General features: G+C 57.8%; 117 protein-coding genes (2 of these 117 running past the window's edge). 64 read left to right on the top strand and 53 right to left on the bottom strand.

Annotated features, from left to right (window positions below; translation table 11 throughout):
- Positions 1-380, top strand: the 3' portion of a protein-coding gene (locus tag ACR0NM_RS10615) for a DUF1203 domain-containing protein (protein ID WP_170515231.1). It extends 88 nt beyond the left edge of the window; the window shows 380 of its 468 coding nt (coding positions 89-468); the start codon falls outside the window, past its left edge; its stop codon occupies positions 378-380.
- Here ACR0NM_RS10615 and ACR0NM_RS10610 read toward each other — a convergent pair.
- Positions 377-1,369 carry an ABC transporter ATP-binding protein gene (locus ACR0NM_RS10610; protein ID WP_480614583.1) on the bottom strand — a complete coding sequence of 331 codons (993 nt, stop codon included), beginning with the start codon at positions 1,367-1,369 and terminating at the stop codon, positions 377-379. The genes ACR0NM_RS10615 and ACR0NM_RS10610 overlap by 4 nt on opposite strands.
- A gap of 87 nt (positions 1,370-1,456) precedes the next feature.
- Between ACR0NM_RS10610 and ACR0NM_RS10605 the strand changes: the two genes are divergently transcribed.
- The 3 genes from ACR0NM_RS10605 to polA all read left to right on the top strand — a co-directional run bounded on the left by ACR0NM_RS10605 (position 1,457) and on the right by polA (position 5,255).
- Positions 1,457-1,642, top strand: coding sequence for a zinc-finger domain-containing protein (locus ACR0NM_RS10605; protein WP_170598243.1), 186 nt, complete (start codon positions 1,457-1,459; stop codon positions 1,640-1,642).
- Between the two features lie 44 nt (positions 1,643-1,686).
- A complete protein-coding gene (locus ACR0NM_RS10600) occupies positions 1,687-2,349 on the top strand; it encodes a YrbL family protein (RefSeq protein ID WP_480614580.1) in 663 nt (220 codons plus the stop codon).
- A 104-nt stretch (positions 2,350-2,453) separates the two neighbouring features.
- Positions 2,454-5,255, top strand: coding sequence for a DNA polymerase I (gene polA, locus ACR0NM_RS10595; RefSeq protein ID WP_170598249.1), 2,802 nt, complete (start codon positions 2,454-2,456; stop codon positions 5,253-5,255).
- A 45-nt stretch (positions 5,256-5,300) separates the two neighbouring features.
- Here the strand turns inward: polA and ACR0NM_RS10590 are convergent, their stop codons facing one another.
- Positions 5,301-5,531: a DUF2798 domain-containing protein gene (locus ACR0NM_RS10590; RefSeq protein ID WP_170408576.1), complete on the bottom strand. Its 231-nt coding sequence runs from the start codon at positions 5,529-5,531 to the stop codon at positions 5,301-5,303.
- 73 nt (positions 5,532-5,604) lie between these two features.
- Positions 5,605-6,360, bottom strand: a complete 756-nt coding sequence (locus ACR0NM_RS10585) for a hydroxypyruvate isomerase family protein (protein WP_223117239.1) — start codon at positions 6,358-6,360, stop codon at positions 5,605-5,607.
- A 179-nt stretch (positions 6,361-6,539) separates the two neighbouring features.
- On the opposite strand from ACR0NM_RS10585, the gene ACR0NM_RS10580 reads away from it, so the two are divergent.
- Positions 6,540-7,547, top strand: a complete 1,008-nt coding sequence (locus ACR0NM_RS10580) for a DMT family transporter (RefSeq protein ID WP_480439074.1) — start codon at positions 6,540-6,542, stop codon at positions 7,545-7,547.
- Here ACR0NM_RS10580 and ACR0NM_RS10575 read toward each other — a convergent pair.
- Entirely contained in the window at positions 7,472-8,050 is a 579-nt protein-coding gene (locus ACR0NM_RS10575) for a DUF1285 domain-containing protein (protein WP_480439072.1), read from the bottom strand. The genes ACR0NM_RS10580 and ACR0NM_RS10575 overlap by 76 nt on opposite strands.
- A 64-nt stretch (positions 8,051-8,114) precedes the next feature.
- Between ACR0NM_RS10575 and ACR0NM_RS10570 the strand changes: the two genes are divergently transcribed.
- From ACR0NM_RS10570 to ACR0NM_RS10545, 6 genes are all read left to right on the top strand, one after another.
- On the top strand, positions 8,115-9,122 hold the full coding sequence (locus ACR0NM_RS10570) for an AAA family ATPase (protein ID WP_170394959.1): 1,008 nt from the start codon (positions 8,115-8,117) through the stop codon (positions 9,120-9,122).
- A complete protein-coding gene (locus tag ACR0NM_RS10565; RefSeq protein WP_170408573.1) occupies positions 9,119-9,994 on the top strand; it encodes a DUF58 domain-containing protein in 876 nt (291 codons plus the stop codon). Before ACR0NM_RS10570 ends, ACR0NM_RS10565 begins: the two co-directional genes overlap by 4 nt.
- The gene (locus ACR0NM_RS10560; protein WP_480614575.1) at positions 9,991-12,753 is read left to right on the top strand and encodes a DUF4159 domain-containing protein; all 2,763 of its coding nucleotides are present in this window, start codon (positions 9,991-9,993) and stop codon (positions 12,751-12,753) included. The genes ACR0NM_RS10565 and ACR0NM_RS10560 overlap by 4 nt, the downstream gene beginning before the upstream one ends.
- Positions 12,750-14,792 carry a hypothetical protein gene (locus tag ACR0NM_RS10555; protein WP_480561895.1) on the top strand — a complete coding sequence of 681 codons (2,043 nt, stop codon included), beginning with the start codon at positions 12,750-12,752 and terminating at the stop codon, positions 14,790-14,792. Before ACR0NM_RS10560 ends, ACR0NM_RS10555 begins: the two co-directional genes overlap by 4 nt.
- A gap of 67 nt (positions 14,793-14,859) precedes the next feature.
- Complete coding sequence (locus ACR0NM_RS10550; RefSeq protein WP_480614572.1) at positions 14,860-17,073, top strand: response regulator; 2,214 nt, start codon at positions 14,860-14,862, stop codon at positions 17,071-17,073.
- Between the two features lie 9 nt (positions 17,074-17,082).
- A complete protein-coding gene (locus ACR0NM_RS10545; RefSeq protein WP_170733948.1) occupies positions 17,083-17,544 on the top strand; it encodes a VOC family protein in 462 nt (153 codons plus the stop codon).
- Here ACR0NM_RS10545 and yaaA read toward each other — a convergent pair.
- The 3 genes from yaaA to ACR0NM_RS10530 form a co-directional block, all read right to left on the bottom strand.
- Positions 17,535-18,305, bottom strand: coding sequence for a peroxide stress protein YaaA (yaaA, locus tag ACR0NM_RS10540; protein WP_480614570.1), 771 nt, complete (start codon positions 18,303-18,305; stop codon positions 17,535-17,537). The genes ACR0NM_RS10545 and yaaA overlap by 10 nt on opposite strands.
- 33 nt (positions 18,306-18,338) lie before the next feature.
- Positions 18,339-20,378, bottom strand: a complete 2,040-nt coding sequence (gene recQ, locus ACR0NM_RS10535) for a DNA helicase RecQ (protein ID WP_480614567.1) — start codon at positions 20,376-20,378, stop codon at positions 18,339-18,341.
- A 78-nt stretch (positions 20,379-20,456) separates the two neighbouring features.
- Positions 20,457-20,744: a YggT family protein gene (locus ACR0NM_RS10530; RefSeq protein WP_170394943.1), complete on the bottom strand. Its 288-nt coding sequence runs from the start codon at positions 20,742-20,744 to the stop codon at positions 20,457-20,459.
- Positions 20,745-20,877: 133 nt separating this feature from the next.
- Here ACR0NM_RS10530 and ACR0NM_RS10525 point away from each other — a divergent pair, with 133 nt between their 5' ends.
- The 10 genes from ACR0NM_RS10525 (at position 20,878) to smpB (ending at position 29,027) form a co-directional block, all read left to right on the top strand.
- The gene (locus tag ACR0NM_RS10525) at positions 20,878-22,245 is read left to right on the top strand and encodes an MFS transporter (RefSeq protein WP_170598272.1); all 1,368 of its coding nucleotides are present in this window, start codon (positions 20,878-20,880) and stop codon (positions 22,243-22,245) included.
- Positions 22,242-23,105 carry a penicillin-insensitive murein endopeptidase gene (mepA, locus tag ACR0NM_RS10520; protein WP_170394937.1) on the top strand — a complete coding sequence of 288 codons (864 nt, stop codon included), beginning with the start codon at positions 22,242-22,244 and terminating at the stop codon, positions 23,103-23,105. Before ACR0NM_RS10525 ends, mepA begins: the two co-directional genes overlap by 4 nt.
- Positions 23,078-23,962 (top strand): esterase-like activity of phytase family protein, encoded by an 885-nt coding sequence (locus tag ACR0NM_RS10515; protein WP_170394933.1) that lies wholly within the window; start codon positions 23,078-23,080, stop codon positions 23,960-23,962. The genes mepA and ACR0NM_RS10515 overlap by 28 nt, the downstream gene beginning before the upstream one ends.
- A 91-nt stretch (positions 23,963-24,053) precedes the next feature.
- Complete coding sequence (locus ACR0NM_RS10510) at positions 24,054-24,701, top strand: queuosine precursor transporter (protein WP_170394930.1); 648 nt, start codon at positions 24,054-24,056, stop codon at positions 24,699-24,701.
- A 263-nt stretch (positions 24,702-24,964) separates the two neighbouring features.
- Positions 24,965-25,384, top strand: a complete 420-nt coding sequence (gene arfB, locus ACR0NM_RS10505) for an alternative ribosome rescue aminoacyl-tRNA hydrolase ArfB (RefSeq protein WP_170394928.1) — start codon at positions 24,965-24,967, stop codon at positions 25,382-25,384.
- Positions 25,385-25,444: 60 nt separating this feature from the next.
- Positions 25,445-26,191, top strand: coding sequence for an SDR family oxidoreductase (locus ACR0NM_RS10500; RefSeq protein WP_480561903.1), 747 nt, complete (start codon positions 25,445-25,447; stop codon positions 26,189-26,191).
- Positions 26,192-26,273: 82 nt separating this feature from the next.
- Positions 26,274-27,287, top strand: coding sequence for a P1 family peptidase (locus tag ACR0NM_RS10495; RefSeq protein ID WP_480614565.1), 1,014 nt, complete (start codon positions 26,274-26,276; stop codon positions 27,285-27,287).
- Positions 27,288-27,399: 112 nt separating this feature from the next.
- A complete protein-coding gene (locus tag ACR0NM_RS10490) occupies positions 27,400-27,813 on the top strand; it encodes a c-type cytochrome (RefSeq protein ID WP_170394920.1) in 414 nt (137 codons plus the stop codon).
- 144 nt (positions 27,814-27,957) lie between these two features.
- Positions 27,958-28,500: an isopentenyl-diphosphate Delta-isomerase gene (idi, locus tag ACR0NM_RS10485; RefSeq protein WP_170394917.1), complete on the top strand. Its 543-nt coding sequence runs from the start codon at positions 27,958-27,960 to the stop codon at positions 28,498-28,500.
- Positions 28,501-28,544: 44 nt separating this feature from the next.
- Complete coding sequence (gene smpB, locus ACR0NM_RS10480; protein ID WP_480614562.1) at positions 28,545-29,027, top strand: SsrA-binding protein SmpB; 483 nt, start codon at positions 28,545-28,547, stop codon at positions 29,025-29,027.
- On the opposite strand, the gene glpK is transcribed toward smpB, so the two are convergent.
- From glpK to panB, 3 genes are all read right to left on the bottom strand, one after another.
- The gene (gene glpK, locus ACR0NM_RS10475; RefSeq protein ID WP_480614559.1) at positions 29,024-30,502 is read right to left on the bottom strand and encodes a glycerol kinase GlpK; all 1,479 of its coding nucleotides are present in this window, start codon (positions 30,500-30,502) and stop codon (positions 29,024-29,026) included. The genes smpB and glpK overlap by 4 nt on opposite strands.
- 70 nt (positions 30,503-30,572) lie before the next feature.
- Positions 30,573-31,424 (bottom strand): pantoate--beta-alanine ligase, encoded by an 852-nt coding sequence (panC, locus tag ACR0NM_RS10470; protein ID WP_480614556.1) that lies wholly within the window; start codon positions 31,422-31,424, stop codon positions 30,573-30,575.
- Entirely contained in the window at positions 31,421-32,260 is an 840-nt protein-coding gene (gene panB / locus ACR0NM_RS10465; RefSeq protein ID WP_170426055.1) for a 3-methyl-2-oxobutanoate hydroxymethyltransferase, read from the bottom strand. Before panB ends, panC begins: the two co-directional genes overlap by 4 nt.
- 171 nt (positions 32,261-32,431) lie before the next feature.
- On the opposite strand from panB, the gene ACR0NM_RS10460 reads away from it, so the two are divergent.
- The 5 genes from ACR0NM_RS10460 to ACR0NM_RS10440 all read left to right on the top strand — a co-directional run bounded on the left by ACR0NM_RS10460 (position 32,432) and on the right by ACR0NM_RS10440 (position 38,917).
- Positions 32,432-33,919, top strand: a complete 1,488-nt coding sequence (locus ACR0NM_RS10460) for an ABC transporter substrate-binding protein (RefSeq protein WP_170408558.1) — start codon at positions 32,432-32,434, stop codon at positions 33,917-33,919.
- A 155-nt stretch (positions 33,920-34,074) separates the two neighbouring features.
- On the top strand, positions 34,075-35,022 hold the full coding sequence (locus ACR0NM_RS10455) for an ABC transporter permease (RefSeq protein ID WP_480614553.1): 948 nt from the start codon (positions 34,075-34,077) through the stop codon (positions 35,020-35,022).
- Complete coding sequence (locus ACR0NM_RS10450; RefSeq protein ID WP_170408556.1) at positions 35,019-35,834, top strand: ABC transporter permease; 816 nt, start codon at positions 35,019-35,021, stop codon at positions 35,832-35,834. Before ACR0NM_RS10455 ends, ACR0NM_RS10450 begins: the two co-directional genes overlap by 4 nt.
- Positions 35,831-37,429: an ABC transporter ATP-binding protein gene (locus tag ACR0NM_RS10445; protein WP_480614550.1), complete on the top strand. Its 1,599-nt coding sequence runs from the start codon at positions 35,831-35,833 to the stop codon at positions 37,427-37,429. The genes ACR0NM_RS10450 and ACR0NM_RS10445 overlap by 4 nt, the downstream gene beginning before the upstream one ends.
- 36 nt (positions 37,430-37,465) lie before the next feature.
- Positions 37,466-38,917, top strand: coding sequence for an aldehyde dehydrogenase family protein (locus ACR0NM_RS10440; RefSeq protein WP_480614548.1), 1,452 nt, complete (start codon positions 37,466-37,468; stop codon positions 38,915-38,917).
- Here ACR0NM_RS10440 and pncB read toward each other — a convergent pair.
- Positions 38,914-40,206: a nicotinate phosphoribosyltransferase gene (gene pncB, locus ACR0NM_RS10435; protein WP_170394888.1), complete on the bottom strand. Its 1,293-nt coding sequence runs from the start codon at positions 40,204-40,206 to the stop codon at positions 38,914-38,916. The genes ACR0NM_RS10440 and pncB overlap by 4 nt on opposite strands.
- Before the next feature lie 164 nt (positions 40,207-40,370).
- On the opposite strand from pncB, the gene ACR0NM_RS10430 reads away from it, so the two are divergent.
- Positions 40,371-40,901: a hypothetical protein gene (locus ACR0NM_RS10430; protein WP_480614545.1), complete on the top strand. Its 531-nt coding sequence runs from the start codon at positions 40,371-40,373 to the stop codon at positions 40,899-40,901.
- Positions 40,902-40,904: 3 nt separating this feature from the next.
- Here the strand turns inward: ACR0NM_RS10430 and pncA are convergent, their stop codons facing one another.
- The gene (gene pncA / locus ACR0NM_RS10425; protein WP_170408552.1) at positions 40,905-41,498 is read right to left on the bottom strand and encodes a bifunctional nicotinamidase/pyrazinamidase; all 594 of its coding nucleotides are present in this window, start codon (positions 41,496-41,498) and stop codon (positions 40,905-40,907) included.
- Positions 41,499-41,594: 96 nt separating this feature from the next.
- Between pncA and trhO the strand changes: the two genes are divergently transcribed.
- Together trhO and ACR0NM_RS10415 are read left to right on the top strand one after the other, a co-directional pair.
- Positions 41,595-42,500, top strand: coding sequence for an oxygen-dependent tRNA uridine(34) hydroxylase TrhO (gene trhO / locus ACR0NM_RS10420; protein WP_480614543.1), 906 nt, complete (start codon positions 41,595-41,597; stop codon positions 42,498-42,500).
- Positions 42,501-42,564: 64 nt separating this feature from the next.
- Positions 42,565-43,065 (top strand): potassium channel family protein, encoded by a 501-nt coding sequence (locus ACR0NM_RS10415; RefSeq protein ID WP_170394876.1) that lies wholly within the window; start codon positions 42,565-42,567, stop codon positions 43,063-43,065.
- A gap of 6 nt (positions 43,066-43,071) precedes the next feature.
- On the opposite strand, the gene ACR0NM_RS10410 is transcribed toward ACR0NM_RS10415, so the two are convergent.
- Positions 43,072-43,401 (bottom strand): hypothetical protein, encoded by a 330-nt coding sequence (locus tag ACR0NM_RS10410; RefSeq protein ID WP_170394874.1) that lies wholly within the window; start codon positions 43,399-43,401, stop codon positions 43,072-43,074.
- 191 nt (positions 43,402-43,592) lie between these two features.
- On the opposite strand from ACR0NM_RS10410, the gene betB reads away from it, so the two are divergent.
- Positions 43,593-45,047 (top strand): betaine-aldehyde dehydrogenase, encoded by a 1,455-nt coding sequence (betB, locus tag ACR0NM_RS10405; RefSeq protein WP_480614540.1) that lies wholly within the window; start codon positions 43,593-43,595, stop codon positions 45,045-45,047.
- A gap of 680 nt (positions 45,048-45,727) precedes the next feature.
- On the opposite strand, the gene ACR0NM_RS10400 is transcribed toward betB, so the two are convergent.
- Genes ACR0NM_RS10400 through ACR0NM_RS10380 form a run of 5 tightly spaced genes read right to left on the bottom strand, consistent with a single transcriptional unit; the run spans position 45,728 to position 50,397 of the window.
- Positions 45,728-47,875 carry a tetratricopeptide repeat protein gene (locus tag ACR0NM_RS10400; protein ID WP_480614537.1) on the bottom strand — a complete coding sequence of 716 codons (2,148 nt, stop codon included), beginning with the start codon at positions 47,873-47,875 and terminating at the stop codon, positions 45,728-45,730.
- Positions 47,872-48,741 (bottom strand): flagellar motor stator protein MotA, encoded by an 870-nt coding sequence (gene motA, locus ACR0NM_RS10395; RefSeq protein WP_170408548.1) that lies wholly within the window; start codon positions 48,739-48,741, stop codon positions 47,872-47,874. Before motA ends, ACR0NM_RS10400 begins: the two co-directional genes overlap by 4 nt.
- Positions 48,742-48,787: 46 nt before the next feature.
- Positions 48,788-49,381: a MotE family protein gene (locus ACR0NM_RS10390; protein ID WP_170408547.1), complete on the bottom strand. Its 594-nt coding sequence runs from the start codon at positions 49,379-49,381 to the stop codon at positions 48,788-48,790.
- Positions 49,378-49,890, bottom strand: a complete 513-nt coding sequence (locus ACR0NM_RS10385; RefSeq protein WP_480614535.1) for a hypothetical protein — start codon at positions 49,888-49,890, stop codon at positions 49,378-49,380. Before ACR0NM_RS10385 ends, ACR0NM_RS10390 begins: the two co-directional genes overlap by 4 nt.
- Before the next feature lie 9 nt (positions 49,891-49,899).
- Complete coding sequence (locus ACR0NM_RS10380) at positions 49,900-50,397, bottom strand: flagellar basal body-associated FliL family protein (RefSeq protein WP_170648852.1); 498 nt, start codon at positions 50,395-50,397, stop codon at positions 49,900-49,902.
- A gap of 119 nt (positions 50,398-50,516) precedes the next feature.
- Here ACR0NM_RS10380 and fliF point away from each other — a divergent pair, with 119 nt between their 5' ends.
- Genes fliF through fliP form a run of 4 tightly spaced genes read left to right on the top strand, consistent with a single transcriptional unit; the run spans position 50,517 to position 53,707 of the window.
- Positions 50,517-52,106: a flagellar basal-body MS-ring/collar protein FliF gene (fliF, locus tag ACR0NM_RS10375; protein ID WP_480614532.1), complete on the top strand. Its 1,590-nt coding sequence runs from the start codon at positions 50,517-50,519 to the stop codon at positions 52,104-52,106.
- Entirely contained in the window at positions 52,106-52,702 is a 597-nt protein-coding gene (locus tag ACR0NM_RS10370; protein ID WP_170514094.1) for an ABC transporter ATP-binding protein, read from the top strand. The genes fliF and ACR0NM_RS10370 overlap by 1 nt, the downstream gene beginning before the upstream one ends.
- Positions 52,695-52,982 carry a FliM/FliN family flagellar motor switch protein gene (locus tag ACR0NM_RS10365; RefSeq protein ID WP_480614529.1) on the top strand — a complete coding sequence of 96 codons (288 nt, stop codon included), beginning with the start codon at positions 52,695-52,697 and terminating at the stop codon, positions 52,980-52,982. The genes ACR0NM_RS10370 and ACR0NM_RS10365 overlap by 8 nt, the downstream gene beginning before the upstream one ends.
- Complete coding sequence (fliP, locus tag ACR0NM_RS10360; RefSeq protein WP_170566903.1) at positions 52,979-53,707, top strand: flagellar type III secretion system pore protein FliP; 729 nt, start codon at positions 52,979-52,981, stop codon at positions 53,705-53,707. The genes ACR0NM_RS10365 and fliP overlap by 4 nt, the downstream gene beginning before the upstream one ends.
- Here the strand turns inward: fliP and ACR0NM_RS10355 are convergent, their stop codons facing one another.
- Positions 53,708-55,150, bottom strand: coding sequence for a sensor histidine kinase (locus ACR0NM_RS10355; RefSeq protein WP_170598324.1), 1,443 nt, complete (start codon positions 55,148-55,150; stop codon positions 53,708-53,710).
- The gene (locus ACR0NM_RS10350) at positions 55,147-55,884 is read right to left on the bottom strand and encodes a response regulator transcription factor (RefSeq protein ID WP_170408540.1); all 738 of its coding nucleotides are present in this window, start codon (positions 55,882-55,884) and stop codon (positions 55,147-55,149) included. Before ACR0NM_RS10350 ends, ACR0NM_RS10355 begins: the two co-directional genes overlap by 4 nt.
- A 217-nt stretch (positions 55,885-56,101) precedes the next feature.
- Between ACR0NM_RS10350 and ACR0NM_RS10345 the strand changes: the two genes are divergently transcribed.
- The 5 genes from ACR0NM_RS10345 (at position 56,102) to ACR0NM_RS10325 (ending at position 61,189) form a co-directional block, all read left to right on the top strand.
- The gene (locus ACR0NM_RS10345; protein ID WP_170514081.1) at positions 56,102-57,346 is read left to right on the top strand and encodes an ABC transporter substrate-binding protein; all 1,245 of its coding nucleotides are present in this window, start codon (positions 56,102-56,104) and stop codon (positions 57,344-57,346) included.
- 57 nt (positions 57,347-57,403) lie between these two features.
- The gene (locus tag ACR0NM_RS10340; protein ID WP_039543053.1) at positions 57,404-58,276 is read left to right on the top strand and encodes a carbohydrate ABC transporter permease; all 873 of its coding nucleotides are present in this window, start codon (positions 57,404-57,406) and stop codon (positions 58,274-58,276) included.
- Positions 58,269-59,168, top strand: a complete 900-nt coding sequence (locus tag ACR0NM_RS10335) for a carbohydrate ABC transporter permease (protein ID WP_170466642.1) — start codon at positions 58,269-58,271, stop codon at positions 59,166-59,168. Before ACR0NM_RS10340 ends, ACR0NM_RS10335 begins: the two co-directional genes overlap by 8 nt.
- Before the next feature lie 5 nt (positions 59,169-59,173).
- A complete protein-coding gene (locus tag ACR0NM_RS10330; protein ID WP_170408536.1) occupies positions 59,174-60,271 on the top strand; it encodes an ABC transporter ATP-binding protein in 1,098 nt (365 codons plus the stop codon).
- Between the two features lie 108 nt (positions 60,272-60,379).
- Entirely contained in the window at positions 60,380-61,189 is an 810-nt protein-coding gene (locus ACR0NM_RS10325; RefSeq protein ID WP_480614526.1) for a methyltransferase domain-containing protein, read from the top strand.
- Positions 61,190-61,248: 59 nt separating this feature from the next.
- Here ACR0NM_RS10325 and ACR0NM_RS10320 read toward each other — a convergent pair whose 3' ends face one another.
- Together ACR0NM_RS10320 and ACR0NM_RS10315 are read right to left on the bottom strand one after the other, a co-directional pair.
- A complete protein-coding gene (locus ACR0NM_RS10320) occupies positions 61,249-61,857 on the bottom strand; it encodes an MlaC/ttg2D family ABC transporter substrate-binding protein (protein WP_170408534.1) in 609 nt (202 codons plus the stop codon).
- Positions 61,847-62,662, bottom strand: a complete 816-nt coding sequence (locus tag ACR0NM_RS10315) for an MlaA family lipoprotein (RefSeq protein ID WP_170408533.1) — start codon at positions 62,660-62,662, stop codon at positions 61,847-61,849. The genes ACR0NM_RS10320 and ACR0NM_RS10315 overlap by 11 nt, the downstream gene beginning before the upstream one ends.
- A 297-nt stretch (positions 62,663-62,959) precedes the next feature.
- Here ACR0NM_RS10315 and ACR0NM_RS10310 point away from each other — a divergent pair, with 297 nt between their 5' ends.
- The 4 genes from ACR0NM_RS10310 to ACR0NM_RS10295 are packed head-to-tail and all read left to right on the top strand — an operon-like array spanning position 62,960 to position 65,717.
- Positions 62,960-63,415, top strand: a complete 456-nt coding sequence (locus ACR0NM_RS10310; RefSeq protein ID WP_170394820.1) for a RidA family protein — start codon at positions 62,960-62,962, stop codon at positions 63,413-63,415.
- Complete coding sequence (locus ACR0NM_RS10305; RefSeq protein WP_480614523.1) at positions 63,412-64,182, top strand: glycerophosphodiester phosphodiesterase family protein; 771 nt, start codon at positions 63,412-63,414, stop codon at positions 64,180-64,182. Before ACR0NM_RS10310 ends, ACR0NM_RS10305 begins: the two co-directional genes overlap by 4 nt.
- 45 nt (positions 64,183-64,227) lie before the next feature.
- Entirely contained in the window at positions 64,228-65,415 is a 1,188-nt protein-coding gene (locus tag ACR0NM_RS10300) for a GNAT family N-acetyltransferase (protein ID WP_480614521.1), read from the top strand.
- Positions 65,412-65,717 carry a 4a-hydroxytetrahydrobiopterin dehydratase gene (locus ACR0NM_RS10295; protein WP_170394812.1) on the top strand — a complete coding sequence of 102 codons (306 nt, stop codon included), beginning with the start codon at positions 65,412-65,414 and terminating at the stop codon, positions 65,715-65,717. The genes ACR0NM_RS10300 and ACR0NM_RS10295 overlap by 4 nt, the downstream gene beginning before the upstream one ends.
- Here the strand turns inward: ACR0NM_RS10295 and ACR0NM_RS10290 are convergent.
- The 4 genes from ACR0NM_RS10290 to ACR0NM_RS10275 form a co-directional block, all read right to left on the bottom strand.
- The gene (locus ACR0NM_RS10290) at positions 65,700-66,008 is read right to left on the bottom strand and encodes a hypothetical protein (protein WP_170664287.1); all 309 of its coding nucleotides are present in this window, start codon (positions 66,006-66,008) and stop codon (positions 65,700-65,702) included. The two genes, ACR0NM_RS10295 and ACR0NM_RS10290, sit on opposite strands and share 18 nt — an antisense overlap.
- Positions 66,009-66,036: 28 nt before the next feature.
- Complete coding sequence (locus ACR0NM_RS10285; RefSeq protein ID WP_170626752.1) at positions 66,037-66,384, bottom strand: penta-EF hand family protein; 348 nt, start codon at positions 66,382-66,384, stop codon at positions 66,037-66,039.
- An 11-nt stretch (positions 66,385-66,395) separates the two neighbouring features.
- Complete coding sequence (locus tag ACR0NM_RS10280; protein ID WP_170466621.1) at positions 66,396-66,641, bottom strand: glycine zipper 2TM domain-containing protein; 246 nt, start codon at positions 66,639-66,641, stop codon at positions 66,396-66,398.
- Positions 66,642-66,744: 103 nt separating this feature from the next.
- Entirely contained in the window at positions 66,745-67,230 is a 486-nt protein-coding gene (locus ACR0NM_RS10275; protein WP_480614518.1) for a redoxin family protein, read from the bottom strand.
- 99 nt (positions 67,231-67,329) lie between these two features.
- On the opposite strand from ACR0NM_RS10275, the gene ACR0NM_RS10270 reads away from it, so the two are divergent.
- Genes ACR0NM_RS10270 through ACR0NM_RS10255 form a run of 4 tightly spaced genes read left to right on the top strand, consistent with a single transcriptional unit; the run spans position 67,330 to position 69,937 of the window.
- Positions 67,330-68,541, top strand: a complete 1,212-nt coding sequence (locus ACR0NM_RS10270; protein WP_480614515.1) for an NAD(P)/FAD-dependent oxidoreductase — start codon at positions 67,330-67,332, stop codon at positions 68,539-68,541.
- Positions 68,538-69,095: a 16S rRNA (guanine(966)-N(2))-methyltransferase RsmD gene (gene rsmD, locus ACR0NM_RS10265; protein WP_480614512.1), complete on the top strand. Its 558-nt coding sequence runs from the start codon at positions 68,538-68,540 to the stop codon at positions 69,093-69,095. The genes ACR0NM_RS10270 and rsmD overlap by 4 nt, the downstream gene beginning before the upstream one ends.
- Before the next feature lies 1 nt (position 69,096).
- Complete coding sequence (locus ACR0NM_RS10260) at positions 69,097-69,732, top strand: HAD family hydrolase (RefSeq protein ID WP_170514060.1); 636 nt, start codon at positions 69,097-69,099, stop codon at positions 69,730-69,732.
- A 25-nt stretch (positions 69,733-69,757) separates the two neighbouring features.
- Complete coding sequence (locus tag ACR0NM_RS10255) at positions 69,758-69,937, top strand: hypothetical protein (protein ID WP_170394788.1); 180 nt, start codon at positions 69,758-69,760, stop codon at positions 69,935-69,937.
- Here the strand turns inward: ACR0NM_RS10255 and map are convergent.
- A complete protein-coding gene (gene map, locus ACR0NM_RS10250; protein WP_170394785.1) occupies positions 69,925-70,737 on the bottom strand; it encodes a type I methionyl aminopeptidase in 813 nt (270 codons plus the stop codon). The two genes, ACR0NM_RS10255 and map, sit on opposite strands and share 13 nt — an antisense overlap.
- 109 nt (positions 70,738-70,846) lie before the next feature.
- Positions 70,847-71,548, bottom strand: a complete 702-nt coding sequence (sfsA, locus tag ACR0NM_RS10245; protein ID WP_480614509.1) for a DNA/RNA nuclease SfsA — start codon at positions 71,546-71,548, stop codon at positions 70,847-70,849.
- Positions 71,549-71,599: 51 nt separating this feature from the next.
- On the opposite strand from sfsA, the gene ACR0NM_RS10240 reads away from it, so the two are divergent.
- From ACR0NM_RS10240 to ACR0NM_RS10220, 5 genes are all read left to right on the top strand, one after another.
- Positions 71,600-72,322 (top strand): competence/damage-inducible protein A, encoded by a 723-nt coding sequence (locus ACR0NM_RS10240; protein WP_480614506.1) that lies wholly within the window; start codon positions 71,600-71,602, stop codon positions 72,320-72,322.
- Positions 72,319-73,029, top strand: a complete 711-nt coding sequence (locus ACR0NM_RS10235) for a GNAT family N-acetyltransferase (RefSeq protein ID WP_170426109.1) — start codon at positions 72,319-72,321, stop codon at positions 73,027-73,029. Before ACR0NM_RS10240 ends, ACR0NM_RS10235 begins: the two co-directional genes overlap by 4 nt.
- A 10-nt stretch (positions 73,030-73,039) precedes the next feature.
- Positions 73,040-73,612 (top strand): peroxidase-related enzyme, encoded by a 573-nt coding sequence (locus tag ACR0NM_RS10230; protein WP_170408522.1) that lies wholly within the window; start codon positions 73,040-73,042, stop codon positions 73,610-73,612.
- Positions 73,609-74,508, top strand: a complete 900-nt coding sequence (locus tag ACR0NM_RS10225) for an OmpA family protein (RefSeq protein ID WP_170394770.1) — start codon at positions 73,609-73,611, stop codon at positions 74,506-74,508. Before ACR0NM_RS10230 ends, ACR0NM_RS10225 begins: the two co-directional genes overlap by 4 nt.
- 148 nt (positions 74,509-74,656) lie before the next feature.
- Positions 74,657-75,472, top strand: a complete 816-nt coding sequence (locus ACR0NM_RS10220; protein ID WP_480614503.1) for a DUF2189 domain-containing protein — start codon at positions 74,657-74,659, stop codon at positions 75,470-75,472.
- Between the two features lie 67 nt (positions 75,473-75,539).
- Here the strand turns inward: ACR0NM_RS10220 and ACR0NM_RS10215 are convergent, their stop codons facing one another.
- Positions 75,540-76,445: a LysR family transcriptional regulator gene (locus ACR0NM_RS10215; RefSeq protein WP_170394766.1), complete on the bottom strand. Its 906-nt coding sequence runs from the start codon at positions 76,443-76,445 to the stop codon at positions 75,540-75,542.
- A 228-nt stretch (positions 76,446-76,673) separates the two neighbouring features.
- On the opposite strand from ACR0NM_RS10215, the gene ACR0NM_RS10210 reads away from it, so the two are divergent.
- Positions 76,674-77,114: a DUF4399 domain-containing protein gene (locus tag ACR0NM_RS10210; RefSeq protein ID WP_170648822.1), complete on the top strand. Its 441-nt coding sequence runs from the start codon at positions 76,674-76,676 to the stop codon at positions 77,112-77,114.
- 26 nt (positions 77,115-77,140) lie between these two features.
- On the opposite strand, the gene ACR0NM_RS10205 is transcribed toward ACR0NM_RS10210, so the two are convergent.
- From ACR0NM_RS10205 to ACR0NM_RS10195, 3 genes are all read right to left on the bottom strand, one after another.
- Complete coding sequence (locus ACR0NM_RS10205) at positions 77,141-77,530, bottom strand: hypothetical protein (protein WP_480614500.1); 390 nt, start codon at positions 77,528-77,530, stop codon at positions 77,141-77,143.
- Positions 77,527-77,778: a hypothetical protein gene (locus ACR0NM_RS10200; RefSeq protein ID WP_170394756.1), complete on the bottom strand. Its 252-nt coding sequence runs from the start codon at positions 77,776-77,778 to the stop codon at positions 77,527-77,529. The genes ACR0NM_RS10205 and ACR0NM_RS10200 overlap by 4 nt, the downstream gene beginning before the upstream one ends.
- A 96-nt stretch (positions 77,779-77,874) precedes the next feature.
- Positions 77,875-79,902: an FAD-dependent oxidoreductase gene (locus ACR0NM_RS10195; protein WP_480614497.1), complete on the bottom strand. Its 2,028-nt coding sequence runs from the start codon at positions 79,900-79,902 to the stop codon at positions 77,875-77,877.
- 137 nt (positions 79,903-80,039) lie between these two features.
- Between ACR0NM_RS10195 and ACR0NM_RS10190 the strand changes: the two genes are divergently transcribed.
- A complete protein-coding gene (locus ACR0NM_RS10190) occupies positions 80,040-80,525 on the top strand; it encodes an RNA pyrophosphohydrolase (protein WP_480614495.1) in 486 nt (161 codons plus the stop codon).
- 6 nt (positions 80,526-80,531) lie between these two features.
- Here ACR0NM_RS10190 and ACR0NM_RS10185 read toward each other — a convergent pair whose 3' ends face one another.
- The 5 genes from ACR0NM_RS10185 to ACR0NM_RS10165 all read right to left on the bottom strand — a co-directional run bounded on the left by ACR0NM_RS10185 (position 80,532) and on the right by ACR0NM_RS10165 (position 84,772).
- Positions 80,532-81,869 (bottom strand): serine hydrolase domain-containing protein, encoded by a 1,338-nt coding sequence (locus ACR0NM_RS10185; protein WP_480614492.1) that lies wholly within the window; start codon positions 81,867-81,869, stop codon positions 80,532-80,534.
- 83 nt (positions 81,870-81,952) lie between these two features.
- Entirely contained in the window at positions 81,953-82,942 is a 990-nt protein-coding gene (locus ACR0NM_RS10180; RefSeq protein WP_480614490.1) for an adenosine kinase, read from the bottom strand.
- Positions 82,939-83,583 (bottom strand): endonuclease III, encoded by a 645-nt coding sequence (gene nth / locus ACR0NM_RS10175; RefSeq protein WP_170598366.1) that lies wholly within the window; start codon positions 83,581-83,583, stop codon positions 82,939-82,941. The genes ACR0NM_RS10180 and nth overlap by 4 nt, the downstream gene beginning before the upstream one ends.
- A gap of 96 nt (positions 83,584-83,679) precedes the next feature.
- On the bottom strand, positions 83,680-84,321 hold the full coding sequence (locus tag ACR0NM_RS10170; RefSeq protein WP_480614486.1) for a cysteine hydrolase family protein: 642 nt from the start codon (positions 84,319-84,321) through the stop codon (positions 83,680-83,682).
- A 1-nt stretch (position 84,322) separates the two neighbouring features.
- Positions 84,323-84,772 (bottom strand): MarR family winged helix-turn-helix transcriptional regulator, encoded by a 450-nt coding sequence (locus ACR0NM_RS10165; RefSeq protein ID WP_480614484.1) that lies wholly within the window; start codon positions 84,770-84,772, stop codon positions 84,323-84,325.
- 120 nt (positions 84,773-84,892) lie between these two features.
- On the opposite strand from ACR0NM_RS10165, the gene ACR0NM_RS10160 reads away from it, so the two are divergent.
- Together ACR0NM_RS10160 and ACR0NM_RS10155 are read left to right on the top strand one after the other, a co-directional pair.
- Complete coding sequence (locus ACR0NM_RS10160) at positions 84,893-85,744, top strand: bifunctional helix-turn-helix domain-containing protein/methylated-DNA--[protein]-cysteine S-methyltransferase (protein WP_170394731.1); 852 nt, start codon at positions 84,893-84,895, stop codon at positions 85,742-85,744.
- Positions 85,745-85,919: 175 nt separating this feature from the next.
- The gene (locus ACR0NM_RS10155; protein WP_170408510.1) at positions 85,920-86,354 is read left to right on the top strand and encodes a glyoxalase superfamily protein; all 435 of its coding nucleotides are present in this window, start codon (positions 85,920-85,922) and stop codon (positions 86,352-86,354) included.
- Positions 86,355-86,408: 54 nt separating this feature from the next.
- On the opposite strand, the gene ACR0NM_RS10150 is transcribed toward ACR0NM_RS10155, so the two are convergent.
- Positions 86,409-87,848, bottom strand: coding sequence for an aldehyde dehydrogenase family protein (locus ACR0NM_RS10150; RefSeq protein WP_170515067.1), 1,440 nt, complete (start codon positions 87,846-87,848; stop codon positions 86,409-86,411).
- 218 nt (positions 87,849-88,066) lie between these two features.
- Here ACR0NM_RS10150 and ACR0NM_RS10145 point away from each other — a divergent pair, with 218 nt between their 5' ends.
- Positions 88,067-88,717 (top strand): peroxiredoxin, encoded by a 651-nt coding sequence (locus ACR0NM_RS10145; protein ID WP_170408508.1) that lies wholly within the window; start codon positions 88,067-88,069, stop codon positions 88,715-88,717.
- Between the two features lie 39 nt (positions 88,718-88,756).
- On the opposite strand, the gene ACR0NM_RS10140 is transcribed toward ACR0NM_RS10145, so the two are convergent.
- Both ACR0NM_RS10140 and ACR0NM_RS10135 read right to left on the bottom strand, forming a co-directional pair.
- Positions 88,757-89,752, bottom strand: a complete 996-nt coding sequence (locus tag ACR0NM_RS10140) for a Hint domain-containing protein (protein ID WP_480614481.1) — start codon at positions 89,750-89,752, stop codon at positions 88,757-88,759.
- Positions 89,753-90,068: 316 nt separating this feature from the next.
- Positions 90,069-90,698 carry a TIGR02466 family protein gene (locus ACR0NM_RS10135; protein ID WP_170737211.1) on the bottom strand — a complete coding sequence of 210 codons (630 nt, stop codon included), beginning with the start codon at positions 90,696-90,698 and terminating at the stop codon, positions 90,069-90,071.
- Positions 90,699-90,948: 250 nt separating this feature from the next.
- Between ACR0NM_RS10135 and ACR0NM_RS10130 the strand changes: the two genes are divergently transcribed.
- Both ACR0NM_RS10130 and ACR0NM_RS10125 read left to right on the top strand, forming a co-directional pair.
- Positions 90,949-91,530: a hypothetical protein gene (locus tag ACR0NM_RS10130; RefSeq protein ID WP_170598389.1), complete on the top strand. Its 582-nt coding sequence runs from the start codon at positions 90,949-90,951 to the stop codon at positions 91,528-91,530.
- Between the two features lie 36 nt (positions 91,531-91,566).
- Positions 91,567-92,067 (top strand): helix-turn-helix transcriptional regulator, encoded by a 501-nt coding sequence (locus ACR0NM_RS10125; protein ID WP_170394711.1) that lies wholly within the window; start codon positions 91,567-91,569, stop codon positions 92,065-92,067.
- A 294-nt stretch (positions 92,068-92,361) separates the two neighbouring features.
- Here ACR0NM_RS10125 and pnp read toward each other — a convergent pair whose 3' ends face one another.
- From pnp to ACR0NM_RS10105, 4 genes are all read right to left on the bottom strand, one after another.
- Complete coding sequence (pnp, locus tag ACR0NM_RS10120) at positions 92,362-94,512, bottom strand: polyribonucleotide nucleotidyltransferase (protein WP_170394709.1); 2,151 nt, start codon at positions 94,510-94,512, stop codon at positions 92,362-92,364.
- Between the two features lie 224 nt (positions 94,513-94,736).
- The gene (locus tag ACR0NM_RS10115; RefSeq protein WP_170513987.1) at positions 94,737-95,105 is read right to left on the bottom strand and encodes a DUF1761 family protein; all 369 of its coding nucleotides are present in this window, start codon (positions 95,103-95,105) and stop codon (positions 94,737-94,739) included.
- Positions 95,102-95,524 carry an SRPBCC family protein gene (locus ACR0NM_RS10110; RefSeq protein WP_170394703.1) on the bottom strand — a complete coding sequence of 141 codons (423 nt, stop codon included), beginning with the start codon at positions 95,522-95,524 and terminating at the stop codon, positions 95,102-95,104. The genes ACR0NM_RS10115 and ACR0NM_RS10110 overlap by 4 nt, the downstream gene beginning before the upstream one ends.
- On the bottom strand, positions 95,505-95,858 hold the full coding sequence (locus ACR0NM_RS10105) for a metalloregulator ArsR/SmtB family transcription factor (RefSeq protein WP_170408502.1): 354 nt from the start codon (positions 95,856-95,858) through the stop codon (positions 95,505-95,507). The genes ACR0NM_RS10110 and ACR0NM_RS10105 overlap by 20 nt, the downstream gene beginning before the upstream one ends.
- A 268-nt stretch (positions 95,859-96,126) precedes the next feature.
- Here ACR0NM_RS10105 and ACR0NM_RS10100 point away from each other — a divergent pair, with 268 nt between their 5' ends.
- Positions 96,127-97,728: a BCCT family transporter gene (locus ACR0NM_RS10100; RefSeq protein WP_480614478.1), complete on the top strand. Its 1,602-nt coding sequence runs from the start codon at positions 96,127-96,129 to the stop codon at positions 97,726-97,728.
- Positions 97,729-97,841: 113 nt separating this feature from the next.
- On the opposite strand, the gene ACR0NM_RS10095 is transcribed toward ACR0NM_RS10100, so the two are convergent.
- On the bottom strand, positions 97,842-98,051 hold the full coding sequence (locus ACR0NM_RS10095) for a hypothetical protein (RefSeq protein WP_170587787.1): 210 nt from the start codon (positions 98,049-98,051) through the stop codon (positions 97,842-97,844).
- Positions 98,052-98,500: 449 nt separating this feature from the next.
- Between ACR0NM_RS10095 and ACR0NM_RS10090 the strand changes: the two genes are divergently transcribed.
- A complete protein-coding gene (locus ACR0NM_RS10090; protein WP_480614475.1) occupies positions 98,501-99,748 on the top strand; it encodes an MFS transporter in 1,248 nt (415 codons plus the stop codon).
- Positions 99,749-100,134: 386 nt separating this feature from the next.
- Here the strand turns inward: ACR0NM_RS10090 and rpsO are convergent, their stop codons facing one another.
- The 3 genes from rpsO to ACR0NM_RS10075 form a co-directional block, all read right to left on the bottom strand.
- On the bottom strand, positions 100,135-100,404 hold the full coding sequence (rpsO, locus tag ACR0NM_RS10085; protein WP_050605082.1) for a 30S ribosomal protein S15: 270 nt from the start codon (positions 100,402-100,404) through the stop codon (positions 100,135-100,137).
- A gap of 143 nt (positions 100,405-100,547) precedes the next feature.
- Complete coding sequence (locus ACR0NM_RS10080) at positions 100,548-101,582, bottom strand: calcium-binding protein (RefSeq protein WP_480614472.1); 1,035 nt, start codon at positions 101,580-101,582, stop codon at positions 100,548-100,550.
- A gap of 96 nt (positions 101,583-101,678) precedes the next feature.
- Complete coding sequence (locus ACR0NM_RS10075; protein ID WP_170394684.1) at positions 101,679-102,182, bottom strand: DUF1643 domain-containing protein; 504 nt, start codon at positions 102,180-102,182, stop codon at positions 101,679-101,681.
- Positions 102,183-102,288: 106 nt separating this feature from the next.
- Between ACR0NM_RS10075 and ACR0NM_RS10070 the strand changes: the two genes are divergently transcribed.
- Positions 102,289-103,737: a pyridoxal phosphate-dependent decarboxylase family protein gene (locus ACR0NM_RS10070; protein WP_480614469.1), complete on the top strand. Its 1,449-nt coding sequence runs from the start codon at positions 102,289-102,291 to the stop codon at positions 103,735-103,737.
- Positions 103,738-103,744: 7 nt separating this feature from the next.
- Here the strand turns inward: ACR0NM_RS10070 and truB are convergent, their stop codons facing one another.
- Genes truB through rbfA form a run of 3 tightly spaced genes read right to left on the bottom strand, consistent with a single transcriptional unit; the run spans position 103,745 to position 105,840 of the window.
- The gene (gene truB / locus ACR0NM_RS10065; RefSeq protein ID WP_480614466.1) at positions 103,745-104,653 is read right to left on the bottom strand and encodes a tRNA pseudouridine(55) synthase TruB; all 909 of its coding nucleotides are present in this window, start codon (positions 104,651-104,653) and stop codon (positions 103,745-103,747) included.
- Positions 104,654-104,707: 54 nt separating this feature from the next.
- Positions 104,708-105,448 carry a phosphodiester glycosidase family protein gene (locus tag ACR0NM_RS10060; protein WP_480614463.1) on the bottom strand — a complete coding sequence of 247 codons (741 nt, stop codon included), beginning with the start codon at positions 105,446-105,448 and terminating at the stop codon, positions 104,708-104,710.
- Positions 105,445-105,840, bottom strand: a complete 396-nt coding sequence (rbfA, locus tag ACR0NM_RS10055; RefSeq protein ID WP_170693537.1) for a 30S ribosome-binding factor RbfA — start codon at positions 105,838-105,840, stop codon at positions 105,445-105,447. Before rbfA ends, ACR0NM_RS10060 begins: the two co-directional genes overlap by 4 nt.
- An 89-nt stretch (positions 105,841-105,929) precedes the next feature.
- On the opposite strand from rbfA, the gene dapB reads away from it, so the two are divergent.
- Complete coding sequence (gene dapB / locus ACR0NM_RS10050) at positions 105,930-106,739, top strand: 4-hydroxy-tetrahydrodipicolinate reductase (protein WP_480614459.1); 810 nt, start codon at positions 105,930-105,932, stop codon at positions 106,737-106,739.
- 72 nt (positions 106,740-106,811) lie between these two features.
- Here the strand turns inward: dapB and tmpB are convergent, their stop codons facing one another.
- On the bottom strand, positions 106,812-107,402 hold the full coding sequence (gene tmpB / locus ACR0NM_RS10045) for a (R)-1-hydroxy-2-trimethylaminoethylphosphonate oxygenase (protein WP_480614457.1): 591 nt from the start codon (positions 107,400-107,402) through the stop codon (positions 106,812-106,814).
- Positions 107,399-108,535, bottom strand: a complete 1,137-nt coding sequence (gene tmpA / locus ACR0NM_RS10040) for a 2-trimethylaminoethylphosphonate dioxygenase (protein ID WP_480614454.1) — start codon at positions 108,533-108,535, stop codon at positions 107,399-107,401. Before tmpA ends, tmpB begins: the two co-directional genes overlap by 4 nt.
- A 99-nt stretch (positions 108,536-108,634) precedes the next feature.
- Between tmpA and ACR0NM_RS10035 the strand changes: the two genes are divergently transcribed.
- Positions 108,635-109,128, top strand: the 5' portion of a protein-coding gene (locus tag ACR0NM_RS10035; RefSeq protein ID WP_480614451.1) for a LysR family transcriptional regulator. The gene runs 367 nt beyond the window's last position; 494 of the gene's 861 nt are visible here — the first part of the coding sequence; it begins with the start codon at positions 108,635-108,637; the stop codon falls past the right edge of the window.

Genomic DNA, 109,128 nt, shown 5'->3' with positions numbered 1-109,128 from the left:
CGATTTCCAATGGGGCGGGCAACCCATGCCGACATTGTTTGAAATACATACCGGAAGGCAAAGAGATGCTGGTGTTGGCGCACCGACCCTTCCCGGAAACGCAGCCTTATGCAGAGACTGGACCGATCTTCCTTTGTGCCGACCCCTGCGCGCGCTATGAAAGTGAGGATGTGCTGCCCGAGGCGTTGACCGACTCGCCCAACTACCTGATCAAAGGGTATGGTCCGGACGACCGAATTGTCTATGGAACCGGGATCATCACCCCACAGGCGCAGTTGCATGAGGCGGCTGAAAAAATCTTCTCCCGCGCTGATGTCGCTTACATCCACATCCGATCTGCTCTGAACAACTGTTATCACGCACGGATCGATCGTGTCTAAAGCTTGACGCGGTGCATCCCCCGATGTGGTTGGTTCGGGTCGTTGACAGTTGCGTCGTCGACCCGACTGGAGGTCAACGCAAGGAACACATCCTCAAGATCAGCTTCTTCAGTGCGGACGTCCTGGATGCGAATATCGGCCTGACGTACAGATTCCAGCACCTGCTCGGCTGTAGTTAGGTTGCTGTGGTATTGCAGCACAAGGTCGCCGTTCTCACGTTGCGCTGCAATCACGTTATCCGCTACAGGCAGAGTCTGTATGGGGCTATCCGGCACGATCACCATGGTTCGGCTGTCCATGCGGCCCAGCAGATTGGCCGTGCTGTCTTGTGCGATCTTTTCGCCGTGATTGATAATGGCGATCTCGTCACACATCTCTTGCGCTTCTTCCAGATAGTGCGTGGTCAGGATGATGGTCATGCCCTGTTCGTTCAGCTTGCGCACATTGGCCCAAAGCATCTGTCGCAGTTCAATATCCACACCCGCCGTGGGTTCGTCGAGCACCAGAATCTTGGGATGGTGCACCAGCGCCTTGGCCAGCAGCAGACGCCGCCGCATTCCGCCCGAAAGCGTGCGCGCATAGGCCTCGGCCTTGTCGGCAAGGCCAACGAGGTCGAGGATCTCATCGCTTCGCCGATCAGACTTGGGAACACCGTACAGCCCGGCCTGAACTTCTAATGCGCCTCGAGGTGTAAAGAACGGATCAAGGTTCAATTCCTGAGGCATCACGCCGATGGCGGCGCGGGATTGGCGCGGGTTTTGATCCTGGTCGAAGCCCCAGATCGAGACGCTGCCAGACGTTTTGACCACCAGCCCCGCCAGAATGTTGATCAGGGTCGATTTGCCGGCTCCATTCGGGCCAAGCAGACCGAAAACGGACCCCTGCGGTACCGTCAGGTCGATCCCTTTCAAAGCCTGTTTCTCGGGCTGGCCCTTGCCGCCGCCATAGGTCTTGCGCAGTGATCTGATTGTGATTGCCGCATCGGACATGTGGCCCTTGCCCCCGGTTTACTCATCGCCCATAAACGCACCTAATACATGCCCGCGAGGCCGACAACCAAAGAAGGATCGCCAGCCGTGACCATCGAAGCGCCGGAAACCAAGATTGTCGATAATACCCGCGTCGCCTGCGATGGTGGCGAGGGTGCGCTGGGCCATCCGCGCGTCTGGCTGCAGATTCCCGAAGACACTGGTTGGGTCGAGTGCCCCTATTGCGATTGCAAATACATGTTGCGCGGTGAGGACACTGGTCAGGACGCGTAAGGGCGACCAGGACGGCAGGCGGTCGTAACTGGCGAGGATGGATAATGCTGTTCACAGCCAAAACGATTGACCTTTCCGACAACCAGCCAATCGCGAGCGGGACTGTGCGCAGTGTCTATGACTTTCCCGGTCATCCTGACCTTCTGATCAAAGTTTTTACCCGGTCCCAAGATCGTGTCTCGCACAGGCTTGGCAAGCGACTGGCATGGAAACTGTTCCCCGAGGCGCAGTATCGCAGCACGCTAAAAGAGCTGGAATGCGAGCTGCGGGTATCGCTGAAACTCGGGACAGAAATTGAGCGTTCACCCCTGTCCAGGATGTTGGGCGTGGTTCAGACGACGCATGGGGCGGGGGTTGTGGTTGAGCGCATTTCTGGCCTTGATGGCGGGCTTGCACCAAAGCTGTATGAAGTCTGCCGTAGTGGATTGGACGCCCCGGTTTTAGATGCGCTGAATGCATTCGTCGGGCAGATGTTTGACCTTCACATCGTCGCGCGCGACGTCAAAAGTTCGAATATTGTCTACGGGACAAGGGGCGCTGGTCCGGCCTGCTTCCTGATCGATGGATATGGTGAGCGGAACCTCATCCCACTGCGCAGCCTGTCCCAACGTCTGAATGATCGCTCGCTGAACAAACAGTTCTCGTTGATCGCGCAAAAAGCAGGCTTGGCTTGGAATGCGGATAAGCGCACCTTTTCGAATAGCTAAGGCCAGACCACGGGCAAATTAGGTCGCAACGAATTGGCCAGGTGGCCTCGTCTTTCGTGCAGCCCTTCTGTACAACTTGGCGCAACCCAGCGCAGGAGCCTCATATGACCACCACCCAATTCGGAAAAGGCTGCCATCTGCATCTGATTGATGGATCAGCCTTTATCTTCCGCGCCTATCACGCTTTGCCGCCGTTGACGCGGAAATCAGATGGGCTACCGATTGGGGCGGTATCGGGGTTCTGCAATATGCTGCAGAAATATGTCGAGGGGAACGCCGGGCCGGATGCGCCGACCCATGTTGCGGTGATCTTCGACAAGGGCTCGCATACGTTTCGTAATGATCTGTATGATCTCTACAAGGCCAACCGTGAAGCGATGCCCGAGGATTTGCGCCCGCAAATGCCGCTGACTCGCGAAGCCACCAAGGCGTTCAACATCGCCTGCAAAGAACTTGAAGGCTATGAAGCCGACGACATCATCGCGACCCTCGCCGTTCAGGCGCGTGAGGCCGGTGGGCGGGTGACCATCGTCAGTTCTGACAAAGACCTGATGCAGCTTGTGGGTGGCGGTGTCGAGATGCTGGATGCGATGAAGAACAAGCGCATCGATCGCGACGGGGTGGTTGAGAAGTTCGGCGTCGGGCCCGAGCGTGTGGTCGATGTGCAGGCTTTGGCCGGGGATTCGGTGGATAACGTACCGGGCGCTCCGGGCATTGGTGTGAAGACGGCAGCGCTGTTGATCAATGAATATGGCGATCTGGAAACCTTGCTGGATCGCGCTGAAGAGATCAAACAGCCCAAGCGCCGCCAGACCCTGATCGAAAAGCGCGACCAGATCGAGCTATCGAAGAAACTTGTGCAATTGGACGAAAACACACCGTTGGATTTCACTCTGGATGACCTTGAGGTGAAGGATCCCGATGCTGAGACTTTGATGAAGTTTCTGGCAGAGATGGAATTTCGTACGCTTACCAAACGCATTGCTGACAAGCTGGGCGTCGAGTCCCCCGTCATCCCCGAGATATCCACGCCTGAGGCGGAGTCACAGGCCGAAGACGTCCCATTTGATGCATCGAAATACGAATGCGTGCGCGATGCAGCGGCATTGCAGAAATGGATCGATCAGGCCTACGAGCGCGGCTGGGTTGCGGTGGATACCGAGACCACCGGCTTGAATGAGATGATCGCCGATTTGGTCGGGATTTCGCTATGTGTCGAGGCGGGTGAGGCTTGTTACATCCCGTTGACTCACCGTGAAAGCGCGACCGATGATCTGTTCGGATCGGATGCGCTGGCCGATGGACAGATGCCGCTGGATGCGGCTCTAAACTTGCTGAAACCGATGTTTGAGGATCCGTCGATCCTGAAGATCGGACAGAACATGAAATACGATGCCAAAATCTTTAAGCGATATGGCGTCGACGTCGCCCCCATCGACGACACGATGCTGATGTCCTACGCCATGCATGGCGGTGAGCATGGGCATGGCATGGATACGCTATCTGAACGCTATCTGAGCCATACGCCGATTCCCATCAAACCTCTGCTTGGCTCGGGCAAGTCTGCAATCACTTTCGACAAGGTGCCGATTGACGAGGCCACGGCCTACGCTGCCGAGGATGCGGACATCACCCTTCGCCTGTGGAAATTGTTCAAGCCGCAGTTGCATCAGGTGCAGGTGACGACGGTGTATGAAACACTTGAACGTCCATTGGTGCCGGTTCTCAAAGAAATGGAGATGCATGGCATCAAGGTCGATCGCGATGTTCTCAGCCGAATGTCAAATGCATTTGCGCAGAAGATGGCCGGATTAGAGGCTGAAATCCACGAATTGGCGGGTGAGAACTTTAACGTCGGTTCGCCAGCGCAACTGGGTGAAATCCTGTTCGACAAAATGGGGCTTGAGGGCGGCAAGAAGGGCAAGACCGGTAAGTACTCGACCGGGGCGGACATTCTTGAGGACCTTGCGACCGAACATGAACTGCCGCGCCGGGTGCTGGACTGGCGGCAACTCTCCAAGCTGAAATCGACCTATACGGACGCGCTGCAGACCCATATCAATCCTGATACGGGCCGGGTGCATACGTCATATTCGATTACGGGGGCGAATACGGGCCGTTTGGCCTCGACCGATCCGAACCTGCAAAACATTCCGGTGCGGACTGAGGAAGGTCGGCGCATACGTGAGGCGTTCATTGCCGAGCCGGGCAATGTGCTGGTCAGCCTTGATTACAGCCAGATTGAGCTTCGGATTCTGGCCCATATCGCCGATATTCCGACCCTGAAACAGGCGTTTGCGGATGGTTTGGACATTCACGCAATGACGGCGTCCGAGATGTTTGATGTTCCGTTGGACGAGATGACGCCGGATATCCGTCGTCAGGCCAAGGCGATCAACTTTGGTGTGATCTACGGCATTTCGGGCTTTGGGCTGGCGCGCAATCTGCGCATTCCCCGGGCGGATGCGCAGGGTTTCATCGATCGCTATTTCGAACGTTTCCCCGGTATCCGCCGTTATATGGACGACACGATCGCGTTTGCCAAAGAGAATGGCTATGTCCAGACCCTGTTCGGCCGGAAAATCCATACACCCGAGATCAATGCCAAGGGGCCGCATGCGGGGTTCTCGCGTCGTGCTGCGATCAATGCTCCGATCCAAGGGACGGCAGCAGATGTGATCCGGCGCGCGATGGTGAGGATGCCGGATGCGATCAACGGCTTGCCCGCCAAGATGCTGTTGCAGGTGCATGACGAGCTGCTGTTCGAAGTGGCTGAAGAGGCTGTGGATCAAACCATTTCGGTCGCGCGCGCGGTGATGGAAGGGGCAGCAGATCCGGCAGTGAAGCTGGATATTAAGCTGGTCGCGGATGCCGGACAAGGCGCGAACTGGGCCGAGGCCCATTAGGGGCGGCGCTGCTCATCAAGCCCTGCGGGCCCTCTTTGCAGCGGGTCAGGCTTCTGGCCTGACCAGGCGGGCGATCAGGCGTTTTACGAAAGGGCCCAGCGTCAGGATGACGGTAAAGGCGATAGGCCAGCAAAAGGCCCAAGAGGCCATCCAGTCTCCGAGTGTTGAAGGGCTGAAGCCGATAGCTTTGAGCGTGGCTATGCCGGTGACGACGCAGGACATCAGGCCGGACATGATCAAGGCGAACAGGGCATTGGCATAGCGGGCAGATATCATGCGAGGCATCCTTGGCGTGTCGATGCCCTCAATTGCGCCATTTCAGTCTGAAAATCCAGCGTTCATGCAGGGTTTAATACTGTAGCCAAGCCAGTGAGTCCTCAGTCCGCCGAGTTGAGGAGTTGTATTCGGCGCTGACCCAGCCGCTGTAATCCGACTGGTCCATCGCAGCAAACAACGCGGCAAAGTCCATTGTACCCAGCCCGGGTTCCGAGCGATCCGGCGCAGCCCCGATCTGTGCATGGACAATACGGGGCTGAAAACGGTGCCAAATCGCCAGCGCGTCGCCGTGGATCATCTGCGCATGAAAACTGTCATATTGTAGGCCGACATTGGCGCGGTCGACGCGGTCCAGCACTTCGGCGGCCAGATCATAATTGTTCAGGAAGTAACCGGGTTGCGATACGGGGTTGAGCGGTTCGATTGTAAACCGCTGTGCCGGCGCGAGGTCGGCGGCCCATTGCAGGTTCTCGACAAAACAACGCAGGGCCTCGGGGCCGGAAGCGTATCCGGCCATAACGTGAATCATCTCTGGCCGCAGCACATCCGCGTAGCGCAGAACGCGCCGGATATCGGACTTAAACCGGTCGGAGCTGCCGGGCATGGCGGCGTAACCCGGTTCACCGCCGGTATAATTCGGGGGCGGGGCGTTGATCAGCACCAGATCAAGCCCGCTGGACAGCAGCGCGCGGCGGGTCTCTTTTGCCGCGAGGTCGTAGGGGAAGAGAATTTCAACAGCCGTAAACCCGGCCTGCGCGGCGGCTTGAAACCGGTCGAGATAGGGCAGTTCTGCAAACAGCAGTGAAAGATTGGCGGCAAATCTGGGCATCGGGCATCCGGTGTCGAACTTTGCAGAGCCTAACGATCACGACGGCCACGTGAAAGAGACTGAAAACGACAGATTGTCGAAAATCGGCCAGATAAAGGCTTTCGAATCAGGGACCATCAGGCTCAAGCGGTATCCCGTTGCGAGGGCCGCGCCAACAATAAGGTCTGATCACGATGGCCATGAGCCCTGAACCCGCGCGCGGGACCGCTATAGCTGTATCCGACGGTCGACAGACCGCGTTCACCGGCAATACGCTGGCGGTGGCTTCGATGCTGACGTGGGCGGCGGGTTTCCCGGCGGCTGAGATTCTATTGCAAAGCTGGCCACCTATCGCACTGTTCGCGGCACGGATGTCTCTTGCGGTGTTGGTCATGGTACCAATCTGGCTGATTCTGGACGGACCGGCTCAGGTATTGCGCGCCCGTTGGGGCCATGCCCTCCTGGTCGGCGGTTTGGGGCTAGGGTCGGGGATGTTCCTGATCCTTGTAGCGCAGAAGCTGACCGACCCAGTTACCGTTGCCATTATCGCCTCGTGTGCGCCTTTGATCGCTACGATCATGGAGCTTGTGGCGGGAACGCGGCGATTGCGCTGGAGCTTTGCGCTGGGATTGGTGATTTCAATCATTGGCGGCCTGATTGCCACCAGCGCGGTGGCACCGGCACAATTAGGACTGGGCGCGATGTGCGCAGTGGTGTCTACCGCGCTGTTCTGTTGGGCCAGCATGGCCACTGCGCGCGACTTCCCCGAGCTTAGCCAGTTGGGCCGTAGCACCATTACATTGGTCGGAGGATTGTCGACCGCAGCCATTCTGGTGCCGTTAGCCGGATTGCTGGGGCTAGAGGTCTTGCCTACACGCCCCGTAGATGTGGCGCAGATGGGTATGTTGGTGTTCTACGCACTGTTCTCACTGGGCCTGAGCCAATTTTTCTTCATAGCATCAGTGGGAAAACTAGGGGTCGCCCTGGCGTCATTCCACATCAATATCGCACCATTTTATGTGATGGTGATCATGATGGCGCTGGGCGAGGACTGGAACTGGACCCGCGCGCTGGGCGCGTCGCTGGTGGCGCTTGCAGTCGTGCTGGCGCAGGACCGCAAGCCGCGACCGGTTCAATCCTCTAGCACATCAGATGCGATCAGTGGGAAAAACTGGCCGTCCGACCAGACACCAAACCAACCGTCGTGATGTCTGGCGATCTCGACCAACCGGTAAAAGCTCTTGCGATCAATGCGCGCCTCAAGATTCGCGCGCATCAATATGTAGGGTGAGGGCTCATCAGTTTCCGTATTTAGGACAATGCGGATCGGGTGATCGGGCCCGGCGATGGCTGTATCGCCCACTTGCGTCGTAAAAGTCAGACGTTGGGCTTCGCCTTGTCCCTCATGCTCAAAATCAACGGCAACAAACGGCGCATCCTCGACGGTGATTCCCACCTTTTCAGCGGGAGTGACGAGAAAGTACCCACCCTCTTCTTTCTTAAGAATTGAGGAAAATAGCTTAACAAGCTCGACCCTGTTGATCGGTGACCCTAGATAACTCCAAGTGCCATCTTTGGCGATCCGAATGTCCAGATCGCCACAAAACGGAGGATTCCATAGGTGAACGGGCGGCAAACCCCGCGTTTTGGCCGCTTTGACCGAAGCCGCCAGACCGTCTGGTGAAGGGGTCACGGGTTTTTGTCCGCTCATTGCTTTTGCCATTTCCTCTCAGCGCGATACACTTCAATCATAACAGTCCACGGAAGGGAACCTCATGTCCGAACCTGCCGACCTCGTGTCCGAGATCGAAGCGCTGGAAAACAAGCTGCAAGAGGCCAAATCCTCGATCACCCGCCGCTTTATCGGGCAGGAGAAGGTCGTGGACCTGACCCTGACCGCGCTTTTGTGCGGCGGTCACGCGCTGCTGATCGGTCTGCCGGGGCTGGGCAAGACGCGGTTGGTCGAGACGCTTTCGACCGTGATGGGCCTGCATGGCAACCGCATCCAGTTCACGCCGGACCTGATGCCTGCTGATATTCTGGGCTCGGAAGTGCTGGATACTGCCGAAGATGGCAGCCGCCATTTCCGGTTCATCTCCGGCCCGATTTTCTGTGAGTTGCTGATGGCGGACGAGATCAACCGTGCCAGTCCCCGGACCCAATCGGCGCTGTTGCAGGCGATGCAAGAGCGTACGGTGACAGTCGCGGGCGAAGACCGCGAATTGGGCGTACCGTTCCATGTGCTGGCAACGCAGAACCCGATTGAGCAGGAAGGGACCTATCCATTGCCCGAAGCTCAACTGGACCGGTTTCTAGTGCAGGTCGACGTGGAATATCCGGATCGCCAGACCGAGCGTGATATTCTGCTGGCTACCACGGGTGTTGAGGAAGCCGAGGCGCATCAGATTTTCACCAAAGAAGAATTGCTGGCCGCACAGGTTCTGTTGCGCCGGATGCCTGTAGGAGAGTCGGTTGTCGAACTGATCCTCGATCTGGTCCGCGCCTTCCGCCCGGATGAGGCAGGTGTGTCAGAGCGGGTGAAGGAAACTGTTGCCTGGGGTCCCGGACCGCGCGCTGCGCAGGCTCTGATGATGACCGTGCGCGCAAATGCGATGCTGGAAGGCCGTTTGGCCCCCAATGCCGAGGATGTTCTGACCATGGCGCGTCCGGTTCTCAGCCACCGTATGGCGTTGAACTTCGCGGCGCGGGCACGTGGTGACAGCCTCTCTGACCTGATTGAGTCCACCGCTACTGGGCTGGTCCGAACTGAGGCCGCGGCGTGAGCGCCGCCCAGACCCTACGCGAACGCTCCGAGGCCGAAGCGTCCCGGTTGCCGCCGTTATTGGCGCGGGCCGAGCATCTGGCCGGAACCGTTTTATTGGGCGATCACGGGCGGAGACGCTCGGGTCTGGGGGATGATTTCTGGCAGTACCGCCCTGCGCAGATTGGCGACAGTCGCCGGTTGATCGACCATCGCCGTTCGGCCCGTGGTGATCAGCAGTTTGTACGTGAGCGCGAATGGCAGATTGCACAGTCGATCATGCTTTGGGTCGATCAGGGCGCGTCGATGCGGTTTGCTTCGGACAAGAACTTGCCGACCAAGGCCGATCGTGCGCGCCTGCTGGGGCTGTCGACCGCTATCCTGCTTGTGCGTGGTGGCGAGCGCGTTGGTCTGACTGGCACGACGCTGCCCCCGCGCAGGGGGAATGCTCAGATCATTCGGCTGGCCCAAGCCTGGTCTGAAGATGCGCAAACCGATTACGCGCCACCCGAACACCGCGCCATGATCCCGCATGCGCGTGCGGTGTTTATCTCGGATTTTCTTGGGCCGCTGGACGAGGTCGAGCTGGCCCTTACCAAAGCCGCTGACCGGGGCGTGCGCGGCGTGTTGCTGCAGGTTCTGGACCCCAGCGAGGAGTCCTTTCCCTATTCGGGACGTACCATTTTTGAAAGTGTTGGTGGCACCGCTCGACATGAAACCTTGAAGGCCGCTGATTTGCGCGATCGTTATCTGGATCGCTTAGCGGCGCGCAAGGACGCGCTGACCCACCTGTGCCGCGCGACTGGCTGGCAGATGGGGCTCCATCACACCGATGACAGCGCTCAATCGGCTCTGTTGTGGCTTTATCGCGCCTTGGATGGGGGTGCGCAATGACGGTTCTTGCCGGAATCGGATTTACCGCGCCTTGGGTGCTGCTGGGTCTTCTGACCCTTCCGATTTTGTGGTTGATCCTGCGTGCCGTCCCACCTGCACCGATCCGACGTCTTTTCCCGGCGGTCACCTTGCTGCTGGGATTGAAGGATGATGAAAGTGTTTCGGACCGTACACCATGGTGGTTGCTGCTACTGCGGATGCTGGCAGCCGCAGCGATCATCATCGGGCTGGCAGGGCCGGTGTTGAACCCCTCACGCGATGAGACCGGATCTGGGCCGCTTCTGCTGGTGCTGGATGCAAGCTGGGGGGGCGCGACACGTTGGTCCTCGACACTTGATCAGATCGATGCGCAATTGACGGAAGCCGGGCGGGCGGGTCGTCCTGTGTCGATCTTGCGTCTGACTGAGCCTGAGGCACCTGTGTTTCAGGCCGCCGAGGCGTGGCGTGGGCGTCTGCCGGGCCTTACACCGATGCCGTGGCAACCAACCCAAGCGCAGATTGACCAAACTCTGATCGCGTTGGGACAGGTCGAAGGTGGCTTCGACACCCATTGGTTCAGCGACCGTCTGTCCTATGTCGGCCATGATCGTTTGACTTCTGCCCTACAGGCGCGTGGGGACGTGATTGTCTACCAATCCTCTGCACCCGTTACCGCGATCTTGCCCGCCACCTATAAGGACGGCGCAATCCGATTAAGCGTACAGCGCGCTAATCCAGGACCAGAGGAAAGAGTCACCGTTCTGGCGCAAGGGCGCGACCCGGCAGGAGCAATGCGGGTGCTGCAATCGACCAATCTTGAGTTCGAAAACGGCTCTACGCAGGCGGAAATTGATCTTGCGCTCCCATCGGAACTGCGCGCACGCATTACACGGTTCGAGATTCAAGGCCAGCGCTCTGCCGGTGCCATTACACTGACAGATGACAGCCTGCGTCGGCGCGAAGTGGCATTGATCGCAGGCACCCTGAACCGCGAAGGGTTAGAGTTACTGTCGCCGCTTCACTACCTGACACAGGTGCTGATTCCGACCGCTGATTTTGTCGAAGGCGGCCTGGCCGAGGTTCTCCCCGCGAACCCGGATGTGATCGTATTGGCGGATGTGGCCAAGCTGTCCGATTCGGAACAGGTTGAAGTCGTCGAATGGGTTGAACAGGGCGGCCTACTGCTGCGCTTTGCCGGCCCACGCATGGCCGCCAGCGATCTGGGGCGCGATACTGAGGATGCACTGTTGCCGGTTCGACTTCGTAGCGGTGGCCGCTCGGTCGGCGGCGCCATGAGCTGGGGTGAAGCGAAGGGGCTTGCTCCGTTCACTGAAAACTCGCCGTTCTATGGGTTGGAGATTCCTGCGGACGTCTCTGTGACCACTCAGGTCATGGCACAACCAGATCCTAATTTGGCGGATCGGGTCATTGCGTCACTGTCGGATGGCACACCATTGGTGACCCGAAAACCGCTGGGGCTGGGGCAGGTGGTTCTGTTCCATGTCACGGCTGATGCGGAATGGTCCAGCCTGCCGCTGTCCGGGCTGTTTGTCGAAATGCTCGACCGGCTTGCCGTTGCCTCTGCTGCCAAATCGCGTCAAGAGGCTCAGATGCAGGGCACCGTATGGGAGCCGATTCAAATAATGGATGGCTTCGGTGTTTTGACTGACGCAGGAACGCTGCCCGGTGTCGATGGAGTCGAACTGGTTTCTGGGCAAATCGGGCCGGACCTGCGCCCGGGGCTTTATGAAAACGGCAAGCAGAAACTGGCGCGGAATGTTCTTGCCGAGGATGCTGTACTATCCCCGGTGGTCTGGCCGTCTGACGTCCCAATCCGGGGTCAGGAGATCAGCAATGAGACTCCGTTGGAAGGGCTGTTGCTTGGCCTTGCACTGTTGTTGCTGACAATCGATGTGATTGCGTCTTTGGCGTTGTCGGGGCGCTTGGCCAAGGCAACCCCTGTTGCATTTGCGCTTGCTGCCGTGTTCCTTGCCCCCGAGGCGCGGGCGCAGACCCCTGAAGACACCGATTTTGCATTGAACGCGACGCATGAGCTTGTGCTGGCCCATGTACTTACCGGGAATGCTCAGGTCGACGATATCGCGCTGGCCGGGCTGCGTGGGTTGGTGCAGACGCTGCATTTTCGCACTTCGGTCGAACCCGCCGACCCGATTGGCATCGACCTTGAACGTGATGAGCTTGCATTCTTTCCGCTGCTCTATTGGCCTGTTACTCCGGACCAGCCGCAGCCCTCGGTTGAAGCTTATGCAAAGCTCAACGCCTATCTGCGGTCGGGTGGGATGATCCTGTTTGACACGCGCGATGCCGATATCGCCGGTTTCGGGGCGTCCAGCCCCAATGGGCGCAAGCTACAACAGCTGGCGGCACCGCTGAATATCCCCTCGTTAGAGCCTGTTCCGCGTGACCACGTGCTGACTCGCGCCTTCTACCTGTTGCAGGATTTTCCCGGACGATATTCTGGCACCGAGGTCTGGGTCGAAGCCGCGCCACCCGATGCCGAGCAGATCGAAGGAATGCCCTTCCGAAACCTCAACGATAACGTGACCCCGGTGGTGATCGGCGGTAATGACTGGGCCGGGGCCTGGGCGGTGGATCGCAACGGTCAGTCCCTGTTGCCCGTGGGTCGCGGTTATGCCGGAGAACGACAGCGCGAGTTGGCCAATCGGTTTGGGGTTAATCTGGTAATGCATGTGCTGACCGGGAATTACAAATCCGATCAGGTTCACGTGCCCGCGCTTTTGGACAGGTTGGGACAATGACCGGAACCGTCATCTTTGACCCGCTAATCCCGTGGCCGTTTCTGGCAGCCGTGGCTTTGATTGCCATGTCAGGTGTGGTTCTGGCGCTTTGGCGCGGTCTGTCGGGCTGGGCCCTTCGCGGCTTGGCGGCCTTGGTCATCCTCGGGGCGCTTAGCGGTCCTGTCTATCAGGTCGAAGATCGCGCGCCGCTTACCGACATCGTGTTGATGATCGAAGATGAAAGCGCCAGTCAAACCCTATCGGATCGTGCCGAACAGACTGCTCAGGCTGCCAACGACCTCGCGACCGAGATCGAAGCCCGAGACAATACCGAGCTGCGCCACATCCAGGTTGGTGACGGCGATGGTGACGAGGGCACGCAGGTCATGGCTGCGCTGAACGCGGCACTGGCCGAAGAACCCCGTGCGCGGATTGCGGGCATTATCGTTGTGTCAGACGGCATCGTTCATGATGCAGACCTGGCACCCGACCTGCCTGCTCCAATGCATCTGTTACAGACCGGGCGCGAAGGCGATTGGGATCGGCGCCTGATCGTGCGTAACGCCCCAGCCTTCGCCATTATCGGTGAACCCGTGACCCTGACCCTGCGCGTCGAAGATACTGGCGCTGCGCCTGCCGGAGTTGCAAACGCTCCGCTTGAGATTTCCGTCGATGGAGGTGAACCCGAGCAGTTCACCATTCCAATCGGTCTGGACGTCGAGCTCCCGATCACGCTGCCGCATGGTGGTCGGAACGTCATCCAGTTCACGGTCCCGCAGGCCGAGGGTGAGCTGACTGACCGCAACAACACGGCTCTGATCCAGATGAACGGCGTGCGGGATCGCCTGCGTGTTCTGCTGGTTTCGGGCGAGCCGCATCCGGGCGGGCGTACGTGGCGCAATCTGTTGAAATCCGACAGCTCGGTTGATCTGGTCCATTTCACCATCCTGCGGCCACCGGAAAAGCAGGACGGCGTTCCGGTGGACGAACTCTCATTGATTGCCTTCCCGACGCGGGAGTTGTTTCTGGAGAAGATCAATGATTTCGACCTGATCATCTTTGATCGCTACAAGCGGCGCGGCATCCTGCCTGCGATCTATCTGGACAATGTTGGCGACTATATCGTCAATGGTGGCGCGGTGCTGGTCGCTGCTGGTCCTGATTTTGCCACGGCTGACAGCCTGTACCGATCCCCGCTTGGGCCGGTCCTGCCCGCAAAACCCAGTGCGCGGGTTTACGAGGAACGGTACGTGCCCATGGTCACCGATCTGGGCCAGCGTCATCCGGTTACCGCTGATCTGGGCGATGCTGAGACTTGGGGCGCTTGGCTGCGCCAGATCGATGTCAGCCAGCTGTCCGGCAATATGCTCATGACCGGCGTGGATGATCGTCCGTTGCTGCTGTTGGATCGCGTGGGTGAAGGCCGTGTGGCGCTGATGGCATCAGACCACGCCTGGCTATGGAGCCGCGGCTTTGAGGGCGGTGGCCCGCAGTTGGAACTACTCCGCAGGCTGGCGCATTGGATGATGAAAGAACCCGAGCTTGAGGAAGAGGCGCTGTGGGCCGAAGCGAACGGCCAGTCCATGCGTATTATCCGTCAAACGCTGGAGGATGAGGTTGGCCCGGTCACCGTCACCCTCCCCAACGGCGACACCTTGGAGATTACGCTAAACGAAGTCTCGCCCGGTCGGTTCGAGGCGCAGTACTTCGGCCCTGAAATTGGCCTGTACCGTCTGGAAGAGGGTGCGCATTCTGCCGTGATCGGTCTTGGTCCTGCTGCACCAAAGGAATTCGAGCGCACGATCGCGACCGATGAGATTCTAAGCCCCGTTCTGGCCAGCCTGCGCGGGGGAACGATCCGGTTGGAAGAGGGTCTGCCCTCAATCCGGAATGTCCGTGCGGGCCGACCGGCAGCAGGTCGGGGCTGGATCGGTCTGACCCCGCGCGACGCCTATGAAACCCGCGATGTTACACAGGCCGGGTTGCTTCCACCCTGGCTGGTGCTGTTGCTTGCCGGTGGGTTCCTCTTGGCCGGTTGGTTGCGTGAGGGACGTCGCTAACGCTGCTTAAGCACTTTTTCATGCTCTACCGCGATGCTCTGAGCAGATTATCGCGGGAAAACTTTACATGAGTCTTGCTGAGAAACTGGCGCAGGAACGGCGCGCACGACTGGCGGCCGAGCGGTTGTTGCATCTGAAACAGGCCGAGTTGTCTGCTGCCAACCGCAAATTGGGACGCCATGCTATCGCATTGACACGTCAGATCGATGAGACTCAGGCCGAGGTTGCGACGGTTCGCGATGAAAACGAAAAGGTCAAATCCGATCTGACCGTAGCCAATGCCAAGATCGAAGTGGCTGAACGCCGCCTGTGGCATTCGATCCAGACTATCCCTGACGGGTTTGCCTTTTTCGACGGCAACAACACGCTGATCGGTGCCAACGCCGCTTACCTAAGCGTTTTCGATGGGCTGGAAGAGGTCGCGCCGGGGATCAGCTACACGCGTATTCTCGAAATTCTGACCCATGAAGGGATCGTGGACATCGGCGCGGAAAATATCGCGGACTGGCAGGCGCGTATGCTTGCACGCTGGGCGCAACCGCACCCCGAACCCGAGGTGATCCAGTTGTGGAACAGCCAATATATCCGGCTGATTGATCAGCGGGGCCACGGCGGTGACGTGCTGAGCCTGGCGTTGAACATCACAGCCTCGGTCCGGCATGAGGCCGAGCTAAACGCTGCACGTGAACGGGCCGAGGCCGCAAACCGCGCCAAATCCGCCTTTCTGGCCAATATGAGCCATGAGATTCGCACGCCGATGAACGGGATCGTCGGTATGACCGAACTGCTGACCGAAACCCCGATGAACGAAGAACAAAGGCTCTATGTAAGCACAATTCGCAATTCGGGCGAGGCTTTGCTGGTCATCATCAACGATGTTCTCGACTATTCCAAGATCGAGGCCGACAAGTTGACGCTGCACCCCGAACAGTTCGATTTGGAGCGCTGTATCCTTGAGGTCGCGATGCTGTTGCAACCCAGCGTACGCGACAAGGGCCTGACCTTGCTGGTGGACTATGACCTGTTCCTGCCGACGCTTTTTGTGGGTGATCCGGGGCGGATTCGGCAGATTCTGACCAACCTTGTCGGCAATGCAGTGAAGTTTACCGCGCAGGGCCATGTCCTTATCCGGGTGACCGGTGTTCCTGACGCGACAACTGAAACCTGCGACATCCACGTGGCCATCGAGGATACGGGTATCGGAATCAAAGCCGACAAGGTCCCGCACATCTTTGGTGAATTCAATCAGGTTGAGGATGCCCAGAACCGCCAATTCGAAGGCACGGGTTTGGGGCTGGCAATCACCAAGCGGCTGATCTCGATGATGGGCGGTGCCGTCTGGGTCGAAAGCGACGCGGGCAAAGGATCTTGCTTTGGTTTCCGTATCACACTGCCCACGGCCGAAGGTCCGCAGCCCGTTCCGCCCGATCTGGCGGGGCAGTTGGGCCAGGTTCTGGTGGTCGAGGATATGGCCGTCAACCGCGCCATTCTGACCAAACAACTGAGCCGCCTTGGGTCTCAGGCGCTCACCCGTTCAACAGGGGCTGAAGCGCTTTCTGCAATGGACAAAACTATTGATCTGGTGCTGTGCGATCACGATCTGCCGGACATGGACGGTCTGGAACTCGCCACAACACTGCGCGACAAAGGATGGGGTGATCTGCCAATTGTGGTGATGTCGGCCAATCCGGGTGTGATTCATGCCGACCCGGCCCATCGCCTGATTGACGGCGTGTTGCAAAAGCCCATTCCTCGCGCCGAGCTGTATTCACGGCTGATGGCGCTGGGTGCTCCTGTATTCAAGTCGGATCGCAGTGACGACCGCGTCGCTGATCCCGAGACTCATGCGCGAGTTCCGCAGAATCAGAGGCTGATGCGGGTTCTGGCAGCCGAGGACAATCGAACCAATCAACTGATCCTTCAAAAGATGACCAAAGATCTGAATATCGATTTGAAATTCGTCTCCAATGGGTTGGAGGCGGTCGAAACCTTCGCCAGTTTCGACCCGGACCTGATTTTCATGGATATCTCGATGCCCAAGATGGATGGGAAAGAGGCGACGGGTGAAATCCGGCGGCGCGAGATCGGAACGGATCGACATGTTCCCATAGTGGCCCTGACGGCCCATGCCATGACAGGGGATGATCAGGGCATACTGGCAGCCGGGCTTGATCATTACATGACCAAACCGTTGCACAAGAAACTGATCCACAAGATGATACTGGAACATCGTCCAGCCGATGCCCAATTGGTCGGTGCAGAAGGTGAATGTACGGAATAGGATCGATTTATGTCAGATGAGCGCGGTTTTCGCCCCCGGGGATTGGGTGAGATTGCAATTCGCTGCGCCGATATGGCGGCAATGGTGTATTTCTATGAGAAGGTGATCGGGTTGCAGCGATTGCAAGGCGACCATAACAGCGCCATCACCTTTTTTCGGATTGCCGAAGGGTTTGGTGGACATACACAGGTGCTGGCCCTGTTTCACCAATCTGTTGGCTCTGAGCGTGGATCGGGCCAGACTGGCGCGGCAGTGCCAGTAACAGGGGGCGCCTCGGCCCTGCACCATATCGCGCTGTCGCTGCCCTTTGTCGAACAGGATGCTGTCATGCGCTGGTACGACCAGATCGACCAGCCTTATCGGGTCGAGCATTTCGGCTGGATCGGCTGGCGCGGTATCTTCACCCAAGACCCCGAAGGGAACACCGTTGAGCTTGTAGCCTACGACCCTTCACTGCTTGATCAGGCCTGATAGGGGCGAACAAACACAGGTTTGTAGTCGTCAGACAGATCTGCCCTGTATTCATAACCACCGCTGTCGAAATCCAACAGGCCACTGGGATCGGTCAGGCGGTGCTGGATGATGTAGCGTGCCATCGCACCGCGCGCTTTCTTGGCGAAGAAGCTGACGATCTTGGGGGTGCCGCCCTTGTCCTCCATGAAGACCGGGGTCACAACGGGCAGCTTCAGTGCCTTCAGGTCGACCGCGCCGAAGTATTCCTGACTGGCGCAGTTCACCAGAACCTTGCTTTCAGTTTCGGCGGCCTGCGCGTTCAGCACCTTGCTTAGCTGATCGCGCCAATATTCGTACAGGTTTTTTCCGCGTCTGGTTTTCAGTTTACTACCCATCTCAAGCCGGTAGGCCTGTATGGCATCCAGCGGGCGCAATACGCCATAAAGCCCGGACAGAATGCGCAGGTGATCCTGTGCCCAGGCCATTTCGTCGGCATCCAGCGATGCGGCTTCAAGCCCTTGATAGGTATCGCCCGCAAAAGCCAGTGCGGCAGGGCGCGTCGTCTCCGCATCGGGCGCGTCCGAGAACATACGATACCGGTCGCGGTTCAGGCGAGCCAGATCATCGCTCAGATCCATCAATTTTTTCAGATCGCCCAATGTCAGATTGCGTGCTGTCTTCGACAAGCGGATCGCGTCATCCTGAAAATCGGGTTGTGTCACTTCGACGTTTCGTTCAGCCCAATCCAGCCGCTTGGCCGGGGAAATCACTACCAGCATATCCGTCCTCGTTTCTCGCCTGCTCAGGCGTATCTAGCCCGCCTGTTGCAGCACGTCCAGAAACGCCGCGCCAAACCTTTCGTGACGACGGTCACCCAGAACCTGCTCCATCGCTCGTGGATCATCCGGGTGCAGTTGCGCCACTTTCGCCAGTTGCGAGGCCGTACAGCTTAGCGGTTTGTCGATCCCGTCGGGGCCACGCGACAATTGCGATTGAACCTCAAGCAACTGATCGTAAATGTCGCCCTGATTGCGGCCGGCAAGCTTGCGCCGCGCCGGGTGCAATTCTTCTACCGCGCCGGTCAGCACCTCAAGGAAAGTGGAACCATAGCGCTCCAGTTTCTTTGACCCAATACCGCTGATCCGCGCCATGTCGTCCAGATTTGCAGGTCGGGTTTCTGCCATCTCAATTAGGGTGCGATCAGGAAAAATAACATAAGCCGGGACCCGAGCGGCCTCGGCCAGTGCGCGCCGCTTGGCCTTGAGCGCCGAGAGCAGCGGCGCGTCTTCCTCGGACACCATCGCTTTGACAGCGGGTCGTCGGGTGGCTTTGCGGATGGTATCCTTGCGCAGATCGATCAGCGCCTCACCTTTCAGGATGGGTTTGGCGGTTTCTGTCATACGCAGCGCGCCGTGGCGTTCAGGGTCGGGGCGCACCAAATCATGGCCCATCATCTGCCGGAAGATCGCTTGCCATTGTGGGCGCGACCAGTCCTTGCCGATGCCGTAGGTGGACAGATTGTCGTGTCGCCGTGCGCGAATTTTATCAGTCTCGTTGGCAAGCAGAATGTCGATCAGATGACCTGCGCCGAACCATTCCTCGGTGCGTAGAATGGCGGACAGAGCCATGCGGACGGGCGTTGTGCCGTCGAAGACTTCAGGCGGGTTGTCGCAGAGATCGCACTTGCCGCAGTGTTCAGCCTGTTCCCCAAAATACCCCAGCAAGCTCTGGCGGCGGCATTTCAGTGCTTCGGCCAATCCCAGCAGCGCGTTAAGACGCGCATGATCCGCCATGCGCCGTTCAGGTGGGGCCAGCCCTTCGTCGATCTGTGAGCGTCGTAGTCGGATATCGTCAGGCCCGAACAAGGTCAGGGTCTCGGCTGGTCCACCATCGCGCCCGGCGCGACCGATTTCTTGATAATAGGCCTCGATCGATTTCGGCAAATCCGCATGGGCGACCCAGCGGATGTCCGGCTTGTCGATACCCATGCCAAAGGCGACCGTAGCGACGACAATCAGCCCGTCCTCGCGCGCAAAGCGAGCTTCCACGATGCGGCGATCCTCGGCCTCCATCCCGCCGTGATAGTGGCAGGCCGTGTGACCTTCGGCGCGCAGGGCTTGCGCCAGCACCTCGGTCTTGTTGCGGGTCCCGCAATAGACGATGCCGGATTGGGTTTTGCGCGCGGCAGCGAAATCGAGGATCTGTTTGCGCGGTCCATCCTTGGCGGCAAAAGCCAGATGGATATTGGGCCTGTCGAACCCCCGCAGGAATTTGCGCGGCGCGACACCGTCGAACAGTTTTTCGACGATCTCGTCCTGCGTTTCCGCATCCGCTGTCGCGGTGAACGCGGCGAGGGGAACATTCAAAGCGCGCCGCAGCTCTCCGATCCGCAGATAGTCAGGGCGGAAATCGTGGCCCCATTGGCTGACACAATGGGCCTCATCCACCGCGATCAGATTGACGTTGATCCTGCGCAGCATCCCCAGCGCCGACCCGGCGGCCAGACGCTCGGGCGCCATATACAGAAGCTTGAGCCGCCCAGCCTCTAATGCGTCCCACACCGCATCAGTTTCTTCGGGGGTGTTGCCCGAGGTGAGCGCGCCCGCCTCGACACCGGCTTCCTGCAGCCCACGCACCTGATCGCGCATCAAGGCGATCAGCGGAGAGATCACAACAGTCACGCCGTCTCGCAGCAACGCAGGTAATTGGAAACATAAGGACTTGCCCCCACCAGTGGGCATGATCGCCAGCACGTTTTCACCTGCGGTCACGGCGTCGACGATCTCTTCCTGACCGGGGCGGAAGTCGTCGAATCCGAAAACGTCTCGCAACAAGGGTGCGGAGTCGAACATGCGACGGAGGGTCCTGTTTTATGGTTTATCTGCTCTTAAGACAGGACCATCACATACTAAGATTCGGTGAACAAGAGGTCAGTAGAAATAGACCGCGTTGTTGATCAGAATGATCCGCAACGCATAGACCCCGATCAGCACCACCAGAGGGGTCAGATCCAGACCGCCCATGGCGGGTAGAATGCGGCGAATGGGGCCGTAGATCGGCTCTAACAAACGGTTCAGTCCGTACCAGATTTGCGCCACCAGTTGCTGGTGCAGGTTCAGCACCTGGAAGTTGATCAGCCAGCTCATGATCACATGGGCAAGGATGATGAACCAGACAATGTCCAGGATCAGCAGAAGGATTTGGATCAGCGACAGCATGGGCACTCCGTTCGTCAATTGTCCTGAGACCTAAGCGTCACAGCCGCAAAGAGCAAGTGCGCCCCAACAGAACGCTTGCGAATTGACCCAAAGCCCCGTCTTATGATCGCAACAATAATAATATGGGGCAGAGATGGCGGAGATTTCCAAGCGTAAGCGCATCTGGGGCTGGTGGTTTTTCGACTGGGCCAGCCAGCCGTTCCATACATTGCTGGTGACCTTTGTCTTTGGCCCCTATTTCGCCGGGGTGGCGGCTCAATACTATGCGAATACCGGATTAGACACCGATGCTGCGGCGGCGCAGGCGCAGACCGTCTGGGCGAATTGCCTGACCATAACTGGGCTGATCATCGCGTTCGGAGCGCCCCTGTTGGGCGCGATGGCGGATGTTTCGGGTCGGCGCATCCCGTGGATTCTCGGGTTTTCGGTGATGTACGCGGTGGGGTCTGCCGCGTTGTGGTACACGATGCCCGATGGCTCGAACATGTGGTTGATGCTGTCGGCTTTTGGTCTGGGCTTTGTGGGCGCAGAATATGCACTGATCTTCATCAACTCTCAGCTGCCCGATCTGGGTGACGATAGAGAAGTGGGCGAGATTTCAGGTTCGGGCTTCGCCTTCGGCTATTTCGGAGGCCTGTTGTCGCTGGCCATCATGCTGGCGCTGTTTGTTGAACAGCCCAACGGCAAGACCTTGATTGGTATGAATCCGTTGTTCGGGCTAGATGCGGCAACGCGTGAAGGGACGCGGTTTGTCGGCCCCTTCACCGCGGGATGGTTCGTGTTGTTCATGGTGCCGTATTTCCTGTGGGTTCGGGATGATCCTGAGACCAACAAACAGGGTAGCGTGGGTGAGGCGCTGCGCTTGCTGGGCAAGTCCGTGGCGGCGCTGCGTCACCGGGTCAGTCTGGCGACCTATCTGGGGTCGTCGATGTTCTATCGCGACGCGTTGAACGGGCTATACAGTTTCGGAGGCGTCTATGCACGGCTGGTGCTTGAATGGGACCTGATAAAAATCGGCGTATTTGGAATCGTCAGCGTTCTGGCCTCGGCCATCTTTGCGTGGATCGGGGGCAAGATGGATCGCAAGTACGGCCCTAAACCGGTGATATTGGTTGCGATTTGGGTTCTGATCTTTGTCTGCGTAACGGTTGTGTCGATGGATCGAACACAGATCTACGGAATTTCATTACCCGTAGGCTCGGGCCTGCCGGACATGGCGTTCTTCGGGTGCGGAGTTCTGATCGGCGGCATGGGAGGTATTCTGCAATCCGCCAGCCGTTCAATGATGGTACGCCATACTGATCCCGCCACCCCGGTCGAGAGTTTTGGGCTGTACGGGCTTTCGGGTCGGGCGACCGCCTTTGCAGCGCCGCTATTGATCGGAATAGCAACAGCAGCAACCGGTAGTGCAAGACTGGGGGTGTCACCGATCATTCTGTTGTTTATTCTGGGCCTAGTCCTGATGCGCTGGGTGAAACCGGAAGGGGATCAGAGCAGATGATTTTACTACGTTTTTTGGCCGTTCTGGCCGCAATAGCACTGGCAGGCGTGGCTACGGCACAGCCCTTGGCCAAACAGTTATTCGGAGCCCAGAAGGTTGGGTCGCAGCAAAAATCTGCCGCATTCGGCAGTTATTCGCGCGGGTGCGCCGCCGGGTCGGTGCAACTCCCTGAAACCGGGCCAACTTGGCAAGCCATGCGCCTGTCGCGCAATCGCAATTGGGGGCATCCTCAGGCGATCGACTATGTGCAGGATCTCAGCCGGTTTGCCGCGAAACAACCGGGGTGGAATGGTCTCTATATCGGGGATATCAGCCAACCGCGGGGTGGGCCGATGACCTCGGGCCATCGTTCGCACCAGTTGGGTTTGGATATCGATATCTGGATGCTGCCGGGCGATAACATGCGCCTAAGCCGCAAAGCACGCGAGAATATCTCGTCTATATCCTTGCGCCGCGCGAACGGCGCGTATGTAAACGGCAACTGGACCAAGCAGCACCATGCGGTATTGCGCGAAGCCGCCAAGGACAAGCGCGTTGCCCGGATCTTCGTATTCCCGGGTGCAAAGGTGCAGATGTGCAATGACGAGAAGGGCAACAAAGCCTATCTGCGCAAGATCCGGCCATGGTGGGGACATCACTATCATTTCCACGTGCGGCTGAAATGCCCGAAAGGATCGAAAGGCTGTGTAAATCAGGACCCGCCACCCAAGGGTGATGGTTGCGCCGAGGCGCAGCAATGGGTGCGCAATATTCTGAACCCACCGCCACCTGATCCAAATGCGCCGCCGCCCAAGAAACGTCGTGAATATCGAATGGCGGACCTTCCCCAGCAATGCGCCGCAGTCTTGCAATCCAACTGATTGTTGCAACGCTGTTGGCCAGTGCCGTTTCGGCAGTTGGTACCAGCCCGGCAACGCTTCTAGCCCGATTTGACTGGAACAACAGTGCCGGTTGGTTTGGCGGGTTCTCGGCCCTTCATTTGTCGGAAAACGGCCGGCAAATGATCGTGCTCGGCGACCGGTCGAGGCTTGTGACCGCTCGGATCAACCGGGATGGAGACCAAATCAGGAATATCCAGATACTGAGATACGGACCCATCTTCTCGAGCAAAGGGCGCAGCCTGAGCGGTCGGGCAGGGGATTCCGAAGGGATCGCTGTCGCTCCGGATGGGAGCCTATATATCTCGTTCGAAGGTGTGCACCGAGTGGTCCATTATTCCACACCGGGGGCCAAAGCCAAGGTATTGCCCCGCCCGGAGGCTTTTCATGATTTAGAGCGCAATGGCTCTTTCGAAGCATTGGCGATCGATGATCGGGGCAGGCTTTACACCCTGACCGAGAAATCCCGCACCGCAGACGGTAAAATCCTCGTCTATCGGTGGGATGGCCACCACTGGACAAGGCCGTTTGTTTTGCCGCCGAGTGGAAGGTTCCTGCCGGTTGCGGCAGATTTTGGGCCCGATGGGCGTTTGTATGTGTTAGAGCGCGCGGTGTCATTTTTCGGCTTCCGCTCGCGACTGCGGCGCTGGGTGATCGCAGATGATGCACCCGTGTCACAAGAGATTCTGTTCGAAACCAGCACCGGGACGCATGACAATCTCGAGGGCCTTTCTGTCTGGCGCGATGTGCAGGGGCGGCTGCGCGCAACGATGATTTCCGACGACAACTTCTTCTTTCTGCAACGCACTGAATTGGTCGAATACTTGCTGCCTGATTGACAGGCGGCAGACAAAGGTCTAAACGCACGGCCTGCCTCGGGATGAGCCTGAGGCCAAGTCGCCGCTACCTTGTCAAAACGGGCATCTGAAAATGCAACGCAGCTTTATTCCCGGCATCCTTGCCATGGCCTCGATCGTCGTGGCCTCAAACATCCTGGTCCAGTTCCTGATCCTTGACGGCCTGTTGACCTGGGGTGCCTTCACCTATCCGTTGGCCTTTCTGGTCACCGACATCATGAACCGCGTCTACGGCGTGGGTCCGGCCCGCAAGGTCGTATTCGCCGGATTTGTCACCGGTATCATCTGCTCGCTGATCGGCAGCCAGATCATGCTGCAGGGTGACGGCTTCACCTATGCCGCCGTGCCGCTGCGCATCGCAGTCGCTTCGGGCACCGCCTTCCTGATCGCGCAATTGACCGACGTCACTGTGTTCAACTCACTGCGTGGTGGCCGCTGGTGGCGCGCGCCGCTGGTGTCGACACTGGTCGGTTCAGCGCTGGACACCGCGATCTTCTTTACGCTGGCGTTCTCGGCCTCGGTTACCGTCTTTGGTGCCAATGCAGACGCTGCGATCAACTGGGCGTGGGAGCCTGTGCCCTTCATGCTGTCCGGCCCGATGGCCCCGCTGTGGGTGACGCTGGCCTTCGCTGACTGGCTGGTGAAACTGTCGCTGGCACTAATCGCCCTGATTCCGTTCAAGGTGATCGTCGCCCGTCTGACCGCTGCACAGCCTGCGTAAAAAAGTTCTTTGAGATTGGCACAACTTGTGTCACGCTCCTTGTTAACCGCAACAGATAGAAAAGGAGGTGATCCAGTGTCGAGAAAGAGATTGGAGAGAGGTGTTGGAACAACCGGGGGGATCGCCTGTTAAGGCAGCCCTTGGCGGAGCGCTCGCTCCGGCTGGTCGATTGATCTAACCGACCCAACCTCCTGAACTTTCGAAGGGCCGTCCCGCCGGGGCGGCCCTTTTTGTTTTCAACTGCGCCCTGTAAGGTCCGATCCATGTTGCGCATCACCGACGATATCGCCCTGCAAGACTGGGAAATGACCGAAAGCTTCGTGCGGTCCTCTGGTCCGGGTGGGCAGAACGTCAACAAGGTCTCCACCGCCGTTGAGCTGCGGTTCGAGGCCGCGCGCTCACCCTCCTTGCCTGATCCGGTCAAGACACGTTTGAAACGGCTGGCCGGACGTCGCTGGACCAAGGACGGCGCCATCATCATTCAATGTGAAGAAACACGGTCTCAGGCCCGCAACCGCGACATCGCGCGCGCCCGGTTGGCTGAACTGATCACGCGGGCTTTGGTCAATCCCAAGCGCAGGATCGCGACCAAACCCACTTATGGTTCGGTCAAGCGAAGGCTTGCTGCTAAGAAAGCCCGCGCGGATGTCAAAGCCCTGCGAGGCAAAGTGTCCGAAGATTGATCTGGCAGTTTCGCTGCACGTTGCTACTCTGCCGGTGCAAGACGCAGGGGAGGTAAAGCCATGAGGCTTGAGGGAAAAACCGCCATCGTAACCGGCGGCGCATCCGGGTTCGGCGCAGGGATTGTGCAAAAATTCTTGGCCGAAGGTGCCCGCGTGATGATCGCAGATATCAATGGCGAAGCGGCTTCCGACATGGCGTCCGCGGAGGGCACGAATGCCATCGCACAGCACGTTGATGTCTCGGATGCGGCATCGGTTCAGGCCATGGCACATGCGGTATCGGAAGAATTCGGAAAACTTGATATTCTGGTGAATAATGCGGGCGTGACGCACCTGCCGGCCCCACTTGAGGACGTCGATGACGATGAATTCGACCGCGTCTTCGCCGTGAACATGAAATCCGTCTACCTGACCGCGCGCGCCTTTGTTCCGCAGATGAAGATACGCGGCGCGGGGACGATCCTGAACGTGGCCTCAACGGCAGGCCTGTCGCCGCGCCCTAATCTGAACTGGTACAACGCCTCCAAAGGCTGGATGATCACCGCGACCAAGACGATGGCCGTCGAACTTGCCCCCTCGGGCCTGCGCGTTAACGCGATCTGCCCGGTGGCGGGTGAAACCCCGCTGCTGAAATCCTTCATGGGTGAAGACACCCCGGAAATCCGCGCCAAATTCCTGTCGACGATCCCGCTTGGTCGCTTCTCAACTCCCGAAGACATGGCAAACGCCGCCTGTTTCCTCTGCTCGGACGAGGCCAGCATGATCACCGGCACAGCCCTGGAAGTGGACGGAGGCCGATGCATCTGATCCGCCCTTCATTTGGCCATAAATATCTCCGCCGGAGGCAGCGCGCGCCAGCGCGCTTTCCGGCCCAGTGTGCGAGACGAAAATGAACCCCGGACCCAGAAACCTGATCACTGATGTCGCTGGCCTCAAGGTTGGCAATGCGCACGATGATACGCTTAAATCAGGCACAACTGTCCTGACGGCGGACGACCCGTTCACAGCTTCGGTTCATGTGATGGGCGGCGCCCCCGGCACGCGTGAGACCGACCTTCTGGCGGTCGACAAAACTGTTGATCGGGTCGACGCGATTGCTTTGTCCGGCGGATCGGCCTTTGGACTGGATGCGTGCTCGGGCGTTTCAGACGCATTGCGCGCTCAGGGGCGCGGGTTTCAGGTCGGTTCGGCCGTCGTGCCCATCGTGCCGGGCGCGATTCTGTTCGATCTACTCAATGGTGGAGATAAGAACTGGACCGAAAATCCTTATCGCGATCTGGGGAAGTCTGCGTATCTCACCGCCTCACCAGAATTTGAACTGGGCTCGGTGGGGGCTGGTACCGGCGCATTGGCCGCGATGCACAAGGGTGGCTTAGGCTCGGCTTCGTTAAAGCTTGAGGGTGGCGTAACCGTCGGTGCGCTGGTTGCGGCCAATCCGCTTGGCAGCGTAACCACACCGGGTGATCGGCATTTTTGGGCTGCGCCGTTTGAGATCGATGACGAGTTCGGTGGATTGGGGCCAGACCCGGCCTCGGGCCTTGGTTCCTCTCTTGTCAGCCGCAAGGCGCAAATGATGCATTCTGTTCCGCCAGATCGCGCAAACACCACGATTGCTATAGTTGCAACTGATGCAGCGCTGACCAAACCGCAATGCCAGCGTCTGGCGGTAGCAGCCCATGACGGCATCGCCCGCGCCATCGTGCCTGCGCACACGCCTGGCGATGGAGATCTGGTATTCGGTCTCAGCACCGGCGCGCGCACGGTTGGCCCCGAGGCGATGGCGATGATCGGCCATGCGGCCTCGATCTGTCTTGCGCGCGCGATTGCACGGGCTATCTATCTGGCTTCCCCCCGCGCTGGCGACTTTCTGCCGTGCTGGTCGCAGTTACATGACTTCGGTTAAGTACGACACCGATCGCCTGTGACACAGTGCCGTCGCGCGGCAATCTGCGCGTTGACTCTCTGCTGTGCCAGCGATCCATTCGGTGCAGCCAATTCATATCGGAGCAAAAGCTATGAATCGTATCCTTGCCACCGCAATTGCCGGTCTGCTGGCCCTTCCTGTCTATGCAGAAGGTGATGCCGAAGCGGGTAAGAAGACCTTCAACAAATGCAAATCCTGTCACATGATTGCTGACCCTGCGGGTGAAGTTATCGTTAAGGGCGGTAAGACGGGTCCGAACCTGTACGGAATCGCAGGCCGCACCGCCGGCACTGAAGAAGGCTTCAGATACGGCGACAGCATCGTGGCCGCGGGCGAAAATGGGCTGGTCTGGGATGAAGAGACTTTCGTGGCCTACGCCCAAGACCCCAAAGCATTCTTGAAAGACTATTTGGGGGAAACCTCGGCCAAGTCGAAAATGACCTTCAAGCTGAAGAAGGGCGCCGAAGACGTTTACGCCTATATCGTGAGCGTTTCGGGAGAGTAACTCCGCCAACAGGTTTACAGACGAACTTCGAAATGCCGCAGCCCCTGCGGCCTTTCGTGCGATTGATTGACATTGTAATCAGCGCCACTTTGGTGAAAACCGGTAAGGCCATGTGCACCGGAGATCGCCAACAGGAGACGACAGATGGGAATCTTGATCCCGGCTTGGGTTGAGGGCGAACTGACACCCGTCGACAAGCTGGAGGCGCATGAAAAGGGGCTGCGACACAAGGCTGTGTCCGTGTTTGCCGTGCGCGGGACCGAGATATTGCTGCAACGCCGGGCGATGGGCAAATACCACACGCCGGGTCTATGGGCGAATACCTGTTGTACGCATCCGGATTGGGACGAAAGCGCTTCGCATTGTGCCGTCCGGCGCCTGCGCGAAGAATTGGGCATCACCGGACTTTACCCCGAATACCGGCATCGATTGGAGTATCACGCCGATGTCGGCAACGGAATGGTCGAGAACGAGGTGGTCGATGTCTTTCTGGCCCATGTGCGTGGGGCCCTAAAAATCGAGCCTAACCCGGAAGAAGTGATGGATATCCGCTGGGTCGATTACCACGATCTGCTGGCCGAGGTGAAACGGCATCCCGACCGTTTTACCCCGTGGCTCAAGATTTATCTGCACAATCACGCTGACACGATATTTGGACCTGACCTGATAATCTCGGCCAATTCGTAACCCTGCCTTGCAAGGCGGACGCAAGCGGCCTAAATCAACGCGTCATGGCCAAGCAGAAGCAGAATACTGACCCGAATTACAAAGTGATCTCCGAAAACCGGCGTGCGCGCTTCGATTATGCGATCGAAGACGATCTCGAATGCGGTATTGTCCTGGAAGGGTCCGAGGTCAAATCCCTGCGTGCCGGTGGGTCGAACATTGCTGAAAGCTATGCGTCGGTTGATGACGGAGAGCTATGGCTGATCAACAGCTATATCGCGCCCTATGAGCAGGCCAAGGTCTTCAAACATGAAGAACGCCGCCGCCGTAAACTGCTGGTGTCACGCAAGGAACTGTCGAACCTGTGGAACGCGACCCAACGCAAAGGCATGACGCTGGTGCCGCTGGTGCTTTATTTTAATCACAAGGGTCGGGCGAAGCTGAAGATCGGCATCGCCAAAGGTAAGAAGCTGCACGACAAGCGCGAAACGCAGGCCAAGCGCGACTGGTCACGGCAGAAACAGCGCTTGATGAAGGACCACAGTTAGAACGCCATGGCCGCCTGAACTGCGCGTTGCCAGCGTGCATAGGCCGCGTCTCGGTCAGCTACGGGTTTTGCAGGCTCAAACCGCCGGTCCAGATCCCAGGTTTCGGCGAATCCGGCCTGATCCGGGTAGACACCCGCTTTCATGCCTGCCAGCCATGCGGCACCAAGCGCGGTGGTTTCCTGCATCACCGGGCGGTCGACCGGGGCGCCCAGAATGTCAGAAAGCCCCTGCATGGCCCAGTCCGAGGCGCTCATTCCGCCGTCGACGCGCAGGATCACGTCAGTCTCTGCGCCCCAATCGCCCTGCATGGCGTGCCACAGGTCGCGGGTCTGGAACGCGATGCTTTCCAGCGTGGCGCGCGTGATTTCGGCGCGGCCTGAATTGCGAGTCAGGCCAAAGATTGCGCCCCGGCAATCGGGTTTCCAATAAGGCGCGCCCAGCCCAGTAAAGGCAGGGACGAGAACAACGTGCTGGTTCGGATCAGCTTTGGCGGCCAGTTCACCGCTTTGCGGTGCGGTTTCGATGATTTGCAACGCATCGCGCAGCCATTGCACCGCCGCACCGGCAATGAAAATCGAGCCTTCAAGCGCATAGGTTTTCTGCCCGTCCAACTGATAGGCAATTGTCGTTAGCAGCCGGTTTTTCGATTCAACTGGCTGCGTACCGGTGTTGAGTAGTGCGAAACAGCCCGTGCCATAGGTGGATTTCATCATGCCCGGCTGGAAACAGGCCTGTCCGATGGTGGCAGCTTGCTGATCCCCCGCCACGCCGAGAATTGGAATATTACCGCTAAACAGGGAGGTCGATCCGAAGTCTGCGGCGCAATCGCGCACGTCGGGCAACAAAGCTTGGGGGATGTCCAGCAAGTCGCAGATCTCGGTACTCCATTCCCCTTTGTGAATATCGAATAGCAATGTGCGGGCCGCATTGGTGGCGTCGGTGGCGTGCACGCGCCCTTCTGTCAGTCGCCAGATCAGGAAGGTATCGATTGTGCCGAACAGCAGCTCTCCGGCGGCAGCACGGTCGCGTGCGCCGGGGACGGTATCAAGCAACCATTTGACCTTGGTGCCTGAAAAATAAGGATCTAGCAGCAGACCGGTCTGGGCAGTTACGTCATCCTCGCATCCGGCTTTGCGAAGACGCTCGCAAATCTCAGCGGTGCGACGGTCCTGCCAGACGATTGCGTTGTGAATGGGGGCCCCAGTTGCGCGATCCCAGATGACAGTGGTTTCGCGTTGGTTGGTAATCCCGATACCAGCGATCTGTGCCGCGGATACACCTGTCGTTTGCATCACTTCACGGCAAACCGTCAGAACGCTGCCCCATATCTCCTCGGCATCATGCTCAACCCAGCCTTCCTGTGGGAAATGCTGTGTAAACTCGTGCTGCGCAGTGCCGACGCGCTGCATTTGCGCGTCGAACAGGATTGCACGAGACGATGTGGTGCCCTGATCGATTGCCAGAATATAGGTCATTCCTGCGCCCCTCCCGCTTTGGTTTTGCAGGACTTTAGCGCAAACACAACCAAACGTGCCAGAGGGGAAATCAGACCGGAGACACCGGTAGATTGTCGATCAGCCGCACGCCGTCGACCAAGGCTGCCGCAAACAGTCGTGCGGGTCGTTTGGCATGGGTCATAGGCTCCAGCGTTTCAGCGCAGCGTAGTTGCAGATACTCCACTTCGTTGAAGCCGGCGGCCAAAAGATCGGCCTGTGCCTGAGAAGCCAAAGCTTCGAATTCTTCGCCGTTTTCCAGCGCCTGAACAACTGCACGCATGATACGATGTTTTTCGGCTGCGATGGCCAGACCATCCTCGGATAGCCTTTGATTGCGCGAAGACATTGCGAGGCCCGAAGGTTCACGCACCGTGGGGCAACCAATCACCTCGATAGGGATATCGAGGTCGCGGGCCATCCGGCGGACGATCATAAGCTGCTGATAGTCTTTTTCCCCGAAATAGGCTCGATCCGCTTGCGTTTGCAGGAACAGCTTGGCGACAACTGTTGCCACACCATCGAAATGACCCGGGCGGAATTCTCCCTCCATCGCGTCGGTCAGACCCGAGACCGAGACTGTGGTGGCGAAGCCATCTGGGTAAATCTCATCCGGGTCGGGCGTGTAGATCGCATCGACGTTGTAAGGCGTGAGTTTTTTTGCGTCTTCTTGTTCGGTGCGCGGATAGTTGGCGAGGTCTTCGGGGTTGTTGAACTGCTTGGGGTTTACAAAGATCGTCACGATCACCCGGTCGCAAGCCGTCTTCGCGGCTTCGGCCAGCGACAGATGCCCCTGGTGCAGCGCACCCATGGTGGGGACAACTCCGATCACCTCACCATTAAGATGCCAATCACGGGTCAGAGCGCGCAAGTCTGCCAGTCGACGCAGAATAGGCGCGGTCATGACTTGGGTCCTTTGACGGGTACGGCATCGGCAAAGACATGTTCGTCTGCCGGGAAGCTTCGCGCACGAACCTCGGCTGCGTATTCAGCAATGGCGGCTTCGGCCAACGGGCCAAGATCAGCATAGCGTTTGACGAATTTCGGTTTGAAGGCGGTGAAAAAGCCAAGCATATCGTCCACCACCAGAATTTGCCCGTCACACCCGGCCGAGGCACCAATGCCGATTGTGGGGATCGCAATCTCAGCGGTAATCCGGTTGGCCAAACCCTGCGGAACTTTCTCTAACACGACCGAGAACGCGCCTGCTTCGGCGACGGCCTGGGCGTCGGCCAATACGGCATCGGCCTGTTCGTCGCGCCCTTGTACCTTATAGCCACCCAAAGTGTTTATCGACTGCGGTGTCAGGCCAATATGTGCCATCACCGGGATCCCGCGTTTGACCAGAAACCGGATGGTTTCAGCCATCTCGACGCCACCTTCCAGCTTAACCGCCCCAGCTCCTGTTTCCGACATCAGCCGGGCTGCGTTGCGGAATGCCTGAGCCGGATCATGCTCGTAGCTGGCGAAAGGCATGTCGATCACCATCATTGCCTTGTCCAGACCACGGGCAACGGCCTGACCGTGCATGATCATCATCTCCATCGTCACACCAAGAGTCGACGTCAACCCGTGCAACACCATGCCGACGCTGTCACCGACCAGAACGAAGTCACAATGCGCATCCATCAACTGCGCCATCGGTGTTGTGTAGGCGGTCAACGAGACCAGAGGATCAGTACCTTTCCGGGCGCGGATATCCTCGGCGTTCGGGGCTTTCTTGCGGGCGGTGGCGCTCATGCTCGCTCCTCGCAGGGTTCATGTTGCAGCGCGGCATAGCAGATGCGGCAGGCGCAAAGAAACCCCGGTTGCGCCAACAATTCCTTGATTGACCCCGGGTTTGCGAGGACATTGGTCGCAGATCGGCCCGAAAAAAGCAGGGCTAGCCAATTTCAGTGGGGAGAGATTTTCATGACAAAGCAGCGCTTTCGCTCGTTCGCGTCGGCCCTGGTCCTTGGCGCGGGCCTGTTTGCCACGCAGGCCATGGCCAAATCTGACATCACCATCGCCATGCAGCTTGAGCCACCGCATCTGGACCCGACCAGCGCTGCGGCGCAGGCTATCGATTCGGTTGTCTACACCAATATCTTCGAAGGCCTGACCCGGTTCATGGGGGATGGCTCGGTGGTGCCGGGGCTGGCCGAAAGCTGGGAAATCTCGGATGACGGTACCGTTTACACATTCAAGCTGCGCGACGGTGTGACATTTCACGATGGCACAACGATGGATGCCGAGGACGTCAAGTTCACCCTTGATCGCGCCACGGCAGAAGACAGCGCCAATGCGCAGAAGGCTTTGTTTGCGGGCATTAAAAGTGTCGAGGTGGTGGACCCTCTGACCGTTCAGGTGACGTTGAATGAGCCGAACGGGAACTTCCTTTTCAATCTCGCCTGGGGTGACGCGGTGATCGTTGCGCCCGAAAGCATCGAGAATATCAAGACCAACCCGGTTGGCACGGGGGCCTTCACCTTCTCTGACTGGCTGCAGGGTGACAGCATCATCCTGAATCGCAACCCCGACTATTGGGGCGAACAGCCCGCGTTAGAGACCGCAACGTTTAAGTTTATCTCGGATCCGACCGCCGCCTTTGCCGCCATGATGGCCGAGGATGTAGACGTGTTCGACAACTTCCCCGCACCCGAGAATCTGCCGCAATTCGAGGCTGATCCGCGCTTTCAGGTTCTTGTCGGCTCGACCGAGGGGGAAACCATTCTGTCGACCAACAACAAACAAGCCCCGTTTGATGACATATTGGTCCGACAGGCATTGGCCCACGCGATTGACAGGCAGGCCATCATTGATGGGGCTATGTTCGGCTATGGCACACCCATCGGTACGCATTTTGCTCCGCATAACCCGGCTTACGTCGATCTGACCGGCAATTCGGCCTATGACCCGGAAAAAGCCAAGGCGCTGCTGGCCGAGGCCGGGTATCCCGATGGGTTCGAGACCACGCTGCACCTGCCGCCGCCTTCCTACGCCCGACGCGGGGGTGAAATCATCGCTGCGCAACTGGCCGATATTGGCATCACCGCCGAGATCATCAATGTGGAATGGGCGCAGTGGCTGGAAAGCGTGTTCAAGGGCAAGGAGTTTGGCCTGACCATCGTCAGCCATACCGAGCCGATGGATATCGGTATTTATGCCCGGCCCGACTATTACTTCCAATATGACAGCACCGACTTTCAGGCATTGATGGACACGCTGAATTCGACCACGGACCCTGATGAGCGCACACGTTTGCTGGGTGAGGCACAGCGCTTGATTTCGACCGATTACGTCAACGGGTACCTGTTTCAACTTGCCAAGCTTGGCGTGGCCAAGGCCGGTGTTGAGGGGCTATGGGAAAACGCACCCACGGCAGCGATCGATCTAACCGGGATCAGTTGGTCCGAATAGAAGAACAGAGTTGGACCGGGGCGATGGCCAGCGCCCCGGCGCGAACTGTTGCACCATGAAACCCACAAGGATTCTGGTTTGGCGGGTTTCTTTTTGTCTATCTTCTCGTGCCTTAGGCGCTGGACCCTCACGGGATGTGACCCTAACGTTTCCAAATGCTCCGCTACGCCATCAAACGTCTGCTGTCGCTGATCCTGAGCCTGGCCGTCGCCTCGGTTGTCATCTTTGCAGTGATCGAGGTCGCGCCCGGCGATCCGGCGTCGTTCATGCTGGGCGTGAACGCGCAGGCCGATACATTGACTGCGTTGAGAGCTGAACTGGGCCTCGATGTCTCGAAGATCGAGCGGTACTTCAACTGGGTCGGCGGGATGCTGGTTGGGGATTTTGGTACGTCCTACACCTATCGCACACCCGTGTCGCAGATGATCGCAGATCGATTGTGGGTGTCATTGCCGCTGGCTTTATACGCGCTGACCCTGTCCACGCTGATTGCTTTCCCCGCCGGTATCTACGCAGCCTCACGGCGCGGCAAACCGGGTGATCTGACCGTGATGGGTGCGACTCAGCTTGGTATCGCGGTGCCAAATTTCTGGTTCGCGATGATGCTGGTGTTGGTCTTTGCCATCAATTTGCGCTGGTTCAATGCCGGCGGTTTCGCGGGTTGGGAGAACGGCATTTGGACCGGTCTACATTCGCTGACCCTTCCAGCCATTGCATTGGCCCTGCCGCAAGCGGCGATCCTTGCGCGGGTTATGCGCTCGGCTCTGTTGGATATTCTGGCTGAGGATTTTATGCGCACCGCACGCGCCAAGGGCCTTTCGCGTCGGCAGGCGCTTTGGCGACACGGAGTGCGGAATGCTCTGATCCCGGTACTGACGATCATTGGACTCCAATTCTCCTTCCTGCTGGCGGGTTCGATCATCATCGAACAGGTGTTTTATCTACCCGGCCTCGGGCGGCTGGTTTTTCAGGCCATATCGGCGCGCGATCTGATCGTCGTGGAATCGGTAGTTATGCTGCTGGTCTTTGCCGTCATCATGGTGAACTTTTTTGTCGATCTGGCCTATGCCGCAGTCGATCCAAGGCTGAGGAGCAGGACATGAGCCGCAACCTGATCCTTGGCGCGACGCTGTCCTCACTGGTGGTGCTGGCAGCGCTGGTGTCCTTTGTCTGGACCCCATACGACCACGCCGCGCTGAGCATTCCGGCCAAGCTGCAGCCACCCAGCGCACAGCACTGGTTCGGTACCGATCATTTCGGACGCGACATGTTCTCGATGATCATGGTTGGTGCGCGCACCTCGATTGCGGTGGCGCTGGTCGCGGTCGGGATTGGCATGGCGCTGGGCGTTCCCTTGGGTCTGGCTGCCGCTGCGCGCAGTGGATCGTGGCTAGATGAATTCATCATGCGCGGCAATGATCTGGTCTTTGCATTCCCCTCTCTCGTCATCGCCATTCTGATCACCGCCGTCTTTGGTGCCGGGGCCATAAACGCGATCATCGCCATCGGTATCTTCAACATCCCCGTTTTTGCCCGCATCACCCGAGGCGCAGCTTTGTCTCTTTGGGAGCGCGAGTTTATCCTTGCCGCCCGCGTGTCAGGCAAAGGCGCGGCACGGATATCGGCTGAACATATCCTGCCCAATGTCGCCAATCTGCTGATTGTTCAGGGAACAATCCAGTTCTCACTTGGCATTCTGGCCGAGGCTGGGCTGTCCTATGTCGGTCTTGGTGCGCAACCCCCTACGCCAAGCTGGGGCAGAATGCTGGCCGATGCGCAGACGATGGTTAGTTTTGCCCCGCATTTGGCTCTGATTCCAGGTCTTGCCATCATCGTGACGGTTCTGGGCCTGAACCTTCTGGGAGATGGCTTGCGCGATTGGTTGGACCCTCGGATACGGGTGGCCCGCGCATGAGTCTTTTGCAAATCAAGGACCTCTCGTTGGCTATCCATGGCACGCCGATTTTAAAGAAGATCAACCTGTCGATTGCCCCTGGGCAGATCGTGGCTGTGACCGGAGAAAGCGGTTCGGGCAAATCAATGACAGCCTTTGCCGTGATGCAGCTGCTGCCAAACGATGCCGAAGTAGATGGGGTGCTAGAGTTAGAGGGCCAGAACCTACTGAACCGGTCTGAGGCCGAGATTTGTGCGTTGCGGGGCGCTGCGATCGGAATGGTTTTCCAAGAGCCGATGACTGCCCTGAACCCGGTGAAGACCATCGGCGATCAAGTTATGGAGACTATCCTGATCCACAAGGCCATGCCCCCGGCCAAAGCGCGCGCTCGGGCCGAAGAGGTTCTGGCCCGGGTTGGATTGCCAACCGACAGGTTTCCGTTGAAGCGTTATCCTCACGAACTGTCAGGCGGTCAGCGCCAGCGAGTGGTGATCGCCATGGCGATTGCACTGCGCCCCCGACTGTTGATCGCGGATGAGCCGACAACGGCGCTTGATGTGACCACGCAGGCGCAAATCCTTGATCTGCTTAAAGGGCTCGTGTCGGAGTACGGCATGGGTCTGCTGATGATCACGCATGATTTGGCGGTGGTTGCAGACATGGCGGATCAGATTGTGGTCATGCGGCATGGGGAGGTTGTTGAAACGGGCGCAACAGATCATCTCCTGCGCCATATGCAGCACCCTTACACCCGTATGCTGTTCGAAGCTTCGGGGCATCAAGTCAACCTGCCGACCTCTCCTGCACCGCGAGCGTTGCTTGAGGTCGAGAACGTGGTGCGGGACTACCGTCTGCCCCGAACGCGCCTGTTTGCCACGCCCGGTCATCATCGGGCCGTCGATCATGTCAGCTTTACCCTGAATCGGGGGGAGCGTTTAGGGCTGGTTGGAGAGTCCGGTTGTGGAAAATCGACCCTAACACGAGCTATTTTGGGCTTGGAGGAGGTGCAGCAAGGCCGCATTTCCCTTGATGGTCAGCCTGTTTTCACCGGCCACAAACCCAATCTGGCAGTGCGACGCAAGATGCAGGTGGTGTTTCAGGACCCTTATGGCAGCTTCAATCCTCGCCACCGGGTCGCGCGCCTGATCACCGAGCCATTTCATTTGCTGGACACCCCGCCAACCGGTTCTGAACGGCAGGATCGCGTCGCTGAGATGCTTACCGCCGTTGGCCTAAGCCCCGATGATGCGGGCCGCTACATTCACGAATTCTCAGGTGGGCAGCGGCAACGTATCGCTATTGCGCGCGCTCTGATTATTCGACCCGAGTTGATCCTGTTTGATGAGGCTGTCTCGGCGCTGGATGTCTCGGTCCGCGCCCAAATTCTCGACCTGCTGGCCGAGCTTTGTGCGGCTTACGATCTGACTTACCTGTTCATCAGCCATGACCTGAGCGTGGTTCGAACCATCACCGACCGTGTGTTGGTGATGCAGGCCGGCAAGATTGTGGAACTGGGTGAAACCGAGCAAGTCTTCACAGAGCCTCAGCATCCTTACACAAGAACTCTGATCAATGCGGCACCGAAATTGCCGGAGACTGGACGAGGCGCTGCATGAAAAACCCTTGTATAGAGCCTGATATTGGAGCTTCCGATGACTAACCCCCTCTGGTTCGATCCCAACCTTTGCCTGATCGGCGGAGAATGGAAAATGCCCGTGTCAGGTCAAACCTTGCCGCTGGTGAATCCCTCGGACGGTTCCGAAATTTGCCAGATCGCTCGAGGTGGCGAAACCGAAATCGACGCTGCAGTGCGGGCCGCCCGATCCGCGTGCGATGGCGATTGGGGTCGCATGACGGCCCTGGAGCGAGGGCGTATTCTCACCCGACTGGGGCAACTGGTTCTGGACCGAGTGGATGAACTGGCACAGCTAGAGGCGATGGATGTCGGCAAACCGCTGACCCAAGCGCGGGCAGATGCGGTAGCATTGGCGCGGTATTGCGAATTTTATGGTGGTGCTGCGGATAAAGTGATGGGCGAGACCATTCCCTATCTGGATGGCTATACCGTCTACACGTTGCGCGAGCCGCACGGTGTGACCGGCCACATCGTGCCGTGGAATTATCCGATGCAGATCATTGGCCGTTCTGTCGGGGCGGCGCTGGCAATGGGTAACGCCTGTGTTCTGAAACCGGCGGAAGAGGCCTGCCTGACCGCACTGGCCTTCGCGCATCTGGCGATACAGGCGGGCCTTCCGCTTGAGGCCCTGAATGTGGTGCCCGGCCTGGGGGCTGAGGCGGGCGCGGCCCTGTCGGCACACCCGGGTGTGGATCACATTTCATTCACCGGTTCGGTCGCGACAGGCGCGTTGGTTCAGCAGGCGGCGGGACGAAACGTTGTTCCGGTGACACTGGAACTGGGCGGCAAGTCGCCGCAACTGGTTTTCGAAGACGCCGATCTGGATGCCGCGCTGCCGTATCTGGTGAATGCGGGTATACAGAATGCGGGCCAGACCTGCTCGGCCTCGTCGCGCATTCTGGTGCAGCGCGGTGTATATGATGCGGTGAAATCCCGTATGGCGACTGCCTATCAAGAACTCACCGTTGGACCGGCGGTCCAGGATTTGCGCGTCGGTCCGCTGATCTCAACACGGCAAAAAGAAATCGTGACCGGTTTCCTTCACCAAGGCTCGGACTTGGCGATTGCCGCCGAGGGCCAGATTGCGGCTGGCGCACCCGAATCCGGCGCATATGTCAGGCCCACATTGTTCTCGGATGTGCCGCCCGATCATGCCTTGGCGCGGGATGAGATCTTTGGCCCCGTACAGGTTCTGATCCCGTTTGACACCGAGGAACAGGCTCTAACCATAGCAAATAGCACCGAATATGGCCTTGTTGCCAGCGTCTGGACCCGAGATGGTGGGCGGCAGATGCGGCTGGCCAAGGGTTTGCGTTCGGGGCAGGTGTTCATTAACAACTACGGCGCGGGCGGAGGTGTCGAGCTGCCTTTTGGCGGCGTTGGAAAATCCGGCCACGGCCGCGAAAAAGGCTTCGAGGCACTTTATGGTTTCTCACAACTGAAAACGGTTGCGGCCCACCACGGCTAAACGATCACTTCGATCGGCTCCTGCGCTCCAACGCCAAAGACGCGCTTGTACCGCTCAATCTGCTCGGCGGGTCCCATCGCCTTTTCTGGGTTGTCAGATAGTTTGACCGTCGGGTAGCCATTGGCCGAGACCGCCTTGCAGACTAGCGAAAAGGGAGCCAATGCGTCATTCGGTACAAGTTCGCGGAAGTCATTGGTCAGCAACGTACCCCAGCCGAACGAGACATTGGTTTGATCCGCGAACTGAGCGTGCAATTCGCGTATCTTGTCCACATCTAACCCGTCCGAGAAAATAACCCGCTTCTGCGTCGGGTCTTCGCCGCGTGATTTCCACCAGTCTATTGCGATTTTTGCGCCGGTAGCGGGGTCGCCGCTGTCAACGCGAATGCCGGTCCAGCCTGCCAGCCAGTCAGGCGCGCGGTCCAGAAACCCTTTGGTGCCATACGTGTCGGGCAGAATGATGCGCAGATTTCCATCATGTTCCTCGTGCCAGTCGCTAAGGACGTCATAGGGCGCCTGCGCAAGCGCGGCGTCGTCTTCGGCGAGCGCAGAATACACCATAGGTAGTTCATGTGCGTTGGTGCCAATAGCCTCAACTTCGCGTCGCATTGCGATCAGACAGTTGGACGTTCCGGTAAAGGACGAGCCCAAACCTTCAATCATGGCCTGCACACACCAGTCCTGCCAAAGGAAGGAATGCCGCCGCCGCGTGCCGAAATCCGCGATCCCAAGCCCCTCAATAGTGCGAAGCTGGGCTATCTTTTCCCATACGCGTGTCATTGCACGGGCATAGAGCACCTGTAGTTCGAACCGGCGCATATCGTTCAGAACCGCGCGTGAGCGTAATTCCATCAGTACGGCCAGCGCCGGGATCTCCCATAGCATGACCTCGTGCCACTTACCCTCAAAGGTCAGCTCATACTGATCACCCTTACGCTCCAGGTGGTAAGGGGGCAGGCGCAGGTTCTCGAACCATTCCATGAAATCCGGGCGGAACATCTGACGCTTGCCGTAGAATGTATTGCCCCGCAACCACGTGCTTTCCCCACGACTCAGACTTAGCGAGCGGATGTGATCCAACTGCTCGCGCAGCTCGCCTTCATCGATCAAACGGGCCAATGGCACGTGATTCGACCGGTTGATCAGCGAAAACACCACATCGGTTTGGGGCTTATTTCGAAACACTGACTGGCACATCAGCAGTTTGTAGAAATCTGTGTCGATCAATGACCGGATAATCGGGTCAATCTTCCATTTATGATTGTAGACCCGCGTCGCGATATCGACCATGGGGACCTCCTGCAATTTCCGTTGTTAGATCAATCGGAGCACGAAATGGCAAGAGTCGCGGAATTGGGAACAATGCCCACGACAGAACACATTACGGGCTTATTGTGGGTTTCCTTCACGCTTTAGTGAGGGGTGGGGATGGAACTGAAGGTTGAAGTTAGTGAATGAGTCTCGAGTACGATTTTGACATTGTTGCAATAGCTCCGGATGAGGTTGATCCTGAGCATGGGCAAACATCGATAACTGGGCGGCCCCCGGTGCGGGCGCGGTTCAGGGATATCAAGACGGCAGACGCTTTGCGCGCTGCATCGCCCAAGATTCGCAGAATATTTCTGGAATCAGGATTTAGCCTGGACGAGTCGGATGGGCATCTTGCCCGAGGTTATTTTCGGCCAGAAGAGGCTGAAGATCGCCTCCTGATCCTAAAGCGGCTTTTTGCGAATATCCGGAATATGGGTGTCCAGGGAGAGTATAGTGGTGAGTTCGATTTCCATCACTTCTTGGGCCATATCAGGACCGCAAAGCCCGGGACCGTGAACCGGAAAATACCCGAGCGACCATTGCAAGCGCCACGCCCAAGAACAGTGCGTCCAAAGCGTCGCACGGTTTCTGGGCGTATCGGTTTCGCGTTAGGTCTTGCCGTGATCCTGTTTGTGTTTCTGAAACTGCTGGCCGAGCATGGTGCTGCGCTTTGATCCTCAGGCCAGTGTCACACCTGCTGCGCGCATTGCCTGTTCTGCGACAGCCAAAGATCCGTCCATATCAATGGCGCGGCACAAGTTGCTTAAGACAGTGACATCAAACCCCAGCTGTGCCGCATCTACCGCCGAATAATGCACGCAGAAATCTGTCGCCAAACCGACCATGGTCAGCTGCGTGATCCCGCGCGTCTCAAGATAGCCTTTTAGACCAGTGGGCGTGGAATGGTCGTTTTCGAAAAACGCGCTATAGCTGTCGATAGCGCTGCGAAATCCCTTGCGGATGATCAGATCGCCATCTGTTCGCAAATCCGGATGGAAGTTCGCGCCTGCGCTGCTCTGAACACAGTGATCGGGCCACAAGACCTGAGGGCCATAAGGCATGTCGATCATCTCGAACGGCGCTTTGCCAGTATGAGAACTGGCGAATGAAGAATGCCCCGCCGGGTGCCAATCCTGTGTCAGGATCACCGTATCGAAGGTATCCATGATCGCATTGATCGGTGCGACGATCTCGTCCCCTCCGGCAACGGCAAGCGCGCCGCCGGGGCAGAAGTCATTTTGAACATCGATAACGAGCAGGGCGTGGGACATGCTGGCCTCCTAAAGTCGTGTTATCGGTATGGTGCGCAGCGGGTATCGTCAATGCGGTCTCTTGTGTGTTTTTGCCAAGGGCATTAGATCGCCCACATGTACACAATCGCTGCCCTCTATCATTTCACGCGTTTTCCCGACCCCGATGCGCTACGCCCTGCCTTGCAGGAGCTTTGCCGCGCGCAGTCGGTGAAAGGCACCCTGCTGCTGGCGCAGGAAGGGATCAATGGCACCATCGCCGGTCCTCGTGCCGGGATTGACGCGGTTCTGGCGCATATCCGTGCGCTGCCAGGATGCACTGATCTTGAGTGGAAAGAGGCGACCTCGGACCATCCGCCCTTCGGCAAGATGAAGGTGCGGTTGAAGAAAGAGATCGTGACTATGGGCGAGCCCGATGTCGATCCCCGCGCAAATGTCGGGAATTACGTCGAGCCTGAGGACTGGAACGCGCTGATCAGATCAGATGATGTGGTGGTGATCGACACCCGCAACGATTACGAGGTGGCGATTGGCACGTTTGAGGGTGCAATAGACCCTAATACAGCCAGTTTTCGCGATTTCCCGGCGTGGTGGGAACAGAACAAGGACCGCTTTCACAACAAACGCGTTGCGATGTTCTGCACCGGTGGCATCCGGTGCGAAAAATCCACCAACTACCTGCTGGGGCAAGGGGTCGAAGATGTCTATCACCTGAAAGGTGGCATCCTGCGGTATCTGGAAGAAACGCCACCCGAAGACAGCACTTGGCAGGGTGAGTGTTTTGTCTTCGACAACCGCGTCTCAGTTGGTCATGGTCTGGTCGAGGGGCCGCACAAGCTATGCCATGGTTGCCGTCGCCCGATCCTGCCCGAAGATGTGAAACGCCCTGAATACGAGCATGGCGTATCCTGCCATCGGTGTATCAATGAGACTTCAGAACAAGACAAGGCGCGGTTTCGCGAGCGGCAAAAGCAGATACAGCTGGCCCGCGCGCGGGGCGAGGAACATCTGGGCTCTGACTGAAATCAGCTTGCAGGCCGCGTTTGAAATCGGATGATTGTGCGCAAGCCCAACCGACGGAGCGCTCATGACCCACGAACCCAGAACCCTGGAAGAATGGAAATCAACTTTGCTGGCGGCGCTTGGGCTGGTCTTGGCAAGCTTTCTTGCGTGGTACGGTCTGTCGCGCCTGAACGAAGCCACTGCAGGCGACACCATTGGCACGCTTTCCTCGGTAGGCCTTCTAATCTGGATCGCCTCGCAGTCCTGGTACTACATGACCCAGGTGAAATCCCCCCGGAGGTTGTTGTTCCTGATGGGGGTGTCCTTCATCCAGGTCGTGCCATTCCTGTTCGCAGCCGTCTACGGCGCGTTTGGATATAACGACCATTGTGTGATCGGCGCCGAAGGGCCAGCCGATATTCTGTATTTCTCATACGTCACCTTCACAACGGTCGGATATGGGGACATGTCCCCAACTGGCTTTTGCCGTGGGCTGGCTGTGGCCGAGGCTGTGACGGGTTACATCCTGTTGGGCATGTTTGTGGCCGCCGCCGTCGCGCTATACGCGCGCAACCACGGCAAATAGAGCGATCTATTTATTATGATCGATCCAGCGCGACATCATTTGCTTGTCGCGGAAACATTCGGACGGGATCGGGCGGCGCTTGCTGCGCGAGATACGTTCGGCAAAAGCAACCTGCTTACCTGTTGGGTAGTTTGCAAAGGGCGACGGATCATGCGGTTTATGGGCTGAAATCCAGTCCGACAGGGATTTGCGGTCACGCTGTGCCTCGACCGGAATCTCAAGCGCTGATTGTTGCGCGATGGCGCGGGCAAAGCGCATCTGCCGATCTGTAACTGGCAGCAGATGATAGTCGTTTGTCGGGCCGCTCAGGGCGGAATTTCGCATGTTCTGGGCCATCGGGTAATCCTCTGACTATGTAGAACATAAATAGAACATTAACCTTTCGTTTCAAGGGAAGACCCTTTGGATTAGGCGAGAACCTGCCAATCTGCGGCTTGATTGACTGATCAGTCAATAATCGATAATTCGATCCTCAACGCACGCGATCTCTTTGCCTAAAGAGATTTCTGAACACAGAGGGTACCGGCATGAAGTTTCAACCTAAGGCCAGCCATTTCATCGATGGCGAGTATGTCGAGGACACCAATGGCGCGCCCATCGACGTTATCTACCCCGCCACCGGAGAGGTCATCGCACGGCTGCATTCCGCCACGCCTGAGATTGTTGAAAAGGCTCTAAACAGCGCAAAATCGGCCCAAGCGGCCTGGGCTGCCCTATCGGGCACCGAGCGAGGCCGTGTGCTGAGACGCGCGGCCGACATCATGCGGGATCGCAATCGTGACTTATCGATCATCGAAACCCATGATACCGGCAAACCTCTGCAGGAAACGCTGGTGGCCGACGCTACCAGCGGCGCGGATGCGCTGGAGTATTTTGGTGGTCTGGCGGCCTCGCTGACCGGCGAACATATCCCTCTGGCAGACGGGGATTTTGTCTATACCGTCCGCGAGGCGCTGGGCGTTTGTGTGGGCATTGGGGCATGGAACTACCCGACGCAGATCGCTTGCTGGAAGGGTGCCCCGGCGTTGGCGTGCGGAAACACAATGATCTTCAAGCCTTCCGAGACTACTCCGCTGTCGGCATTGCAAGTAGCCGAGATTTTGATCGAGGCAGGTGCACCCAAAGGCGTCTATAACGTTGTTCAGGGCTACGGTGATGTAGGCGCCATCCTGGTGACCGACCCCCGAGTGGCCAAGGTCTCGCTAACAGGGTCGGTTCCAACGGGCCGCAAGGTGTACGCTGCTGCCGCCGATGGCATGAAACATGTCACCATGGAATTGGGTGGCAAGTCCCCGATGATCGTGTTCGACGACGCCGACATCGAAAATGCCGTGTCAGGCGCCATCCTGGGAAATTTCTACTCCTCGGGACAGGTCTGTTCCAACGGCACTCGAGTTTTTGTGCAAAAGGGAATCAAGGAAGCGTTCCTTAAGCGCCTGTCTGAACGCCTTGCTACGGCGAAAATCGGCGACCCGATGGATGAAGAGGTCAACTTTGGCCCGATGGTCAGCGAAAACCAGATGAATATCGCGCTTGGCTATGTCGAAAAGGGTAAGGCCGAAGGCGCGCGGCTGATCTATGGCGGCGAACGGGTCGAAGGCGATGGTTTCTACATGCAGCCCACGGTTTTTGCCGATGTTAAGGACGATATGACAATCGCGCGCGAAGAGATTTTCGGCCCCGTGATGTCGGTGCTAGACTTCGACACCGAAGAAGAGGTTCTGGCCCGTGCCAATGACACCGAATTCGGTCTGGCCGCCGGCGTCTTCACGAACGACCTGACCCGCGCCCACCGCATCGTGGCAGGTTTTGAGGCGGGGACTTGTTACATCAACACATATAACCTGGCCCCGGTTGAGGCGCCTTTCGGCGGCTCCAAGATGTCGGGCGTCGGTCGCGAGAACTCGAAACTGGCAATCAACCACTTCAGCGAGATGAAGACAGTCTACGTCTCGATGAATGATGTGGAGGCTCCATACTGAATAAATCCGGTTGAATAGTCTCTGTTCTTGACAGTTCACGTCGGGGACAGAGCACATGCCGGTTCGTACATATGGCTAAATTCCTCAAGACGACTCGTCCGCAAACCGGAGATCAGCCTGTGAAAACACACGCCTAAGCTTATGTGATCGGTGCAGTTTGATCCTTTATCAACTGGCCAAGTTTGGTTGGATTGACGTGGCGATGCTGGAAAGGGTGAGCTATTTTCGGGCCAACCCCAGACCATGTCCCCGGCACAATACGCAATGCCAATTGTAGCGATTGTTTTGGCGGAGCATGTTCGCATCTGGGCTGAACACATCTCTGGGGCGGGTCTGCAGGATCCCGATGTGGCAACCGTAATGCCCCGGATCACGGTTTTAGAAAGTCTGAGTCACTCGGCCCGGTTTACCAAGGGCAGATGTGGTGATCGTAATCTCAGATGGAGTTGTCCGAGAACCAGCACACTTGAACGCGTGCGGTGGTCATGAATGATCATTGAGCCAGCTGAAGATCTTCGACACGTTCACTGAGTTTGACGCCACTGTCCTATGGGCATCATGGATTGGTGCATAGGAAGTCCAAATGAATTCAATACCTTTGTTAGAGGCTGATTTTGGCGTCTATCAGCCTACAGGCCAAAGCAGTTACACTTGTCTCTGCAAGAACAGACTTCCAAGGTTCAATTCGGGTCGATTGCGCGCACTGTCTCAAGCATTTCAGTGATCTGCGCGCGTGCGATGGTGCTGTCCTGTAATAGCGTTGCGGCGTCCGACAACGGCTTGTCCGGCTGCCGTGCAACGGGCTTGATCAGGGACGTTCGGATGCGGGACAAATCGGTGAAGGTGTTTGACCTCTCTTCATCCGCACCGCCGGAGCCCGCCAACCAGTTGTATCGATCGGCCATCTCGTGCTTCCCGCCTGCCTGTAATGCGCGCGCGGCGGCATCGAAATCCTGTGTTTGCATCATGGCCTGGGCGCGTATCTCTTGTGCGGTGTCCGAGGAATCGTCCGCGATTTCCAGCAGCGCCTGACGGGGACGGTTCCCCAACAGAGCCGCCTTTGCCCGAAGCCGAGCACGATCACGGCTGCGTTCCCGATCTTGCGGTCGGTTTGCCAACGCGTAAGCCTGCGCTGAAAACCCAAGGTCAGCCAATCGCTCTGCCATGGACACGGCAGTTTCGACCGCCAGCGCGTTGCGTCGCTTGTCCTTCAATTCCATCACATGGCGCAGGAAAGTAATGTCGTCCGCCCGCTCCGCCAGCAATTGGAACACCTGATCTCGTGTCCTCTGCCATTCGTCGGAATCCGAGACATCCTCAAAACTGGCAAGAGCTCCGGTAAAATCCTGCGACAAAGCCATCGCCAAAGCGTGCGCACGCGCCAACATCGGGCCAAGATCGGACTTCCGAAGCTCGCGCGCATAACTTGCAGCTAAATCGAGGTCGCGGGGCGAGACCGTACCCCGGTCAGACCACCGCTTTTCGATCAACCGCGCAAGTGCCAACGGCGCATCGGTCGCGGCATCGGGCGCCGATATGATCTCGGTCAACAGCGTTTCTGCGGTATCGGTATCCCCTGCAGCATCCGCGATTTTGGCTTGGGCAAAGGTTACATCAGCGGGTTCGTCCTCTAAGATCCGTTCGACCGCACGCAAGATCCGGCGCGATGCTTCAAGCCGGCCTGCCGAGACAAACATCTCGGCGATATCCGGGCCGAGATGTTGCCTGAGATGCCACGGCAACCGACCAAAACCGCGTTCGATCGCTTTCACATGCGCATCGGATTGAAGTTTACCCTCACTCAAAAGCGCCCAGAGTGCGGCGGCACCATCACATCTTTGCTGCCCTGCCAAAGGGTTCGGCGTCGGTGCAGGCAACCCGTCCATCACTGATGCGATGGCCGCTACTCTGCGCTGCTCAACCGAGGTCTCCGACAACAAAGACAGGGCTTGGTGCGCTTCTACACCGAACCCGAAATACGTATAGAGCTTCGCCAAATCCATTGCATAAGCCTGGTCGACACGATCGAACTCCTGAAATAGCCCGACCCGCAATTCGGCCACATCCTCGGAAAATGATCGAGCGCCCGACCATGTCTCAAAACCTAGTTCGCTGTTCGTGATACATTCCGGTTTGCTATCAATCTGAGGAACTGCCAGATTGCCCAGCCCCGAAACCTCATCGAGCACCGAAGACAGTCGCAGATTTGGCACCAGCTTTTCCGAAGATCGCAGCGGACCAAAACTGGACGATTCCCTGCGTCCGACACCCGCCAGTTCAAGATCAACAACCTCTCGATCAGCGCTTTGCAATATACGTGATGCCAACTGCTCCTCGAAATTTCGTTGATTTAATTGCAGCAAAGGCAAGGCCAGTTCGGTGGCTGGAATATCAGTAGGTAAGGGTTTTTGGGCCGTGATACTCGCAGTCCTGGGAAGTGCCTCTGGCTCTACCGGGTCACTTGCAGGTGTACCCTGGCCGGGTGCGATATCTATGACAACCATAGTTTGGCGATGCAGAAATGCCGTTGCCACGCAGTCGCACCCAAATGTCATCTCCAACGCTGCACCTGGCCCGGCCTGTTGAAGCGATTGCAGACGGTTCCCCGACAGGCGGTCGAAGACAGCTGCAGTGTTGAATGTCGCATTATCGATGCCAATGCTCAGCCGCGCGCCGTTCTCGACCGGATCCAACATCCAACCGGTGCCAGAGGGGACCTGTACCACCAGTCGCGTGTACCCCTCATGCTCGCCCGATCGCACGGTCAAAGCCTGTGCTGACGCGCTTGTGCCCCATGCGAGCAAGACCAAAGACAATGCGCGGATCATGCTGCAGCCTGCTTGAGTTCCTTAAGCGCGTCTTCAAGTTCCGAGAAACCGGGCCGGTTGTGGGTCGGTGTGTTCTGGCGGCCGACCTCAATACACATGGCCGCGTTGTGGTTGTGAAGATTAGCCACCAGAACCTCTTTGATGAGTTGGTAAAAGTGGTTGTCTTCTTCAACAACAGATTTCAGCTTGCCCGCGAAAGGACCCACCAATCCATAAGCCAGAAAAACCCCCAGAAACGTCCCAACCAACGCGCCGCCGATCAGCTTACCCAGAACTTCCGGTGGTTGGTCGATTGATCCCATCGTCTTGATCACACCCAAAACGGCGGCCACGATCCCCAGGGCGGGCAACCCGTCAGCAACGGTTTGCAGCGCGTGGCTTGAATGCATGGCATGGTGGAAGTTCGCCTCCATCCGCTTTTCCAGCACCTCCTCAACCTGGTGCGGGTCGTCATAGTTCATCGCCGCCGAGCGCATGGTGTCACAGATCAGGTCCACCGCTTCTTTGTCGGCTTGAATCTTGGGATATGCGGAAAATAGCGATGAGCTTCCTGGCTCTTCAATGTGCTGCTCTACCTCGACCGGGTTCGCGCGTGCGATCCGGATCAGAGAGAATAACAAGCACAACAGATCGCGATAATCCTCGGGCTTCCATTTGGGTCCTTTAAAAACTTTCGCGATATCCTTGGCGGTGTGTTTTACGCCGCCGATATCATTGCTGATCAGAAATGCGCCGACTGCGGCCCCTCCGATCATCATCATCTCGAAGGGCAGTGATTTCATAATGATGGCCATCTTGCCGCCTGCGGCAAGGTAGCCGCCGAATACCATGACAAAGATGACGGCAATTCCGATGAGCCCGATCATGAAAGGTCTCCAGCGTTGAGGGTGCAGATAGATATGGCCATGAGGGTCATTCCTGTGGGGCACGTGCATTGCGCCCGGCCATGATCACGCTGATGGTGTAAGCAGCCTCGGGGCTGAGACCGGCCATAACTTCAGCGGCAGCTTCCGGTGGCATGCGAGACAGGAAGCCAGCGGCGAATACCGCGTCCATCGTTTCGAACAACGCGGCGGCATCTTTGGGCTTCATGCTCTGATACACGTCAGTCAGTTGTGTCAGATCGTTTTCGGCGGCCTTTTCGGCAATCGCCACCGTTTCACGGAGAGCGTTCTCGGCGTCCTCCAGCATGGTGAGCCGGGTTTCGATGGCCTGATCGGCAATGTCGAGCGCCCGTTCCCGGTCCAAAATCGTGCTTTCACGCTGGTTTAGAGTCTTTTCACGGCGCAATAGTTCCGTAAGCAGCAATTGTAGATCTGCCGCATTCGCCTCTTTGCGTTCACCACCGACCGGCGAGGCCATGTTTGGTTCTGCGCCGCGGGCAAGTGCAGGCCCGGCCTCAAGCCCGATGCGAATAATCGCAGAGCCGACCATCAGCAAGGAAATGACGGTCAGAACACCGCCGCGCGCTCGGCGATCAGGCGCTTTTGCTCGGTTGCGACTCATTTCGCTGCTCCGCCAGATGGAGCGGCGTGCCGAAAAAACATCAGGCCTTCTGGTTTCTTTGCGGGCGGCTCTGGTGGTGCTTCCGATGGCTCAGTCGAGACCTCAGTTGGTTCACCAGACGGATCGGATGCAGTTTCTTGTGCTTCGCCGGGCTGCTCAGACCTGTCCTCAGCAGGTGCGTCATCTGGCTGATCCTTGGGAACGTCCGGCTCAGAGGGCTCTTCCTGAACGACATCGTGCATCGAGGCCATCATAAGCTCCAATCGTTGTGCGACGGTTTCCGCCCGTTCGGTCAGCGCCTGCAACGCGGTGCCGGAATCATCCGAAGCCTGACGCGCGCTATCCAGCGATTTTCGCAACTCTTCTGCTTGCGAGGACAGCACGGAAACGGCGCCACCCACACCCTTCTCAAGATCGGTAAACCGCTTCAGGCGTCGCGACAGAACGAAACAATACAGACCAGCCCCAAGAGCGCCCGCAACCAGCAGAATATCGGCAATCAACTCCACCATCGCCTCCTAATTCAGTACAAATTCCATGACCAGAACGTCACGCACGCGGCCTTCGCCCACGACGATCCCAATGCGTCGTAGCAGGTGTCCGCGGATCCTCATCAAAGCCAGAGAATCTTCCAGATCGGTTAACTCAAGGGCGCGCAAATAGCTGTTCAGAACGTCCATGATTCGCGGCTGCATCTTTTCAACCTCGGCGGCGTAGCCCGCATTCACTTCAAGCTGCGCGTGAAATTTCAAATGTCGCGAATCATCTGACTTGACCGAGATGATCACCGGCGGAAGATCGACAAATTTCACATCGGGAAGTGCCTTTACGGAAGCGTCTTCGCCTTTCTTTTTGGCCTCTTTCACCATCTCGGACCCACCTATGGGAAGCAGGCCGGATGCAGTTATGAAATAGCCACCAACACCGCCCGCGATAGCCAGAGTCAGTCCAAGCAGAAGGCCCTTTTTCCCTGATTTTTTAGCGGCTTCCACCTCATCTGCAGTTGCGTCGGTCATGCCGTCCTCATGAATCTGTTCGGCAACCGTCATAACCCCTCAGGGACTAACCGATTGTTAAGGGCAATCGTCCAAACAAGGGCAGAGCCGCACAGAATGTCGGTGAGTCGGAGGTAAGCGTGCAGCAGATCGGAACTGTCTGGGCAAGTTTGGACAGGCGCAAACAAATTATCGTGGCCGGTGCCGTGGCACTGGTGTTTCTGGGTGTGCTTGCGATGTCACGGATTGTGACAGCGCCGTCGATGACGCTGCTTTATGCGGGGCTCGAAAGCGGTGCAGCTGGGGATATCGTGCGGGCGCTGGACCAGCGTGGTGTGACCTATGAAATAAGGGGTGGCTCGATCTACGTCCCCGGCGTTCAGCGGGATGAGTTGCGGATGACTTTGGCTAGCGAGGGCCTGCCTGCGAACGGCAATCGCGGTTACGAACTGCTGGATTCGCTCAGCGGCTTTGGCACTACGTCGCAGATGTTTGATGCCGCCTATTGGCGCGCAAAAGAAGGAGAGCTGGCGCGCACGATTGTGGGCAGCCCGCATGTCAGCAAGGCCCGGGTGCACATCGCCAACAGCTCCTCCAACCCGTTTCAGCGCAGCATAGCACCAACCGCTTCGGTTTATCTGGTCCCGTCGGGTGCACCGATTAACGGAGATCAGGCAAAGGCAATCCGGTTTTTAGTGGCGTCGGCGGTTAGCGGGCTGGCATCGGAAAACGTCACTGTGATTGATTCGAATGGGGCCGTGATTGGCGCGCAGGACACGGCGGTGGCAGCCGATACTGCAGATGATAAGGCGCGCCAATTGCGTGAGAAAGTACTACGTCTGGTCGAAGCCCGGGTCGGGGCCGGCAACGCGGTGGTTGAGGTCAGCGTAGATACGGTGACCGAAACCGAGTCTATCCGGGAACGTCGCTTTGACCCCAAAGGCCGTGTTGCGATCAGCACGGATGTTGAAGAACGGTCGGACAGTGCGCGTAATCAGTCGGCGGATGTGACGGTGGCGTCGAATTTGCCGGATGGCGACGGGGCCGGAGGCGATGAATCCAATTCGAATGCCACTCAGACCCGCGAACGGGTGAATTATGAGGTGTCAGAGACCGAGTTGGAAGTTCATCGCGCGCCAGGTGCGATCAAACGTCTGACTGTCGCGGTGCTGGTCAACGGTGTTCGAGCGGCAGGTACAGATGGCGTCGAGATTTTTGAACCCATGCCGCAGCCCGAGCTTGATGCACTGCAAGAGCTTGTGGCTTCTGCGGTCGGGTTTGATGCTGAACGCGGCGACGTCATCACACTGAAATCGCTCGACTTGCCCATCGTTGAACCCCAGGGCGAGTTAGTGTCCGGGTCGATCTGGCAGAACATGCATATCGACGCTATGTCGCTAATCCAGATGGTGGTTTTGGCGCTGGTTTCCCTTGTTTTGGGTCTGTTTGTCATAAGGCCAATTCTGACGAAATCTGCAGCATCGGCGCTGCTGCCAGCAGGTGCACCGGTCGAGGTCGCCCCAGCGCCTTCCCTGACCGGGGAAATTGCGACCGCAGATGTGCAGGACTTTGCACCGCTCGCGGATGCGGCGCAGCCGAGTGTTCCGGCGATTGCCGCTGCCCGCGGCGAGGATCCCGTTGACCGTTTGCGCGCCATGATCGGCGACAAGCAGGAAGAGACGGTTGAGATCCTGCGCAGCTGGCTTGAAGAAGGCGAGGAGAAGGTGTGATGTCGATCGCTCATCTTCTTGAAGACTTCACCGCCCCTGCGGCTGGGGTGGCCGTACATCTACTGGATGAAGACGCACTGGAAGAACAGCGGCTTGCTGCATTTGAACAAGGCTATGGGGCGGGCTGGGAAGATGCGGTTCAGGCACAGGAACAGACTGGCACACAGCTAAGCTCCGATCTGTCGGCGACGTTATCCGACCTGTCCTTTACCTATCAAGAAGCATTGACCCGCATGACCCTGTCGCTGGAACCGATGTTCCAGAGCCTGGTTCAGACTATTCTGCCTGAGACGATCGAGCATGGCTTTGCGAAGCGATTGACCGAGCAGCTTTGCGACATGGCGCGTGAGCAGGTCGGCCAGCCACTGCAGCTGACTGTTCCGGCGGGCACTTCGGATCAGGTCGAGGCGATGCTGCCGCAGGATATCTCGCCGCGTCCCCAGGTCATCGAGGATGTCTCGCTCCAGCCGGGACAGGCGCGATTGCAGGTGGGGATCGCCCAACGCGAGGTGGACTGCGCTGCCTTGCTCTCATCCATTGCTGCAACATTCGACGCATATCTGTTTGAAGCAAAAGAGGCTTTGTCAAATGAGTGATCCTCGACCACCGAAACCCGAAAAACCCAACCCGTTCGAGACTGTTCCGATCGAAGTCACCGTCTCGGTCGGGCGTGCGCGGCCTTTGATCCGTGACCTGTTGAGCATGGGCGAAAATGCCGTACTGACACTGGACAAGCGGATCGAGGATCCGGTTGACCTCTATGTCGGGGACCAATTGGTAGCGCGCGGTCTGTTGGAAGAGATGGAGGGCGATCAGGCCGGGCAACTGGCTGTACGGCTGACCGAAATCTCAGATCTACAGAACGGGATCGGATGATGCGCCACCTGTTTTGGCTGGCATTTTTGCTGGTCATACCCTCCGGTGGCGCGGCGCAAGAACTGTCGCTGTCCCTGGGCGAGGGCGGGTCGATCTCGGCCCGGACCATCCAGTTGATTTTGCTGATCACGGTGCTCAGCCTGGCACCGGGACTGGCGATCATGATCACCTGTTTCCCGTTTTTGATCACGGTTTTGGCGATCCTGCGGCAAGGAATCGGCTTGCAGCAGTCACCGCCAAATATGTTGATCGTCAGTCTGGCGCTGTTTCTGACCTATTTCGTCATGGAGCCGGTTTTTACCGAGGCGTGGGAGACCGGGATTCAACCGATGGTCGAGGAAACGCTTGACGTAGAGCCCGCGCTGGAACGCGCGCTGGTGCCGTTTCGCAGTTTTATGGCAGCGCGTATTGACGCCGACACGTTTCAGGCCATGGCAGACCTGCGCCCAGATGATGCTGCGATCCAACTATCGCCCGAGGCCCCGTTATCCGTGCTGATGCCGTCCTTCATGTTGTCGGAAATCGCGCGGGCCTTTCAGATCGGGTTCCTGATTTTCCTGCCTTTCCTGATAATCGATCTCGTTGTCGCAGCGGTTTTGATGTCGATGGGAATGATGATGGTGCCCCCGGCTACGGTCTCGCTGCCGTTCAAATTGGCGTTTTTCGTCATCGCTGATGGCTGGGCCTTGATCGCCAGCGCCTTGGTTCGCAGCTATGCGCCATGACTATTGCCGTGTGATCTGTAGTCGGGCGCGCAGACCCTGATCTCCGGCCTCGAAACTCAGCGTTCCGCCATGTTGTTCGGCAACGGTGCTGACAATTGTCAGGCCCAATCCGAACCCGTCCGAAGATCCGATGTTTGATCCGCGCTGGAACGGTGCCAACAGCGCCTCGATATCCGCGACCGATAGGTCGGTGCCCTTGTCTTCGACGATGATCGTGGCGGTCTGAGCATCAGTTTCCAGTTCAACCTCGGCGTGACGACCGTATTTCAGGGCATTATCGATCAGATTGGACAAAGCTCGTTTCAATGCGATGGGCTGACCCGTCACCAGGATGCGCCGCGTTTCCGGCAGCGACGCATGCCCACGGCGTGACATGAAAACAGACGACGCGCTTTCGACGACAACCGGATCAACGGCTTTCAACGACACAGGCCGGTCCATATCCTGATAATCGGCCACAAGCGATTCAACCAGCGAGGTCAACGATATCTGGCGCGGTTCCTCGACGCTGAGTTCCGATCGCGTGTAAGTAAGCACGCTTTCTATCATGCCGGTCATCTGGTCCACGTCGGCCTCGAGCTTTTCGCGCAACTCGCCATCGGGAATCAGCGCCGCACGCAGCCGGACGCGGGTTGCAGGGGTCCCCAGATCGTGGCTGACACCCGACAGTACAATGGCGCGTTTCTCAAGCTGCGCACGTTCGGCATCCAGGTGATCATTCACCGCAGTCACGATATCGCGCAGCTCTTCAGGCCCGTCCGCGTCATAGCTTTGCGGCCCGCCGCGACGTCGGCGGTCACCAAGTGCCTGAGCAAAGCGTGCGAAACTGTCAGAAACATTCCCGACCGAGGTCAGAAGCACCGCCAAGGACACAATGCCCAGCAATATTGCGGGCAAACGCAGATCAACCGGCGCAGCCTTACAGCCCCAGATTTCGGTGCCGTCGACTTGCTGCCAGACTCCGCGCCCGAATTGCGCGATCAGGATAGGTTCGCTGCAATATGTGGCCAACAGACGGGTCAGGTTCCCCATCTTCTCGGGGCCGGTCTGATCGCTGCCAGATACGATGTCTGAAACCGGATAGACCAGTCGATCCGATAACACCGCAAGCGTCAATTCGCGGCCACTCAGGGGGGCTGAACTGTCGGTCAGAATCGACAGATTGGTGACAAAGCGGCGATCCGCAAAGCCGGGCATTTGCTGGAACGCTCCCCTATCAGCAAGCGCGGCTGCCTCGGTTGGCAATGGGTTGATCAATAGGCCGGGTGGCGGCGCCATCCCCGTTCGCAAGTCTTCGTATATGGTGAAACCGGCAACAAATGCTGCGGTCTGATACCGGTTCCAAGCCTGTGCCGAGGTGAACCACATCCCGGCAGCCACCAGCCCCGCGACAAAGGCGGACAGGGTCCAGAGCCACCCAATACTGCGCAGGCGCAGGGTCATGCGTCCTCATCCACCATAACGTCAGCGGTAAACAGATAGCCAACACCGCGCTCGGTGCGCAGCATCTGGGGGTCTTTCGGGTTGGCCTCGATTTTCGACCGCAACCGCCCCACCAGCATATCTATGGCACGGCCTTGCGCCTCAGGCTTGTCGGCCTCACCGGTTACATCCAGTGCGGCGGCGATCTCATCACGGGTCAGCGGAATATGCGGGTTCGCCAGCAAAACCTTCAACAGGGCGGTCTCCCGTTGGGACAGGGAAACCAGATAGCCTTCGGGCGAATGCACCTCGTCCCGTTTGCCGTCAAAGACCCAGCCGTCGAAGTGAAAGGTGCGCGTGCGGCGGCGGTATGCCAGCGAAGGCGTGCGTCGGGCGCGTTGCATCACCGCACGGACGCGGGCCAGCAACAGTTGCGGGTTGAATGGTTTGGCGATGTAATCGTCTGCTCCAACCTCATATCCTGCCATGCGCTGATGATCCGCCGACAGGGCCGAGACCAGAATGATCGGTACATCCTGTTCGGCCCGCAACCGGGCACAGATCTCGACGCCGTTTTCATCGCCCAGCATCACGTCCAACAGGATCAGGTCGATCCGCCCCGAGGTTAGATGCGTGCGTATTTCACTTTCGGAACTGGCAGGCAGAGCAATATACCCGTTCTGCTGAAAGAACTGGGTCATCATCGACCGCATCTCCGAATCGTCGTCCACCACCAGGAGCCGGGGAATGCCCACTCTGTTTCTCCTCCTCAGGGTTCTCCGTCGCCGCCAATTGTAACGAATGGAAACGGATTCAAGGCCAACGTAACACGGGGTAACAAAAGCGGTGAAAATTTCCACCTTGTCAGGATATTGCATCGCATTCTGCGTTGCCATGCGGCAATCCGTTAGCGCTATATCACCTATGGCCGCCCTTGGGGTGGCACCGAATTCTCAGGGAGGAGAACAAAAAATGAAGCGTTTTGCATTTGCCACCGTGTCGACCTTGGCCGTAGTGGCCGGGTCGGCTGTTGTGGCTGAACCAAAGGCCGAAGTTCTGCACTGGTGGACGTCCGGTGGTGAGGCGAAATCGGTCGCGGTTCTGCAGGAAGAGTTCGCCTCGAACGGCGGCACATGGACCGATATGCCGGTCGCAGGTGGCGGCGGCGATGCGGCCATGACTGCGCTGCGGGCCCGGGTTCTTGCCGGTAATGCGCCGACTGCTGTTCAGCTGAAAGGACCTGCCATTCAGGAATGGTATGAAGAAGGCGTTTTGGCTGACATTTCATCCGTGGCAGAAGCCGAAGGCTGGGCCGATGTCCTGCCAGCATCGATTGCAGGCCACATGATGTGCGAAGGTACGTGGTGCGCAGCACCTGTGAACGTGCACCGCATCGACTGGATTTGGGCCAATGCTGACGTTCTGGCCGCCAACGACATTGAAATGCCCACAACATGGGAAGAGTTCAACGCCGCTGCCGAAAAACTGCAGGCTGCCGGAGTGATCCCTTTGGCCCATGGTGGCCAGGCATGGCAAGACGCCACAGTGTTCGAAGCGGTTGCGCTGGGTCTGGGTGGCCCCGAGTTCTACCAGAAAGCCTTTGTCGATCTCGACCCCGAGGCGCTGACCTCGGACACCATGGTGCAGGTCTTTGACCAGATGCGCACCCTGCGCGGTTATGTGGACGAAAACTTCTCAGGCCGCGATTGGAACCTTGCCACCGCTATGGTTATGAATGGCGAAGCAGCCTTCCAAATCATGGGTGACTGGGCCAAGGGCGAATTCCTGGCGGCTGGTAAGAAGCCCGGCGAAGACTTCCTGTGTGCCTCGACCCCCGGCGACGGATATCTGTACAACGTCGACAGCTTTGCCATGTTCGAAGTGGAAGGTGATGACAACCGCGCTGGTCAGGAATTGCTGGCCAAGCTGATCGTCGCGCCGAAATTCCAGGAAGTGTTCAACCTGAACAAGGGCTCGATCCCTGCGCGGACTGATGTGGCGCTGGATGCGTTCGACATCTGCGCGCAAATCTCGGCCGAAGATATGGGTTCGACCTCGGCAGGCGGTTCGCTGCTGCCGTCTTATGCCCATGGCATGGCGCTGCGCGGGTCGCAGGCCGGTGCGATTACGGATGTTGTGACCGCACATTTCAACTCGGATATGTCCTCGGCTGACGCGGTTCAGCAACTGGCGGACGCGGTAGCAAACAGCTACTGATCCAATACGCTCTGCCCCCTATAGTGAGGGGCAGAGCATCTTTCCCCGGAGGCTAAAATGTCCGAATGGCTGGAAAACCACCTGCCCAAGGTGGTGCTGGCACCGTCGTTCATCGCCGTATTGATCTTTGTCTACGGATTTATCGGATGGACCGCATGGGTGTCGCTAACCCGATCGAAACTACTGCCGAAATACGAGATCAAAGGCTTCATTCAGTATGAACGCCTGTTCGACTCACCCCGCTGGGATACGGCGATCAACAACCTGTATATCTTTGGCGCGCTGTTCATCGTGATCGCGATGGTACTAGGCCTGTTGCTGGCCATCCTGCTGGATCAGAAGATCCGCGTGGAAGGCGCGATCCGGACGATCTACTTGTACCCGATGGCGTTGTCGATGATCGTGACCGGTACGGCGTGGAAGTGGATTTTGAACCCGGGCCTGGGCATCGAATCCATGGTGCAGGGCTGGGGCTTTCCGAATTTCGAATTCGACTGGCTGGTGAACCCTGACTATGCGATCTACACTATCGTGATCGCCGCGATCTGGCAGAGTTCCGGCTTCGTCATGGCGTTGTTTTTGGCCGGTTTGCGTTCGGTCGATGGCGAGATCATCAAGGCCGCACAGGTCGATGGTATCCCCACGTGGCGCATCTATACGGCGATCATCATCCCTTCGATGGCCCCCATTTTCCTGTCTGCTTTCATCGTGCTGGCGCACCTCGCAATCAAAAGCTTCGACCTTGTCATCGCCCTGACTGGTGGCGGTCCGGGCTACGCAACCGATCTGCCCGCTACTTACATGTACGCCATGGCCTTTTCGCGCGGCGATATTGGTCAAGCGGCATCGTCCGCGATGATCATGATGCTGGTCGTCTTTGCCATCGTGGTCCCCTATCTTTACTCAGAGCTGAGGGCGAAAAATGACTGATCTGTCGATGCCCCAAACACAAACCCGCACCCAAAGCGCTACGGGCAAGATTGCCCTGCGTTGGTTGCTTTATATCCTGCTTGGCCTGTTTGCACTGTATTATCTGATGCCGCTCTTCGTGATGTTGACGACATCATTGAAAAGCCTTGAGGAAATCCGCACCGGCAGCCTGATTTCGCTGCCGCGAGAGGTCAGCTTCGACGCCTGGAAAACCGCATGGTCCGGCGCTTGTACCGGTATCCAGTGTGAAGGTTTGCGACCCTATTTCTGGAACTCGGTTCTGATCGCGGTGCCTGCGGTATTTTTGTCGACCCTGTTGGGTGCGCTGAACGGCTATGTCGTGGCGCAATGGCGGTTCAAAGGGGCCAATATCATCTTCTCGCTGATGCTGTTCGGTTGCTTCATCCCGTTCCAAGTTGTTCTGCTGCCAATGGCACGTCTGCTGGGTATGATGGGGATTGCGGGTACCATTCCGGGCCTGATCTTTGTCCATGTGATCTACGGGCTGGGCTTCACCACGCTGTTCTTCCGCAACTACTATGTCACCATTCCGGCCGAGCTGACCAAGGCGGCGCGGGTTGATGGGGCTGGGTTCATGCGGATTTTCTGGTCGATCTTTCTGCCGCTGTCGCTGCCCATCATCGTGGTGACTGTGATCTGGCAGTTCACGCAGATCTGGAACGACTTCCTGTTTGGCGTGTCGTTCAGCCAGGCGGGGACACAGCCCGTGACTGTTGCGCTCAACAACATCGTAAACTCCACCACCGGCGTCAAAGAATACAACGTCGACATGGCTGCCGCGATCATCGCGGGGCTGCCGACGCTGCTCGTCTATGTCGTTGCCGGTAAGTATTTCATCCGCGGCCTGACCGCTGGCTCTGTGAAGGGATAAGACCCATGGCTCCCATCCTTGATATCAACAAACTCTACAAGAATTACGGCGCGACCGAGATTCTGAAAGACATCAACATCTCGATTGAACCGGGCGATTTCCTGGTGCTTGTCGGCCCCTCGGGCTGCGGTAAGTCTACGCTGCTGAACTGCATTGCGGGACTGGAAGAGATCACCGGTGGCACATTGTCCATCGGCGGCAACGACATGACCCATGTCAGCCCCAAGGATCGCGACATCGCGATGGTGTTCCAGTCTTACGCCTTGTACCCGACCATGTCGGTGGCCAAGAACATCACCTTCGGCATGAAAGTGCGCGGGGTCGATCAGGCCACGCAGGAAGCCAAGCTGAAAGACGTCGCCTCCTTGCTGCAGATCGAGCCATTGCTGAACCGCCGCCCCAGCCAACTGTCGGGTGGTCAGCGTCAGCGGGTCGCGATGGGCCGGGCGTTGGTGCGCGACCCCAAGCTGTTCCTGTTCGATGAACCGCTGTCGAACCTTGACGCCAAGCTGCGGGTCGAGATGCGGACCGAGATCAAGAAGCTGCACCAGACACTGGACGCATCCATAGTTTATGTTACCCACGACCAGATCGAAGCGATGACGCTGGCCACCAAGATCGTAGTCCTGAAAGGCGGGGTCGTGCAGCAGATCGGTACTCCGGCTGAGATCTACAACAACCCGGCCAACCTGTTTGTGGCGGATTTCATGGGCTCACCTGCGATGAACCTGATCCCGGCACAGGCATCGAACAATGGCTCGGGGACGCAAATCTCGATCGCGCGCGAATCCGGTGAAACGCTGGTTCTGAACGATGCACGCGACTTGTCTCTGCCGCAGGATGTCATCCTTGGTCTACGTCCTGAAGATATCGCCGAGGCCGGGTTCCGCGCTGGCGCAGGCGTGCAGGAAGCCGCCTGCATGGTCGATATGGTCGAACCCGCAGGGGCAGATACCTACGTGGTGTCGGAATTGGGTGGCAAGCAGGTCACGGCGCGGCTGCATGCTGAAACCAGCGCGCAGGCCGGTCAATTGCTGAACCTGGCGTTCGACATGAGCAAGGTGTCCTACTTTGCCAAGGAAACGGGTGAACGGCTGAACTAAGGGACCGTTGGCCCGCACCAACCCGGGGTGGGCCATAGCAATCACGGTCGGTTTTGGCCGGTTAATTTGAAATATGCTATCTTGGGACGTAGCGAAGGGAGGCGCGCTATGTCCGATCCGTATTCCGATCTGGCCGGGCAGGATATCTCGGTCCAAGAGCGTATCGCCGAAGCTATGGAAGCGCGGTGTCTGGAGCCAGCGCAGAAAGAGATCAGGGATAGCTATCTAAGTGATTTGATTGTCCCTGAGGGCGGGCTCGCGGTTGAGCTGGGTTCAGGCACCGGGCACATCACGCAAGAGCTGCTGTCTGTCGGCGGGGTGGAGCGCGCGCTCGGCATTGAGCCCTCACCGGTTATGGTCGAACGTGCGAGAAACAGCTTCGCCAGCGAGAGCAATCTTGTTTTTGAAACCGGCGATGCAAAGGCAACCAGGCTTGAAGATAGCTCAGCAGACCTTGTTCTGGCGCATACACTGTTGTGCCATGTACCCGGCCCCGAGGATGTGGTTTCCGAGGCCTTTCGGATACTGAAACCGGGCGGGATATTCGCGATTTGCGATGGGGACTACGATACCGCCACAGCGCAGATTGCCGATTTTGATCCTCTGGATCAACTCATTCGGTTCATGATCAATCAGAACGTCACAAACCTCTGGATCATGCGCCAGATTGGCGGTGCACTCTCTCAAGCAGGTTTTGAGTTGGGCCGTCGCCGGGGACACGGTTATGTGGCCGAAGGAGAGGCGACTTACTTTCTGACCGTTATCGACCGTGGCGCGGATCGAATGGCCGAGACCGGGTTGTTAGCGCCTGAAACGGCACAGGCGCTGAAATCCGAGGCCCGGGCGCGTGTGTCTGCAAACACGTTTTTTGGCTACATGTCTTATGTCAGCCAGATCGCGTGCAAGCCTGCAAACTGAACAAAAAAGCCACCGCGCGAACGGGTCGGGCGGTGGCTGGTGTAGGGCAATCCCTCAGATCAACCCGTCTTTTTCAGGTCCTTGATCAGGCGATTCAGATCGCCGCCGCGCGCATCCAGCATCGCGCCGATTTCGGTGCGCTCAGTCAGCAGCAGGTTCACGCCTTCGATGAACATGTTGTAGAACTTGCCGCGGCCCGATTTGTCGGACACCAGGAATGTCACTTCGAACGGGGATGAGCCGCGCAATTTGACCGAGGTTCTGACCTCGTATCCGGTCTTGATCTTGCGCGCGTTACGCACGGTGACCTCACCGCCGATGAACTCGCGGAACCGGCGACCATATTTGCGCGAAATATAGCCTTCGAACGCTTTGGTGAACTGACGCAGCTGTGCGGATGAGGCTGTACGTGCATCCGCCCCCAGCGCATAGCGGGCCATGATCGGCACATCACCGTATTGCACAAAAATCTTCTGAAAATCACGCAGCATGGCGTTTTCGGATTTACCCGAGTCAATGATACGCGTGATATCGGCCACAACGCTGTTGACCAGCTGTTTGGCCTGCGCTTCGGTCAGCGCGAACGCGGGCAGAGGCAATGCGGCAACTGTCATCCCGGTCAGGGCGGTGGCCACAAAACGGCGTCGGTTCAACAGGTTATTCGGCATAGGGGTCCTCGTACGGGTCAAGATAGGGGTCTCTGACAGGGTCGGTCCCGGTGGTGGCGTAGGGATCGTCATACAGACCCAGATAGGCGTCTTCATCATCCCTTGCCAGTTCAAAGCGGCGATTTTGCAGGTAGATCGTGCGCGCTTGCGCGTAACTGTCTGCACTTTCGTACAGAATCGAATCAACTGTATCCGAGAACCGACCGCGATCTCCCATCCGCCGCACGACCTCGGCATAGACACCAATATTGTCGACCGGGCGGGTCGGGCTAAAGTTGATCGGATTCGAGAACAGGTTGACCACAACGCCGACCGCATCGCGCGCGGTGGACGGGCCGTAGAAGGGCAGTTCCACATAAGCACCTTCGCCCACGCCCCAGACATGCAGGGTTTCGCCGAAATCAGTATCAACAGGCGGCAGGTTCAGCTCATCCGCCGGGGCTGACAGGCCAAAGCCGCCCACGGTCGAGTTGATCAGAAAGCGCAGCAGCGCATTGCCGGACTGTTTCAGATTGCCTTGCAGCAGATAGTCCAGCGCCTGCCCGGGCATCGTCAGGTTTTCGGCAAAGTGATTGAAACTGGTAACCATCGGATCTGGTACGATCTTCACATAGCCTTTCGAGGCCGGTCGGAACAGGAATCGGTCCACACCCAGATTGAACTTGTGAATGCCCCGGTTGGTCCCTTCATAGGGGTCAAAAATCTCACCCCGCGCCGCTGCGTCCTGAGGCTGCGTCGCGCATGCCGATAGGACCGTCAGGATGCCGAATATGATCAGGTGCTTCAGACGAATGTAACTTGGCACTGTCTTCGTTACTCCGAAAATTGCCCAGCGGTATCCGGGCCTTCAATCAATACAGCCTTTGCACCCTTGGTGGCGCAATTGGTCTCACATAGAGGTTTCGCGCAGGATTTGAAACAACAACTCGCGTTTACCTCAGCCGATGGGGCGACGTAAAGTGACACGAATTCAACACTTCCTGAATAAGAGAAGACCTGCCCAGTTTGCAGGCAATGGGAAAAATCCCGCTTTCACGCTTTCGGAAACAGGTTTTCCCGGGTAGCGTCCGCGCTGAATCACTACGAGATGAGGATCAATCATATGAGCATCGCAGCAAAACTGGACAGCCTTGGTGTCAGCCTGTCGGACGCACCTGCTCCGGCAGCGAACTACGTTCCTTTCGTGCGCATCGGCAACATTGTCTACGTGTCGGGCCAGATCTCCAAGGCGGATGATCTGATCACTGGCAAGCTCGGTGATGATATGGATGTTGAGGCAGGCGCCGCTGCAGCCAAAGTCTGCGCCATCAACCTGTTGGCTCAGGTCAAAGCGGCTTGTGGTGGCGATATCGACAAGCTGGTGCGCGTGATCAAGCTGACCGGTTTTGTAAACTCGACCGCTGATTTCACAGAACAGCCGAAGGTGATCAACGGGGCCTCCGACTTCCTGGTCGAAGCGCTGGGCGACGCCGGTCGTCATTCGCGCTCGGCCGTCAGCGCAGCCTCATTGCCTTTGGGTGTTGCCGTTGAAATCGAGGGTATTTTCGAGGTTCAATGAAACCGTCCCTTCCGTCTGAGTTCCTGCAGCGCCCGATAGCACATCGCGCGCTGCATGACATTTCTGATCAGCGGCCCGAGAATAGCCGGGCCGCCATTCGTGCCGCAATAGACGCCGGTTATGGGGTCGAGATTGATCTGCAACGCACCCGTGACAATCGGGCCATGGTGTTTCACGACTATGACATGACCCGTCTGACTGGGCAGCCCGGACCGATCCAACAGATCACCGAAACACAAGCGCGGGCCCAGACGCTTCTGCATTCTGACGGTGAAGGTATCCCCTCGCTGGAAGAGGTGCTGGCCATTGTTGCAGGACGGGTGCCCTTGCTCATCGAGTTGAAGGATCAAGATGGTGCAATGGGCCCCGATATCGGTGCTTTGGAAGCAGATGTTGTAAGCGCACTGAAAGACTATGAAGGCCCGGTCGCGCTGATGTCGTTCAACCCGCATTCAGTCGCAGAGATTGCACGCCTTGCGCCACATTTGCCGCGCGGTCTCGTTACCAGCTCTTACGAGCCCAAAGTCGAGCTTCTGCCGCAAGCCGTCTGCGATCATCTGCGCAACATCCCGGATTTCGACCGCGTTGGAGCCAGCTTTATCAGCCATGAAGTCATCGATCTTGACCGCCCCCGGGTCGCTGAGTTGAAGGCACACGGTGTGCCGATCCTGTGCTGGACCGTGCGCTCGCTTGAACAAGAAGCAGAGGCACGCAAGGTTGCCGATAATGTCACGTTCGAAGGCTATCTGGCCGAACATCCCGCTTGATCCCGGCGTGCGCGATCACAGATAAAGGTGCAGCGCGGAGGGGATATGGATCAGGCACAGATTGAGGTTCGGGTTCTGACATCGGTCTCGCAGATTTCCGCGAGCGACTGGGACAGTTGCGCCTGCCCCGAGGTTGCCGATGGCGGGCGACCGTTTGACCCGTTCACGACACATCGGTTTTTGCATGCCCTGGAAGAAAGCGGCTCGGTCGGGCGCGGTACTGGCTGGCAGCCGCAATACCTGACGACCTATCTGGACGGGATGCTGATTGCGGCAGCCCCGATGTTTGCCAAGTCGCACTCCCAGGGTGAATACATCTTCGACCATAGCTGGGCTCATGCCTATGAAAGCGCGGGCGGGCGATATTATCCCAAGCTGCAGATCGCGGTGCCCTTCACACCCGCGACTGGCAGGCGTTTTTTGGTGCGACCCGGCTACGATGCTGTCGGGATCTCGGCGCTGGTGCAAGGAGCGGTGCAACTGGCCGCCGAGAATCGAATTTCATCGCTGCACGCTACTTTCTGCACCGAGGCCGAAGCGCTGGCAGGTGAGCAGATGGGCCTGATGGTCCGCCACTCGCAGCAGTTTCACTGGCTCAATGATGATTACGCCGATTTTGACGAGTTTCTGGCTGCGCTGTCCTCGCGCAAACGCAAGAATATCAAGAAGGAACGCACGCAGGCCTGTGATTTCGGTGGGCAGATTCGAACAATCACCGGCGATGATCTGCGACCCGAGCATTGGGACGCGTTCTGGCGGTTCTATCAGGATACCGGCGCGCGAAAATGGGGCTCGCCCTACCTGACGCGACAATTCTTTGATATCGCTCAGGAAACCATGACGGATGACATCGCCTTGGTGCTGGCCGAACGCAATGGATACCCCGTCGCCGGTGCGTTAAATTTTGTCGGGCGGGAAACGCTGTATGGCCGGTATTGGGGCTGTGTCGAACATCACCCCTGCCTGCATTTCGAACTGTGCTATTATAGGGCGATCGACTTTGCCATTGCGGAAGGTCTGGCGCGGGTTGAGGCCGGTGCGCAGGGCGAGCACAAGCTGGCGCGCGGCTATCTGCCAACCCGCACGCATAGCTTGCATTGGGTTGGCGATCCGGGTTTTGCTGATGCGGTTCAGAAATATCTGGACGCCGAGTCCCACGCAGTGGGAGAAGAGATCGAGATTCTGACGGATTATGGCCCGTTCAGGAAATCGAACCCGGAGGAACAGCAATGACCGAACTTCTGTCAACCGAGACCCGCGGCCCGCTGCTGGACCCGCTGTTCAGAAATGGCTGGACCATGGTCGAAGACCGCGACGCGATCACCAAGACCTTCATCTTCGATAATTTTGTCGCCGCCTTTGGCTGGATGACGCAGGTGGCGATCTGGGCCGAGAAATGGAACCACCACCCCGAATGGTCGAATGTCTACCGCACGGTAGAGGTGGTCCTGTCGACCCATGATGTTGGCGGTCTGTCTGCACAAGACGCCAAGCTGGCGCGTAAGATGGACAGCCTGCTAACGGTCTCCGCGTGAACCCGTCCCACCGGCCAGCAATGTTGCCGTTCCCAGCTGCTTGAATTCTGCCGGAGTGATCGTGCCGTCGCTGACATTGATATTGCCCGGAATTCTGATCGTACGGGTGCCGATGGACCGCACGCTGCGGGCCGCCGGATTGATGTCGAGACACCGATTTTCATAACAGGTCAGACCGCTGGTATTGATCTGAATCTGCACCTGACCATCAGGGCCGCTGATCACCGGGGATTGCTGTACGTCACATGCGGCCAAAGCCACCAGGCTACCGAGGCAGATCCATTTATTCATGACACGCTCCTGCCAACCAAGTTGGCGTTTAATCTAAGAGACCGTTGCCATCCTTATCCGCAGCGTCAAAATCGTTCTGCATCTGGCTGACATACTCTGCCTTTGAGATAAGACTGTCGCCATCCCGGTCAACGGCTTCGAACTGTTTGATATCCAAGAACGGTTTTGCTTCGCTCAGGCCCAGAGTGCCGTTCTTGTCTTCGTCCATTGCCTGAAATGCATAGTCCGAGAAGGCGTTGAATTCGTCCTTGGACAGGAAGCCGTCATTGTTGGTGTCGATGTTATTCAACTCGGCCTCGTGCAGTTCTGCGACAGTCTCTGCGTTTGCAGCAGCAGCCATCACGAATACGGTGGTGATAATCAATACTCGTTTCATCTCAAATCTCCTCAGCACGCGTAACGTTCGCCAGACACGCCACCCGCAGCGGCGCCCGCCGCCGTCAGGATGGTCTTGCCTGAACCACCGCCAAATTGATTGCCGATCACTCCACCGATCAGGGCGCCGCCTATGGTACCACTCAGGCAGGCGATCTCGTGCTGTCGCGCAGCCTGTTGTTGGGGTGTGGGTGCAGGTCCGCACGCCGCCAGGGCCCCGGCGGTGCCAAGAAACAATGTAAGAAATTTCAGTCGCATCAATGAACTCCCCAGTTGTATGGGCCAAGTATTGGCGCATCGGGGCGTTGCATCAAGTTAAATGCGTTTCACGTGGCCCCGGTCAAACCGGGGCCGACAGGGATCAGATACTATCAAGCAGGCCTTCACCAGCCGAGACCTCACAGACACCGGGGTTTTCTTCCAGATTCATCGCCACAACCTTGCCGTCTTCAACCAGCATTGCATAGCGTTTGGAGCGTGCAATCAGGCCTACGGGCGGGGCGTCGAAATCCATGCCGATGGCCTTGGTAAACTCGGACGCTGCATCGGCCAGCATGGTCAGCCCGGCCGCTGTTGCACCGGTGCTTTCTCCCCAGGCGCCCATCACGAAAGGGTCGTTGACCGAGATACAGATGATTTCCTCTACACCCTTGGCATCGAACTGGTCCTTGGTCCGCATGAAGCTTGGTACATGAGCGGTTGTGCAGATTCCGGTGAACGCACCGGGTACAGCAAAGATCACAACCTTGCGCCCTTTGGTCTTGTCTGAAATCCGAACCTCCTCGGGGCCTTCGGCACCCATCTGGATCAGCGTGGCCTCGGGCAGCATGTCACCTGTTGCAATCATTTTTACGCTCCTGTCATTTGGATTTGCAGAGTCGGGCTTTGCCGCAATATAGGTGGTCGAAACAAAGTAACCACGTGAATTCTGCAGGGTGAGCGAAACATGAGCCATATTGTCGTGATCGGGGCAGGGCAGGCCGGTGCTTCTTTGGTAGCACGGCTGCGCAAGGACGGGTTCGAAGGTGACATCACCCTGATCGGAGCCGAGCCGCATTTGCCCTACCAACGCCCGCCCTTGTCCAAGGCTTACCTGTTGGGCGAGATGGAGCTGGAGCGCCTGTTCTTGCGGCCCGAGAGCTTCTATGCCGAAAACAATATCACCCTACGGTTGGGTCAACGTGTGACGGCGATTGATCCAAAGGCCAAGACGGTGACCCTCGGCGATGAGGTGATCACCTATGATGAACTGGCGCTGACCACTGGGTCCGACCCACGCCGCCTGCCCGCAGCGATCGGGGGCGATCTTGAGGGTGTCCATGTGGTGCGAGATCTCGCCCATATCGACGAGATGGAACCTCGGGTATCGGATGGCGCCCGCGCGCTGATCGTTGGTGGCGGCTATATCGGGCTTGAAGCCGCCGCCGTTTGTGCCAAGCGCGGGGTCAAGGTGACTTTGGTCGAGATGGCCGACCGCATCCTTCAGCGTGTCGCGGCCAAAGAGACAAGCGACTACTTTCGCACGCTGCACACCGAATACGGGGCCGACATTCGTGAGGGCGTCGGGTTGGATCGTCTGGTTGGTGAAAGTGGCAAGGTGACGGGCGCCGTCCTGACCGATGGCACCCAACTTGAGGTGGATTTTGTTGTCGTCGGCGTCGGCATCGCGCCGTCGACTCAACTGGCTGAAATGGCCGGGTTAGAGCTGGATAACGGCATCAAGACCGACGCCCATGGCCGCACCTCAGATCCGTCGATCTGGGCGGCGGGCGATTGCGCGTCGTTCCCGCATGGCGAAGGCCGTATCCGCCTGGAAAGCGTGCCGAACGCCATTGATCAGGCCGAGATCGTGGCCCAGAACATGTTGGGCGCGGCTAAGGATTACACTGCAACGCCATGGTTCTGGTCCGATCAGTATGACGTCAAGCTGCAGATCGCCGGGCTGAATACCGGCTATGACCGTGTGGTGACTCGCAAGGGTGAGGGCGCGACGGTGTCTTTCTGGTACTACAAGGGAGATCAGCTGATCGCGGTCGACGCGATGAATGACCCGCGCGCTTATATGGTTGGCAAACGCCTGATTGATGCCGGCAAGACCGCTGAACCGGCTGTTGTTGCCGACCCAGAAGCGGACCTGAAACCGCTGCTCAAAGCGTGAGGATCATCGCCGGAGACTTCCGGGGCCGGGCTCTGACTTCGGTTGGCAAAGGCGATGCCGGTGCGCATCTTCGGCCAACCACTGACCGGGTAAGGGAAAGCCTGTTCAACGTTTTGAATCATCAGATCGACTTCGACGGCTTGCAGGTTCTCGACCTTTTTGCGGGCACCGGTGCATTGGGACTAGAAGCGCTGTCTCGCGGCGCGTCCCACGTCACGTTTGTCGATGATGGGAGGGTCGCGCAGGGTCTGATCCGCAAGAATATCGCCCTGACCGGAAGCGCCAGCCAGACCACTTTGATCCGGCGGGATGCGACCCGTTTGGGCGAAAACCCGGGCACTGTTTGTGATCTGGTTTTTCTGGATCCGCCTTACGGAAAAGCTCTGGGTCAAAGGGCACTGGCCGCGGTTACCCAAGGTGGTTGGTTGTCTGATGACGCTCTGATCGTCTGGGAAGAAAGCACCCCCATGCTCGCGCCCGAGGGCTTCACGCTGCACGACGCGCGGAAATATGGCGACACGCATATCTCGCTGATGTGGCGCACAGGGGGCTGAGATGCACGATCTGGTTATCTTTGATTGCGACGGCGTTCTGGTCGATAGCGAGGTTTTGTCCAATCAGGTCATGGTCGACAATCTCGCTGGCCATGGTCTGCACTTGTCCTTAGCCGAATGCATGTCCCTGTTTGTTGGCGGCACCATGACCGGTGTGCGCGACAAGGCGCGCGAGCTGGGGGCTGATCTGCCGGATGACTGGACTGATCAAATCTATGCGGAAATCTACGAGACGCTGAAAGCAGGGACGCCTCTGGTCGCGGGTATCCGTGAATTGCTGGCGCAACTGGATGCAAGCGACATTCCCTACTGTGTCGCCTCAAATGGGCGGCCTGAGAAAATGAAGATCACTTTGGGCCAGAATGGTCTTTGGGAGCGTTTTCAAGATGTGATGTTTTCGGCGCAGGTGCTTGGAACGGGCAAGCCCGACCCGACCCTGTTCCTGACCGCTGCACAGCATTTCGGCGCAACGGTGCCGGTTGTGATCGAAGACAGCGAAAACGGTGTCACCGCAGCAATCCGCGCCAATATGCGCTGCCTGGGCTACGCGGCCCATGATGATGGTGTGCGATTGGAAGAACTAGGGGCCGAAGTGTTCTCCGACATGTTACATGCGCCCAAGCTTTTGGGACTTTGAGCCATAAACGTGTTATGCTTGGTCCATGGACCGCGCTATCACACCTCCGCTCTGGGCTTTTTCGAAAGACGCCGACACCACAACTGGGCCTCCGCCCAAACCGATGCGCGCGCCGGTGTTCATTCACGACGCGGTCATCCCGTGGCGGGATGAAACCTTGCTGCTGAAGCTATTACGCGATCAGGCGACCGATCAGGACGAATAGGTCGGGTGATATTTGCCGCCCGGTGACAAGGTGAAAATCTCAACCCCATCTGCGGTCACACCGACCGAATGCTCGAACTGCGCCGACAGCGATTTGTCGCGGGTCACGGCAGTCCAGTCATCGGACAGTGTCTTGGTTTCAGGACGCCCCAGATTGACCATCGGCTCGATGGTAAAGAACATGCCCTCTTCCAACACAGCTCCGGTACCCGGACGACCATAGTGCAGGACATTTGGTGGCGCGTGGAACACCCTGCCCAGACCGTGGCCGCAGAAATCGCGTACAACGCTCATCCGATGCGCCTCGACATAGGCCTGAATGGCGTGGCCGATATCGCCGAAGGTATTGCCCGGCTTGACCATCTCGATACCCTTGAACAGCGCGTCGTGGGTCACCTGAATCAGCCGTTCGGCCTTGCGCGGCAATTTACCCGCCACATACATGCGCGACGTATCACCGAACCAGCCATCAACGATGACGGTCACGTCGATATTCAGAATGTCGCCATCCTTCAGCTTTTTGTCACCCGGAATGCCGTGACAGACCACGTGGTTCACGCTGATGCAGCTGGCGTGCTGATAACCCTTGTAGCCAATGGTTGCCGATTCCGCGCCTGCATCCTCGACCATCTGAGTGATCAGCCCGTCAATCGCACCGGTGGTCTGGCCGACAAAAACATGTTCAGCAATGTCATCCAATATCCGCGCAGCCAGCGCCCCTGCCGCATGCATGCCGGCAAAGTCACTCTGTTCATAGATGCGGATACCGTCTTTGGTCAGACGGCCACGATGTTCTTTCATCGGTGCGGGACTCCAAATATTTCACGCAGCACTTCTTTTACGCTGCTTGTGCAGAAAGTACCAGAGGGCTCGGTTTTCAACTAGTAAATAGGGTCTATCAAAGAAGTTTCTAGCCCGCGCCCCATTGCCGAGCGGGCTCAACCCAGACGCCTTCGGGCGTGATCCGAGTTCCAACGACAAAGCGTTCAACCCCAATCGCTGCCTCAAACGCCGCCGCATAGGCTGGGTCAATATCATCGGCCAGTGCAAACCGATCGCAATCGGTCCTTTGCACCAGATAAAGCATGATCGCCCGGTGGCCTTGTACGGCCATCTTTGCCAGTTCGCCCAAATGTTTGGTGCCGCGTGCGGTGACGCTGTCGGGAAACTCGGCGAGGCCCGCTTGGCGAGAGAGGGTGACGCTTTTGACCTCGACATAAGCATCGGGTAGGCCCGGCCCGGTCAGCAGGAAATCGATACGGCTGTTTTCACCGTATTTGACCTCGGGGCGCACGGTTTCATAGGCGGCCAGCTCGGGGATTTCACGCGCCTCTAGCGCCAACCGAAGCGCCTTGTTGGGGACTGATGTGTCGACCCCTGTGAAATGCCCGTTCTCATGATCGACCAGCCGCCAGCCGTATTTCAGCTTTTTCTTCGGATCGTTGTTGGGCTCCAGCCAGATTTTCTCACCCGGTTCTGCCAGCCCCATCATTGAACCCGGATTGGCGCAATGGGCTGTCACCTCGCGCCCGTCTTCCAGCCTGCAGTCTGCCAGAAAGCGTTTGTAGCGGCGGATCAGTCGAGCGGGGACAAGGGGGGTTTCAAATTGCATGGCCAAGGGCCTATACCTGCCCTAACGGTCGATCAAGAGGGAGGGCGCGTCATGGCCAATCCAACCGCTGCAATGTTGGTGATCGGGGATGAGATCCTCTCGGGCCGCACCCGCGATGCCAATATGCATTATCTGGCTGGAGAGCTGACCAAACACGGCATTGACTTGAAAGAGGTGCGCATTGTCAGCGATGATGCACCCGCGATTGAGGCAGCCGTAAGGGCGCTATCAGAGGCCCATGGCCATGTGTTTACCAGTGGTGGTATTGGTCCGACCCATGACGACATCACCGCTGATTGCATCGCCCGTGCCTTTGGCGTGCATATCGATGTTCGCGACGACGCGCGTGCATTGCTTGAGGCGCATTACGAGAAATCCGGGCTGGAGCTGAACGACGCTCGCCTGCGCATGGCGCGTATTCCGGAAGGGGCCGAATTGATCGACAACCCGGTCTCGACCGCGCCCGGCTTTACCATCAACAACGTCCATGTCATGGCCGGGGTGCCTTTGGTTTTTCAGGCCATGGTTGCAAGTGTTCTGCCTTCGCTCATCGGAGGTAGCCCGCTTTTGTCGCAGACGCTGCGTGTGGATCGGGGTGAAGGCGATATTGCAGCAACTTTGGCCGCACTGGCCAAAGACTTCGGCGATCTTTCGATCGGCTGTTATCCGTTTCAGACGAATGGCGTCTTCGGAGCCAACGTCGTCGTGCGCGGCACCGAGGGTGGACGGATCGATGCCGCCATGACCCGCCTTGCGAAAGAGATCGAGCTTTGAATCCCGATTGGGCCGCCGTTGTCGATGGCACATGGCCTGCCGCCGGCTATCAAACACAAGGCCCATTTCGACTGCGGCAAGGACAGGGCGGAGGTTCACGCGTCTCTGCCGCCAATCGCACCGGGGACGTCACCAGCGCCGATATCGATGCGGCCGAAAGCGCCATGCAGGCGATGGGTCAAAAACGCATCTTCTGCCTACGGCCCGGAGATGAGGCGCTGGATGCAATGCTTGCGCAACGCGGCTACGACATCCTTGATCCGGTTAATATCTATTCCTGCCCGGCGCAGCAGTTGACCGATATCCCGATCCCGCGCGTGACTGTTTTCAACATCTGGGAACCACTGGCCATCATGCGTGAGATCTGGACGCAGGGCGGTATCGGCCCCGAACGGATTGCGATCATGTACCGGGCACCGGGCCCAAAGACCGGCCTTTTGTTGCGCCACAGCGATCAGCCCGCAGGAACCGGCTTCGTGGCGATCCATGAAGGTATCGCGATGGTTCACGCGCTCGAAATCCTGCCGGATCACCGCCGCAAGGGGTTGGGCCAGTGGGCCATGCGCGCCGCGGCCTTTTGGGCGCTGGACAATGGCGCGCAGACGCTTAGCGTGATCTGTACCAAGGCGAACGCGGGGGCCAATGGCCTCTACCACTCGCTTGGGATGAAGATCGTCGGAGAATACCACTATCGCCAGCGCGTCTGAGGAGGACGAATTGACAAAACAGGACATGCCCACTGCCCTGGATCTGCCAATGGTGGACCCACTACCGTCAGAGACGCAGAAATACTTTGATATCTGTGTTGAGAAACTGGGAATGGTGCCGAATGTCCTGCGCGCCTATGCCTTCGATATCGACAAGCTGAATGCCTTCACTTCGATGTATAATGATCTGATGCTGGCCGATAGCGGGCTGGCCAAGCTGGAACGCGAGATGATTGCGGTCGTGGTGTCCTCGATCAACAAATGCTTCTACTGCCTTGTGGCTCATGGCGCAGCGGTGCGGCAGCTTTCGGGCGATCCGCAGCTGGGTGAGATGCTGGTCATGAACTACCGCGTCGCCAAATTGGACGCGCGCCAACGTGCAATGCTGGATTTCGCAGCCAAGATGACTACCGCCAGCACCACAATCGAAGAGCCCGATCGCCAGCTTTTACGTGATGTCGGGTTTTCGGATCGCGATATCTGGGACATTGCCAATGTCACCGGTTTCTTCAATATGACCAACCGCGTGGCCAGTGCCACTGCCATGGTCCCGAACCCCGAGTATCACGCACAGTTCCGATGATCCGTTTCCTGTTCCTTAGCCTCCTTTTGGCCGTGCCTGTGCAGGCGCAGGAACTGACGTTGCCCGCCAGCGCCCGGCAGATTTCGGATCGCACCAGTGCATTGGACAGCTACGACCTGCCAACCGGCGTGTTTGCCGACGGCGCAGTTCCATCCCGCACTGTCGAAGGGCGTGTCGAGCGGCTAACATGGCGTCTGCAGGCCGGGTCTAGCACGACGCTGCAAATTCTTGCACCGCTTCGGGATCAGCTTCAGGCGCAAGGTTTCGAGATCACGTTTGAATGCGAGGCACGCAATTGTGGAGGGTTCGATTTCCGCTTTGGCACCGAAGTGGTGCCGACGCCTGACATGTATGTGGCGATCCACGATTACCGTTTTCTATCCGCCTCCCGCGGTGACGAAGTGCTGAGCCTGCTGGTCAGCCGCAACCCGCCGGATGGCTATGTGCAGATGATCCGGGTAACCCCGCAAGGTACGCAGCCTGCGCAGCCACTTGTGATCGAGGAAACCGTTGAGGGCCCTGCCGGGTTGCTAAACGATCTCAGCAGTACCGGACATGTCATCCTTGATGACCTGCACTTTCGCACCGGCGAAGTCGCGCTGGGCGAAGGGCCGTTTGCCTCGCTTGCGCTGCTTGCGGGCTATCTGGCCGACAATCCTTCGACCCGTTTGGCGCTGGTAGGGCACACGGATGATACGGGCGCATTGCAGGCCAATATTGCGGTCAGCACCAAACGGGCGGAAGCCGTGCGTGCGCGCCTGATCGAAGCGCACGGTGTTGCCGCCGACCGGATCGAGGCGCAGGGCGTAGGCTATCTTGCGCCCATCACCTCTAACGCTACGCCCGAGGGCCGCGATCTCAATCGCCGGGTCGAGGCGGTGTTGCTGGTCAACTAACAGGCGCGAGCACCGCGGACGCCCTGTGTCCCCCTTGCCCTGATGGCGCGGCCTGATGCACACTTGCAGCTAATCGGTGCGTCTGTCTTGCCATCAGGCCTGTTGGCAGGCAGTCCCACCAGTCACCATGCTTTGGGAGGAATGCGTCATGGCATCCAAAACCGAAGATACCACTCCGCCGGATAACACGGTCCCACAGCAATCCATGCCCGAGGTTAACAGGCTGACGGCCGAGGATATTACCGCATCGCTGAAGGCCGGGTTTTCCGACTTCCTCGCACACCCGGTCATGAGCGGCTTTTTCGGCCTGTTCTACGCAGTTTTCGGCATCCTGTTCGTTTGGTGCCTGGTCGGGCTTGGCAATATCTGGATGATCATTCCTGCCGCCGTAGGCTTTCCGCTGGTCGCCCCATTTGCGGCCGCCGGGCTTTATGAAATGTCCCGTAGGATGCAGAAAGGGGAAAGCTTCGGCTGGTCCGAAATCCTCAGCGTCATGGCCCATCAACGCAAGCGCGAGATGGGTTGGATGGCCTTTGTCACCCTGTTCATTTTCTGGGTATGGACCTACCAAATCCGCCTTTGGCTGGCGATCATCCTGCAAAAGGCGTCCTTCTCGGATTTCGAAGGGTTCATGAACACCATCTTCTTCACACCGCAAGGCTGGATCTTTCTGGCGGTCGGCACCTGTATCGGCGCTTTTTTGTCGGCGGTCCTGTTCTCGGTGACTGTGGTGGCCATGCCCATGCTTCTGGATCGGGAAACCAACTTTGTTTCCGCCATGCTCACTTCCATTCGCGTGGTCGCTGAAAGCCCGGTGGTAATGCTCAGTTGGGCGGCGATCATCTCGATCACCATGCTGTTGTCGCTGGTTCCGGCGTTTCTGGGGCTGATTTTCACGCTGCCGATCCTGGGCCACACCACGTGGCACCTGTATCAGCGGGCCGTATCACCAGAGACTAACTGATGCATCGCTAGACAAAAAAAGACCCGTGCCATTCAGCACGGGCCGTTTAGGTGCCACAGGGAGAATTCTACCAATCCATCGGACCCTTTTCAGCAAAGGACTCGACAAGAAAATCAATGAAAGCCCGCACCTTGGGCTGGGTGAACCGGCCCGGCGGGTAGACCGCATAGACGCCCTGAACCTCATCCGGCAGCGATGGCATGGCGTCTACCACCTCGCCCGATTTCAGTGCTTCGGCATATAGATAGCTGGGCAGATGCGCGATCCCAAGCCCCGAGATCGCGGCGTTCAGTAGCGACTGCCCATCATTTACGCTCAGCCAGCCAGCAGTGCGGACCTGACGCTTCTCGCCCGAAGGCGCCGTCAGCTTCCACACGCTGCCCGAGGATTGGCTGGAGTAATGCAGCAGTTTGTGTTCGTTCAGATCGTCGATCTTCTGCGGGCGTCCGAACTGTTCGATATATCTCGGCGACGCGACCATGCGTTTCACTGTTTCGGTCAGCTTACGGGCGCGCAGCGTGCTGTCTTCCAGCTCGCCAATGCGCACGGCCACGTCAAAGCCTTCGGAAATCAGCTCAACATAGCGGTTGTTCAGAACCATATTCACGGTGATGTCCGGATAGGCCGACAGGAAGTCCGACAGGACCGGTGACAGGTGATTGACGCCAAAATCTGTTGCCACAGAGATCCGCAGCAGACCAGAAGGCGCAGATTGCATCGAAGTCACCAGCGCATCCGCTTCGCCTGCGTCGTTCAGCACGCGACGGGCGCGATCATAATAGGCCAATCCGATCTCGGTTGGCGAAACCCGGCGCGTTGTCCGGTTCAAAAGCCTTGCCCCCAACCGCGCCTCGAGGCTCGAGACGTGTTTAGACACGGCTGATTTGGAGATGCCCATTTTCTTGGCCGCGTCGGTGAAACCACCCTGGTCCACCACGTTGGAAAAGGCCTCCATTTCAGTTAGTCGATCCATTCTCGTTCCCCAGGTCTTCCGTTCGTTGTCTCTTTATCGCGATCAATCTGGGCAAGAACTGGGCAGACATGGGATAATATCAGGGTTTTGAATCGGATCGTTTGCAACTAGGAAACGCCCGGCCCTATATGCCGCGGACCATGCCTTTCGATACAAAACCCCGTTTTCTGGACTTTTTTCCAATCGTGCTATGATGAGAATGGCATTTTTGTGACCACGGAGGAGACTATGAAAGCCCTATTTGCTGTCATTACCCTGTGTCTGACCGCCAGCCTTGCGTGGGCCGGAGGGGAAACACCATCGAATCCAGATGCGAAGGTCTATTTCGTCAACCTGTCTGACGGTGACACCGTGCAATCACCTGTGACCGTAGTCTTTGGCCTCAGCGGCATGGGCGTTGCCCCCGCTGGAACCGAGAAGGAAAATACAGGGCACCATCACCTCCTGATTGATCGCCCACCACTTGGGCAGGGAGAAGACGGTGCGGACGAACTGTCATACGGTCTGCCCGCAGACGACAATCACATTCATTTCGGTGGCGGTCAGACTGAGGTGACTTTGGAACTTGCTCCGGGTGAGCATACTTTGCAGCTGGTGCTTGGGGATGCAGGCCACGTCCCTCATGCGACGCCCATTGTGTCCGAGGTGATTACGATCACAGTGGAGTAACAATTCACCTTCGCCGCAAAACGCGATTATACGGCGGCAGGCAGCAGGAATATATCGCGGGCAAGCTGCGTGTTGAGACGTTCCGCAGAATACCATTGGTTGAGTACTGACTTGGCCATCAGGTCGGAATTTTCCTGTGCGAAACTCTTAAAGTCAGTAGCTTGCGTGTTGGCCAGCCGCTCTGCGATCAGGCTCATGAATGCGTAGGTGATTGTCAGATTGAACTTGTCCGGTGCGCCTGCGTTCGCTGCTAACGTGCGAATTCCCTTGGCGTAGATCTCTGCGGCATCGATGAAATCATACTTGTGTAGCAGGTCATAAGCGACTTGCACATGTTCGACGTGTCCGAACCTTGCGTTGTCGATTGCGTGTGCTTCAAATGCGATGGTGACGTCGGCGTATCGAGATGCGCTCATTCTTCATCCTCCTTGAAACGGTGGCTGTCTTCAGCTGTCCAATCGAAGTCGTAGACACTTTTGAGCTGTTTGATCTTCTTCAGTGTCTCTTCAGAGAAGGCTGGCTTGTTCTCAAAGCTGTGCAGCGCGATGCCCTCAATCAGGTCGCCAAGGGTCATGTCCAGCGATTCTGCCAGCCCTTTGAGAACTTTCAGAAGCCGCTTCTCGATTCGAATTCCTGTTTGGGTGCGTTCTATTTTCTGACTCATGTGGTACATATGTACATTGATAACAACTGAGTCAAGGAAAACGAAAAAAGCCGCCTCTTCCGGGGCGGCTTTCTCCAGCGCAGTGGCACTACAACGTCAGAACGCTGCCGCCAGACGTGTGCCCTGATTGATCGCACGTTTGGCGTCCAGCTCAGCTGCCACATCTGCTCCACCAATCACATGCGGGGTCATTCCACGTTCGATCAGCTCATCCGCCAGCGACCGGTCCGAGACCTGCCCGGCACATAGGACGATCGACTCGGCTGCGATCACGGTTGGATCATCGCGGGTTTCACCAAAGCTGACATGCAGGCCGTCCTCGTCGATGCGCTCATAATTCACACCACCAACGAAACTGACGCCCTTCATCTTTAATGTCGCGCGGTGGATCCAGCCCGTTGTCTTTCCCAGCCCCTTGCCGTGACGCTGCGCCTTGCGCTGCAGCAGCGTGACCTGCCGTGCTGGTGCTTCGGGCTGCGGGCCCTCGGGGGCCAGGCCCGAGCGGTGTTCTGCGGGGTCGGTCACGCCCCATTCCTTCATCCACAATGGAAGGTCCGTGGTTGGGCTGTGACCGTCTTCCAGCAGGAATTCGGAGACATCGAACCCGATGCCTCCGGCCCCGATTACGGCAACGGTGCTGCCGACCTCGGCCTTGTCGCGCAGCACGTCGATGTAGCTGAGCACATTGTCCCGATCCTGGCCGGGAATCTGTGGATCACGTGGAGTGACACCGGTGGCGATGACCACCTCATCATAACCGGTCAGATCATCTGCGCTGACCTCTCGGTTCAGTTCGACCGTCACGCCTAGGTCGTCCATCATGGTACGGTACCAGTCGACCAGTCCCCAGAACTCTTCTTTCCCTGGCACCTGTTTGGCCATGTTCAACTGCCCGCCTATCTCGGCGGCGCGATCAAACAGGGTTACATCATGGCCGCGCTGGGCAGCTGTCATCGCGGTGGACAAACCTGCAGGGCCAGCGCCGACAATGGCCACGGTCTTACGTGTCTCGGCCTTGCCGATCACCAATTCGGTCTCATGACAGGCGCGCGGATTGACCAGGCATGAGGTCAGCTTACCGCTGAAAGTGTGGTCCAGACAGGCCTGATTGCATGCGATGCACGGGGCGATCTTCGCGGCTTCATTTGCAATCGCCTTGTTCACGAAATCCGCATCGGCCAGCATCGGCCGCGCCAGAGACACGATATCGGCGCAACCGGTCGATAGAACTTCTTCGGCAACCTCAGGCGTGTTGATCCGGTTCGAGGTGATCACTGGAATCCCGACTTTACCCATCAGCTTCTTGGTAACCCACGCAAATGCAGCACGGGGAACGCTGGTGGCAATCGTTGGAATCCGCGCCTCGTGCCAGCCGATACCGGTGTTGATGATCGTTGCCCCGGCCTGCTCAATCCGCTGCGCAAGTTCAACGACTTCGTCATGGGTCGACCCATTGGGCACAAGATCAATCATCGAAAGGCGATAGATGATGATGAAATCGCTCCCCACGGCTTCCCGCGTGCGGCGTACCACCTCGATAGGCAGACGCATCCGGTTCTCGTATGACCCACCCCAGCGATCCTCGCGCTTGTTGGTGTGGGTCACGAGGAACTGGTTCAGGAAATACCCCTCGGAGCCCATGATCTCGACCCCGTCATAGCCCGCCTGTTGGGCCAGAACAGCCGCGTTTACGATGTCGCTGATTTGCTTCTCGATACCCTCTTCGTCCAACTCATGCGGCGGAAACGGAGAAATTGGGGATTTCACCGGGCTGGGGGCCACGCATTTCGGACCATAGGCATAGCGCCCCGCATGCAGAATCTGCATCGCGATCTTGCCGCCTGCCTCATGCACACGTTTGGTCACAATGGAATGGTTCGCCACCTCTTCATCATTGGTCATCATCGAGGCCCCGGGCAGCACCGAGCCCTCAAGGTTCGGGCCAATCCCACCCGTCACCATCAAAGCAACACCACCGCGCGCGCGATCCGCGTAGAACTCGGCGACACGGATCCAGTCGCCGGTCTCTTCCAGACCGGTATGCATCGAGCCCATCAGCACGCGGTTCTTCAACGTGGTAAAACCCAGATCCAGCGGGGCCAACATGTTTGGGTACGCAGTCATGGCAAACTCTCCCTCCCGACTTTGACCGTCAGATTGACCTTCGCGTCACCTTTGTCACGTGAAACCTAACGTCATTCCCTTTGCCTTTATCGCGGCGCTTGCTAGAGACGCAGCAAAGCTTAATCACGAGGCCGCGCATGACCCCTGATGAAATCGCCAAACTGCCCTATCGCCCCTGCGTGGGACTGATGTTGATGAATGCCGAGGGTCTGATCTTTGTCGGTCAGCGCAATGATCGCCACAAGGACGCCTGGCAGATGCCTCAGGGTGGCGTGGACAAGGGCGAAGACCCGCGTGATGCGGCCCTGCGCGAGCTTTGGGAAGAAACTGGTGTAACCAGCGATCTGGTCGACATCATCGCCGAGACCGACGGTTGGCTGCCCTATGACCTACCGCATGACATTGTGCCGAAAATCTGGAAGGGCCGGTATCGCGGACAGGAGCAGAAGTGGTACCTGATGCGGTTTCTGGGCCGGGATGATCAGATCGATATCGCAACCGAGCACCCCGAGTTCACCCACTGGAAATGGCAAGACCCCAAGAGGCTGGTCGATGAGATCGTGCCGTTCAAAAAGGACGTCTACCAGCAGGTGCTTTCTGCGTTTCAGCCGCATCTCGGGTAGTTCGGGTTAGGAACCAAGCGCCGTAATCACCGCTTTGGCCAGCGGCAGCGGGGAATAACCGGTATCGGACGGTGTAAGCCCCAATCGCACGATCACCAAATCACGCGAAGGGAATATCCCGACCGATTGCCCATCATGTCCGGCCATCCAGACCGCATCTTCGAACGGGGGTTCTCCACCCGGCACGTCGCGCCACAAGTGACCTTTGGCATATGCCCCGCCCGAGACAGCAACCGGTTCGAACATCCAGTCAGTGAACCCTTCGGGCAGAATTTGCTGCCCGTCCCATGTGCCGCCCTGCAGCAGGAATTGCCCATATCGTGCCCAATCCCGCGCTGTGGCGTACATATAGCTTGAGCCGACAAAGGTGTCAGAAACATCAGTTTCAAGTATGGCCGAGGTCATGCCCAGTGGCAGCAGGAGTGCGCGCTGCGGATAGGACAAGCTGTCATCTTTGACCTGATCCTGCCAGACCCGCGCCAAGACGGTGGATGTGCCCGACGAATAGTTGAATTCAGTATTTGGCTCAGCCTCGGCTTCAAGCGAAGTGACAAACCCCACCATGTCGTCGCTCAGGTATAACATCCGAGTCACGTCCGAGACGTCACCATAGCCTTCGTTCCATCGCAGGCCGCTGGACATGGTCAACATATCCTCGACGGTAATGTGCTGCCGGTTGTCCTCTGCCCAATCGGGAAATGAATCGACCAGTGTATCCGTCAACTTCATCTGACCGGATTTTATCAGCGTTCCAATCAATCCAGAGGTTATGGTTTTGGTCATTGACCAGCCCAGAAGAGGGGTATTTTCGTCGAATCCATCCGCATAAGCCTCACCAATGATCCGGCCATCATGCACCACAACTACGGCGCGGAAGCCCTCTCCCAGAATGGTCGGGTCCGACAGAACCATTGCCAATTTGGAGTTCTGCGCTGGGGCCACTGTGGTGCCTTCCGGCCAAAGTGCATCAGACAGCGCGTGCAGAGTGTTTAGCTGGGCGTTGACCGGTTGGGCCTCATGCGTATTCGCACATCCAAGCCCCTCGCGATATTGGCTGGTCGCAGGGGCGAAGATCCCGAGTAGCTTTGCAGATACTGATTGCGCCTCGGGGTCAACCGAGACCGAGACGTGTTTCAGCAACGGATGCCCGGGCGCCTGCACATCAACCGCCAGTACCTCCTGCGCATCCCGCCCAGCGATGAACACGTTAGAACAGACGATCTTGGCCGAATAGTTGGTCCCGACTCGCAACAGGTCGGGCGGAGAGATCAGCAGGTACCCAACGCCGGCCACAAGCCCCAACGCCAATGTTCCTGCGGTGATCCTGATTGCTCTGCCTAACATGAATTGGCTCCCCCCTTACATCCAAAAAAAAGGGTAGCCATCCCGAAATGTGACGCACCAGCGTTACGTTGCGTTTCGCGGGATCAGAGCAATCCCTCAGCCCGCAGCAATTCCTGCATGTTCGCCTCAGGGCGCGGGCCGATATGGCTGATCACCTCGCGGGCACAGACATTGCCGATCCGCGCACAGGTCTCGTAATCGCGGCCTGTTGCCATGCCATAAAGGAACCCGGCGGCGAATTGATCGCCCGCGCCGGTCGCGTCCACGGGGACGATCTTTTCAACTGGTACGTCGATGCGCGCGTCGCCGTTCAGAACAGTCACCCCGTCGCCCGACCGGGTGCAAACGACCAGAGGGCAAATCTCGGCCGTTTTCGCCAGCGCCTCCTCAAGATCGTCGGTTTCGAACAGCGATTTGATCTCGGCCTCGTTGCCGATTACAAAATCCAGCTCATTCTCGATCAGCAGCAGGAAATCGACCCGGTGCCGTTCTACACAGAACGGGTCAGAAATGGCGATGCCCGCCTTGCCGCCACCCTTATGGCAGTTGCGCGCGGCTTCAAGGAACGCGGCTTTGCCCTTTTCCTTGTCGAACAGATAGCCCTCGAGGAACATGATCTGGCTGTTGCCCGCGACGTCTTCCGAGACATCCCGAGAAGACAGCTCGGACGAAATACCCAGATAGGTGTTCATCGACCGCTCGCCATCCGGTGAGACAAAGATCATCGAACGCGAGGTTGGCAGCTCGCCCCCCGGCACCGGCGGGTTCACAAAATCCACCCCGTCTTCGTTCATCGCATCCGCATAGAACCGGCCCAGAGCGTCATCATGCACCCGCCCGATAAAGGCCGAATCCAGACCCAACGCACCCGCCCCGGCGATGGTGTTGGCAACCGAGCCACCCGGAGTCTGCACCCGGCCTTCCATCGAGGCATACAGTACCTCGCCGCGCTCCTGTTCGATCAGCTGCATGATGCCCTTTTCGATGCCCATCAGCTCAAGGAAACTGTCATCGGCTTGGGAAATCACGTCCACAACGGCGTTTCCGATGCCGGTCAGTTGGTAGGTTTTCATAGAGTCTTGTCCTCAAATTCGCAGAGATCGCGGATGATACAGGTCGGGCACTGCGGTTTGCGTGCCTTGCAGTGATAGCGGCCATGCAGGATCAGCCAGTGATGCGCATGCAGCTGAAAGTCGGTCGGTATATTGTCTTCGATGGCGCGTTCGACGGCGTCCACATTCTTGCCCGGACAAATGCCGGTGCGGTTACCGACGCGGAAGATATGCGTGTCCACCGCCTGCGCCGGATATCGCCACCACATGTTCAGGACAACATTGGCTGTCTTGCGCCCCACACCCGGTAGCGATTGAAGCGCCGCGCGGGAGTTGGGCACCTCACCGCCATAGTCTTCGACCAGAATGCGACTCAGCTTGATTACGTTCTTGGCCTTCTGGCGGAACAGGCCGATGGTCTTGATGTGCTCGATCAGACCTTCTTCGCCCAGATCCAGCATCTTCTGCGGCGTGTCGGCGATCTTGAATAGCGCGCGCGTAGCCTTGTTGACGCCGGCATCGGTCGCCTGCGCTGACAGTGCGACGGCAACGACCAGAGTATAGACGTTTACATGCTCCAACTCGCCCTTGGGTTCAGGGTCGGCGTCGTGAAAACGCGTAAAGATCTCGCGGATCTTGTGGTATCCGAGTTGTTTGGCCATCCGAGCCTTAATGCCCTGCCAGGCAAGCGGTCGCAATTGAAAAGGTGCGTTTTGGTTTTGCCTAGGCGCGGGTCTTGGTCGATTTATCCCTATGCCTCACGCCTGCAGTCGGAAATCCACCCCCGCCGTTGCAAGTTGATCCCTGATCCTCTGCCACCGGTTCGGATCAGCTGCCAGTACAGCCGCCGGATCGATCTGAACCCGATATCCTCGATTGAGCGCGCCCTGCGCGGTCTTACTCACGCAATGACACCCGTCCAACCCTGTCAGAACCAGCGTTCCGATCCGTTTGTCTTGCAGGAACCGTTCAAAGCCCGGCGAAGAAAAGGCGTCACCTACGGATTTTACAAACTCGGCATCGGGATTCAGCGCAAGACGCGAATCCAACCCAACTCCGTCGGAACCTGCGTTGCCGCGCCCCTGATTGAACCACCCGTTCAGCAAGTTCGCCAGCCGTCCCTTGAATTCATGACGGATGGCAATCACGGACCAGTCAGACTGGCGGGCGCTGTCCGTCGTTGACCGGATCGTCGACAAGGCACCCTCAATTTGTGCGTCATCCCAGGTGGGTATCGAGGTAAAATCTGTTTGCATATCGATCACCAGCAGCGCCGTTTCAGGCCGCGATGCCAGGTCTATTTTGGCTCCGGTTGTCGGAGTGCCAATCTTTCGGATTTGCAAGAGGATGTACAACACGGCGATCATGATGCTTGCCGCCATTATCCAAAGGACGGTCATGTCAGGCCTCCTTGGCGAGTTCTGCGAAATAGCGGGTCAGGGCCAGCTGAACCTTGTGGTAGGCGGCAAGCTCTGACGCAGAAAAATCCTGTGCAAAGCGTGTCAGCTTGGCCATCTCATCCGCTCTGATTGCCGTGATCGTCTCTTCGCCCGCAGGGCTCAGCCGGTAGCAGTAGGTGCCTGCACGTTTGGGATTGGGCTGGCTTCCGATCAGCTGTGCGCCCATCAGCTCTTTTAAGATGCGCGAGACATATTGTCGTTTCAGCTGCAGCTCGGCGCATAGCACCGGGGCTGTCGCGCCGGGAGATAGCGACAGACCTTCCAAAAGGGCACGTTGCCCGACGGTCACGCCTTTGCGCTGGCTGCCCTGCTCAACTGCTGCCGTGATGTTCCGCAGCAAAGGCCGGGTGGCCTGAACTGCCTGATAAAGCTGATCCAACCTGTGTCCCATACCTGAATGGTAAGAGAAATCGATTTGATTCGTCAACTCAGTTGACAAGATAAAGCGCAGGTTCCGGGTCGCAAGATCGACAGGGGCAAGTTACTGTTCCTGTAACTGATGAGGTGACTGATGAACGTCCAGACAGCAGAAAGCGGATATCATTATAACGTCATGCGGCGCGCGATCGAATTGATCGATCAAGGCGGAGAGAGTCTCAGTCTTGATGAGTTGGCTCGCCAGATGGATATGAGCCCTGCCCATTTTCAGCGTCTGTTCTCACGCTGGACCGGGGTCTCACCGAAGCGATACCAGCAATACCTGACTCTCGGCCATGCCAAAGCTCTGTTGCACGAGCGTTTCACCACGCTGGAAACCGCTCATAATGTGGGGCTGTCCGGCAGTGGGCGGCTTCATGACCTGTTCCTGAAATGGGAATCCATGAGCCCGGGTGAATACGCCCGCAAAGGCGCAGGTCTCACGATCTACTGGGGCTGGTTCGAGTGCCCCTTTGGCCCTGCGCTGGTTATGGGAACTGACAAGGGAATCTGTGGAATCGCCTTTGGGGCCGAGACAGGCGAGGAGGCGGCGATGGAAGACATGATCTCTCGTTGGCCCAATGCTGATTTTGTCGAGGACCCCATGCGCCTGCGGCCTTGGGTGCTCAGCGCCTTCGGTGCGGCCAGCGACCGGTTGGAGCCGACCCCGCTCTACCTGATCGGCTCACCACTGCAGATCAAGGTATGGGAAGCGCTGATGCACATCCCTTCGGGCCAGGTCACCACCTATTCCGAGATCGCGCAGCGGGTCGGCTCACCCCAAGCGGTGCGCGCCGTGGGCACCGCAGTTGGGCGCAACCCGGTCAGTTGGCTGATCCCCTGCCACCGTGCCTTGCGCAAATCGGGCGGCTTAGGCGGCTACCACTGGGGGCTGCCCGTCAAGCGCGCCATGCTGGCCTATGAGGCGGCGCAGGCCGACGCCTGATTGACATTCTGGCGCGTCGTTGCCATATGCACGGCAGGTTCGGGTCCCCTGCCGTTCGCGGCCTTAGGCTTTGGTGAAACCCGATTGAATCACATCTGTTGCCCTTTCCAGGCGCGCGGATGGCAATGCGAACCCCGTCCAGATTTCGCGCCCGTTTCAGGAAACGAGGCACACCATGACACATACTCAGAACATCGCTCCGGTTGCGGAGCTGAAAGAGCAGGCAAAACGCCTGCGCAAACGCCTGCAGGACGCCGGAGTGAAGCTATCGCATAGCGAGGCGCTGGAACTGTTGGCGCATCAACTCGGTGCGCGGGATTGGAACACGTTGCACGCGATGGCAGGAAATCGAGTGCAGTTGCGCGTCGGTGACCGAGTTGAGGGTCGATATCTGGGTCAGCCCTTCACCGCCGAAATCCGCGGTCTGACCATGATTGGGGATGGCGGACATCGCCGGGTGACCCTTCAGTTCGACGTGCCCGTAGATGTGGTCCGGTTCGACAGTTTTTCGTCCCTTCGCCAGCGGGTGACAGGTGAGATTGGCTGGGATGGTCGATCCACCCGTCACACGTCGGACGGAGAGCCGCAGCTTATCGTCCGACCTGCGTAAGAAACAAAGCGAGGCACCCTAAGGTGCCTCACATTTTGATATTTCCAGACAGGGTTATTCGGCGGCCCAACCGCCAACGGCTTTGACCTCAAGGAAGTCCTCCAAGCCCCAAACCCCGCCTTCGCGGCCATTGCCGGACTGTTTCATCCCACCAAACGGGGACCCAGCGCTGCGCGACTGGCCGTTCATCTCAACCATGCCCGACCGCAAGACGCGAGCCATTCGGTTGGCGCGTGCACCGTCTTGGGTCTGAACATAATTGGTCAGCCCGTAAGGTGTGTCATTGGCAATCTCGATGGCTTCTTCTTCGGTGTCGAAGGGGATCATAGTCAGAACCGGGCCAAAGATCTCCTCGCGCGCGATCGTCATCTGGTTATTGGCATCGGCAAAAACCGTTGGGCGCACATAATAGCCCTTGTTCAGCCCCTCTGGCCGACCCGTGCCGCCTGCAACCAGACGCGCGCCCTCATCAATTCCTTTCTGGATCAGGTCCTGAATTTTGGTCCACTGCACTTCGTTCACCACCGGTCCGATATGTCGGCCTTCCTCGGCGGCACTGCCGACGGTGACCTTGTTCGCCACTTCGGCGGCTGTCTCAACCGCCTGATCATAGATCGGACGCTGCACCAGCATCCGGCTGGGCGCGTTACAGCTTTGACCGGTGTTGTTCATCATGTGCAGGACGCCGCGTTTTACCGCCTTTTCGTCGGCATCGGCGAAGACTACATTGGCCCCTTTGCCGCCCAGTTCCAGATGCACTTTCTTCAGTGTATCCGCCGCATTCTTGGAAATCGCCGTGCCCGCGCGGGTCGAACCGGTGAAGCTGACCATATCAACATCTGCGTGCCCCGAGAGCTGAGAGCCCACGCCCACGCCATCGCCATTCACCAGGTTGAAAACACCAGCCGGGAAGCCAGCCTCATCCATCATCTCAGCAAAGATCATCGCGTTCAGCGGGCTTTGCTCGGACGGTTTCAGCACCATCGTGCAGCCCGCAATCGCCGCCGCGCCGACCTTGAGCGTGACCTGATTCATCGGCCAATTCCATGGGGTGATCAGGGCTGCCACACCCACCGCTTCATAGATGATCCGGTCATTCGGCGCATGATCGCCCAACGGACGTTCGAATTGGAACGCCTTGGCGGCACGGATGAAGTTTTTCAGGTGATAGATCCCCGCGCCCGATTGCTGGCTGCGCGCCATATCGATCGGTGCACCCATCTCCATCGACATCGCCTGGGCCAGATCCTCTGAGCGGGTGGCGTAAATATCGACCAGTTTCTCGACCAAAGCGATGCGCTCGTCCACCGGGGTTGCCATCCAACCAGGCAGAGCAGCTTTGGCCGCAGCAACCGCGGCGTTAGTGTCAGCCTCTGACCCTAGCGAGATCACCGCGCATGGTTCTTCGGTCGACGGGTCGATCACTTCGAAATCATTCGGCTCTGATGGGGCGACCCATTTGCCGTTGATATAGAAATCGCGTTTTTCGATCATGGCTCATCCTCCGGATCAGGAATCAATCGACCGAACGGTCGGTTTTCATTCGCACTCTGTCACCCACCCGGGTGTCGGGCAAGGGTAAAACATAATTTGATCAAATTATCTACCTACTGAATCTTCTGACAGCGCAACATGAATGGTTTAACCTCTGCGCAAAGTGATTAGGTTGGCAGCAATCGACTCGCGATTTTTCACAGGAAAGGAGTTTCCCAATGGGTTTGCGCATCAATGATACGGTCCCGAATTTCACCGCAGAGACAGATCAGGGCACCGTCCAGTTTCATGACTGGATTGGCGATAGCTGGGCCATCCTGTTCTCACACCCCAAGGACTTCACTCCTGTTTGCACGACCGAGTTTTCGGCAGTTGCGCAGCTGAACGATGAATGGGCGGCGCGGAACACCAAAGTGATCGGCGTGTCGGTCGATGGTGTCGAAGATCATAAGAAGTGGAAAAAAGATATCGAGGCCTATGGCAACGCCAACCCCGGCTTCCCGATCATCGCCGATGACGGTCTGGCTGTTTCCAAAGCCTTCGACATGCTGCCGGCCGAGGCCTATCTGCCCGACGGCCGCACGCCTGCCGACAGCGCAACTGTACGCTCTGTCTTTATCATCGGACCCGATAAGCAGTTGAAACTGTCCATGACCTACCCGATGACCGTGGGCCGCAACTTTGCCGAGATTCTGCGTGCGCTGGATGGCCTGCAGATGAGCGCCAAGGGCGTGGCAACCCCCGCAAATTGGGTGCCGGGTGAGGATGTGATCATTCCACCTGCGGTCTCCAACGATGAGGCAAAAGAGAAGTTCGGCGAGTTCGAGACGATCTTCCCCTATCTGCGCAAAACCAAAGCGCCGTCGTAATCGGATCAACGGGCAGGGGGCGAAAGCCCCCGCCTTCTTCTAATGCGCAAACGCCGAGGTTGCGCCGCAAGGGGCAGATAGCTCTGGGCGCAGCATCTGCACTTCGTACGGTTTCAGAACCGGCAGCACCGTATCACCATAGCCGCCTGTGTCGGAACGAAGCTCAGGGAACAGCTCGAATAGTTCCTCCTTCACTGCACTGCTCATCGCGTCCAGCGTATATCCGCCGGGATAAAACGATTCCGACCACAATCCTTCGACATTCACCAGCTCATGCTGGTCGAATAGAATGTGAATGTACTCGACGCCCCCGCTTGGCGTTACTTGCGTGATAGACTTGCCGTTGAGCAGAGACTTGGCCGTCGCCAACATCATCGGGTGATTATGATGCAATTCCAATGCAGGTGAGGACACGACAACCCGATGCTGAGGTGACAGCAGCAGATCTCGCGATGGTGTCTGCGGCCCAAGACTGCCCGCACTGATCTGGATCGGGCAATGCTTAGGGGTCTGTCTCAGGTCCGCATCACTCAGCCGTCGCCGACCCACCCAGCGCACGGCCCGACCGGTGCCATCTGCGGTGATCACATGATCGCCTGCTTTGACTTCTTCGATCAGACGCTGGCCCGACAGTGTCAGAATATGTGACCCCGAAGTAAAGCAGACAAAGCTGGGAAGGTTATCATATTCGACCGCAGGTGCAGTACTCTGGGCCAGTGAGTTGCCTGTCAGTACATCGTTAACAGCAACGTTTCCCGAGGTCACAACGATGTATTGCGTACCCGAGAATTGCAGCAGTGTGTAGGTGACCGGTGCACCTCCGACCGTCGCGCTGTAGCCTTCAAATATCTGAAAGCTGCCGGAGTTGTTCAGCCCGGGGATTGGGAGGGTATCGAACTGTTGGCTGCCGTTGTTGTCCGGATTTTCGAGAAAATTATCATCATCAGTAATGGTGACCTGAAACCCCTGGGTCACCGTCACACTGGGGTTGCCAAACGGATCTCCGTCGATCTCAAAGATGGTGATAGAGGCCAAAGCGCGGCGACGTCCCAGATGATTTGGATTTCCTTAACTTTGAGCCAACTCAACTTAGAAGTGTTAACATATCGTTTACCGTGACGCGCAGGGCTCGAAAGCGGCACTGATCGAAAAAGGCAGATTGGCTATGGTTGGATCGACTGTGGGCACGCCTGCCGAGGCGGTGGTTGGGATCGGATACGTCAGTTGAACGCGGTCTCGCTGCCAAAGGATTGTAGCTTCTGATGGAAACTGAAAGCCGCGCTGACTGCGTTGACCAGGCGAAACATTGCCATGATGTTCGATACCACAGAGGCTGCGTATCTCGAGGCGATTAACTGGGATCCGATTTTGGACGTCGAAAGGTTGCGTTGAAGGCAACCGTGACGCGGCTTTCTTTACTTTGGTTTGGGTGGACCCAATGAGTCAGATAGGATGGAAAAAGGATCATTTCGCCGGCTGCCGGGCGCAGCTTCTTTTTGTTCCGAAACGCACTCGCCTGAAGTATGCGCCAGTGAGGCAACTCGTTTCGGGGGTCGAGAAACTCAATCATTCCAGACGAACCTTCTTCGATCTCGGGTTGAGAAACATAGTACACTCCAGACCAATGCGCGCCGGGATGAGTATGCGGCGCATTGTACCCGCCGGAAGGATTGTCGTTTATCCACCCGAACAGTTTCAGGCGAAGTTTATCCGGTTCAACCTTGTCTGAGACCTTTCGTGTTATTTGAAACACCGCATCTTCGGCCGCGTCTCGCAAATTCTGAATAGCGGGCGTATCGCGATCAAAGAGGTTTCCGTTTGAGTGCCATCCGCCGCGATTGGATTTTGAGGCACCCTCGTCTTCCTCACGCATCTTTTCGGCCTCAAACAGAATCGCCGCATTAAGCGCTGCACTGTTAGGCACCACAAATCGCATCATTGGAGTAGAGAAGAGCTTTTCGAATTTCTTGGCTTCGGGCATATCCTCGGTGTCACCTTCAAAAACTACATGGCTGTAAATTCAGATCGGTCCGAGATCAAATTCAGGAATTTGCTCCTGATAAATTCTTCGGCGCTCTCCAAATCCACGTTCCCGCACATTGCGCGCATTACCCAGTACCGTTGAGGATATAGTTCTTTGGTTCAAGTCTGGCCTAACCAACCTAAGTTATATTCCCATCGCAAAGCGCCGATGTTTTAGTTCAATTGGCAATTCCTTTGAGGATGGGAACATGAACAAGAAAACTATCGGTCTGACATCAACTTTCGTTCTGATGGCCACCACGGCGCTTTCGCAAACCACCAAGCAAGACATCATCGACGAACTCACAGAACAAGGTTTCCAACGAATCGAAATAACCAACACGCTGTTTGGGAATCTTCGCTTTGAAGCAACTGGACCTGGAATCGAGAGAGAAGTGGTGCTGGGGAAAGACGGAACCATCGTTCGGGATCGTTCAGAGCGAGACGATGAGTTCGACGATGAGGAAGATGACGACGAAGATTTTGATGACGAAGATGACGACGAAGGATTTGATGACGAAGGTGACGATGACGAAGGCGATGGGGAAAACGATAGCGAAGGCGACGATGGTGAACGCGACAGCGAAGGCGACGATGGTGAACGCGACAGCGAAGGCGACGATGGTGAGCGCGACAGCGAAGGTGACGATGGCGAGCGCGATAGCGAAGGCGACGATGGCGAACGCGATAGCGAAGGCGATGACGGCGAACGCGATAGCGAAGGCGACGATGGCGAGCGCGACGGTGAAGGTGACGATGGCGAAGGGGATGACGAAGGCGACGATGATTAATTCAGCTTCCAACTTGAGCCCAAGCGAGATTGGGGTTTGAACAAATGGTTTAAAAAAGAAGCCATGTTCAAAGCGGGGATCGCTGTATATGCGATCTCTGCTTTGACGTTTGTGATCGAATTGATTGGCGAAATAACAGGGTACTACATTTTTTCCGCGAGTTGGGTGGTCCATGAAATCACGGCTCTCATCACCCTATTTGGGTTTATTCTTGGGGGGCTTTTGATTTGGCAAAGCCACAGGCTGTTTTTGCGACGTCACCAAGAAGTCAAACAGAACCTGCGAAAGGCTCAAGGCGAGTTTTTTCGGATGCTGGAACTACAGTTCGACCGTTGGGGCCTTAGTGCTGCGGAACGAGATGTTGCACTGCTCACCGTAAAGGGCCTGTCCCTCGCAGAAATAGCTAAACTGCGCGAGACCAGCGAGGGAACAATCAAGTCCCAGAACAATTCAATCTACAAAAAAGCTAAGGTCAAATCGAGGACGCAACTGTTAGGCGCGCTCATAGAAGAGCTTTTGATCGAAGAAAAGAAATAAACCAAGAAACGATCGGATATCGTCGTAAATTCATTCATTTATCGGCAATGAGTAGAAAAGAACGCCCAAGTAGATGCCTCGGGCCTGTAAAGCCAACGTTTTAAGTGGTTGCGAGGCTCTGTTTCAGGGCAATGCACTCAGCGATTAAAACTGTATCCTCATCTAAATTGAAGCCTACCCCAGCACCAGCTGATGATCGGCACATTCCACAGTATCGCTACGGCACTCGACATTCGCCCAAAGAAAAAGGCCCCGGCAGATTACCGGGGCCTTCGTTCTTGCAAAAGAGGCAGATTACTCTGCGCTTTCCTCTTTCTTTTCTTTCTTCTCGGGAACGATCTCTTCGCCGGTTTCCTGATCGACAACTTTCATCGACAGGCGCACCTTGCCGCGATCGTCAAAGCCCAGAAGCTTGACCTTTACTTCCTGACCTTCTTTCAGAACATCCGACGGATGGTTCAGGCGGCGGTTTTCGATCTGGGACACGTGTACCAGACCGTCGCGCTTGCCAAAGAAGTTCACGAAGGCACCGAAGTCGACGATCTTGACCACTTTACCGGTGTAGATCTGGCCCTCTTCCGGCTCGGCAACGATCGAGTGGATCATCTCATAGGCCTTCTTGATCGATTCACCGTCGGGCGACGCGATCTTGATGACGCCGTCGTCATTGATGTCGACCTTGGCACCCGAAACCTCGACGATCTCGCGGATGACCTTACCGCCCGAACCGATCACTTCACGGATCTTGTCGGTGGGGATGTTCATGGTCTCGATGCGCGGGGCGTGGACCGAGAATTCGTTGGTCTCGGACAGGGCTTTGCCCATCTCACCCAGAATGTGCATCCGGCCGTCCTTGGCTTGCGCCAGGGCTTTCTCCATGATCTCAGGCGTGATGCCCGCAACCTTGATGTCCATCTGCAGCGAGGTGATGCCGTTTTCGGTGCCAGCCACCTTGAAGTCCATGTCGCCCAGGTGGTCTTCGTCACCCAGAATGTCCGACAGGATGGCGTATTCGCCGTCATCTTCCAGGATCAGGCCCATGGCCACACCAGCAACCGGTGCTTTCAGCGGAACGCCTGCATCCATCATCGACAGCGAACCGCCGCAGACCGACGCCATCGAGGACGAGCCATTTGATTCAGTGATCTCCGACACGATGCGGATCGTATAGGGGAAGTCGGTCGCCGCAGGCAGAACCGCCTGCAGGGCACGCCATGCCAGCTTGCCGTGGCCGATCTCACGACGGCCCGGACCACCCACGCGGCCAACTTCGCCAACCGAGTAGGGAGGGAAGTTGTAGTGCAGCAGGAAGTTCGATTTGAAGTTGCCGTGTAGCGCGTCGATGAACTGTTCGTCGTCACCGGTGCCCAGCGTGGTCACGGCCAATGCCTGAGTCTCACCACGGGTGAAAAGGGCAGAACCGTGTGTACGCGGCAGCATCGAGGTTTCTGCGACGATCGAACGGATATCGGTGGTCGAACGACCGTCGATACGCTTGCCGCCTTTGACGACGTCACCGCGCAGAATGCCAGCTTCCAGCTTCTTCATAGCGGAACCGAGATTGCCGTCTTCTAGTTGCTCTTCGGTCAGAGCTTCCTTGATCGCTTCACGGGCCGCGGCAACAGCGGCGGTGCGCTCTTGCTTGTCGGTGATCGCGAACGCGGCGCGCATTTTCTCTTCACCGGCAGCCGAAACAGCGGCGGACAGCTCCGAGTAATCGGGGGCGACAAATTCGAACGGCTCTTTCGCGGCTTCTTCGGCCAGCGAGATGATCAGGTCGATCACGGGCTGAATTTGCTCATGCGCGAAGTTTACTGCGCCCAGCATTTCCGCCTCGGACAGTTCGTACGCTTCCGATTCCACCATCATCACGGCGTCTTTGGTACCGGCGACAACCAGGTCCAGACGCTGTTCAGGGTTCAGGCGCAGGTCCTGCATGTCGTCGACGGTCGGGTTCAGAACGTATTCGCCATCCTCGAAACCAACGCGGGCACCGGCGATCGGACCCATGAACGGCGCGCCGGAAATGGTCAGTGCGGCAGAGGCTGCGATCATCGCAACGATGTCGGGGTCGTTGACCAGATCGTGGGACAGCACGGTGCACATCACCAGAACTTCGTTTTTAAAGCCGTCAACAAACAGCGGGCGGATCGGACGGTCAATCAGACGCGCGGTCAGCGTCTCTTTCTCGGTCGGGCGCGCTTCGCGCTTGAAGAAGCCACCCGGAACCTTACCGGCGGCATAGTATTTTTCTTGATAGTGCACGGTCAGCGGAAAAAAATCCTGACCGGGCTTTTGAGCACGGGCAAAGGTCACGTTTGCCATGACGCTGGTTTCGCCCAGCGTGGCAATCACGCTGCCGTCGGCCTGACGGGCAACCTTGCCGGTTTCCAGTGTCAGCGTCTCTTCGCCCCACTGAATCGATTTCTTTGTTACATCAAACATATGCGTATCCTAGAACGGAGCACTCCCGCCCCTGCGGGTCTCCGGTTTGCATGGCGGCCCCATTGCCGCCGACCCCACTTTATCTTCCATTCGAGTGCCGGGGTCAGGGCACAACGTCTCAGATGACAGGCCCATACATCAGTTTGCAAGCTTTGGAAAGTCGGGAGTTTTTGGGGGGCAGGGGATTGCCTAACCCCCGCCCAAGCTGGGCAGGGGCCGATGTATCAAAGGATAGCGTGCGCCAATATCATCACCACGCCGCAGCCCAGCGCATATCCGGTGTCGACTGCGATGGCGAAGCCGCTTTTCTGTGCCCATGCCCCGACCGATGCGGCCTGAGCAGCCACTGCAAGGATCGCCAGCACCGCAACGCCAAGGCTGTTGTTGGTCTCGGTCACCGCGATCACAGCGGCTAGCAGGATCAGGAAAACGATCTGGGCCGCCATCTGCGGCAGGGGTGGAGATTCGGGCGGGGTGGGGTCGATCCGTGTTCCCTCGGCCCAGCGTTTCTGAAAGCCGACGGGTCCGTAGACCAGCCAGCCCAGCAGAAAGGCCGCGATCACACCCACGCCAAGGGCGAGCCAGTTGATCACAGCGCACCCTCCAGCGTCTCAAGGATTCGGGTCCAGCCACCTTCGTGATTGTTGCGGCTTTCTTCCGAAGGGAAGCGGATGTGGTGCAGGCGCAATTCCGTACCCTTATCGGTGGGCGTGAAATCTAGCGTCACGGTGGAATCGTCCTGACTGTAAGGAGAGTTCCAAGTGAATTGCAGCCGATTGGGCCGGTCGATCACCTTGTATTCGCCCTCATGCGGAAGGTCCCCGGCCTCGGGCGCGCGCATGATGATCTTGAACCGGCCCCCTACCTTGGCATCAGAATAAGCTTCGGGCACTGACATGTTGGGACCGGGCAGCATGAACTTGGCCAGCATTTCCGGGTCTAGCCAAGCATCAAAAACCTTTTCCGGCGGGTGCGGAATGGCGCGGGTTATTTCAAGGGACAGTTCCGTCATCTTCTGGGTCCTCCAAAGCAGTTTCCAAGGCGTCCAGCCGAAGCGCCCAGATCGAACGCAGCCCGGCGAACCAGTCATCCACGGCTGACAAGGGGGCCATCTGCACCTCGATCAGATGCTCGCGCCATTCCGTCCGACGCCGCACCAGCCCGGCATTCTCCAGCACCTTGATGTGCTTGGATACCGAGTTGAGGCTCATATCGAATTGCTGCGCAATATCCGTCACCCGCAAGGGGCCCTGCTGCGCGAGCATCGTTAGGATCACGCGGCGGGTTGGGTCGGACGCGGCCTTCAATATAGCGCTTAGGTCATAGCGATTCTCTCGTTCAACCATTTGGATGAATTACATGCCTTTTCTGCTTCAGTCAACCATTTGGTTGAATAACAGGATATTTGCAGCTCTGAAAGCTAATTCGGTCGCTCCCACCGCCTAATTATTCGCGAAATCGAATATATTTGGTGAAAATTTAGTATCCGTATAGGCTGAAACCACCATACCTGCGGTCGAAATGACGGAAACGCGCCAAGGGAATACGAATATCACCTCCGTCCGCCGGTCGAATACCTTGGCGTTTGCACGTAGCGAACAGAAGGGCAGACGCATGGCACAAACCAAAAAAATGCTGGATCCGGATCCCCGGATTTATGACTTTGAGACTGAATATGAGCTGGGGCAGGATAATGTCCGGCCCTTCGGTCTGGACATCCATAATCCGGTCTTTTTGATCTCAAGCATCTTGATCTTTGCGTTCGTCCTGATCGCATTGGCCAATCAGGAATCCGCAGCCGCGTTCTTTGGCTGGCTTCGGCCATGGCTGACCAGCACGTTTGACTGGTTCCTGGTGCTGTCGGTTGACGCGATCACCCTGTTCTGTCTGGTGCTGATCATCCTGCCGGTGGGCAAAGTGAGGATCGGCGGCAAGGACGCCACCCCCGACTATTCCTATGCTGGATGGATCGCGATGATGTTCGCGGCCGGCATTGGTATCGGGCTGCTGTTCTTCGGCGTGATGGAGCCGGTCTATTACAACTTTGCAGAAGACGGCAACGCGCGCCCGCTGGGCATCGATATCGCGGTGCCAGGCAATGAATATATTGGCATCGTTGGTACGATCCACCACTGGGGTCTTGAAGGCTGGGCGGTTTATGCTGCCGTTGGTCTAGCGCTTGCGATCTTCAGCTATAATCTCGGGCTGCCACTGACCCTGCGCTCGGCCTTTTATCCGATCCTGGGCGAACGTGTCTGGGGCTGGTGGGGCCACATCATCGATACTCTGGCCGTGTTTGCCACGTTGTTCGGCCTGACCACATCTCTGGGTCTGGGCGCGCAACAGGTCGCTGCGGGGCTCTATGAGGTGTTCGGCATCGAACCCAGCCCCACTGTCACCGTCCTGCTGATCATTGGTATCACGATGATCGCGCTGGGCTCGGTCCTGTTGGGCATGGATGCGGGCGTCAAACGGCTGAGTGAAATCAACATGATCATGGCCGTGGGCTTGTTCATCTTTGTCATCGTTGTCACCGGCGTGGGTACGGCCATCGCGCGGTATTTCAACGTGATGGTGGACTACGTGACCCATCTACCTGCCCTGTCCAATCCGTTCGGTCGAGAAGACACCAGCTATTTCCACGGCTGGACAACCTTCTACTGGGCGTGGTGGATCGCGTGGTCACCCTTCGTGGGTATGTTCATCGCCCGCATCTCCAAGGGTCGTACGGTGCGTGAGTTCGTCATTTGCGCCTTGTTGGCACCCACTGCGGTTTGCGCCCTGTGGATGTCGACCTTTGGTGGCGCAGCAATCGACATGCTGAATGCAGGCGGCGCAGAAGGCGTTCGCGCCACGGTGATCGACAGCTATGCACCCGAGGGCGCGCTGTTCGGCTTCCTGAAAGAACTGCCGCTCTACGGCATCATCGCCCCGATCGCCCTGATCCTGATCGTAGTGTTCTTTGTCACATCGTCGGACTCAGGCTCACTGGTGATCGATACGATCACGGCGGGCGGCAAGATGGATGCGCCAGTGGTACAACGTGTGTTTTGGTGTACGCTCGAAGGTCTGGTTGCCATTGCGCTGCTATTGGGCGGAGGCCTATCCGCGCTGCAGGGCGCTGCGGTCTCGACTGGAATTCCGTTTACCTTGGTGGTTCTGATCATGTGCTATTGCCTGTGGCTGGCACTGAAATCAGAGAGGGCCAAGATGTAGCAGGGCAATCCCTAAAAAATCAAAACGCCCGCCAGATCGGCGGGCGTTTTTTATGGATCGGTCTTGGCAACTCGCACCCATGCGCTAGACATCGTGTACGCGCCAAACGGCTGCTAGTGCAGCGAATCCTCGCGTTTGCGCTGGGTCGGATGTTCCATTTTTTCATCTTCCAGAATCCCGCGAAGAACCGCTGCGGTTTCGACTTTTGAAATGGTCCTCTTCCGCGCAAAAGGATCATCCAGGATCGACGATGCATTTGCGGCGTTGGATGACTCGGGCATCTTGGTTGCAAACACCCGGTTTAGAATTGTCTTCAAAGGCATCATTCAACTCCCGCAACATATGGTCATCAAATTCATGCCGCTGCGGGTCGGGTCCAAGCCACTTGAGGGAAGGGCTCAAAGACCAACTTCCGTGAGTGTGAACCCGCAGCGACACCGCCCATGTAAGGAAAATAGGTTGCCGAGAAAGGGGGAAGAAATCCGTAGTTTGCGTCATTTTTTGACCGCTCGATCAAAAAAATTAAGCACGGCTTACGCTTACGTCAACTTTCTAACCCAAGGCTCGGCTTTCGCGACGCGGCGTCACAATTCGAATCCCAAGGCCAGCCGCCCGGATACCGCCCGTTGCCGTGCCAAATTGGACAGAAAACAAATCAGCCCATACTCTGATCCAGGGCAATTCTTGGCGCAGCGCGTGTTTCTGGCGATGTGACCTGCCCCTCGACGTTTTTGAAATTGGATTTTTCCGGGACCGTAATGAGGAAGGTATTATGAACCTGTCGCGATTGTCTCTGTTGCTGGTCGTATTCATTGACGTGATGGGGTTTGGATTGATCGTACCGATTTTCAACACGATCCTACTGGACCCACAACAGGCTTTCCTTCCGCAAGGAACAGCGACGAATATCCGCCAACTCGACTATACGATACTGATTGTCGTCTTCTTTCTGTTCTACTTTTTCGGGGCGGCCTTTATCGCCAAGTTGTCGGACTATATCGGGCGCAAAACAGGCATCATAATCTGCCTGACCGGTGCGCTGATCGGATATGTTCTGACCGTGGCCGCGATCATGACATCCAGCTATTGGCTGTTGCTTATGGGGCGCGCCATTTCCGGGTTTACAACGGCCAACCAACCCATTGCGCAGGCCGCATTGATCGACATCAGCCATGACGATCAGGAGAAATCAAAAAACCTCGGGATGATTGTTGCGGCATCCGCGCTGGGCCTGCTCGGGGGGCCACTGATTTCAGGATTGCTCAGCGACCAAAACCTGATGGGATCATTTGCGTCACTGGAACTGCCTTTCTACGTCGCCATTGCCCTGATCCTGATCAACATGGCACTGATTCTGTTCTTCTTCTCCGAACCCGGTTTCAAAAGACAAAAAATTGACTTCGGGCTTTTAGATGTTGTTTTGAACTTGTGGAAAGTCTTCTCGCACCCGGTCGTTTTGCGGCTTTCGGTCGTCATGTTGTTCTCGCTGATGTGCCTGAATGCGTTTTTCTTCTTCATCGACACGTATCTGCTGACCCGGTTCAAGTTCAGTACGCTTCAAAACAGCATGGCCCTCGCCGTGTTCGGAGGCTCCATGGCCTTTGGCAGTGCCTACCTCACCGCACCGCTGCACGAGCGCTATAAAAAGTTCCCGATTCTATATGTTTCCATTGCCGCAATGGCGCTTGGGATATTGGCCTTCATGCTGAACCCCATGGCCGATCTGTCCTATGTCCTGATTGTTCCGATAACCATCGCGTTCGCGATCATGTACCCGACCATGCTTTCGTTGTTTTCCGCGAGCGTCGGCCCAACCGAGCAAGGTTGGGTCATGGGTGTGACAGTCGCCATCTACGCGTTGGGCTCCGGGACCATTACGGCCCTCAGCGGGTCCCTCATGGCTATCAATTTGCGGATGCCTTTCGTGCTCGCGGTCATCTGCGGTGTACTGGCACTGATTGCGATGGCGAAACTGTTTCGCCATCCCGGCGTTCAGGCGCTTGATACCAAAGGCAAGTAGGTTTCATCAGTGTGTCCCGAACGAAAATGGGCGCGCCCGCTACAGGCACGCCCAGTAAAAAAGGGAGGACTATGAAAAACCTGACGCTCGAAACAAAAGAAGCGCCTACTCACTAACATCCTCAGAATGGCGCAATCTTTGACCGCGTTCAGTGAAGTGGTTCACAGGAAGTTAAAAAAGTTTGCGCTTCTTTGCGTAGCGGTAAGGTTTGGGCCGCAGGTATGTGTGTGCCGTCTCTCATGAACATGGCGGGAAATTCGCGCGCCGCACAGTTCACTAGATTAGACAGTGACCAAAACAAATACGCCCACCAAATGGCGGGCGTACAAGATGTACAATTTGTACGAACAGGGCCTCAGCGCCTGTACAACATGAACAAAACGCGTTTAGCGGCGGATGCCCAGCTTTTTGATCAGGTCCTGATAGCGTGCTTCTTCTTTGCCCTTCAGATAGTCCAGCAGCTTACGGCGCTGAGCAACCATCTTCAGAAGACCACGACGACCGTGGTTGTCTTTCTTGTGGGTTTTGAAGTGCTCGGTCAGGGTGTTGATGCGCGAGGTCAGGATAGCAACCTGGACTTCAGGCGAACCAGTGTCGCCGTCCTTGGTTGCGAATTCTTTCATGACGCGTGCTTTATCAGCGGCAGTAATCGACATCGGGGTCTCCTTTAAAGGTTAGAGTTGATGGCGCAGGCCGGGATGTCGTCCAGCACAGGCCCATGGAGAAAACCGCACCGACTCCGATGCGGATGGGCGCGTATAGGCGCATTCACCGCAAATGGCAAAGGGATTCTGCAGGCTCAACTGGTGAAGGCGTACTGCTCCAACTGGGCTTCGGTCACAAACTGAATATCTTCAACAGTCAGACCCTCTGCGCCAAAAAGCTGAGCGACGTCTTCGCCATTGACCCGAACATGGGTCAAGCTGTTGTTTTCACTGTCCTGTTCGATCGTCAATTCCGGTTCTTCCGGGTTGTCCCAGGTGATCAGAAGCTTGTCGTGACCGATCTGGAAATCCATGATTGTCGTGGCTTCCTGCTCGGGGTCGGACTGTACGACGATCTCGTCCTCACCCTCTCCACCTGTGACCACATCGCCGTCTTCGGCAAGAATGACGTCGTCCCCAGAGCCCCCGTTTAGGAAGTCGCGCGCAGGCTCGTCCGGGCCATCTTCTCCGGACAAGATGTCATCACCATCTCCGCCAAACAGGGCGTCTTCACCGGCACCCCCAACAAGGTAGTCGTCGCCATCTCCGCCTTGTAGCGCGTCGTCGCCGTCATCGCCGCTTAACGTGTCATCGCCCTGACCACCAAAAAGCCGGTCATTCCCATCACCGCCGCTCAGATCATCTGTTCCGAAATGACCATACAGGTCGTCATTTCCTGACATTCCGTCCAGCGCGTCGTCACCATATTCACCATGGAGCACATCATTCCCGAGGTTGCCAAACAGGACGTCCCTGCCACCACCGCCATACAACACGTCGTTGCCGGCGCCGCCGTCGATCCAGTCGTCCCCGCCATATCCGTTGATCTGATCGTTGCCTTCTTGCCCGGTCAGAACATCCGCATCCTCATCGCCCGCAATGACCAGATCGCCTTCATACTCGGACACAATCTCACCAGTGTCAGAGTGGGTTTCCTCGGCAGAGCTGGGCTCGTCGACATTCTCGTCCGCGTCAAGCAAATTGCCTTCCGACAGGTCGTCGTCGGTCGTTTCCTCGATGCGATCGTCTTCCTCCTCGTCATCGCCTTTGTCTTCTGGCACAAGTACGTCGCTGATTGCGTAGGCCGCACCACCCATGGCGGCCATTCCGAATAATCCGATCAGAAACATATCTACCCTCCGCAAGCACAATGGCTCCGAGTGTAAAACATCTCATGCAAACAATGGCTTGGTCAAAGCGAAGCTGAGAGCTTGGTTAACCCTTTATCACCAGGGTTCGGGCTGCTGAGTGTACGCAATGTAGAGAGGATGCTTCGGATGCCCGTCCTTGGTCAGCCCGAGGTGGAACAAGGGCTGGCCCGTGCCGCGCAGCAATTCCTCAACTGCGGGGCCGCGTTCCAGATGTGCGCCATGGGTGCCCCAGGCGGCGATGACCTGATCCGCCCATTCCACGCCGTCCAGGATGGCTGCGTCATTCTCAGGCCCCACCGGATCTGAAGATGCACGCATCTTGCGCGGATCAGTGTCGCGCCAGGCAAAGATATTGGTGACCTGAAAAGCTCCGAAACCCAGTGTGCGTGCGCGACGCTCGCAACGTTCTACCGTGGGGTCGTTCTGCACCTCGGTCGCCGTCGACGGATTCAGCATCACAAACAACGCCTTGCGGCCCGCCGGGTTCCAGATACGGGTCAGGCTATAGCGGTATTTTTCGCAATCGGAGTAGATAGCAGTCGAGGGCGCGTCGCCCTTGGTATGAGAACGGGTGATCATGCAGTCGGGTTTGGCTGGAATTAGGCCCGTTTACAAGGGGCGATGTCCTGATCCTTAACTTGTGCTATACCTGCCTTCATTTGAACGGCTTATTCTGGGGGAAGACATGACATTCGAGACATTGGATCCGGCGGATTGGGAGCAGACCCGCAAATTAGCACATGAGATGTTGGATATGGCGTTGGATCATACGCGTGATGTGCGTGATAGGTCGATATGGAAAGATATGCCGACTGCGATACGCAACGGGTTCGAAACGCCTGCACCTCAGCAGGGTATGCCGTTGGGTGATTTGATGGATGATGTCCAGTCTCAGGTCATGCAGTATCCAATGGGCAATATTCATCCCCGGTTTTGGGGCTGGTATATGGGCGCGAGCAATTTCACAGGCGCGATGGCGGATTTTCTGGCTGCGGTTCAGGGATCGAACCTAGGGGGAGGGAATCATGCGGCAGCCCTGATCGACCGACAAGTCGTCGACTGGCTACGCGAGATGATCGGTCTGCCGGAAGGAGCCAGTGGGACATTGGTCAGCGGCGGCAGCGTGGCAAACTTGATCGGGCTGACGGTGGCCCGCAACTTTAAATCCGGGATCGACATGCGCGAAGAGGGCATCGCCGCCATGGATAAGCCGATGCGGTATTACGGATCGGATCAGATGCACAGTTGTCACCAAAAGTCGCTCGAAACACTGGGTCTGGGCAACAAGGCGCTGCGGCGTGTTCCTACGCAAGACGATTTGACGATGGATCTTGAAGCGCTTGCCGGCATGGTCGCGCAGGATCGCGCAGACGGCCTTAAACCCGCTTGTGTGATTGCCACCGCCGGAACCGTGAACACAGGCGCCATCGACGACTTGTCGGCGATTGCCGATTTCTGCCGCGAGGAAGGCCTGTGGTTTCATGTTGACGGCTGTATCGGTGCGTTAATTGCAATCGCCCATGATAACAGTTGGCGCGTGTCCGGCATCGAAAGCGCGGATTCCGTCGCGCTCGACCCACACAAATGGTTACATGCGCCTTTCGAAGTGGGTTGCGCGTTGGTGCGAAGCCATGATGCCCACCACGCGACATTTACTCTGACCCCGGAATACCTGGAACCGCAATCCCGAGGCGTCGCCGGGGCGGCGTTTTTGCACGATTACGGCATTCAGACTTCGCGTGGGTTTCGAGCGCTCAAGGTCTGGATGTCCTTGAAGGAGCACGGCGTTCAGAAATTCGGCAGGCTCATTGATCAGGATATCGAAAAGGCGCGTTATCTGACTTCGCTGATCGAGGCAGAGGATGACCTCACCTTGATGTTCCCCACCAACATAAACATCGTTTGTTTCCGCTATGACCCGGGCGGTCTCAGCCCCGAAACTCTGCGTGCGATTAACAGCGAAATCATGTTGTGCCTGCAAGAGGAAGGCACAGCGGTTTTATCGGATACAACGGTTCAGGGAGCGCATTGCCTACGGGTGGCGGTCAACAATCACCGCACGCAAAAGCAGGATCTGGATCTACTGGTGTCCGAGATACTTCGACTGGGTCACAAATTGCGTATCGCCGCCTGAACAGTCATCAGTTGGCGGCAAAGACGCGGCTTGGGTGCAATTCGCCCGACTTGTAAATTCCTACGGCCACGGCCTTGCCATCCAGCGAGGCCCAGGCCTCGTCTCCGTATTCCACGTCAGAGGCCAGCACCAGGCCCGGATTGCCATTCCGCAGACGGGTGGCTCCTTCAGAGGTGCATTTCAGCTCGGGCAGGTTCGACAGGCCGGTTTCCAGCGGATGCAGATAATCATCCAATGCGGTGGTTTTGGCCATTTCGTCGATCTGTTCGATGGTCAGGCCATCCTCGGCCTCAAACGGGCCGGACCAGATGCGGCGCAGTTTTTTCACGTGGCCGTGGCAGCCGAGCGCCTCACCCAGATCACGCGCAATGGAACGGACATAGCCACCTTTGCCACAGGTCATCTCCAGCACGACGTGGTCTTCGTCGGGGCGGTCGATCAGCACCAGTTCCTCTACCCAAAGAGGGCGGGCGGTCAGCTCTACATCCTCGCCATCTCGGGCCAGCTTATAGGCGCGTTGACCGTCGATTTTCACGGCCGAGAACTTGGGCGGCACCTGTTTGATATCGCCCAGAAACGGGCCGAGCGCATGTTTGATATCCTCATCCGAGGGGCGCGCAATGCTCTCAGCGATGACTTCACCCTCAGCATCATCGGTGTTGGTGGCCTGCCCCAGCCGCACGGTGAAGGTGTAGGCCTTCAGCGCATCGGTTATGTAGGGGACGGTCTTGGTTGCCTCACCCAGCGCAACGGCCAGAACGCCGGTCGCCTCGGGGTCCAGCGTGCCCGCATGGCCGGCTTTCTTGGCGTCCATCGCCCAACGCACCTTGTTGACCACCGCGGTCGAAGTCATGCCAGCGGGCTTGTCCACCACCAGCCAACCGGAAATGTCGCGGCCCTTGCGTTTGCGTCCCATTCTACACCTTGAGTCTTGCTGAGGCGCGCGAGTTAGCGGATCGTTTCGATGCTGTCAATTTGCCGGAACGTCCTCGACGACACCCACGATGGGTCCCAGCGAAAACCCGATATCCGACCGGTTGCTGGCGCGATCATACATGCGGGAAATGTTGCCATCTAGAAACAGCGCATTCGGTGTTTTCAATACATCGCGGAATAGGCTGCCAAATTCAAAGAAAGTGACGTAATCGTCCGAGATCGCAAACACTGCACGCGTGCCATCGGCGCTGGTGCCCACCCCGTTTCGGGTGTAGCGCGAGGTTGAATCCGGCAGAAAGCGAGGGTGCAACTCTCCGTTGATCACCAGCATGGGGCCCGATTGTGTCGCAAAGCGGCACCGCGGCGCCTGATCGACGAAATCCAAAGTCTCGAACACATCGGCACGGTTTTCACGGATGCAGAACACACCGTTGGGCAGCAGTCCGAAATTGCCGGGTCCGGCATTCGGTATCACGCGCATCTGCTCTTCCCCGTCTTCGACATAGTGGCCGACGGGCGAGCGGTCGTCATGGTACATGCCCGCATTCATCGCAAAGACGAGCCTTTTCCCCTGAGGCTCCAACGCCTCATTCACCGAAGAGAAATGACCCAGCAGATCGCCATTTTCATCGTTCAGAAACAGGCGCAAATCTTCCGAGGCATCGACCTCGCAAATGGTATAGCGCTTGTCCTCATGAGTCAGCTTCTCGCAGGTGACTGCAGAGACTTGCGCGGCCCAAAGGACAGCACACAGCGTGACAAGGGTACGGATCACTCGTCCAGATCGCGGCGTACCGCGTCCTGATTAAACATACGGCGGGTGTCGTCCAGTCGATCAAACGTGTCGTCCAAACGGAACCGCAGGTCGGGTGAGAATTTCAGGCCCACCTTCTTGCCCACTGCGCGCCGAAGCTCACCCTTGTTTCGAGCGAGCAATTCGATCACGTCCTCCTGCCCCTTGCCGCCCAAGGGCAGCACATAGGCGGTGGCGATCTTCAGATCGGGCGAGGTGCGCACCTCACCCACCGTGATCGACATGCGGTTCAGGTCGGGGTCGTGGATATCTCCGCGCGCCAGAACCTCGGACAGAGTGCGGCGGATGAGTTCGCCGACGCGCAGCTGTCGTTGGGAGGGGCCGGGGCCATCGTGGAATTTGTTCTTTGCCATGCCCCCGATCTAAGCGCAAAGCGGGGCTTTGCCAAGCGGGCGCGAACCGGGTAGGAGGCTTTGAGCCGACTTTAGAAAGGACCAGCGCAATGACCCATATTCCGGGGATCGTCATCACAGGGGCTTCGGGCCGTATGGGGCAGATGCTGATCAAGACCGTGTCTGAGAGCGATCAGGCGCGTCTGGTCGGTGTGGTCGAGCGTAAGGGCCATGACTGGATCGGTCAGGATGTGGGTCAGGCGATGGGCGGGCAGGCGCTCGGTGTCACCGTCACTGACGATCCGCTGGAGGCATTTGCACAGGCGCAGGCCGTCATCGACTTTACGGCGCCCGAGGCGACACTGGAATTTGCCGCACTGGCCGCGCAGGCGCGGTGCGTTCACGTGATTGGCACGACCGGCATGAGTGACGAACAGATCGCCGCGCTGGAACCCGCCTCGCGCCATGCCGTGATTGTACGGGCCGGGAATATGAGCCTTGGGGTCAATCTGTTGGTGCAGCTCACCAAAAAGGTTGCCGCCGCGCTGGATGAGGATTTCGATATCGAGGTCATCGAGGGGCACCACCATCACAAGGTCGATGCGCCTTCGGGCACGGCTTTGATGCTGGGCGAAGCTGCCGCAGAAGGGCGCGGTGTCAAGTTGGCGGATGTGGCTGATCGGGGCCGCGACGGCATCACCGGTGCGCGCAAACGCGGCGACATCGGCTTCCACGCCATTCGCGGCGGAGACATTGTTGGCGAACACGATGTCCTGTTCGCGGCCCCCGGTGAGCGTATCGTGTTGCGCCATCTGGCTACTGACCGTGCGATCTTTGCCCGTGGGGCGCTTAAAGCCGCGTTGTGGGGCCAAGGCAAGGCACCGGGCCAATATGACATGGTGGATGTACTGGGGCTTTAGGTTTCAGGATCACGTGCCAAGAAAATTCGGCGAATTTTCTTGGCTGTATCGATCGGGCGGATAAAGGCTGTCTCAGCTCGCCTGAAGGTGCCGGTCGACCATCCGCTGCACCATCGGCGCGAAATGGGCGAACTCCGGGGTCTCCATATCGGCACGTTTTCCCGCTTCGTCCAGATAACGGACCTGAATGATCTCTTTAAGGTTCGGATTGGTCTCGAACTCGGCTATTTCCTCTGCACTCATCGGACCGCCCTGCAGCTCCAGCGTATGGACCGACGCTGCGGATAGGCGGTTGAAATACTCAGGCTTGGTCGCGCAGAGATACCGCTTGGCGGCAACGTGATACCGGCAGCAATCGGTGATGACCGACGGAAAGAACTGCTCCAACACCTCGGCGCCCGCATCTTCATGATGCCGGTCTTCGGTATCGTCCGGATGATAAGTGCCGAATTCCGAAGTAAAATGGCCGATGTCGTGCAACAGCGCACCGACGATGATTTCGTCGGACTGCCCGTTCTGCTCCGCAATCGTGGCACCTTGAAGCATGTGCTGGGCCATGGTGACGGGTTCGCCCAGATATTCCTCACCCCCCCGACGATCGAAAATGTCACTGATAAAGGCCACGATATTGTCCCGGTTCAGGGTCGAGAAATCGGGTTTCATTCCGCCGCCTCCGGTTGTGTCATCTGCATGGCGGCCAGTGTCGAAAGCAGCCCATCCTTGTCGGCGTAGCACCCTTGCAGCCAGCGAGATCCGGCCCCGGAATAGCCCAGCCGTGCATGCATTACGCGGGTGTTGTCGACGATGAAACTTTCGCCTGGTTCCAGCTTGAAAGACACGCCCATGGCGGGATCGTCAATGATCTCGCCCAGCTGGCGATAGGCAGCATAGTAGGCTTCCATCTTGTCAAAGGGCACATCCACGAACGGCGCGGACGAGCGGTTGTTGAAGCGAATACCGATCAACTCGCCATCGGGGGAAAGCTCGATCATCGGGCGACGTGACCGCAAGCATACCCCGTCCGAGCCTTTATATTCGAACCGCGCCGGATAGCCCGCCAGCAAGGCAAAGCCTTCAAGGTTCTGGTCGCGCAGACGTTCTGCCGCGCGGAAACCATCGACAACAATGGAATCGCCGCCCTCGGCCGAATTCTCAAGGCAATAGAGGATTTGCAGCGTCGGCACCGGGTCGCGATAAGGGTTGTCAGTATGGGCCTGCAACCCCAACCCGGTATAGGCGAGGTTGGTCGGGTTCACCTCGGTCCGAACCTCGAAATAGGGGCCATAATTTGTCTGGCGCACGTAGCCGAATAGATCGGCCACTTTCAGCAGCGATTCCGGCTCGGTCGGGCCACCTGTCAGCTTGGCAAAGCCGTACTCCGCGACGGCAGCCAGCCAGCTGCGCTTGGCCTCAGGGTCGGTGTGCACCCTTTCCCAGTCACCGCTGGGGGCGCTGATACCACGCTCCCATGTGGTGACGCCGGATGCGGTGCGGCCAACTTCTTGCGCCTGTTCGCGGTCATAAACGTGATCGGCCAGCCAATCGGCAGGGAACATCACGGATTTGTTTTCGGGCTGAAAGGTAACACTCAGATCGCCATTTTGGATCTCGGCAGCGCTGACCGAGATATCGGTGGGGATATCGCCGATGGTAATCAGGCGCTGCCCGTTGCCGGGGGCGCGGGTCTCGGGGTCCAGCGCATTGTCGCGCAGCCAAATGGCGTGAAATCTGGCCTGGGTACCATCGGAAAACGCGATAGTGACCACAGATGGGTCGAAAGTGGCTGAGCGCAGCATGGGGTCTCTCCTGTTCGGCGCGGGCTTTGCTTGAGGAGATACGCGCTCCGTGGCATTACTACAATTAAACCTTATTGCCACTGAGGGCTGGAAATACTTATGGCTAAGAAGAAGATTGGACTACCTCCATTGGACTGGCTGCGTGTGTTCGAAGCCGCCGGGCGGCTGGGTGGTTTTTCTGCTGCTGCGCGCGAATTTGGTTTGACGCAGGCGGCGGTCAGTCAACGGATAGGCAATCTTGAGGCGTGGCTGGGCCGGTCATTGTTTGTGCGCGAAGCCCGCGGTGTTTCGCTGACCATCGAAGGCGAAAGCTATCTGCCATTGGTGCAGGACAGCCTGCAAGCACTGGAACGCAATACCGAGGATCTGTTCGGCAAAACTCCGCGCGAGCTTCGGGTCGCGGGACTTTCGTCGCATATCCACGCGCTGGTTCTACCAGCCTTGCCCACGTTCCTTGAGGCGCAGCCAAATGTGCGTGTAATGACAGATTCGATGGCCCGCCGCGCCTCGCTGGAGGAAGAACGTACTTGGCTGCAGATCCGCTATGGCAGAGGTGTCTGGCCTGGACGAAAGGCAAAGCTTATTGCGCCCGA

The organism is Ruegeria sp. AF2, assembly GCF_056542025.1.
The sequence above is the reverse complement of the archived record's forward strand: the minus strand, read 5'-3'. Positions and strand labels throughout refer to the sequence as shown.

What these genes read in the sequence shown, in the direction of transcription:
- ACR0NM_RS10610 (WP_480614583.1), bottom strand. Translation starts at nt 1,369, where the DNA reads ATGTCCGATGCGGCAATCACAATCAGATCACTGCGCAAGACCTATGGC.
- ACR0NM_RS10600 (WP_480614580.1), top strand. Translation starts at nt 1,687, where the DNA reads ATGCTGTTCACAGCCAAAACGATTGACCTTTCCGACAACCAGCCAATC.
- polA (WP_170598249.1), top strand. Translation starts at nt 2,454, where the DNA reads ATGACCACCACCCAATTCGGAAAAGGCTGCCATCTGCATCTGATTGAT.
- ACR0NM_RS10590 (WP_170408576.1), bottom strand. Translation starts at nt 5,531, where the DNA reads ATGATATCTGCCCGCTATGCCAATGCCCTGTTCGCCTTGATCATGTCC.
- ACR0NM_RS10585 (WP_223117239.1), bottom strand. Translation starts at nt 6,360, where the DNA reads ATGCCCAGATTTGCCGCCAATCTTTCACTGCTGTTTGCAGAACTGCCC.
- ACR0NM_RS10580 (WP_480439074.1), top strand. Translation starts at nt 6,540, where the DNA reads ATGAGCCCTGAACCCGCGCGCGGGACCGCTATAGCTGTATCCGACGGT.
- ACR0NM_RS10575 (WP_480439072.1), bottom strand. Translation starts at nt 8,050, where the DNA reads ATGAGCGGACAAAAACCCGTGACCCCTTCACCAGACGGTCTGGCGGCT.
- ACR0NM_RS10570 (WP_170394959.1), top strand. Translation starts at nt 8,115, where the DNA reads ATGTCCGAACCTGCCGACCTCGTGTCCGAGATCGAAGCGCTGGAAAAC.
- ACR0NM_RS10560 (WP_480614575.1), top strand. Translation starts at nt 9,991, where the DNA reads ATGACGGTTCTTGCCGGAATCGGATTTACCGCGCCTTGGGTGCTGCTG.
- ACR0NM_RS10555 (WP_480561895.1), top strand. Translation starts at nt 12,750, where the DNA reads ATGACCGGAACCGTCATCTTTGACCCGCTAATCCCGTGGCCGTTTCTG.
- ACR0NM_RS10550 (WP_480614572.1), top strand. Translation starts at nt 14,860, where the DNA reads ATGAGTCTTGCTGAGAAACTGGCGCAGGAACGGCGCGCACGACTGGCG.
- ACR0NM_RS10545 (WP_170733948.1), top strand. Translation starts at nt 17,083, where the DNA reads ATGTCAGATGAGCGCGGTTTTCGCCCCCGGGGATTGGGTGAGATTGCA.
- yaaA (WP_480614570.1), bottom strand. Translation starts at nt 18,305, where the DNA reads ATGCTGGTAGTGATTTCCCCGGCCAAGCGGCTGGATTGGGCTGAACGA.
- recQ (WP_480614567.1), bottom strand. Translation starts at nt 20,378, where the DNA reads ATGTTCGACTCCGCACCCTTGTTGCGAGACGTTTTCGGATTCGACGAC.
- ACR0NM_RS10530 (WP_170394943.1), bottom strand. Translation starts at nt 20,744, where the DNA reads ATGCTGTCGCTGATCCAAATCCTTCTGCTGATCCTGGACATTGTCTGG.
- ACR0NM_RS10525 (WP_170598272.1), top strand. Translation starts at nt 20,878, where the DNA reads ATGGCGGAGATTTCCAAGCGTAAGCGCATCTGGGGCTGGTGGTTTTTC.
- mepA (WP_170394937.1), top strand. Translation starts at nt 22,242, where the DNA reads ATGATTTTACTACGTTTTTTGGCCGTTCTGGCCGCAATAGCACTGGCA.
- ACR0NM_RS10515 (WP_170394933.1), top strand. Translation starts at nt 23,078, where the DNA reads ATGCGCCGCAGTCTTGCAATCCAACTGATTGTTGCAACGCTGTTGGCC.
- ACR0NM_RS10510 (WP_170394930.1), top strand. Translation starts at nt 24,054, where the DNA reads ATGCAACGCAGCTTTATTCCCGGCATCCTTGCCATGGCCTCGATCGTC.
- arfB (WP_170394928.1), top strand. Translation starts at nt 24,965, where the DNA reads ATGTTGCGCATCACCGACGATATCGCCCTGCAAGACTGGGAAATGACC.
- ACR0NM_RS10500 (WP_480561903.1), top strand. Translation starts at nt 25,445, where the DNA reads ATGAGGCTTGAGGGAAAAACCGCCATCGTAACCGGCGGCGCATCCGGG.
- ACR0NM_RS10495 (WP_480614565.1), top strand. Translation starts at nt 26,274, where the DNA reads ATGAACCCCGGACCCAGAAACCTGATCACTGATGTCGCTGGCCTCAAG.
- ACR0NM_RS10490 (WP_170394920.1), top strand. Translation starts at nt 27,400, where the DNA reads ATGAATCGTATCCTTGCCACCGCAATTGCCGGTCTGCTGGCCCTTCCT.
- idi (WP_170394917.1), top strand. Translation starts at nt 27,958, where the DNA reads ATGGGAATCTTGATCCCGGCTTGGGTTGAGGGCGAACTGACACCCGTC.
- smpB (WP_480614562.1), top strand. Translation starts at nt 28,545, where the DNA reads ATGGCCAAGCAGAAGCAGAATACTGACCCGAATTACAAAGTGATCTCC.
- glpK (WP_480614559.1), bottom strand. Translation starts at nt 30,502, where the DNA reads ATGACCTATATTCTGGCAATCGATCAGGGCACCACATCGTCTCGTGCA.
- panC (WP_480614556.1), bottom strand. Translation starts at nt 31,424, where the DNA reads ATGACCGCGCCTATTCTGCGTCGACTGGCAGACTTGCGCGCTCTGACC.
- panB (WP_170426055.1), bottom strand. Translation starts at nt 32,260, where the DNA reads ATGAGCGCCACCGCCCGCAAGAAAGCCCCGAACGCCGAGGATATCCGC.
- ACR0NM_RS10460 (WP_170408558.1), top strand. Translation starts at nt 32,432, where the DNA reads ATGACAAAGCAGCGCTTTCGCTCGTTCGCGTCGGCCCTGGTCCTTGGC.
- ACR0NM_RS10455 (WP_480614553.1), top strand. Translation starts at nt 34,075, where the DNA reads ATGCTCCGCTACGCCATCAAACGTCTGCTGTCGCTGATCCTGAGCCTG.
- ACR0NM_RS10450 (WP_170408556.1), top strand. Translation starts at nt 35,019, where the DNA reads ATGAGCCGCAACCTGATCCTTGGCGCGACGCTGTCCTCACTGGTGGTG.
- ACR0NM_RS10445 (WP_480614550.1), top strand. Translation starts at nt 35,831, where the DNA reads ATGAGTCTTTTGCAAATCAAGGACCTCTCGTTGGCTATCCATGGCACG.
- ACR0NM_RS10440 (WP_480614548.1), top strand. Translation starts at nt 37,466, where the DNA reads ATGACTAACCCCCTCTGGTTCGATCCCAACCTTTGCCTGATCGGCGGA.
- pncB (WP_170394888.1), bottom strand. Translation starts at nt 40,206, where the DNA reads ATGGTCGATATCGCGACGCGGGTCTACAATCATAAATGGAAGATTGAC.
- ACR0NM_RS10430 (WP_480614545.1), top strand. Translation starts at nt 40,371, where the DNA reads ATGAGTCTCGAGTACGATTTTGACATTGTTGCAATAGCTCCGGATGAG.
- pncA (WP_170408552.1), bottom strand. Translation starts at nt 41,498, where the DNA reads ATGTCCCACGCCCTGCTCGTTATCGATGTTCAAAATGACTTCTGCCCC.
- trhO (WP_480614543.1), top strand. Translation starts at nt 41,595, where the DNA reads ATGTACACAATCGCTGCCCTCTATCATTTCACGCGTTTTCCCGACCCC.
- ACR0NM_RS10415 (WP_170394876.1), top strand. Translation starts at nt 42,565, where the DNA reads ATGACCCACGAACCCAGAACCCTGGAAGAATGGAAATCAACTTTGCTG.
- ACR0NM_RS10410 (WP_170394874.1), bottom strand. Translation starts at nt 43,401, where the DNA reads ATGGCCCAGAACATGCGAAATTCCGCCCTGAGCGGCCCGACAAACGAC.
- betB (WP_480614540.1), top strand. Translation starts at nt 43,593, where the DNA reads ATGAAGTTTCAACCTAAGGCCAGCCATTTCATCGATGGCGAGTATGTC.
- ACR0NM_RS10400 (WP_480614537.1), bottom strand. Translation starts at nt 47,875, where the DNA reads ATGATCCGCGCATTGTCTTTGGTCTTGCTCGCATGGGGCACAAGCGCG.
- motA (WP_170408548.1), bottom strand. Translation starts at nt 48,741, where the DNA reads ATGATCGGGCTCATCGGAATTGCCGTCATCTTTGTCATGGTATTCGGC.
- ACR0NM_RS10390 (WP_170408547.1), bottom strand. Translation starts at nt 49,381, where the DNA reads ATGAGTCGCAACCGAGCAAAAGCGCCTGATCGCCGAGCGCGCGGCGGT.
- ACR0NM_RS10380 (WP_170648852.1), bottom strand. Translation starts at nt 50,397, where the DNA reads ATGACCGACGCAACTGCAGATGAGGTGGAAGCCGCTAAAAAATCAGGG.
- ACR0NM_RS10370 (WP_170514094.1), top strand. Translation starts at nt 52,106, where the DNA reads ATGTCGATCGCTCATCTTCTTGAAGACTTCACCGCCCCTGCGGCTGGG.
- ACR0NM_RS10365 (WP_480614529.1), top strand. Translation starts at nt 52,695, where the DNA reads ATGAGTGATCCTCGACCACCGAAACCCGAAAAACCCAACCCGTTCGAG.
- fliP (WP_170566903.1), top strand. Translation starts at nt 52,979, where the DNA reads ATGATGCGCCACCTGTTTTGGCTGGCATTTTTGCTGGTCATACCCTCC.
- ACR0NM_RS10355 (WP_170598324.1), bottom strand. Translation starts at nt 55,150, where the DNA reads ATGACCCTGCGCCTGCGCAGTATTGGGTGGCTCTGGACCCTGTCCGCC.
- ACR0NM_RS10345 (WP_170514081.1), top strand. Translation starts at nt 56,102, where the DNA reads ATGAAGCGTTTTGCATTTGCCACCGTGTCGACCTTGGCCGTAGTGGCC.
- ACR0NM_RS10340 (WP_039543053.1), top strand. Translation starts at nt 57,404, where the DNA reads ATGTCCGAATGGCTGGAAAACCACCTGCCCAAGGTGGTGCTGGCACCG.
- ACR0NM_RS10335 (WP_170466642.1), top strand. Translation starts at nt 58,269, where the DNA reads ATGACTGATCTGTCGATGCCCCAAACACAAACCCGCACCCAAAGCGCT.
- ACR0NM_RS10330 (WP_170408536.1), top strand. Translation starts at nt 59,174, where the DNA reads ATGGCTCCCATCCTTGATATCAACAAACTCTACAAGAATTACGGCGCG.
- ACR0NM_RS10325 (WP_480614526.1), top strand. Translation starts at nt 60,380, where the DNA reads ATGTCCGATCCGTATTCCGATCTGGCCGGGCAGGATATCTCGGTCCAA.
- ACR0NM_RS10320 (WP_170408534.1), bottom strand. Translation starts at nt 61,857, where the DNA reads ATGCCGAATAACCTGTTGAACCGACGCCGTTTTGTGGCCACCGCCCTG.
- ACR0NM_RS10310 (WP_170394820.1), top strand. Translation starts at nt 62,960, where the DNA reads ATGAGCATCGCAGCAAAACTGGACAGCCTTGGTGTCAGCCTGTCGGAC.
- ACR0NM_RS10305 (WP_480614523.1), top strand. Translation starts at nt 63,412, where the DNA reads ATGAAACCGTCCCTTCCGTCTGAGTTCCTGCAGCGCCCGATAGCACAT.
- ACR0NM_RS10300 (WP_480614521.1), top strand. Translation starts at nt 64,228, where the DNA reads ATGGATCAGGCACAGATTGAGGTTCGGGTTCTGACATCGGTCTCGCAG.
- ACR0NM_RS10295 (WP_170394812.1), top strand. Translation starts at nt 65,412, where the DNA reads ATGACCGAACTTCTGTCAACCGAGACCCGCGGCCCGCTGCTGGACCCG.
- ACR0NM_RS10290 (WP_170664287.1), bottom strand. Translation starts at nt 66,008, where the DNA reads ATGAATAAATGGATCTGCCTCGGTAGCCTGGTGGCTTTGGCCGCATGT.
- ACR0NM_RS10285 (WP_170626752.1), bottom strand. Translation starts at nt 66,384, where the DNA reads ATGAAACGAGTATTGATTATCACCACCGTATTCGTGATGGCTGCTGCT.
- ACR0NM_RS10280 (WP_170466621.1), bottom strand. Translation starts at nt 66,641, where the DNA reads ATGCGACTGAAATTTCTTACATTGTTTCTTGGCACCGCCGGGGCCCTG.
- ACR0NM_RS10275 (WP_480614518.1), bottom strand. Translation starts at nt 67,230, where the DNA reads ATGATTGCAACAGGTGACATGCTGCCCGAGGCCACGCTGATCCAGATG.
- ACR0NM_RS10270 (WP_480614515.1), top strand. Translation starts at nt 67,330, where the DNA reads ATGAGCCATATTGTCGTGATCGGGGCAGGGCAGGCCGGTGCTTCTTTG.
- ACR0NM_RS10260 (WP_170514060.1), top strand. Translation starts at nt 69,097, where the DNA reads ATGCACGATCTGGTTATCTTTGATTGCGACGGCGTTCTGGTCGATAGC.
- ACR0NM_RS10255 (WP_170394788.1), top strand. Translation starts at nt 69,758, where the DNA reads ATGGACCGCGCTATCACACCTCCGCTCTGGGCTTTTTCGAAAGACGCC.
- map (WP_170394785.1), bottom strand. Translation starts at nt 70,737, where the DNA reads ATGAAAGAACATCGTGGCCGTCTGACCAAAGACGGTATCCGCATCTAT.
- sfsA (WP_480614509.1), bottom strand. Translation starts at nt 71,548, where the DNA reads ATGCAATTTGAAACCCCCCTTGTCCCCGCTCGACTGATCCGCCGCTAC.
- ACR0NM_RS10240 (WP_480614506.1), top strand. Translation starts at nt 71,600, where the DNA reads ATGGCCAATCCAACCGCTGCAATGTTGGTGATCGGGGATGAGATCCTC.
- ACR0NM_RS10225 (WP_170394770.1), top strand. Translation starts at nt 73,609, where the DNA reads ATGATCCGTTTCCTGTTCCTTAGCCTCCTTTTGGCCGTGCCTGTGCAG.
- ACR0NM_RS10220 (WP_480614503.1), top strand. Translation starts at nt 74,657, where the DNA reads ATGGCATCCAAAACCGAAGATACCACTCCGCCGGATAACACGGTCCCA.
- ACR0NM_RS10215 (WP_170394766.1), bottom strand. Translation starts at nt 76,445, where the DNA reads ATGGATCGACTAACTGAAATGGAGGCCTTTTCCAACGTGGTGGACCAG.
- ACR0NM_RS10210 (WP_170648822.1), top strand. Translation starts at nt 76,674, where the DNA reads ATGAAAGCCCTATTTGCTGTCATTACCCTGTGTCTGACCGCCAGCCTT.
- ACR0NM_RS10205 (WP_480614500.1), bottom strand. Translation starts at nt 77,530, where the DNA reads ATGAGCGCATCTCGATACGCCGACGTCACCATCGCATTTGAAGCACAC.
- ACR0NM_RS10200 (WP_170394756.1), bottom strand. Translation starts at nt 77,778, where the DNA reads ATGAGTCAGAAAATAGAACGCACCCAAACAGGAATTCGAATCGAGAAG.
- ACR0NM_RS10195 (WP_480614497.1), bottom strand. Translation starts at nt 79,902, where the DNA reads ATGACTGCGTACCCAAACATGTTGGCCCCGCTGGATCTGGGTTTTACC.
- ACR0NM_RS10190 (WP_480614495.1), top strand. Translation starts at nt 80,040, where the DNA reads ATGACCCCTGATGAAATCGCCAAACTGCCCTATCGCCCCTGCGTGGGA.
- ACR0NM_RS10185 (WP_480614492.1), bottom strand. Translation starts at nt 81,869, where the DNA reads ATGTTAGGCAGAGCAATCAGGATCACCGCAGGAACATTGGCGTTGGGG.
- ACR0NM_RS10180 (WP_480614490.1), bottom strand. Translation starts at nt 82,942, where the DNA reads ATGAAAACCTACCAACTGACCGGCATCGGAAACGCCGTTGTGGACGTG.
- nth (WP_170598366.1), bottom strand. Translation starts at nt 83,583, where the DNA reads ATGGCCAAACAACTCGGATACCACAAGATCCGCGAGATCTTTACGCGT.
- ACR0NM_RS10170 (WP_480614486.1), bottom strand. Translation starts at nt 84,321, where the DNA reads ATGACCGTCCTTTGGATAATGGCGGCAAGCATCATGATCGCCGTGTTG.
- ACR0NM_RS10165 (WP_480614484.1), bottom strand. Translation starts at nt 84,772, where the DNA reads ATGGGACACAGGTTGGATCAGCTTTATCAGGCAGTTCAGGCCACCCGG.
- ACR0NM_RS10160 (WP_170394731.1), top strand. Translation starts at nt 84,893, where the DNA reads ATGAACGTCCAGACAGCAGAAAGCGGATATCATTATAACGTCATGCGG.
- ACR0NM_RS10155 (WP_170408510.1), top strand. Translation starts at nt 85,920, where the DNA reads ATGACACATACTCAGAACATCGCTCCGGTTGCGGAGCTGAAAGAGCAG.
- ACR0NM_RS10150 (WP_170515067.1), bottom strand. Translation starts at nt 87,848, where the DNA reads ATGATCGAAAAACGCGATTTCTATATCAACGGCAAATGGGTCGCCCCA.
- ACR0NM_RS10145 (WP_170408508.1), top strand. Translation starts at nt 88,067, where the DNA reads ATGGGTTTGCGCATCAATGATACGGTCCCGAATTTCACCGCAGAGACA.
- ACR0NM_RS10135 (WP_170737211.1), bottom strand. Translation starts at nt 90,698, where the DNA reads ATGCCCGAAGCCAAGAAATTCGAAAAGCTCTTCTCTACTCCAATGATG.
- ACR0NM_RS10130 (WP_170598389.1), top strand. Translation starts at nt 90,949, where the DNA reads ATGAACAAGAAAACTATCGGTCTGACATCAACTTTCGTTCTGATGGCC.
- pnp (WP_170394709.1), bottom strand. Translation starts at nt 94,512, where the DNA reads ATGTTTGATGTAACAAAGAAATCGATTCAGTGGGGCGAAGAGACGCTG.
- ACR0NM_RS10110 (WP_170394703.1), bottom strand. Translation starts at nt 95,524, where the DNA reads ATGACGGAACTGTCCCTTGAAATAACCCGCGCCATTCCGCACCCGCCG.
- ACR0NM_RS10105 (WP_170408502.1), bottom strand. Translation starts at nt 95,858, where the DNA reads ATGGTTGAACGAGAGAATCGCTATGACCTAAGCGCTATATTGAAGGCC.
- ACR0NM_RS10100 (WP_480614478.1), top strand. Translation starts at nt 96,127, where the DNA reads ATGGCACAAACCAAAAAAATGCTGGATCCGGATCCCCGGATTTATGAC.
- ACR0NM_RS10095 (WP_170587787.1), bottom strand. Translation starts at nt 98,051, where the DNA reads ATGCCTTTGAAGACAATTCTAAACCGGGTGTTTGCAACCAAGATGCCC.
- ACR0NM_RS10090 (WP_480614475.1), top strand. Translation starts at nt 98,501, where the DNA reads ATGAACCTGTCGCGATTGTCTCTGTTGCTGGTCGTATTCATTGACGTG.
- rpsO (WP_050605082.1), bottom strand. Translation starts at nt 100,404, where the DNA reads ATGTCGATTACTGCCGCTGATAAAGCACGCGTCATGAAAGAATTCGCA.
- ACR0NM_RS10080 (WP_480614472.1), bottom strand. Translation starts at nt 101,582, where the DNA reads ATGTTTCTGATCGGATTATTCGGAATGGCCGCCATGGGTGGTGCGGCC.
- ACR0NM_RS10075 (WP_170394684.1), bottom strand. Translation starts at nt 102,182, where the DNA reads ATGATCACCCGTTCTCATACCAAGGGCGACGCGCCCTCGACTGCTATC.
- ACR0NM_RS10070 (WP_480614469.1), top strand. Translation starts at nt 102,289, where the DNA reads ATGACATTCGAGACATTGGATCCGGCGGATTGGGAGCAGACCCGCAAA.
- truB (WP_480614466.1), bottom strand. Translation starts at nt 104,653, where the DNA reads ATGGGACGCAAACGCAAGGGCCGCGACATTTCCGGTTGGCTGGTGGTG.
- rbfA (WP_170693537.1), bottom strand. Translation starts at nt 105,840, where the DNA reads ATGGCAAAGAACAAATTCCACGATGGCCCCGGCCCCTCCCAACGACAG.
- dapB (WP_480614459.1), top strand. Translation starts at nt 105,930, where the DNA reads ATGACCCATATTCCGGGGATCGTCATCACAGGGGCTTCGGGCCGTATG.
- tmpB (WP_480614457.1), bottom strand. Translation starts at nt 107,402, where the DNA reads ATGAAACCCGATTTCTCGACCCTGAACCGGGACAATATCGTGGCCTTT.
- tmpA (WP_480614454.1), bottom strand. Translation starts at nt 108,535, where the DNA reads ATGCTGCGCTCAGCCACTTTCGACCCATCTGTGGTCACTATCGCGTTT.